Here is a 115,343-nt window from a genome sequence, read left to right on the forward strand (position 1 = left end):
ATTTCTCCGGCGGGTCATACACGACCCGGAAGCCTGGTTGGCCGGCGGTCAACTGGTAAATTTTCCCATCCGGGGAGGTGGCGGCAAAAATGGCTCCCTGGCCGTCGGTGGCCAGAGCCGTCACATCCAATTCGTCAAAATCGGCGACCAGGGTCAGCACTCCATCGGCCGTCGCCCGGAACAGCTTGCCATCGTGGCCCGTGCCAACATAGACCTCACTGCCGACGAGCAGGCTGCAGAGGGCGAAGGGCTGCTGGGTATCCCCCACGAGCTTGGGCGTGGGTACGACGCGCAAAATACCATTATCAGACACCGATAACCCACTGAGGCGACCGGCCAAGTAGTCCTCCCGCCGCACGCATTCCCAGAACGCCGTGCCTTCCGCCCGCAGCGGCAGCGTCCACCAACAGAAAAGGGCCAGGGCAAGCACGCCCCGGGTCAGATGTCGTTGTATCAGCATTCATCGTTTCCTGGTGATAAAAGATTGAGACCATTCGGGATGGTTGCCGGAGCCAGGTCCGGCTGAGGTTGGCTTTTCCAGCGCCGGTGAATCCACAGCCACTGGTCCGGGTGGCGGCGGACAATGGCTTCCCAGCAGCGTGTCAGGCGGAGTGTGTTTTCCCGGATGTCGAAGGCTTCATCCGCCGTCTGCACCAGCGGCACCGGCGGCTCGAACACCAGCCGGTGCCGCCCCCGCCGGGCATCCCATACGAGATACCCCGGAAGGACAGTTGCCCCCGTCCGCCGCGCCAGACGCGCCACAAGCGGTGACGTGCAAGCCGGATGACCAAAAAACGGGCAGAACATACCGTGCTGGGGCTGGACGTGCACATCAGCGAGAATCCCTACTGTCTCGCCCCGCCGGAGGCGGACCACCAGAGCACGCAAGTCGCGGTGCTTGGAGAGGATGCGGTTGCCGCTCGCCGTCCGCCAGCGTGTGATCAGATGATCCACAAGGGGATTGTCTATGGGGCGCACGAGAATGTTGAGCGGATGCCCGTAAAGCGCATGGGCAAAGGCGCTGAGTTCCCATGCACCGAGGTGTCCGGTGAAGAAAATCACGCCCCGTCCCTGCGCCTGAGCCGCGGTAAAGTGCTCAAATCCTTCGTATTCAACCACTTCGTGGATATTCCCGGGATGCAGCTTCGGAAACTGGGAAAACTCGCCGAGCAGCCGCCCCAGGTTCGTGATGCACCCGCGGAGCAACCGCCGCCGCTCCCGTTCCGGCAGGTCCGGGAAAGCCAGGGCCAGATTGTCAGCCCCCACCCGCCACAAACGCGGCAGCACACCGGACAGGAGCCTTGCCAGAAGCATGCCACCGCGCAGGGCCCACCGGCGGGGCAGGCATCCCAACCCCCATAACAGCCCGGCCACCAGAGCCGCTTCGGCCCGCTGCCGTACGGTCGGAGATGGATTGACAGGCACACGTTCCGTCGTTAGCATCGTCACCCCAACGTGAGCGGTGCCGCATCGCCGTTCACACCAGGTGTCAGTCTGGTGGCGTAGCCAAGTGGTAAGGCACGGGTCTGCAAAACCCTTATTCGTCGGTTCGATTCCGACCGCCACCTCCAGTCAGACCGCCCACGCTGCCCCGGCTCACGACCGCCCTTCATTCCACATCCTCCCCGGCTTTTGTTTATGGCGTCAGATTTCTTTGTTGGCACGTCGTGTACGCTGATCATCACGGTCATGCTTCTGGCTTTGGCGCGCATTTCAGCGGTTCGCGTCAAAAAGGGAGCCAGTTTGTATCACGCTTCCATCCAGCCGTTGATCTTTATGTCCGGGGTGCTGTTGCTGCTGTACCTGGTCAACCTGGGGCTGATTCACCTGCTGACGGCCGCCGGTGTGCGGGGAGACATGGCCCTCTACACGGCCCTGCTGCTCGACGACATCCTGGCCTGCACCTTCCTGCTCACGATGTTTCGCCGCAACGCCCTTCGCCAGGCGGCCAAAACCCTCAAATGACGTGCCGGATCATCTGGTGCTTCCCTGTTCGGAACGCCGGTTGATCACCTCATCCGGGCTGACACTCACCACCTGCACCTGCTCGGCCAAGTCCGGTGGCGGCGTCACCACCACTTTCCGCCGGGGTGGGCGCTCGGAGACCAGGGCGGTGGCAACCGTGGCCTGAAAATCACGCCCCCGGAGCTTTTCCACAACGGACTTGGGCCCCTCCACCGTCACCTCCAGCCGGGTGGGCGGGGTACCCGGTGTCTCCAGAACCACATCCAGCCGGCGGCGCACGATGATGGGGCGAATCGTGACCTTTACTTCGACTTCCTGCGCTCCGACAATCTCGATGCGCGGGTCCTTGACATCCACCTTGTAGCGTTCCGTAAAGGACCGGTCATGGACATTGAGCCAGATGGTCTCCGTGCCCACGGACGGCAGGGCATAGACCTGTGCTTCAGGTCCGCGCAGCATCGTGGTGGCGGGGACCACCTGGTACTCGGCAATTTCCCGGTCCACCGGCAGGGCGCCACGGAAGTTCGGCTTGATGTCCACCTGCCGATAGACCTGTCGTTCCAGATTCAGGGTCAGCCGGGGCGGTTCGATTTCCAGGATTTCCACCCCGGTTGGCTTCGCGATGCGGGCATCCTCCCGCAGAAGAATGACCCGGTCGCCGGGATTTTTACCTGCCAGCGAGACGGTGATCCCAAACGATTCGGGCCGCAGGCGCTCGACGACATCGCGGGGGCCGCGTACGCGCAGGGTCACTTCCTGCACTTCGTGGCCGTTGGCAATGACCAGGTCTTCGCGCAATCCCTGATAGTTGACGGGCACCCCGCGCAGAACAAACGGGATGGCGTCCTGCTTGGTGGCCGACAGCCACAGGGCGCTGGTCATCACAGCCGCGATGAGTTTGAGGGTGAAATTTTCAACGACCAGGGTGCGAAGCTTTCTTCCGAGCCAGCCCGACCAGTGTCGCCCCTGCTGCCACACGGCAGCCAGGTTCAGCGCCCCACGCTCGCCGATTCGTGACGCCTGGCGTCCATTCGCAACGACCGGCGTCCCCGTTGCCGGCGTCTCACTCGTTTCACTGGGGGTATCGAGCGTGACGAAATCCATCCCCGAAGGCTCTGCCAGGCGCCTCCGCCGGCGTACCGCAGTGACGCCCTGGGTTTTGGTGGCCTTCAGCGCCTTGGAGAGCAATTCGCGGACGGCTTGAATTTCAAGACCACGTTTGATGTTGCCGCCCTCGACACACGACACCATCCCGGTTTCCTCCGAAACGACGATGACAAAGGCATCACTTTCCTCGGTGATGCCAATCGCCGAACGGTGGCGCGTGCCGGTGTCTTTGGACAGCCGTGGGTTGAGGGTCAGGGGGAGGAAGCAACTGGCGGCAGCAATCCGATCCTGGCGGATGATGACCGCACCATCGTGGAGCGGCGCTTCGGGGTTGAAGATATTGATGAGCAAATCGTAACCGAGAACGGCATCCAGCCGGACCCCCCGTGAGATGTACTCATCCAGGTTGTCCTGGCGCTCGAAAACAATCAGGGCCCCGGTTTTGTTGGCCGCCAGTGTGGCCACGGCCAGCAGGACATCCTCATACTGCACGACCGACAGCTTTTGGGTCCGCCACCCCAGGCGGGACAGAAGCCGGATGTTCTTGCCGAAATTGGCGAAGGCCAGGCGGATTTCATTCTGAAACAGGACGACGACCGCAAAGCCGACGTAGAGCAGGCTGTGGCGGATGACAAACTCCAGCGTTGGCAGGTGAAGCCAGTGGGAAGCCTGGTACAGGAACGCGACGATGGCAATTCCGACCGCGACCTGCGCGGCGCGTGTCCCTTTGAGCAGCTTCAACGCCTCATAGACGACCAGAAAGACGAGGAGCAGATCGACGGCCGCCACGAACCAGGATTGACCAAGCCAGTGCATCAATGTCGGCATTACCTGAAGTGTCTCTCCTCAGCTTGGACGGATGACAGACAAAAGGAGCCAACGCCACCGTCGGGATGCGGTGGGCAGGCAGAACCCCCGCGCTCCCGGTGTTCTCCTGGCGTACGGCACACGATTACCGATGGACTTACGCGCCACGCCCATCATGCGCCGTGAACTTGACCACGTACACGTAACCGCTGACCGCCACGCCGGCGCCAGCGTAATAAAGCAGTTCCACCGGCCAGCGTTCAGGCGAAAACCACCACAACAGCACCAGGTAGGTGGCACTCCCTGCCACGACGAACGGCCAGTGCCGGTGCCGGATGACCAGAGCATAAGCAATGACGAACACCAGCCACAACACCTGTAACCCATGGCCGGCCCCTTCAGGCCGGATGACTTCCAGCCACCAGAGTACCAGATAGCCGATGGACAACCCCCGCAGAAAGCGTTGGGTATCGTAGTAACTCGTCCAGTGAAAGGGAAACAGGAGGCTGGCGATCATCAGCCCCAGAATCCAGGCGGGTGCCTGCAGGAAGCGGGCCTGCAGCTCCGGGGCGACAAACGTGGCGACCGCCCAGGGATATGCCGCCGCCAGCCAGACCGGAAGCGCCAGATCGCGCAGCACCTTGGTCAGGCGCTGCTGCGGAAGCACCCAGATATCCAGCAGGACATACCCGAGATAGGCCAGTGTGGGCAGCGCCAGCGCCCAACTCCAGCCGCCGAGACCTAGGCCCGTCAGGCAGACCCAGAGCGGGAGATACTCATAGGCCCGCAGCGCCCAGGCCGGACGGCGATGCAGCTCGGCCCGCTTCGCCCCGACCTTGAGCGCCGGCAGGAGGCGGCGCTCGATGGTCTTCCGAAGCTGCTCGGTCAGGGCCTGGGCCAGTTCCCTGTCTTCGGCAAGGCCGTCCGCCGCCACGCGGGGGGGATGCAAGGGCGGATGGTATTTGACCGTAATCTTGCGTGGCAGCGGCAGCCACTGCCCACGCGGCCACGCCGCCCGTGCGCCGGCAATGGTGACTGGCACAATGGGACACGGCGCCGCCAGGGCCAGCCGCGCCGCCCCGGACTTGAGCAGGGCATTCATACGCGCTTCCTTGGAAAGCCCGGCTTCGGGAAAAATTCCCAAGGCATCCCCGTCCTGCAACACCCGGAGGGCCTGCACAAAGGCCTGCTGGTCGCGCCGGGTCGTATCCACGGGAAAGGCCCCGAAGAAACGAATCAGTGGCCCCAGCAGCGGTATGGTGAACAACTTATCCCAGGCAACGAAACGAATCCGCCGCCGAATCGGCAGCGAAATCAGCACCGGGTCAAGATAGCTTGGATGATTTCCTGCCAGGATGACCGCTCCCGTCAGCGGGACGTGCTCAACCCCCGTGTATTCGAGCGTGAACACCACGCGAAACAGGGCGTGGACGATGACCTTGAGAATCCACAGCAAAGCGAGTCTTCGGCCTCAGAACAAGTCAGGAGACGCCGCAGGATGCCACACCGTGGCCGCGTCGCCGGGCCGCATCATCGGGCAGGCGTCAATCAGCCGCTTAGGGCCGCCCGGTCAGTGAGCGCAGCTCCGACTTGAGTTTTTCGATCTGAATGATTTTTTCCGTCACCTGCTCGAACAGGTCACGCCGGGCGGCAATTCCTTCTCCAATCAGGTAGGCCGCCGCCTCCGAGCGGGTGGCAAAAATTCCGGCCTGTACCAGCATTTCAATCGAGCGCATGGCCTCTTCGGAAAGGTGAACCGTCACGTTCAGGTCACGACTGGCCAGGGCCTGCTGGATGGCAGCGCCAATGGAGCCGGGCAGCTTTCCGATGGATTCAGGCAGCGTCTTGGCCAGTTCACGAACCGAGCTGGTGATTTCCTCAATCGTCCCTTTCGGCTCCTCACCCGTAGCGCCTGACGCGGTCCCGGAGGGTGGTGGGATGTCATCCTTACGTTCGATAATCACGATTTTGCGGTCTTCAGGAGCGGCCATGGCAGACAGCACCTCCGGCAACAAATATCTTCTGCACCCCTAACCTTACCCCACCGCTTCACCACCTGTCATCCCGGACAAGGCAGGCCGGACAGGGTAGCCCAGGTTTCGTTGTCCGTATGCACCGCCGCCGGTTGACCAACCCATGACATCGTGGCTATATTCCCGCATCACCCACAACCGTATGGCGTAACACACTTTGCGTCACCGGTTCGTTTGCATTCATTGCGCACTCCAACACTCCGAGGACCTTGGCCATGCCCGGTGGAACGAACGAAGTCATGCGCGACTTCTTCATCCGCGTCATTGGGAACACCCCCGAAGAACGATTCATCTACGTCATCCGCGCCCAGAATGCGAAAGCAGCTCTGAACCTCCACATCAACAACCTTGGCGATCGTCCCTGTGTCGTCCTCGATGGGCTGACCGGCGAAGTCCTGGAGCGATACAAAGTGGACTCTAGGGGACGCTAGGCTTCCCTGCCCACACCAGGCACAAACCAGATACACAAAAACGGTGAATGGTCATCTTTACCCATTCACCGTTTTTGTGTGCGCCTGTTTTGTGTGGCCGGGGCGCGGGCGCCCGGCTGGCGGGATCAGAACGTGAACTTGAGCGCCATCTGAATCCGGCGTGAGCCGCTGACCACCGCATCCCGAATCCGACCAAAGGTGGCGCTGGTCACAACGGCCGTTGGAAAGGCAAAGGACGGCGTATTCGTCGCATTTTGCATCTCCAGCCGGTACTGCAGGTTGACCCCTTCCACGATGCGGAAGGTCTTGGCCACCGTCAGGTCAAGCTGGAAAAAGCCCGGCCCCGTAAAGAAGTTGCGGCCCGTGTTCCCCAGCGTGCCCGGCGCCGGAATGCTGAAGCGCGCGCGTTCATCCGCCGTGAAGAAGAAGTTCGTTCCGGCTTCCTGCCGGAGCGAACCCAGCGAGCGGGAACACCCATTGCAGTCGGCAAACGACTGTACGGCATTGCTCAGGGTATTGGCACCGGAGAAGACGGTGAAGGGACGCCCGGATGTCCACCGCACCACGCCGGCCACCATCCACCCCCCGATGAGTTGATCCACCACCGGGTTGAGGTCGCTGGCGTACTGGCGCCCCCGCCCAAACGGCAACTCATAGACGAAATTCCCCTGGAACGAATGCGTCCGGTCAAAATCTGACCGGGCGTAGTTGATGCGCCGGTTGCGGATGTCAAAGGGCGTACTCGAAGCCGACTGCACCGCGCCGCTGGCCGCCACCGTGAAGGTTGGGTCAAACGAACGGGTATCCAGGGACTTGGCCCAGGTGTAGCTGAACTGAAAACTCAGCCCATCCCGAAACCGCCGCGACAACTGGAGTTCAGCCGCGTGGTAGTTGGAAAAGTCATAGTTGTCCACGACGAACAGACCGCCGGTGTACTGCGGAAAATCAAAGAAGAAAAAGGGTGAAAAGCCGCGCGCCGGCAGGTTGGCGCCAATCTGCTGGGCCAGCGACACGGCCAGCCCGGCGACGTTGTTCGTCGTCAGACTGCCCCGGAAGTTGTTGATGGTCGTCTGCGAACCGTTCGGATTGGCCAGCAACTGATTGATGAGCGGACTGTTGCAGGCGGGCGTAAACGTCCCCGACACGGCGCAGGGGCGCATGGTGTTGAAGGCGTCGAGGAAGCCGTTTTCAAAGATTTTCACCTGATTGGCATTGTAGCCGCTCAGCAGCCCGTTCCCGTGCCGACCGATGTAGTTGGCTTCCAGCACCAGATTCCATCCCAGATCGCGCTGAAGGCTCAGCGCCCACTGGTGAACCTTTGGCGTCCGGTAGTTCGGGTCAAAGACCGTGATGCTGTTGGCTGAAAACGCCGGCGGCTGGCGGAGGGCATCGGGCGAGACCCCGGCCGGCGGCAAAAGCGTCGGCAGGTTACGCAGGCGTCCCCCACCCTGCCCAAAAGCGTCGTTGATGACGCCCAGCGTCGCGCCGGGCACTGTCGGTAACAAAAACGAGGATGCCAGAAACGTGTTGAGGCGGTCGTAAGCCAGACGGTAGTTGGCGCGGATCGAAGTCTTGCCGTCCCCGAACGGGTCCCACGCCACGCCGACGCTTGGCGCAAAGTTGTTCAGGTCATCGGAAAAAGGCTCCCCCTTGACCCACCGGGCCGTATTGGTGGGCGGAGCGCCGAAGGCCAGCCGCTGGTCAGGCACGGCCAGCCGCCGTGACTCACGGAAGGTCGGGCGGATTTCCCAGCGCAGGCCGTAGTCAATCGTCAGATTGGGCCGCAGCCGCCACGTGTCCTGTACGTAGAAGTCATACTCTGGATAGCGGGCATCGGCCGTGAAAATCGTCCCCGGTGGGCCGTACTGGTTGCCAATTGAAACGAAGGCCTGGGAAATCCGTCCGACGCGCCCCAGCAGGTTGTTGATCGTCCGCTGCAACAGCGGCAGATCGAACGCCGTGTTGATGTTGCCCGGAATCCCAAATGCCGCCACGCTCACCGTGTTGATGGCCGTGCTGAAGTTGGCCGCCGGCTGGGTATTGAGACCGGCGACGGAAGTCCGGCGGTCAATATGCCGGCCAAAGCGCAGGTTGAAGCCGGCCTTGAAGGTGTGGGCGCCGCGCACGTAGGTCAGGTTGTCCACGAACTGGAAGGTTGTCAGCGCCCGCCGGTTGATGACCGGCGCCAGATTGGAGGTGGGGGTCGTCACGTCATTGAGCGTGACCGGCGGATTGTTGGCAAAGTTTGGGTCGGGATTGTCAAAGCTGAAGGTGAACCGGTTAAGCCCGACGACGAATTCATTGGTCAGGCTGCTCGTTGGCGACCACCGGTGGTTGATGGCCACATTCCGGGGGCGGCGCCGGGTATCCACCAGACGCGCCGTGTTGGGAAATGCCGCCGGGCCGGCGTTGGCAAAGTCGCCCAGCGAGTCCTGCCGCCCCCACGAAACCCGTGCAAAAATGGTCTGCCGGTCGCTGATGACATAATCCACCTTGGTGGTGTAGTCCTCCTGCTGCTCGCGGCCGCGGGCGTTGAACAGGAAACCGGCCGTATTGAGACCGTCCCCAACGGCAAAGTTGTTGGGCAGCGGTGTCAGGTCAATGATGCGCCGGATGGTCGGGTCCAGCCCCAATCCCTGGGGGTCCATCATGCCGATGTTGTACGTCCCGATGTTGAGGCCCGGCACGGGATTGCCATTGGCATCCACTGAAGCGCCCGTGGCGCCGAAGGGCAGGTTGCGGCCTCCGATGACGTAGCGAAAGATGCCCTGCCGCGCCGTCTGGGTATAGACGAGGCGCGTCACCGGGCGCCCCTCGCTGGCACGCAGCGCCTGAAAGTTCGTGAAGAAAAACAGCCGGTTGCGGACGATGGGCCCGCCCAGACTGCCCCCGGCAATGTGCTGGACGAACTGCCGCTTGACGATGCCGTTGAGATTGTTTTCGTACTCGTTCGCGTTGAAACCGGGCGTCTGGTAGAACCAGAACGCCGTGCCGTGAAACTCGTTCGTCCCGGAGCGGGTGATCATGTTCACCTGCGCGCCGCTGCTGCGCCCGTTTTCGGCCGACGGGTTGCTTGTGATGACGCGGAACTCGGCCAGGGCATCGGGGTTGACACGGGTGGGCGAGAAGTTCGACCCGCCGGCGCTCGTTTCATTGGTGTCAATGCCATCGAGCGTGAAGTTCACGGCGCGGTCACGGGCGCCATGCACGTGAACACCGCCCCCCGTGTTGGCTCCAACCACAACACCGGGCTGAAAGTTGATGAAATCCAGCGGGTTGCGGCCGCGTGCCCCGACGATGGGCAGCGCCACGATGGTCTGCTGCTCAACCAGATTGCCCAGGTTGCCGGAACTGCTGGTCTGGATGCGCTCCGCAGCACCTGTCACCTCGACGACCTCCTGTGTCCCACCGACTTCCAGCGTGGCATTGACCGTCGTCGGCTGTCCGACGTTGACCGGATTGCCTTTGAGCACCAGCCGCTTGAAACCGTTGGCCTCGACCGTCACGGTATAGACTCCAACCTGAACGGAATCAAACACATAGACACCACTTTCACTCGTCTGCGTTTCGAGCGAAACGTTCGTGCCCTCGTTGGTCAATGTCACCCGCGCGCCAGCCACGAGCGCACCGGAGGGGTCACGTACCGTTCCCGTCAAACGGGAGGTTGTTCCCTGCGCCATTGCCAGGGATGGCCACAACCAGACAAGCCAAAGCACCGGTACCCAACGGGCTGCCCCGTGGGCAAGCCCCCAGAAAGTCGGCATAGCTAACCTCGTGAAAACAGATCGATGATGGTGGAGCGGGGCTATCTTGCCCTTTTTTGTTGCGTTTGTCACGCCTTGAACCACAGTGGGTCATATTCCCTTCACAAGCTGGCAACTTCGGGTTGCCGTCCAGTGCCCTGACAGGCTAGGCTGGGGGCTGCATTCGCCTTACCTAATCTTGGAAATGCAAAAAACCGGCCGGGTTCGGTACGCACCACACAGCGCGCGTCACTTCGCCGCTGATGAAGGCGGTGGCTACTACCGCTCGTTCGGGTCTTCCACAATCAGGTGACGCGACCTCTGGTTGCCTTGCGCGGGGAACGAACCTTGAAACCGGCAGCCTTTCCGGCTCACGCTCAAACGCAGCAACGCCACGGCAGACGGGCTTACCTTTGGGTCTGGCTGCTGGTTGGCCTCGTCCTGACGGGTCGGGCACAGGCCGGCGAACCAACCAGTGCGGCGGAACTTCTTGCAGCCGCACAGTCTTCCCGCCAAGCTCATGCCTACGCCATAGCCGTCCGCTATGCTGAACAGGCCGCCCAGACCGGTGAGGGAGCCATTCAGGCCGACGCACTGGCTGAACTGGGGCTGATTTACCTCACGGCGGAATGCCTTGAACCGGCAACCAGGTATTTTCAGGAACTGTCCCACCGCTTCCCCGCAGATGCCCGCGGCCCAGCCGGGCTGGCCGCCGTTGCCCTGGCCGCGGGACAGCTCGATGACTGCGAGCAGCAACTGACCGACCTGCTGGCGCGGTATCCCGATGCGGTCAGTGTTCACATTCTGGGGGCGCGCCTGTTCATCGAGCGCAACCGGGCGGCGGAAGCGCGCCGCCATGCCGAGCGGGCCGTGGCGCTGGCGCCAAACCATCCTGAGTCGCTTGCCGTGCTCTGCGCGGTACGGGTCATGGAGCGCAAGCCCGGTGAAGTACGGCAACTGGCCGAGCGCATCCTCGAACTCCAACCTGACAACATCCGCGTGCGGCGCACCTATTCCCAGTACATCCGCAGCCGCAAAGCCCACCGGGTTCCCCTGCCGGCCGCCCGCGCGGCCTATGCTTCAGGACAGGCAGCGCGGCAACGGCAGGACGCCGAGAGCGCCGGTCGCTACTTCGATCAGGCGCTGGAGCATGACCCCACCTTCTTTGCGGCCCTGCTCAGCCGGACGGCACTGGCCCTGGAACGTGAAGAGCTTGACCGGGCAGAAGAACTCGCCCGGCGTGCCCTTGCACTCGATGCCGAGCACCCGCTGCCCCATTTGCAGTTGAGCCTCGTCAACCTGGCGCGCCACGAAGCCGCCGCCCGCGCTCTGGGCGCGCCGATTCCCCAGCTCACCTTCCACGATGCCCTGCCGGCTGGGGTGGTGCGGGATGAGCTGGAAGCCGTTTTCCCGAACTTTGAAACCCTGACGCCCGGCCAGCAGCAGATTGTACTGGCCACGATTGCGCCACTGGCGCATTTCCTCCCCAAACTGCGCCGGTGTGGCGCGCGGCACTGGATTTTGCCGCTTGACCGGCAGCTTGGCGATCTGCCGGGCTGTGAATCCCTGGCCGAGCGGACGACGTTCGACGGCCGCTACTACGGAAGCCTGCGCGGAGTGGGCGGCGTGGTGACGGTTTCCGGTATCGAAACGCTGCGGGCCGTCGAACACGGCGGCTTCAACACACTGGCGCATGAGTTCGCCCACCAGATTCATAGCTGTGCACTGGACGCCGCCACGCTCGAACGCATCGAGAAACTCTATGACGCCGCCGTGCGGGACGGGCATGCGCTGGACTACTATGCCGCTTCGGACAAGTTCGAGTATTTTGCCCAGGGCTACGAAGCCTATATCTCCACAGTCAAACGGCGGCCGGCCAGCCCCACGGCCGGACACACCCGCGAAGAACTCGCCCGCCGCGATCCCGGATTGTTTGCCCTGTTCGAGGAACTTGCCCAACGTGGTACGGTCAGCACAGGCACGACACCGCGCCGCCGCTAGCCTGCCGGTCCCTCGTGGCATCCACTTCCCGACATTTTCCGTGGCTCATCTCCCAGCACCATGCTTTTTTCGATTGTAACCTGTGGTTTACGGCCCCGTTTCCTTGTGACCTGCCTGGCGTGTGGCGCTTTGTTGGGTGGCCCGGTGGTGTTTCCTCTTCCGCACCACGCCGCCGCCGAAGTCCGCTCCGGGCTTTCCGCGCTTGAAAACCAGCTTCTTGCCGCGCCGGCGCCGGAACGCGCCCGCCAGACGCTGCGCACGCTGACGGCCAAGCCGCATCTGGCCGGCACGCCCGAAGATTACGCCACGGCGCTCTACGTCCGGGATGAACTCCAGCGCGCCGGTTTTGACGCGGAACTCGTCGAGTATGAGGTCTATCTGCCCCAGCCCAAGTCGCGGCGGGTGGAAATGACGGCCCCGACCAAATACCGCTGCACGTTGACCGAGCCGACGCTGCCCGACGATCCCGATTCCGCCTCGCCGCTGGCCGTACCGACCTTTGCGGCCTGGTCGCCTTCGGCCAAAGTCGAAGCCCCGGTGGTGTATGTCAACTACGGGCTTCCACGCGACTACGAAGTGCTCGAAAAGCTGGGCGTCAGTGTCCAAGGCAAGATTGCCCTCGTGCGCTACGGTGAGTGCTACCGGGGCGTCAAGGCCCAGGTGGCCCAGGAAAAAGGTGCCGTCGGGCTGCTGGTCTATTCCGATCCCAAGGACGACGGCTACGTACAGGGCAAGACCTACCCCGACGGGCCCTGGCGCACGGACAACTGCGTACAGCGTGGCAGTTACCGCGCCTTCACCCAGCCGCCCGGCGATCCGCTGACGCCGGGCCGTCCGGCCAAGAAAGGCACGTCGCGCCTGGCCCCCAAAGATGCCGGACTGCCCCGGATTCCCATCCAGCCGCTGTCCTACCGCGATGCCCTGCCCATTCTGGAAAGTCTGCGGGGGCCGGCCGCGCCCAAGGACTGGATTGGCGGGCTGCCGATTGAGTACCGCATCGGCAACGGGGAGACGCGCGTCCGCATGGCGCTTACCATGGACTACCGCCTGCGTACCATCTGGAACGTCATCGGGACGCTCACCGGGCGCGACCATCCCGACGAGTGGATTCTGCTCGGCAACCACCGGGACGCCTGGGTTTACGGCGCGGTTGATCCGTCGAGCGGCACCACGGCCATGCTCGAAGTGGCCCGGGCCTTTGGCGAGTTGCGGAAAACCGGCTGGCAGCCCCGCCGGACCCTCAAGCTCTGTAGCTGGGATGCTGAAGAATACGGCCTCATCGGCTCAACGGAATGGGTTGAAGAGCACCTGACCGAACTCCGTGAAAAAGCCGTCTGCTACCTCAACGTGGACAGCGCCGTAAGCGGCGACAACTTCCGCGCCAGCGCCGTGCCGAGCCTGTGGTCCTTCGCGAAATCCGTCCTGCGGGATGTCCCGGACGCCAGCGGAACGCGCAGCCTCTATGACAACTGGCGCGCCCAGGACCAGAAGGCGTCCGAAGTGCGCTTCGGCAAGCTGGGCAGCGGGTCGGACTACGCGCCTTTTCTCCAGCTTGCCGGCATTGCCTGCCTGGACATGGCTTCGACCGGCAGCTACGGCGTCTATCATTCGACCTACGACAGCTTTCGCTGGATGGAAAAGTTTGGCGATCCGACCTTCAGCCGCCATGCCGCCATGGCCCGGGGATGGGCGCTGCTGGCGTTCCGGTTGGCGGAATCCCCCCGGACGGAACTCAACCTGCTGGATTACGCCCGTGAAATCGAACGCCTGGCCCGGGAACTGGCCCAGGAGCACCCCCAACTCGACGCCACGGCGCTGCTCGATGCCGCCCGTGACCTGACCATTGCGGCGGAAGCCTTTGAAACCGAGCCGGATACCCAGGCAACGCTTGCCACCCGCAATCGCCTGCGCCGCCGGTTTGAAGGCTTTTTGCTTGCTCCAGAAGGACTTCCCAAACGCTACGACGCGCGCCACGTCATCTATGCGCCGGGGGTGTTTTCGGGCTACGGCGCGGAGGTGTTCTCCGGGGTACGCTACGCGCTCACCCGCAACGATGCCGCCGATGTGGCGCGGGCGATGGAACAGGTCGTCGCGTCCCTGAACAAAGCCACCCGGACCCTGCAGGGTCACACGTCCGGCGAAAAAGACGCACGGTAGGGGCGGTTGACCAACGGTAGGGGCGGTTGACCAACCGCCCCTACCAACGTTCCAATTCACCCGGCACCGGACGGTCGGTTATCCCCAGGAACGCTTCCAGTTGCTGTTCGACGAACAGGGCCTGCTCGGGCGCTTCCAGACCATACATCAGTTTGACTTCCCGCCCCTGACGAAGCTGCGCCCACACGCTATAGACCTCACGCCGGGAGTGTTGTTTTCCCACCGACACCCGCCGGACAAAGAGTTGGGTGATGTCAGCCGTGCGTAGTGGCGGTGGCTGAAACCAGGGCAGTGGCGCGTGCACCACCGTCAGATGCCCCTGTTTGACGGTGATGGTTGTCGTGTTGAGAAAACCTGCCAGCGTGATGTAGGACAGAAACAAACCGATGCCAATCTGGAGCAGGCTGAGAAACCAGAGTCCGGGACCCGCCGGGGGCAGTTGGTGGGCTCTGGTGAGCCACATCACCAGGAAACCAAACCAGAACAAACAAAGAAACAGGAGCAGGAACGAAGTTGCGGAAAACCAGTGGTAAACGATGCGCAGTTCCTGCGTCGTCGGCTGGATGTCCCAGCCCACCGGCAACGCCACCTGCGGTCGGAAGCCGGCAGCGGCCACCGGATGGCGTGGCGCGCCCGGCTGGTGACGATCAAGCCGGATGAGCGTTTGACACCGGCGACAAAAGGCTATCCCCTGGGATTGGCTCAGGTCTTCCGGGGGAAACGGCGTGCGGCATACGTGGCAATTGAGGTGGGGGGCGGACATGCGGTTTCCATTCTGGCCAGGCCCGAAACAAAAAAGGCGCGCCGGAGAGACGACGCGCCCAAAGCAAAACGGCTTTTCAGGAGAAATCCCGCTTACTGCAACGCCTGCTCAAGAGCATAAGTTCCAATTCTTGTCGGGCTTTTGACGCCCGGAAACTCGGTCACGTCGGTCAGTTCGAGGTCCCGCAGGAGTAACTTCCCGGATGCCAGAACGCGACGGTCAAAACGCAGGGTCAGGATGTGCCGGCCCACGGCCGCTTCGGCAGCCGCCTGCGCCCAGGCAACCGGTTTCCCGTCCGAGGTCACGAGATTGGCGCGGGCATGGAAGCGCCCGGCCCGGGTGACGACATACTCCAGGTCAACTTCCAGCCCCTGGTCGGTCAGACGCTCACCCACAATGCGCATGAGGCGTCCACCGGCCACACCGCTGGCAATTTCGAGCAGTCCCGTCCGCCTGAAAGGCATTCCGGCGGCCGTCACCCCTTCCACATCGAGGATGACCTTGCCAAACCGGCCAAGCTGGAGAGGCCGGATTTTGAGGCCGAAGTCCCCATCGCCCAGCCCCGTCATGGCACGCTCCAGCACCAGCGTCCCATTTTCGTGATAAATGCGCGCCGTGGCCCGTACCTTTTCCACCGGCTTGCCACCTTCCCGCACCTGGGCGTGAATTTCGGTCGTCTGGCGGGCATCCACGAGGTTGTCGGTCAGCCAGCTATGCAGCACGAGGTCATTGTCGTCGTTGACGACGACGGTTGCGCGGGGCGCGGCCGCCTTGGCGTCATCACCGCGTTCACGGCCTTCGAGGCGCAGGCGGTAGATTCCGGGCTGGGTGGCAAGTTCGCGCGGCGTCGCTTCCACCTTGCCGTGGGGTGCTTCTTCGGCCCGTGAGAGGGCCGTACCGGGGTCAACGTCACGCGGGACGGACTCCATCGGAAGGCGCCCCCCGGTGGGTGTCAGCAGCGTCGTCTGCGCCGTTTCATCCTCCACAAACACCCCGATGTGGGCATGGCTGCCCGTGACCGGCAGGGTGACTTCTCCGGCGACACCTTCCAGGACGTACCGGGTCGAAAACGTTTCCGTGCAGGAAGCCGAAAGCGCCAGGTCTTCGGCCGTCAGCCGGCCGCAGTCCGGTGAAGGGCTTTCGAGCGTGGTCGTCGTCAGCGCCGAGACCGGCACCGGATGATCCACGTCCACTTCACTCTGCGCCGGCAGCGAAGCTCCGATGCCCAACCCGACGGCGACTCCGGCCGCCGCCAAACCAACCATCCATCCGCGTCCTGTCAGTGCCATTGTCGTATAACCTCCCTACCCGGCGGATTGTGCTGCATTGCCCCATCAGCGCCATGTGGCTCAGTAGCCATACCGGGCAATGTCCTCTCCCAGTCGGCGGTAGCTGTTGCGGCGGTTGTAGTGGTGATTGGCGACGGTGTTGTACCACCGGCCGCCCGGCGCTTTCGTGTGGTGGGCGCTGTATTCGGCCACCATGCCGTCATCTTCGCCGGGCAGTCCGGCCAGGCCGGAGAGCGTGGCCAACCCAACACACTCCAAGCAAAGGTCATTCCACAGGCCCGTGCCGGCCACGGTGAAAATCGCCTTGCTCCGCAGGCTGTCGCGCATCCAGTTGGCATTGGCCGTACGGAAATGGGCCGTCGTCAGCGCCTGGGTCGAAGGCGAATTGTTGTCCAGCAGGCTGACCAGCCAGGCGGTCATCCAGGAGCCGCTCAGCGAGCCGGCCAGGTCAGCGGCTTCCGAACCGGCATTTGGTGGCGCATAGGACAGCACATGCCGCGTGTGGGTCTGGATACGGTTGAAGTTGGCGCCCCGGTAGTTGTAGTACGGGTCGGACGGGTCGGCATTGCACAGGATGAAGCGCATCACCACGCCGCCCATGCTGTGCGTCACGAAGACGAGGTTGCGCCGGCCGTTGGTGATGAACTGGTTGATCTGCGCGGCCACATCCACGGCGCAGTCCCAGTAGTGCTTGCGCCCGTCGTAGAACACAACCTCGTACGGAACGGTGTAGTTGCGCGTTGCCGCCCGGATCATGTCCGGCGTCCAGTAGTTGTTGATGACCTTCGTGCGGCTGTCGGTGGACACGCCATCGGATTTTCCATGGACGAACACGAGCGTCGTCTGGGCCATCGCACTCGTGCCACAGCCAAGCCAGAGACCAAACCACATCACTGCCAGACCGAGCCACGTCCATCGCGGGTTGCGCATCATTGCCGTCTCTCCAAGCCAGGGATGAATGACTGTTCATTCAAGAGGAGCAAATGACGTGCCACCCGCCAGACCGCGCCACCACGTCCGGCCGCACGGCGATATAAAGGCGTAAATCGTTATGACACAACAATTTGCCAAAAAAGCACGGAGACCGTGGCCAGCCCATCTGTCAACCGGCTAGACGGCAGCACACTTGACAACGTCAACCGCCTTGACACCTCCCGGCGGCAGGCAATGGCCGCTGGCACGCTGCCAAACCCAGTGGGCTTCCGTGTGGGCTTCAGTGAATGTGGGTTCCGGCGCTGCCAGTGTCATCGAGGGGAATCTCGATGACGTTTTCGCCCATGGCGCGCTCTTCGTCCAGTTCGCGCAGAATGTCCAGAATCAGGCTGGTGTTGCTCGTGGTCTGAATGTTTTGCTTGTACTCGACGGCAGATTTTTCAACCTCGAAGTACCCCGAAGTGAGTTCGGCGAACTTCTTGAGCGCCGGAATGCCACGCAACATGTCGGTCGAGGCGTCGGCAATGAGACCGTCGTTGAAGTAGAGCTTCCCGATGAGTCCCGGCGACTGAATCGAAATGAAGCCGGTGATGCGGCTGTTTTCAATGACCTGGATGATGTCGAACAGGCTGAAACAGCTCAGGTCGCCGCTCAGCAGCGCACGCCCCCGCGCGGCGTAGTAACTCGACGCCGCCAGATTTTGCGGCGCCGGCTGGGGAGCACCCATCTGCCGCGGATGCCGTTCGATGTCCTTGAGCGCATTCAGGCGCGAGGTGATCGAAAGCTGCGGGTTGAGACGCTTGGCGTTGAGAAGCGCCGAGTTGGCCTGCTCCAGCTTCCCGGCCTCGATGTACAGGCTGGACAGCGACAGAAGGTGCTCGATGGCTTTTTGCCGCCACCCCTGCTCGATGGCGATGCTGCACGCACGTTCCCGGAGTTCGATGTTTTTGGGCGACACACCAATCGCCGTTTCCAACAACGACAGTGCGCGGTCGAACATGCGGTACTTGGTCAGCAGTTCGACATCCACCAGGACTTCTTTGATGTCAGCCAGATTGGTTGGCATGTTGGTTCCTCTCGTCACCGTTTTCCAAAAACAAAACCCCAGTGCCTTGCCATCGTCAAAGACGAAGCTTCAAGACAGCGCCGGACTGGTGTCACTCAGCCGGACCCGGCGTGCACTGCTGCTCAACCCAGGCAGCGTAAGCTGCGGACACCGCACAGCCTGGCAGCGCCAGAACCTCCGGCGTGGTGTATGTGTGCTGCTCCCGCAGGACGGCCTCCAGCGCCGGATAGCGTGCCGGCGTCGTCTTAATGACGAGCAGGTACTCGGCCTCTTCCCGTTCGGCACCTTCCCACACATAGACCGAGGTCACCCCCGGTACGATGTTGACACAGGCGGCATATCCGCCACGAACGACCGTCCGGGCCAGCGCGCGCGCTGACTCGGCAGTGTCCGTCGTCACCAACACGACCCACACATCTGCGGTATGCGGCACAGGATGTTCCACCCTACAATTGCTGCTGTTACAGCTTTTTCCGACGACGCCGCCGAGTATAGCAAAGCAAACTGGATTATTACACCCCGGATTTGCCGAAAAAAAATGCGGTTAACGTGGAGAAACCGCTGTCTCCGCCGCCAGCAGTTCACACAGGAAGAGTTCAAGCAGCAGTCGCGGCGAGGCATAGCCCCGTTTCAGGGCATCATCTACGAACTGGAGGCGGACGAGCCCCTGCCGCAGCCGGGCAGCCGACTGCTTGCGGACAGCGCCCAGAAAGACATTCAACCGGTGGGGCGGCAGGCGCAACTCCCGGAGCAGGGTTTCACGGGGGGTATTGACCGCCATGAGGTCATGCGCCAGCAGCATCTGGCGGAGTTGCCAGGCCAGCAACCCCACCAGCGCCACCGGCTCCTCCCCCCGGCTGAGCAGCCGATGCAGCAGGCGCAGGGCGCGGGGGGCCTCCCCCTGCCAGAGGGCTTCCGCCAGCAGAAAATTGTCTTCGTGCGGCGACCGGACGACCAGCGCGGCAACGACTTCGGGCCCGATGCGCCCGCCCGGGCCGACGTAGTTCATCAGTTTTTCGGCTTCCTGTGTCAGCCGCGCCAGGTCGCACCCGACAGCGCCGATGAGAGGCCCCAGTGCCTCCGGCGACCACTCGAACCCCTGCCGTCGCCCGTAAGCCAGAATCCACTTGCGGGCCTCTTCGGGCGTCAGCGGTGCACATTCGATGACCGTTGCCGCCTTGAGCAGGACCGTCACCGACGTACGGCGCTTGTCGAGCGTCCCGGCGCAGAATACAAGGGTCGTGGTAGGGACCGGCTGGCGGACGTAATCTTTCAGCAGCTCGACTTCCGCTTCGCTCAGCTTCTCGAAGTTCCGGGCCACCACCAGTCGCCGCGCCGGCGGCAGGGGCAACTCCCGTGCCACGGCCAGCACCCGCCGCAGCGTGTCCCGCTCGACATCGTGTTCGGAATAGTTGAAGTCCCGCAGGCCACCTTCCGGGATCAGCCGGTGCAGCAACGCCTCGATACAGTCCCGCTGAAGCCAAGTGTCCTCTCCGGTGAGGACATACAGCGGGGCTGGCTCGGTCGTGGGCAGACGCTCCAGAAATTCGGTGGCTTTCATGGCCCGGCGGGGATGTGGCTCCGTTGGGGGATGACCGTCAGGTGGAAGCCAACACGCGCACGAGGGCGGCGCTCGTCGAGCAGTCGGGAATCAGCACTTCGATGGCAATTTCCTCGCCGCCCTGAATGGACTTGACGCCGGCCGCCGTGACTTCCTCGCGCAACAGCGTTCCAAACCGGTCGTGGACGGTAAAATACAGATAGGGCGTCTGCAAACGGGTCAGTCCCGTGTTGATGACCGTCCCGGTAATGCGGACATCGCCGGATTCCAGCCGCCGGGCAAAGCAGGTCTCCACCCGTACAGCATAGTTGGGAATGTTCTGGACATCGGTTTCCAGGTCTTGTTCGAGGAGGAGCGGCGTCGGCATGAGCGGTTCTCCTTTGGAATCAGGTACCGGTTGGTTCCTCTGGTGGGAGTGCCTCCGGTTGGGACGCAAAATAGGCGGCAATGGCCTCGGCCAGAGCCGGCAGAGTGGCTTCCGGCGGCTCAATGGCCACGTCGAGACCCAGGTCCCGCACGGCCTGGCTGGTTACGGGGCCAATGCAGGCCACATTGGTCTTTGCCAGCAATGCACCTGGCGCGATATTCGGAAAAGCCTCGGCCATCTGAAGCGCCGCCGAGGGACTGGCAAAGGTCACCACATCGAACGCGCCGGATTGCAGACGCGCCTGCCACAGCGCCGGATCAACATCGGCGCGCACCGTCTGATAGGCTTCGACCACCTCCAGGGTCACGCCCAGCGCCGTCAACGCCTCGGCAAGCACCTCGCGCGCCATCCGGGCACGTGGCTGTAGCACCCGCAATCCGGCAACCTGCCCCCCATGAAAGGTGACAAAGCTTTCCACGACGCCTTCCGCATTGAAGTGCTCCGGCACAAGGTCAACTTCCAGCCCGGCATCGCGTACCACCCCGGCCGTGGCTTTGCCGATGGCGCACACCCGCAGCCCGGCAAGCAGCCCGGGGCCGTCGCCATGAAACGCCAGGCGGTTCAGAAAAAACTTCACGGCATTGGCGCTCGTGAAAAAAATCCAGTCGTAGTGGCGGGCCGTTCCGGCTTTCTGCTCCCGCAGCCGCTGCAATGCGGTATCCACGGCCTGCCAGCTCACCGGGTCAGTCACAGCAATCGTGGGCAAAGCCGTCACCTGCGCGCCGTACTGTTCCAGCAACGCCACGAACGCCGCCGCCTGATGGGCGGCGCGGGTGACCAGAATGTGCTTACCGTGAAGTGGACGTGTCTGCGTCATGGCCTTTCTGCTTACCTTCAACATACTCCCAAAGATGGACTGGGAAATAGCAAAAGCTGGACTGGTGTGCGATACTTGCCCGTTATGACGAAGCCCGATGACCTGACGCTGGCGGATGTCGTCGCCGCCCAGCATCGTCTTGCCTCCCACATTCACCGTACTCCGGTTTTGACCTCGCGGACACTGGATGCCCGGGTGGGGCAGCGTGTGTTGCTCAAGGCTGAAAACTTTCAGCGGGGTGGCTCCTTCAAAGTCCGTGGGGCGACAAACTGCCTGGCGATGTTGCCGCCCGAAGTTCGCGCGCGGGGCGTTGTGGCCTTTTCCTCCGGCAACCACGCCCAGGGCGTGGCGCTGGCGGCCCGGACGTTTGGTGCGCCCGCCACCATCGTCATGCCCACCGATGCGCCGGCGGCCAAAGTCGCGGCCACCCGTGGCTATGGCGCCCGGATCACCACTTATGACCGCCAGCGCGATGACCGTGAGGCCATAGCCTGCCAACTGGCGGAAGCAACCGGCGCGACGGTCATTCCACCTTATGACCACTATGCCATCATGGCCGGCCAGGGAACGGCCGCGCTTGAACTGCTGACCGAAGCAGGACCGCTCGATGCCCTGCTCGTTCCGGTGGGCGGCGGCGGGCTGCTGGCCGGATGCGCCACGGTGGCCACAGCCTGGTCGCCGAACCTTGCGGTCTATGGCGTCGAAGCCGAACTCGCCAACGACACCTACCTGTCCTTTCGGGCCGGTCAACGGCTGACCATCCCCCCGCCGGCAACCATCGCCGACGGCATGCGCAATCTCACGCCGGGTCGCCTGACCTTCCCCATTCTCCAGCGTACAGTGACGGACATCCTGCTCGTGGCGGAGGATGAGATTCGCGCGGCCGTGGCGTTTCTCCTCACCCGGCTGAAGGTGCTCGTCGAACCCACCGGCGCGGTGGGCGTGGCCGCGCTGCTGGCAGGTAAAGTTCCCGTGCAGGGCGGACGGGTTGGGGTTATCCTTTCCGGCGGCAATGTGGATGCCGTCCAACTGGCAGACTGCCTGAACCAATGCGATTGATTCTGTCTTCGTGAGGAAGCTCGGCAAACGATGGATGAGCAATTTCCGTACATGGCGGACGGATTGGCGTACCTGGCACAAGTGGAGAACCTCCGGCAGTCATCCCCACAATCCCCGTACCTGAGCCAACCCGATGTCATCGAAAGTTACCAGCGGTGGCAAAACTACTTTCAGACCGTACTCGTTACGCCGGCCGTTCATCTGGCCTTTCTCAGCTATCTGGGGAAACTGCCGCGCCCGGATTTGGTCAACTACCTGCGGCAACACTTCCCACTCACCAGCGGCCAGACCAGCAGCCCAGGTGCAGCCGATAGCGGAGGGCGCTCCGGCACGCCCACCACGCCGCCGGGGATGCCCGACAGTGGCGGCGTCATTCCCCTTGACCGGCTGATTGAGGAATACCGACGCGAGCAGATCGCCCGGCAGCAGGCGGCTGCGCCGGGAAGCCACACCGACGAAGAAGACCTGGAGATTGAGCGTAGCCTGACGCCCGACCGGCCGATCATCAACCTCGTCCACCTCTCAAAGGAAGAGCTGCTGGCGCGCGTCGAGCGCCTCGAACAGGACAACCGCAGCCTGCGCCGCCGCCTCCAGGTCAAGCTCGGCCGGCGGGATGTCAGCGAACTCGAAGCGGTCGTGGCTGAGTATGAGCGGCGGATGCGCGAGGCCGAGCAGCAGCTTGACGAACTGCGCCGTACCACCCAGGACAGTGGCAAATTCAGCGCAGAAGACATATCCGTACCGCCTGATGCCACCAATCCCGAAGCCGAACGCCAGAAACTGGAGAAGAAATACCAGAAGACGCTGGCCGAAGTGGCCATCCTCGCCCAAGGCATGCTCAACCACCTGACGACGTTCCTCAATGACAAAGCCTGCATGGTGGGCCCCGGCGAGCAGTTCGACATCGTCATCAAATTCCCGGAAATGCAGGCGCCAGTCGTCCAGATGATTCGCAAGCTCAAGCAAATCGAAGACCTCAGCAAGCGGCGGTGCGGGATTCCCGAACTCAACGAACTGGTTGATCAGCTCTTTGGCTCCCACTAGTTTTGGCTCCCACTGGTTGCCGCCACGGATTCCGTGCCATGGGCAGGTTTGCCGACAACTACGACAACTGCATGCGGCCGCTGGAGCGGCGGTTTTTGGAAGTGCGGCGGCAACGACTCATCCCCCGGGCCGTGGGCGACGTTCTCGAAATTGGCGGCGGGACTGGCGCCAATCTGCCGTTCTATGCGGCAGTCACATCACTGGTGTTCACGGACCCGGACCCGGCCATGCTGTGGATAGCCGCCACCAAGCCACGGCCGCCCCAGCTTGCCGTCACCTTTCTCGAAGCCACAGCCGAGGCGCTCCCCTTCCCGGCGGCCAGTTTCGATACGGTTGTCACGACCCTTGTCCTGTGCAGCGTCCGTCATCCCGGGCAGGCGCTGGCTGAAATCCGCCGGGTGCTGCGTCCCGGCGGCCGCTTTCTGGCGCTGGAACACATCCGCCCCCGGGGCTGGTTGGGCTACCTGGCGGATGCCCTGACCCCGCTCCAGAAGCGGCTCGCGGCCGGATGCCACCTCAACCGCCAGACCCACCGGGACATTCGCCAGGCAGGTTTCAGCATTCACCGCGAGCAGCTTTCCATCCTCGACATCCTTGCCGAAATCGAGGCCGTTGCGGATGAAAACCGGTGACGCCCTCCGAACCACTACGCTTTGGCGGTGTTGCCCCCTGGACACTCTCCATCCTGTGACTTGCCTTTATGGATGTCGTTCGCCACGATAGGCGCGACCGGCTTCCCATTCGCTTTGCCCTGACCACAACGGTTCCCGCCTCCTCCGGCAGAAAGGCCCCCCATGACACAATCCATAGAAACTCTGGCCATCAACACGATTCGGACGCTCTCGATGGATGCTGTCCAGGCCGCCCACTCCGGCCATCCGGGAACGCCCATGGCCATGGCCCCGGTGGCTTACACCCTGTGGAACGACTTTCTCCGCTTCGACCCGGAAGACCCCATCTGGCCCAACCGCGACCGCTTCGTGCTCTCCATGGGGCATGCTTCGATGCTGCTCTATTCACTGCTGCATCTGACGGAAACCAAAGCCGTCAACGCCAAATATGAGACCACCGGGGCTCCTTCGGTCAGTCTCGACGACATCAAAAAGTTCCGGCAGCTCGACAGCAAATGCCCCGGCCATCCTGAATACCGGTGGACTTCGGGCGTTGAAACCACGACCGGGCCGCTCGGTCAGGGCGTGGCCACAAGCGTTGGCATGGCGATTGCCGCCAAATGGTTAGGCCGCTATTTCAACCGCCCCGGCTTCGAGATGTTCGACTTCCGGGTGTATGCCCTGTGCGGGGATGGCTGCCTGATGGAAGGCATCTCCCAGGAAGCCCTCTCGCTGGCCGGACACCTCAAGCTGTCCAACCTGTGCTGGATTTACGACAACAACAACATCACCATCGAGGGACACACCGACTGGGCCTTCAGTGAGGATGTTGCCACCCGCTTCATTGCCTGCGGCTGGAATGTCACGCGGGTTGGAGACGCCAACGATACGGACATGCTCCGCCGCGCCATGACGACGGCCCAGCGGGAACGCGAGCGCCCAACGCTCATCATCGTGGACAGCCACATCGCCTGGGGCGCACCCAACAAACAGGACACCCACGCGGCCCACGGTGAACCGCTCGGAGAAGAGGAAATCCGCCTGACGAAACGCAACTACGGCTGGCCCGAAGATGCACACTTCCTCGTCCCCGAAGCAGTGCGCCAGCACTTCCGGGAAGGGATCGGGCAGCGTGGGCGTGAACTGCGTCAGGCCTGGATGGCCCGCTTTGAAGCCTACCGGGAAACCTACCCGGAACTCGCCGACCAGATGCTCAAAATCCAGAAGCGGGAACTGCCGGAGGGCTGGGATGCCGATATTCCGGTGTTTCCCCCGGACGTCAAGGGCATCGCCGGACGCGATGCTTCGGCCCGTGTTCTCAACGCCATTGCTGCGAATTTTCCGTGGCTCATCGGCGGCTCGGCCGACCTGGCGCCCTCGACCAAAACCCGTCTCGTCTTTGAAGGCGCCGGGGACTTCCTGGCTGACAACTACGGCGGACGCAACTTTCACTTCGGCGTTCGGGAGCACGCCATGAGCGCCATTCTCAACGGCATGTCTCTGGCCAAGGTGCGCCCCTACGGCTCCGGCTTCCTCATCTTTTCAGACTACGCCCGGCCGGCCATTCGCCTCAGCGCCCTCATGGAGCTGCCCACCATTCACATCTTCACGCACGACTCGATTGGCGTTGGTGAAGACGGGCCGACCCACCAGCCCATCGAGCAGCTTGCCGGACTGCGCTCCATTCCGGGGCTGCACGTCTTTCGCCCGGCCGATGCCAACGAAGTGGCGGAGTGCTGGAAAATCATCCTCCGCCTCAAGCATGAACCCGCCGTCCTCGTGCTGAGCCGCCAGCCCATTCCAACGCTCGACCGCAGTATTTATGCCAGCGCCGAGCTGGCCCGCTTCGGGGCCTACGTCCTCGCCGACAGTGCGCCCGGGACGACCCCACAGGTGCTGCTGCTGGCAACCGGCTCGGAAGTCGCCCTCTGTGTGGCCGCTTATGAACGCCTGATGGCCGAGGGCTACCAGGCGCGGGTCATCAGCATGCCCTGCTGGTCACTGTTTGAGCACCACAGCGAGGAGTATCACGAATCCGTCCTGCCCTCGCAGGTACGGGCGCGGGTGGCCGTTGAGCTGGCCTCGACCTTCGGTTGGGGGCGCTATGTCACCCACCAGCGCCAGATCATCGGCATGAAGACCTTTGGCGCCAGCGCCCCGCTCAAGGAAGTGGCGAAGAAGTTTGGTTTCACGGTGGAAGCCGTCGTCGAAGCCGCCAAGCGTGAAATCGAAGCCTGCCGGTAAAAGGCAAATCACTCCGGCACACCGGAAAAAGCATCCATCGGATGGAGACCACTTCTGAAAAACACCCCGGCAAAAAACCGGGGTGTTTTTTTGATCTCTCATCCCGCCCACTTCACTCAAGAACTAGCTTGAACCCTGGCGCAGCCCGTGCTGATGTGTCTCCAAATCCAAAAATCCACAACAACTTATTGCCGTTTTCATCAGCCTTTTTCGATCTCCCGACCTCAACGTTTTCTCACATGTTCACGGAATTCACAGGTAATGGTTGAAGTGCGCCAAGGCGATACGGCCAGCAGGGCTTCCCGCCATGTATCCGGTGGATGAAGCCGGCTGGCCACGGCAGCCTGAATCCGGAACCGGCCCGCGACACCGGGCCGTATCGCCACCGAGCCGGGCTTCCGCAAAACCTGCCAACCCGCAGCCCGGCGCGCGTTTGGGCTTGCTTTCAGCCGGGCAGGGGCGATACAAACACGCCAACCGTTCGTTTCATCACCCTTCCCAACCAAGCCTCACTTCCCAAACACGCTGAACCTGTCATTGCGACCATGGCTTCCTCCTCTGTCCCGAATGCAGCCGGCGATGCCCTTGACCGGCTCTGCATCACCACCCTGCGTACCCTTGCGATTGATGCCGTTGAGCAGGCCCAGTCGGGCCATCCCGGCGCGCCGATGGAGAATGCCCCCTTTGGCTATCTGCTCTACACACGCTACCTGCGCCACAACCCCCGCAACCCGCAGTGGCCAAACCGGGACCGGTTTGTACTGTCCGCCGGCCACGGCTGCATGCTGCTATACGGGCTGCTGCACCTGACCGGCTACGATCTGCCTTTGGATGACATCAGGCGGTTCCGCCAGTGGGGTTCCAAGACGCCCGGCCACCCGGAATACGGACACACGCCCGGCGTGGAAACGACGACCGGCCCGCTTGGTCAGGGCCTGGCCACTGCCGTCGGGATGGCCATTGCCGAAACCTGGCTTGCCGCCCATTTCAACCGCCCCGGACACAACCTGGTGGACTATTACACCTATGTGCTCTGTAGCGACGGCGACCTCATGGAAGGCGTCGCCTCGGAAGCCTGTAGCCTGGCCGGCACACTCAAGCTCGGCAAACTCATCGTCTTTTACGCCGACAACCGCATCACCATTGACGGAAGCACCGATCTGGCCTTCCGCGAGCAGGTCGCCACGCGCTTTCTGGCCTACGACTGGCACGTACAGTCCATCGAAGGCAACGATCTCCGGCAAATTGCCCAGGCCATCGAGCAGGCGCAGCAGGAAACGACCCGCCCCTCGCTCATTGTGGCGCGTACGCACATTGGCTATGGCAGTCCCAACAAACAGGATACGGCCAAGGCCCATGGAGAACCGCTTGGGGCCGAGGAAGTCAAACTCACCAAGCAGGTTTACGGCTGGCCCTACGAGGAACCGTTCACCATTCCGGCCGAGGCGCTCGAAGTCTATCGGCAGTGCATCCCGCGCGGCGAACGGCTCGAAGCCGAATGGCAGGCCCGCCGCGCGGCCTATGCAGCCGCGTTCCCTGATCTGGCCGCCGAATGGCAGGCCTTCCAGACGCAAACCCTGCCGCCCGGCTGGGATGCCGACCTGCCCCACTTCACCGACGCCATGGCCACCCGCCAGGCTTCCGGCAGCATCATCAATGCTCTGGCCCCGCGGCTGCCGTTCCTCATCGGTGGTTCGGCCGACCTGACGCCCTCCAACAACACGACCATCAAGGGCGCGCCGGCCTACAGCGCCACCACCCGCGCCGGCCGCAACTTTCACTTCGGCGTCCGGGAACACGCCATGGGAGCCATTCTCAACGGAATGGCGCTGACGCCCGGCTTCATTCCATACGGCGGCACGTTTCTCATCTTTTCCGACTACATGAAAGCGGCCATCCGCCTGGCGGCCCTGATGCGCCTGCGGGTCATCTATGTCTTCACCCACGACAGCATCGGACTGGGAGAAGACGGACCGACGCACCAGGCCGTCGAGCAGCTCGCCGGCCTGCGCGCCATCCCCAACCTGACGGTCATCCGGCCGGCCGATGCCAACGAAGTCACCGCCGCCTGGTGTACGGCCATTCGCAACACGGAAGGACCGACGGCCATTGTCCTCACCCGCCAGAAAGTGCCGACCTTCGACCGCACGCGCCACGCCCCGGCCAGCCTCCTCTCCAAAGGCGCGTATGTCTTTTCAAAAGAACAAGGTGACACACCTGACCTCATCCTGATTGGAAGTGGCTCGGAACTCCAGTGGGCCGTCGCAGCCCAGGCGCAGCTCCAGCAGGAAGGGATTGCCACCCGCGTCGTCAGCATGCCCAGTTGGGAGTGCTTTGAACAACAACCGGCTGAGTATCGCCACAGCGTGCTGCCACCAACCGTCAAAAAGCGGGTTGCCATTGAGGCCGCTGCCCCGCTTGGATGGAGAGATTATGTTACAGATGAAGGCGCAATCATTGCCATGAAAGAATTTGGCGCATCAGCACCATTTACCGTTCTGATGCGCGAATTTGGCTTTACCGTTGAGAACGTCATCGCCACGGCCAAGTCGCTGCTATCCCAAACCTGACCGGGCAGAGCCTCACCCAAGTCTCACGCTTTACTTCACACAGATGCAGTCAAATTGAAGCCTGAATGGCTTTTACCTATGGGAGTAGTACCTATGAATCCTCTCCGGGCACTCCACGAACAGGGACAGTCTCCCTGGCTCGACTACATCCGGCGCAGCCTGTTCACCAGCGGTGAACTCCAGCGGCTCATTGATGAGGATGGGCTGATGGGCGTCACGTCCAACCCGGCCATCTTTGAGAAAGCCATCACCGGCAGCCAGGATTACACCGCCGCTCTGGCGGCGCTGGAAACCGAACATCTCGACGCCATGGCTTTGTATGAACGGCTGGCCATCGAGGACATCCAGCAGGCCGCCGACCTTCTCAAACCGGTGTATGAGCAAACGCAGGGGCGGGATGGCTACGTCAGCCTCGAAGTTTCCCCCTACCTCGCCAAGGACACGGACGGCACGGTCACTGAAGCCCGCCGGCTGTGGCAGGCCGTGCAGCGTCCGAACCTCATGATCAAGGTGCCGGCGACCCCGGAGGGGATTCCGGCTATCCAGACGCTGATTGGCGAAGGCATCAACGTCAATGTCACCCTGCTCTTTTCGCAGGAAGCTTACCGCCAGGTGGCCGAAGCCTACCTCGCCGGTCTCGAAGCCCTGGCGGCCGCCGGCGGCGACCTCCGGCGGGTCGCCAGCGTTGCCAGCTTTTTCGTCAGCCGCATTGACTCGCTGGTGGACGCCAGACTGGAAGCCAAACTCAAGGCCGGTGAAGGCGACCGGGCGCTGCTCGAAAGCCTCCGGGGCAAGGTGGCCATCGCCAATGCCAAGCTGGCCTATCAGGCTTACAAAAAGCTGTTTGCCGGTGAACGCTGGGAACGACTGGCCGCAGCCGGCGCGCGCACGCAGCGCCTGCTGTGGGCGAGTACCGGTACGAAAAACCCGCAGTACAGCGACGTGCTCTACGTCGAGGAACTCATCGGGCCCGACACGGTCAACACCATTCCACCGGCCACCTGGGAAGCCTTCCGCGACCACGGGCGGGTGCGTCCGACGCTCGAAAGCGACCTCGACGCCGCGCACGACACACTGGAAACGCTTGCCAGGGTCGGCATTTCCCTCACCGAAGTCACCGATACCCTGCTCGTCGAAGCCGTCCGGCTCTTTGCCGAACCCTTTGACAAGCTCCTCAACTCGCTCGACAAAAAGTGCAAGGCCGTCAACTGGACGCGCCTCAACGCGCAGGAACTGCACCTTTCGGCCGAACACCGCCGGCTGGTGGAGGCCGAACTCGACGACTGGAAAATCAACGGCAAGGTGCGGCGGCTCTGGATGCGGGATGCCAGCCTCTGGACCCGGAGTGACGAAAGCCAGTGGCTCGGCTGGCTGGGGCTGGTCGAAGACCAGATGGCCAACCTGCCAACGCTGATGGCCGCCGCAGCCGACATCCGGCAGCACTTCCGGCACGTGGTGGTGCTGGGCATGGGTGGCTCCAGCCTCTGCCCGGAGGTGCTGCGGATGACCTTTGGCATCCTGCCGGAAGCGCCGGTGCTTCACGTTCTCGACTCCACCGACCCGGCGCAGATTGCCGAACTCGAAGCCCGGCTCGACCTGGAGCAGACAGCCTTCATCGTCGCCAGCAAGTCCGGCAGCACGCTCGAACCCAACATCTTCAAGCAGTACTTCTTTGAACGGATGAAGCAGGTCGTCGGGCCGGAGCGCGTCGGACAACACTTCATTGCCATTACCGACCCCGGCTCGAAGCTCGAAGGCATCGCCCGGGCCGATGGTTTCCGCTACATCTTCGCCGGCGTGCCCAGCGTTGGCGGGCGGTACTCGGCGCTTTCCAACTTCGGCATGGTGCCGGCGGCCATGATGGGCATCCCTGTCGGCGAGTTTCTCGACCTGGCCGATGATATGGTCAACGCCTGCTCGTACTGTGTCCCGATTGCCGAAAATCCGGGCGTCGTTCTGGGTTGCGCGCTGGGCATACTGGCCAAAGCCGGACGGGACAAGCTGACCTTCATCACCTCGCCCAAGCTCTGGGACCTGGGGGCCTGGCTGGAACAGCTCATTGCCGAATCCACGGGCAAGCAGGGGAAAGCCATCCTTCCGGTGGAGGGTGAGTTCCCCAGCGACATTTCGGTGTACGGCGACGACCGCATCTTTGCCTACCTGCGCCTTGACGACGACGACAACGACGCGACCGATGCCGCCGTGGCCGCCTTCAAGGACGCCGGCTATCCGGTCATCGTCAACCGGCTGGCGACGGAAATGACCCTGGGGCAGGAATTTTTCCGCTGGGAAATCGCCACGGCCGTGGCGGGGGCCGTTCTGGGCATCAATCCCTTCGATCAGCCCGATGTCGAAGCCAGCAAGGTGGCGACCCGTGAGCTGACGGCCGCTTACGAGCGCACCGGCGCCTTCCCGGATGAAACACCGCTGTTTGAGGCGGATGGCCTCCGGCTGTTCACCGACCCGGCCAACGCGGCCGCGCTCGGCGCGCACGACAGTCTGGCCGGCTATCTTCGCGCCCATCTGGGGCGAATCCAGCCGGGCGACTACTTTGCCCTGCTGGCCTACCTGGAGATGAACGCCCTCAACAAGGCGCACCTGCAGGCCATTCGGCATGCCGTCCGGGAGGAACGCCGGGTAGCCACCTGCCTGGGCTTCGGCCCGCGTTTCCTGCACTCGACCGGGCAGGCGTACAAGGGCGGCCCCAACACGGGCGTCTTTCTCCAGCTTACCTGCGACGACGCCTATGACCTGCCCGTGCCAGGGCAGGGCTACACCTTTGGCATCGTCAAGGCGGCGCAGGCGCGAGGCGACTTCCAGGTGTTGGCCGAGCGGCAGCGGCGGGTGCTGCGGGTTCACCTCGGCAGGGATGTCGCGGCCGACCTGGTGAAACTGCGGGAGGCCATCGCCCAGGCACTGGCGCACTGACCACCTGGCGACCTGTGCCGCCGCACCAGTACAGGCTCACCTGTACTGGCTCACCTGGCGGCGGCTTCTGTTGTTTGACCGTATTCATTCAAGGAGCGAGGCACGAACGTTATGGCGGAAGGATTGGCCGACATTGGCATGATTGGGCTGGCCGTGATGGGCAGCAACCTGGCACAGAATATCGAGCGCAACGGCTTTACGGTGGCAGTCTGGAACCGCGATCCAAAGCGCGTGGACGAGTTTATGGCGACCGTCGGCGCCGGCCGGAAGTTCGTCGGTGCGCACACCCCGGAAGACTTTGTGAAGTCCCTGGCCCGCCCCCGCAAGGTCATCCTGCTGGTCAAGGCCGGCGAGGCTACGGACTGGACGATTGAACAGATCAAACCCTATCTCGAACCGGGCGACATCATCATTGACGGCGGAAATGCACTCTACCACGACACCATCCGCCGGGAGCAGGCACTCAAGGCTGCAGGGCTGAACTTCGTCGGATGCGGCGTTTCCGGGGGCGAGGAGGGCGCACTATGGGGGCCGTCGCTGATGCCCGGCGGCGCGCGTGAAGCATACGAACAACTCCGGCCGATTTTTGAGGCGATTGCCGCCAAGGTGGATGACGGCCCCTGCGTCACTTACATTGGCCCTGACGGCGCGGGGCACTTCGTCAAGATGGTGCACAACGGCATCGAGTACGGCGACATGCAGCTCATTGCCGAAGCCTACGACCTGCTCAAGCGCGTCGGGAAACTGACGGCCATGGAACTGGCGGCCGTGTTCGGGGCCTGGAATGAAGGCGTTCTCAAGTCATTCCTTATCGAGATCACCGCGCAAATCTTCCGCGCCATTGACCCGGAGACGAACCAGCCGCTGGTAGAACTCGTCCTCGACAAGGCCGGGCAGAAGGGCACCGGCAAATGGACTTCCGAAACGGCGCTCGACCTGGGCGTTCCCGTTCCGACGATTCAGGCGGCGATTGATGCGCGGGTGCTTTCGGCGATGAAAGCCGAGCGCGTGGCGGCCAGCAAAGTCATTGTCGGCCCGCCGACATCGCCGGAAAGTCTTGATCAGGGAGACTTTATCGTTCTCGTCCACAATGCGCTCTACGCCAGCAAAATCTGCTCCTACGCCCAGGGCATGGCGCTGCTCGCCACGGCCTCGCGGGTCTATGACTGGAACCTCGACCTGGGCGAAATCAGCCGCATCTGGAAAGGCGGCTGCATCATCCGCGCGCAGTTCCTCGACAAAATCAAACAGGCCTACCAGCGGCGGCCCGACCTGCCCAACCTGCTGCTCGACCCGGACTTCAACCAGTGGATGACCGATGCCCAGACGAGCTGGCGCAGTGTGGTGAGCATCGGCGCGCTGGCCGGCGTCCCGCTGCCGGCGATGAGCGCCAGCCTGGCCTACTTCGACAGCTACCGCACGGCGACCCTGCCCCAGAATCTCACCCAGGCCCAGCGCGACTTCTTCGGTTCACACACCTACGAGCGCGTTGACAAACCGGAAGCCGGATTCATCCACACGGAATGGAAGGACCTCATCCAGTAAACCGGCCTGAGCCCTGACCACCGCGGCGGCCGGGCACGACCGCACTGCCCGGCTGCCGCGGCGAGCGTGAAGGAGCACGTCCATGGCGAACGATCTCAATCCCCTGCGCGCCGAAGCCCACGTCGAACGCACTCCGGACCCCTGTACGGTGGTCATCTTTGGCGCTTCAGGCGACCTGGCCAAGCGCAAGCTCGTCCCGGCGCTGTTCAACCTGGCCCGTGAGCGCCGCCTGCCCGGTGGCTTTTCCATTGTGGGCTACTCCCGCAGCCCCATGAGCGATGAGGACCTGCGGGCGCTGATGTACGAAGCCGTCGTCCGGTTTTCCAGCTCGGGTCCGCCCACGGCCGCCGAGTGGGAGAGCTTTGCTGCCGGCATGTTCTACTGTCAGGGTGGGTACGATGATGTCGCCGGCTACGCCCGGCTCAAAGCACGTCTGGCGGCGATTGATGCCGAACGGGGCACGAGCGGCAACCGGATTTTTTACCTCTCCACCCCGCCCAGCCTCATCGGCCCCATCATGGACACGCTGGGGGCGTCGGAACTGGCCCGGAGCGCGCCCGGAAGCTGGACGCGCATCATCATCGAGAAGCCGCTGGGCTATGACCTCCACACCGCCCAGGAACTCAACGCCCATATCAGCCGCATCTTTGATGAGAATCAGGTCTATCGCATTGACCACTACCGCGCCAAAGAGACGGTTCAGAACATCGTCGCCATGCGGTTTGCCAACGGTATCTTTGAGCCGGTCTGGAACCGTCGCTACATAGACCACGTGCAGATTACGGCGGCTGAAGCCGTCGGCGTCGAAGGGCGCGGCGGCTACTACGAAGGTTCCGGCGCGGTCCGCGACATGCTTCAGAATCACCTGCTCCAGTTGCTGGCCCTGGTAGCGATGGAACCGCCGACCTCGCTGGAAGCCAATGCCATCCGCGATGAAGCCATCAAGGTGGCCAAGGCCATTCGCCCCCTGGCGGCGTCCGAGGTGGATACCCATGCCGTCCGGGGGCAGTACACCGCCGGCTGGGTTGGCGGCAAGGCCGTTCCCGGCTACCGCGAGGAGGAAGGCGTCAGCCCGACTTCGACCACGGAGACCTATGCCGCCATCCGCTTCGGAATTGACAACTGGCGCTGGGCCGGCGTGCCGTTTTTCCTGCGCTCCGGCAAACGCATGACGAAGCGGGCGGCCGAAATTGCCGTCCAGTTCCGCCAGGTGCCGATGCGCCTGTTCACGACGACCGAGGCTGACCTGCACGAACCCAACCTGCTGGTGATGAAAATTCAGCCCGATGAAGGTCTGACGCTGCGGCTGGCGGCCAAACTCCCCGGCCACGCCATTCACCTGCGCTCCGTCAACATGGAGTTTCGCTACGGCACGTCCTTCGGCGTCCGGTCGTCGGAAGCCTACGAACGGCTGCTGCTCGACTGCATGTTTGGCGACGCCACCCTGTTTACCCGGCGCGACATGGTGGAAACCGGCTGGGCGCTCATGATGCCCATCCTCAACCACTGGGCGGCGTCCGGTGAACACAACCTGCACTTTTACGAGGCCGGCACCTGGGGGCCGGAGGCCGCCAACCAGCTTATGGGCGAGGGGCGCGCCTGGCGACGGCTCTAGCCGACGGCTCTAGCCCCCCGACGCTGGCGCACCGGAAGTACAAGCCCTTGCCAATGGCGCGGATTGCGGGAGGAAATGCCTGTGGGAATCGTCGAAGACATCGAACGCCGCCGCCCGGTTGACGTGGCGGCCATCGAACGCGAACTGACCGAGTTGTGGAAAGCCGCGGCCGAAGCCAAGGACGGAGCCGCCACCGATGCGGTCATGCGCGTCTGCCTGCTCAACCTGCTCGTCTTCATCACCGATGAAGCCCGCTTTGGTGAAGTCTCGGAAGTCGTCGCCAAGGTCACGGAATCCGCGCCCTGCCGGGCCATCATCATGCACGCCGACCTCTCCAGGACAGCCACCGAAACCCACGCCTGGATTGCCTCCCACTGCCACCTCGACGATCAGATGCGCCAGGTGTGCTGTGAGGAAATCCGGGTGGCGGCCAGCGGTTCCGCCATCCGCTACCTGGCGCGCACGGTCGCCCCACTCATTGCGCCCGACCTTCCCGTGTTTCTCTGGTGGCAGGACCTGCAGACGCTTCAGGAAAAATACTTCCTCGACTTTCTGCCGGAAGTGGACCGCGTCATCGTGGACAGCCGGGGACTGACGCACCGTGACGCACAGGCAGCGCAGCTTGCCCGCTTCGTCCTCGAAGCACGCCACCGGGCCGCCTTCAGCGACCTCAACTGGACGCGCCTCACCCGCTGGCGCGACCTCATCGCGGGTCTTTTTGACGCACCCGATTTGACGCACTACCTGCATCAATTGACGCGCGTTACAATTTTTTATGCCAGGGATGAAGAGGCGTCAGGCATCCCGCTTCAGGCCCTGTTGCTGGCCGGCTTTTTTGCCGCGCAGTTGGGCTGGACGCTCAAGGATGCCTACCAGGTCAACCGCCACCAGGCGGAGTTGCGCTTCCGCGCCCGCCAGCGGCGCGTCACGGTGACGATTGAGCCACAGGTGGTCCAGGGATTGCCACAGCGCCAGCTCAGTGAAGTCGTCCTGCTGGCCGAACGACCGGACATGGCCCGCTTCAGCGTGACCTGTCACCCTTCGGATGGCGCGGACTGGCTCTACACACCGGCCGTCGAGATTTCCGGCGGCGCGCGCTACCACACGACGATTGCCCTGCCCCAGTTGACGGAAGCGCGTCTGATGTCGCGTGAAGTCGAAATCTTCGGCCGTAGCAAACCCTACGAACGCGCCCTGCGCATGGCGCTCGACATCATCACGGAGCTGGAACTCGATGCCCAGTTCGACTGACCACCGCGTCATTCTGGTATTCCCAACGGCCGAAGACCTGGCACGGCAGGCCGCCACCTCGTTTGTGAAGCAGGCGGCCGCAGCCATAGCGGCCCGCGGCCGGTTCAGCGTCGCCCTTTCCGGGGGCACTACGCCACGCATCGTCTTCCGCTTTCTGGCCCGCCCGGAATTGGCGTCACAGGTTGACTGGTCACGGGTGCATGTTTTCTGGGGCGACGAGCGCGCCGTACCGCCGGATGACCCCGAAAGCAACTTTCGTCTGGCGCAGGAACACCTGCTTCAGCCGCTTGGTCTTGCCCCTGAAAACATCCACCGCGTCGAAGGCGAGTTGCCTCCGGCTGAAGCAGCCGCCCGCTATGACGCCCACCTGACCGCCTTTTTTGGCGCGGAGCCGCGCCGGTTTGACCTCATCCACCTCGGGATGGGGGAAGACGGACACACGGCGTCACTGTTTCCCCACACGGCCGCGCTGGACGACCCGGAAGCCCGCGTGGTGGCCAATGAAGTTCCACAGCGGCAGACGACCCGCATCACCTTCACGGCGGCGCTCATCAATGCGGCGCGGGCAGTGGAATTTTTCGTGACCGGCGCGGGCAAGGCGGGCGTGTTGCGGGAAGTGCTGCTGGGGGCGGAGCAGAAACATCTTTATCCGTCGCAGATGATTTGCCCGACCGACGGCACCCTGACCTGGTTTGTCACCGCCGACGCAGCCGCCCAGCTTCCGGCCGACCTGCTGCGCCATGCCTGACCGCCGACTCGGACTGGTCTTTGCCGGGGGCGGCAACCGCGCCTTTTACCAGTTGGGCCTGATGCAGGTCTGGCAGGATGTCTGGGCGCAGACGGCGGCGGTGGCCATGTGCAGCGCCGGGGCATGTGTCGTCGCCATGCTGCTGAGCGGCCGGGCGGAAGCCACGGCTGACTTCTGGAAACAACGTCGCGCCCACGTCCGGCGCAACATCAACTGGCTGCATCCACTGGTGGGCAAGCCGCTGACGCCCCACGCGCCCATTTACCGCGACACGCTGGATTTCTGTCTGGCCGAGGGGGGCTTCGAGCGCCTGCGCGCGCAGCCCTTTCCCCTGCTGGTCCTGACTTCCCGCCTTCCTGCCGGACTCCCGCCCAAGGCGGCGACGCTGGCTGGGCTGCTGGCGTACAACCTTGAAAAGAAGCTCAAGCCAGGCCTGGTTCATCCCACGTGGGGACAGCGGCTGGGCTTTCGTCCGGCTGTCTTTGACCTGCGCCGTTGCCCGACGGCCGCCGAGGCGACGGCATTGATTCTGGCGTCCTCGGCGACGCCCCCATTTACGCCGCTCGGCCGGATGGATGGGCAGGTGCTGCTCGACGGCGGGCTGGTGGACAACATCCCGGCCTTTGTGCTGGATGACCGGCCGGAGGTGGCGCGGCAGGTGGTCCTGATGTCGCGGCCCTACCCGCCACAGGTTGTCGGCCGCCAGGGCCGCCGGCTCTACATTGCCCCACTGACACCGCCGCCGGTCTCCCGCTGGGACTACACCCGCCCCGACCTGGTTGAGGCCACCATTGAGCAGGGCCGCCGGGAAGCCGCCCTGCACCGCGCGGCACTCGATGCCTTTCTCGCTGAACCCGCCTGAAATTTCACCGGACGGTCACGCCCATGACGCAGACGACCCGGCCACCGGCATTTTGTGTCACCTGATTGAAGCACCGCTGTCGTGGTGCGTCCCCAGACCCGTCAGGCCGCCGGGGTGTTTTATCCCAACCCGAAAACTGTTAGCTTTCCGGTAACTTTTTGCCCTTCCCCCGCAACCTGGTCTGGCAGGCACAGCCATGGCACAGGGTATGACCATCTCCGGTGAGGTTTACAGCACGGCATGAGCCAACTCGACGCCCCGACCATGAAGTTCCGCATGAGCGACACGCTCTTTACGGCGATTCGCGCCGCGCTCGATACCGGCGGGTCACGTCCGCTTCTGGTGCTTTACCTGCCCTATGGCATTGTGCGCGGACGCATTTCCCGTACGGTGACCGACACGCTCTCGGCGGCCCGTGACACGCGGCTGGAAAACGTCAGCCGGGTGCGCATCGAAACGGATGTCATCGAGCTGGACGACTGTGAAATCGAGCACTTCCAGAACCACATGCCTACCGCACACTTTCGCAAGCTGTACGTCCGCATGGACGCCGTGCAGAGCTTTGCCTTCGATGTCAAACACAACGAAGTCTTCCCCTTTGAACCCGAACCCCTGACGCCATGACGTTCCGCATCAAATCCGTTCGTGAAGTCGAACCAGCCCACCGCCCGCTGCCCCAGGTGCTGTCCACCATCGGACAGCCGCCACCCACGGGGCTTCAGGTGTTTCTTTCCCGGCAGGCGGAAGAAAAGATTTTGCTGGCCGCCCCGCTGGAACAACCCAGCGAACGGCTGCCCGACCTGGCGCGCACCTTTCTCGGCGAGAACGAGTGCGGCGGGCTGCTCATTGGCAATGTCTATCAGGCGGAAGCCGCCGGCTACCGGGTGACGTTCACCGCCATTGTGGACGCCATCCCGGCGCAGGAAGCCCAGGCCGGGCCAACTTTTGTGGAAATGGGAGCAACGGATTTGCTGGCTGTAACCAACTACCTGCAACGCCTGCGTGAGCACCAACGGAACGTCGCCGAGGCCGACCTGCGCATTGTGGGCTGGTATCACACCCATCCGGGGTTTGGCGTGTTTATGTCGGGCACAGACCAGGCCACCCAGCGGCAGGTGTTCGGTATGCCGTGGCAGGTGGCCGTCGTCTATGATCCGCTCAACGGCGAGTACGGCCTGTTTTACGGCAAGGACTCCACCCACCTGCCGGGATGGTACCTGTTCGACGCCCAGGCCGAAGGCTTCCCTTTCCTGCCGGCCCCGGCAACGGGTCTGGACGGCGTCGCTGCGCCGCGCCTAAGCGGCGACCTCTCACTGCGGCAACGTTTGATGACCGAGCTTGAAGCGGTGCGCCAGGGAGTGCGCGCCGCCCTTGCACGGTACCGTGACCCGGAAGCCTCGTGAAGGCTCCCGGTGGGCAACCAACCTCCCCTGTGGTCAGCAACCGATGTGGATTGATACCGACCGTGCCTTTCAGGAATTTTGCCAGCAGGCGTACACGCAGACAGAACTGGCCATTGATCTGGAGTTTCAGGGCGAAGGCCGCTACACCCCTCTTCTGTGTCTGGTGCAGTTGGGACTGCGTGACCGGTGTGTGGCCGTTGACCCCTTCCGCGTCAACCTCACCCCCCTTGCCCCGCTGCTGACCCATCCCGGCATTCGGAAGATTGTCCATGCCGGAGGACAGGACATCGTTCTCCTGCGGCGGGAAACCGAAGCCATTCCGGTCAGTGTTTTCGACACCCAGATTGCCGCCGCGTTTCTCGGATACGGCGAAGCCACCGGCTATGCCGCCCTGGCGCAACGTTTTGCCAGGGTTTCGCTCAGCAAAAGGCAACAGCTTACGGACTGGACGCGCCGCCCGCTGCTGCCGGAGCAGATCGAGTATGCCCTCAACGACGTGCGCTACCTGTTTCCGGTTTACGACGGTCTGCTCGAACAGCTTGCGCAGCACGGACGGACAGACTGGGTGCTGGACGCCTGTGCCGATGCCGTGGCGCAGGCCGTCAGGGTCCGTGAAACGGGACAGGAATACCTCAAAATCGGCAAGCTGGGCTCCCTGAGCCGCCGTGAACTGGCGGTATTGCGGGAGTTGTGCCAGTGGCGCGAAGCCACGGCGCGCAGTCGCAACCGCCCGGTGGGAACCATCCTGCACGATGATGTGCTGCGGCAGATTGCCTATACGCTACCCCGGACGGAGTCCGCCCTGCGGCAGATGCGTGGGACGAACAATCTCTCGCGGGAACTGGTGACGGAAATCCTGGAGACCATCCAGCAGGCGCTGGCGCTGCCGGAAAGTGAGTGGCCGGAGCCGGTCACTGTTCGCGAGTATGATCCCACGCTGGACGGTCTGGCGACCCTGCTGGGGGCCATTGTCCGGCTACGCGCCGGAATGCTCGACATGGCCGCCAACCTCCTGGCCACCCGCGACGACCTGCTCCGCTTCGCCGGCTGGGTCCTGCGCGAGCGCCCAGCGGCGGAAGCCGGGCAGCTTGCCGTCCTGCAGGGCTGGCGGCGGGCTGTCATTGGCGAGCTTCTGCTCGACCTCGTGGCCGGCAAATCCCTGCTCCAGATTGCCCCGGAAGCGCCGGGCGCGCTGCGGATCATCCCGCCAGCGCCCTCCGCTTCCGCCGACGGGCAGCCGGACCCCGGTGATACGGCGTGACGCAATGTGGCTTGACAGTGCGGTTTATGCCGCTTTATTTTCGCGGCCTGCACCAGTCGGCGTACAGCATGGGGATGTAGCTCAGTTGGTAGAGCGCTGCGTTCGCAATGCAGAGGCCAGGGGTTCGACCCCCCTCATCTCCATTTCCCTTCCAAAAGATTCCGCAAAGCGGGGTGTCCGAGTCATTCGGGTGCGCCACAGCCCCGGCCACCGGCCTTCAGCTTACACCTTGCGGCAACGGCTTCAGCTACGGCCGCATTGTTGCCGGAAAACACACGGCGGCGTAGTGTTTCGCGCAGAACCGGATGCCCTCGCTGAGCCAGCCTTTGTGAAGCCTTTGTGGAAGAGTGAAATTCAAGTGAAACCTGCCGGGTAAGCCCTGCGTAAGGGGCTGCAATTCTGACTGTCCACGGCTCGCCGTTTCTGGAATACCATTGCGACCATGTCACTGCGCAACGTTCTTTGCCTCGTCTTTACCCTGCTCTCGTCTGGACTTGCCACCCTGTCGGCACCGGCCCAGAACCCGGTGACGGATACGCCACCGGTGGGTGCCGTCGCAGGTGTCGTCGCCCAGCAGCCCACACCATCAGCCACACCACCGGGCGGGCAGGCGCCACCGTCACTTCCCGTTGCCGACCAACGCACCAAACGGGCGCTGGACGAACTGCCGACCACCCGGATTGGGATCACCCCCGGACGCATCCTGCGCCTCCCCCTGCGGGAAGCCATCCTCATGGCGCTGCGCAACAATCAGGACATCGAAGTTGAACGGGCCAACGTGCAGATTGCCCAGCAGAACGCGCGTGGCGCGTATGGCAGCTACGATCCCATTCTCCAGGCCGCCGTACAGTTTCAGTCCTCCACCTCGCCGACGGCGCAGACCTTCATCGGCGCGGAAGGTGGGGCCTTCAAGCGCAAGCAGCTCCAGTTCACGCCCACCCTGGTGCAGAGCCTGCCGACCGGTGGCAACTACTCGATTACCTTCACCAACGGACGTGAAACGAACAACGCCGGTTCCGCCGGGTTGAGTCCGCAGTACTTCTCGACGCTTGACTTCCGCTTTACCCAACCGCTGTTTCGGAACTTCCGGTCGAGCGTCAACGAGCGGCAGGTGAAGGTGAGCCGCAAGCAGTTGACCATCAGCGACGCCCAGTTCCGGCAGCGCGTCCTGACGACCATCGCCGCGGTCCAGTCGGCGTACTGGGACCTGGTCTTCGCCATCCGCAACCTGAACATCCAGCGGGACGCCGTTGAACTGGCGGACATCTCGCTGGCCGTCACCCGCCGCCAGGTGGAAGTCGGCACGAGCGCGCCCATCAACGTCGTCGAGAATGAATCCGAACTTGAAAACCGCAAGAACGCTGCCATCACGGCGCTGCAGCAAATCACCACGGCCGAAAACCAGCTCAAGCAGCTCATTCTGGGCGATCCCCAGGCTGACGAATGGCAGGCGGCCATTGAACCGACCGATGACGTGGATTTCACCCCGGTTGAACTCGATGTGCAGCAGGCGCTCGCCAGCGCCATCCGCAACCGCCCGGAACTCGAACAAATCCGCCTGCAGCAGGAACTCAACGACATCGAGCGGCTGTTTGCCGAAAATCAGCGCAAACCCCAGGTGGATGTGTTTACCGCGCTGACGCTCAGCGGTCTGGCAGGTACATCCCGCCTCGAATCTATCCCCGGCGCGCCAGTGTTCATCAATCCACGCTTCATCGGCAGCTACGGCACCGCGCTCAACAACCTTTTCTCCTTCGACTTTCCGACCTACACCGTGGGCGCAAACATTTCCTTCACCTTCCGCAACCGGACGGCCAATGCGGTTGTGGGTCGGACGCTGGCCACGGGACGCCAGCTCAAAGCCCAGGAACGCAACCTTCAGCAGAGCATTCAGGTCGAAGTGCGCAACGGCTTGCAGGCGGTTGCCTCGGCCCGCCAGCGCGTGGAAGCCACCCGCGCGGCGCGGATTGCGGCTGAAACCCAACTGCGCGGTGAACAGCAGCGGTATGCCGCCGGACTCTCCACGACCTTTCTCATTCTCGACCGCCAGAACCGTCTCTCCATCGCCCGTGGCAACGAAATCCAGGCGCTGACCGACTACAACAAAGCCGTGGCCCAACTCCAACGGACGCTGGGCACGTCGCTGACCGCCAATGGCATCGAGATTGCCCAGCCGGACCAGAACCCATAAAGACGCCGCTCCGGCCAGCCCCACAGGCTGGCCGGAGCGGTTCACGGTCCGCTGGCTGGCGCAGGTGGACTCGACCAATACGGCGCTCAAGGCGCTGGCCCAGGCCGGGGCGCCCGATGGTTTCTGCCTCGGCGCGGATGAACAAACGGCCGGCCGGGGGCAGTACGGGCGCACCTGGCATTCGCCGGCCGGAGAGGGGCTCTATGTCTCCCTTCTGTTCCGTCCGCCGTGTCTGACTTCCGACCAGATGCATCACGTCACCACCTTTGCCGGGCTGATGGTTCATGACACGCTGGCGCGGTTCGTGGGCACGCCGGCGCGCCTGGCCGTCAAAGAACCCAACGATGTCTTCCTCGATGGACGCAAGGTGGCCGGCATTCTGGTTGAAGCCGACTGGCACGGCGCGGCACTCCGCTTCGTGATTGTCGGCATCGGCGTCAACATCGGGCAGGTTTCGTTCCCGGAAGGGCTGCGGCAGCCGGCCACATCCCTGCGCCTGGCGCTTGGCGAAGCTGCGCCGCCGCGCGCGGCCGTCCTTGACGCACTCCTCAATGCCTTTCAGGACCACTGGGACGCCTTTCTGGCCGACCCGGCCGGCGTTGTTGCCGTGCGGCGGCAGGACATCTGTTTTCTCCCAGGCACTTTTCATGACCGGCAGGAACGTCCATACTAGCGTCAGCCCACGATCCTGTTCCGGGAGTAAACTTCATGCGCCATCCTGATGACTTTCCAGCCCGCCGTTCGTTTTCGTCAGGGCGGGCCGTCGCCATTCCGGTTGAACAAAACCGCAACTCCTCTCTTCTGTGGCTCATTCTGGCGACGGTGGCGACCCTGCTGCTGATGGCGGTGCCGTTTGCTTCCGTCGTGACGTTCCCGATTCGGATGTTCGTCACCTTCATCCATGAAGGCGGTCATGCCCTGGCGGCCCTGCTCAGCGGGTTCTATGTCATCCGTATGACGATTCACTGGGACGGGAGCGGGCTGACCCTGACCTCCGGGCAGAATGTGTTTGTGGCCAGTGCCGGCTACCTAGGCACGATGCTGTTTGGCGTTTTCCTTCTGCATCAGGCGCAGCGCCGTGGCCGCACCAGCCTGTTGCTGGTCGGGTCCGGCATTCTGGTATTGCTGCTCACGATTCTGTTCGTGAACGGTCAGGCTTCGTGGCTCATGGTGCTGCCGCTGGCGCTGGCCGCAACACTGCTGCTGGGGGGCTTGCGGATGAACCTCCCGATGCCGGCCCGGTGGGGCATGCTTGGTGCCGGCGGGCTGCTGGTGCTGTTGCTGGCCGTGGTCTGCGTCATGACCGGGACACTCTACAGTTGGGTGGCCGGACTCAGCATAGGTATCAGCCTGATTGCCCTGGGCGTCTTCACCAAACCGAACTGGGGACAGTTCATCGTCAATTTCCTGGCTGTGCAGTGTTGTCTGGATGCCCTGTCGGACCTCAAAACGCTGTTCTTCATCTCGACCCTGACGGGTATCCAGAGCGATGCCGCCAATATGGCCCGGATGACCGGCGTTCCGGCTTCCATCTGGGCTTTCCTGTGGCTGGCTTCCGGCGTCCTGCTGCTCGGTGTGACGCTGTGGCTGATTTTCCAGCGCCCGTCCCGTAAGGGCGCGGCTGCCCCCTCCGCACGCTAGCCAGCAAACGGCTCACACGATGCGCGGCAACGTTTCACGCGGCATCGCCCGAACCGTCCGACTCTCACGCACAAGCACCTGCCCCGGCGCGCCCTTGCGGGGGCGCGTCAGATGCCGCCGTTCCGCCACCCGTACGTCCACCCAGTCGTCCTGTTTGGCCTGCGAGAAATAGGCCGCCAACTCCGCCGCCGCCAGAATGACCGCCGGTGGAACCGCCTGCCGCTGCGGATTGCGGATGACGACATGCGCGCCGGGGTAATCGGCGGCGTGAAGCCACAGGTCATGCGGACGCGCCAGCTCGAAGGTGAGCCGGTCATTGTCGCGGGCAGTACGTCCGACGACGATTTCGTACCCTTCGGGTCCCCGGTAGCGGCGCAGCCCGGACAGGTCAGCCTTTTCACGGCGCACCCCGTTTGCCGGCGGTGACGTGCGTGGCTGCAAATCAAAGGGCACCCGGTCACGCAAAACCTGCACACAGTCCGCCAGCGCCGCTTCGTCCGTGGCCCCGACCAGTTCCCGTTCACAGTCCAGTGCTGCCGACAGTTCGGCCTCCAGCGCGGCCCGCCGTTCGGCGTTGGCGACGAGTGTGCGTTGCGCCCGCTGGTAGCGCCGGAAGTACCGCTGGGCCGCCGCGGCGATGTCTTCGGTGGGGGATTCAAGCGGGATCACCAGGGCCGACGGCGGCTCGGCATAGTAATCCACAACCTCCACACCCCCGGCCGTGCGCCTGGCCGTAGCAAGATTGGCGTACAGCAACTCACCCCACCGCCGGTACTGTTCCGCTTCCCCGGCCTGTGTATCGGCCACATCCAGTTTGTGCCGGGCCCGCTCAAGGCGTTTGCGCCAGGTGGTGATGGCGTGCTGCCACTGCCGGCGTAGGGACGCCTGTGCGGCGCGGTGTTCCCGTCGGGCATAGAGCGCCGCCACGGCCTCGTGCGCCGAAGCAAAGGTGGTCACGGGCAGCCCGGCTTCGTGGGTCAACGGAAGCAGAAACACCTCCGGGCCTTCCGGCAACTCATAGAGATAAAACGCCCGTGGATGGCACAGCTCCCGGTGGACGCGCTCGAAAGCCTCCCAGGGCGTGCCCGTCCGGGCTCGAAAGACCACTTCCTGCACCAGGCGCCGATGACAGCCGCGCAGGGTGTTTGACAGGAAAGCTTCCAGCTCGGCGGGCGTCTGCGGCCGATGTTCCGGGGGCATGGCTGACCCGTCGGGGGTGGGACTGGCCGTGGGCGGCAGGTGGTACGGCGCATCGGGAAGGCCCTGCCACGGACGCAGCGCCTCGACCACGCGCTCTTCGGCCGTCAGCAGCCACAGGTTGGCGTAGCGTCCGGCCAGGTCATGGCGGAGATGCCAGCGGGTGGGCTGCTCGGCTTCATCAAAACCGGCAAAGGTCAGCGTCACCGAACGCTCGGCCGGGACTTTGACAACGCCGACGAGCCGCGCGCCACGCAGCGCCTTCCGCAGCCGTGCGACGAAAGGCGGCTCGCCAGACATGTCAGCTTCCTGGGGATGGCGGTGCGTCAGGTAGAAGCGGCTGTCGTGCGGACGCGCCGCCAGCACCAGCCAGCGCCCATCCCGGCGGCGCAGGTCGAGTGCCACGGCATCGCGCCCGATGGCAGACACCTTGCCGACCGGAAGCCCGGCATCCAGACGGTCAAGTGAGTCCTGCAACTCACGCACGAGCGCTGCCAGGAAAAAGCCATCCATGACGTATTCAGAAAACGGCGCATCAGGAAACGCCGGTTCAGCCGGCCTCGAACCTTAGTTCGAGCGGTAGTTGGTAAACTGCATGTCAATCCCGAAATCGTGGGCGCGCAGCCGGGCGATGACTTCCTGCAACACATCCCGGTCCTTACCGCTGACACGCACCATGTCGCCGTTGATGGCGGCCTGGACCTTGGCTTTCGTGTCCTTGATGAACTTGACGATTTCGCGGGCTTTTTCCGTTGGAATGCCCTGTTGCAGGGTCACACGCTGCCGGACGGTTCCACCGGCCGCCGGCTCGATCTTTCCATAGCTCAGCGCCTTGAGGGGCACATTCCGCTTGATGAGCTTGGATTCGAGAATGTCTACGACACTTTTGAGCTTGTATTCGTCGTCCGACACCAGAACGATGTCGCGGCCTTCGAGTTCAATCTGGCTTTGACTGCCTTTGAAGTCGAAGCGCTGACCGATTTCCTTCATAGCCTGGTTGATGGCATTGGTGACTTCTGCCAGATCAACCTGTGAAACGATGTCGAATGAGTTGTCCTTTGCCATAGGTCATCACTGGGGCTTGGCACGCAGCCAGGAATGGTTTGCCACCCGGTAGTGTTCGTCCATAGCCGGGGTGACGGTGCAGGACAGCGGGCTTACGCTTCCTGCCGGCGGGGAAGATAGGCCACAAAGCGCGTGGAATGGGCTTCCCACGTCTCCAGCAGGTCCTGCACGGCGCGGCTTTCCGTTTCTACCATGAAATCCACAAGCAGCGCGTGCAGGGCCGTCAGTTCCTCCGGGGACAGTGCAGACGCCTCCAGGAATGCCCGGTTGACGTGCGTCTCCGGCGCCCCGCCATAGACATAGATTTTGCCACCGGTCATACCGGCGCCCAGATTCTTCGACGTTGGCCCCAGAATGACGACCAGCCCGCCCGTCATGTACTCACAGGCGTGCAGGCCCACGCCGTGCACAACGGCCGTGGCTCCGCTGTTGCGTACGGCAAACCGGTCGCCGGCAAAACCGGCGACATACAGCGTCCCACCCGTCGCCCCATACAGTGCCGCATTGCCAATAATGGCATTGGTTTCAACGTCGCTGCGCAGGGAGTCCCGCCAGCGCGGATGGGGACGAATGACGATTTTCCCCCCGCTCATTCCCTTCCCCACGGAATCGTTGGCTTCGCCCTGCAAACCCAGACGCAGGCCATCGGTCAGAAACACCCCAAAGCCCTGTCCGGCGCTGCCGGTAAAGCGCAGCGTGATGGGCGGCGGCGGAAACACCCGTTGGGGAGCCGGCGCGGACGGACTTTCAGCCACCGGAAACTGCCGTGCATGCGCTTCTGCCGCCAGCCAGCCGGCCAGCGTGGCCGGTACGGCGCGGTCACGGGTCGTGATCGGGTAGTCGAAAACAGACACCGGCGGGGATGCGCCCAGCCCGGCGCGCACGTCATCAAGAATCCGCTGGTTGAGTGCCCCCACCTGAAACGGCGCACGTGGTACAGGCAGCGGCAATGGCAGCGGGGGTGTCAGGAAAAAGGACAAGTCCAGGCGGCGCTCTGCCACGCGGTCAACATGACGCGGGTGCGGCATGAGAAGGTCAGTTCGCCCGACAGCCGCGTTCAACGTCGGAATTCCGGCGCGGGACAACCATTGACGCGCGTCATCGGCAATGGCCTCAAACAGGTGCACGACATGTTCCGGCTGTCCCGTGTACTTGGCTTTGCGCCGTGGATCATGGGTGGCAATCCCGGCCGGGCACTGGTTGGTTTCGCAGATGCGCGCCATGATGCACCCCTGGGCGACCAGCGCCAGTTTGCCGAAATCAAATTCCTCAGCGCCCAGAATCGCGGCCAGAACGACATCCAGCCCGCTGGACAACCCACCGTCCACCCGCAGGGTCACAGCTCCGCGCAACCCTTCTTCACAGAGCGCGCGATGGACTTCAACGAGTCCGATTTCCCACGGCAACCCGGCATGGGCCATGGAAATGAGTCCGGCTGCGCCCGTTCCGCCATCGCCGCCGGCAATGTGAATGATGTCGGCTCCGGCCTTGGCCACCCCCACGGCAATCGTGCCGATGTTGTTTCCGGCAACGAGCTTGACGCTGACCCGCGCGCCCGGATGCAGGTTTTTGAGTTCCTCGATGAGTTGCTTGAGGTCTTCGATGCTGTAGATGTCATGCATCGGCGGCGGCGAAATCAAATCCATGCCGGGCGTGGCATAGCGCGCCTGGGCAATTTCGGGCGTGACCTTGTGCCGCATCAGTTGCCCACCTTCGCCGGGCTTGGCCCCCTGGGCCATTTTGATCTGGATTTCGCGCCCCGTTACCAGGTAGCGCGCGGTCACACCAAACCGCGCCGAACCAATCTGTTTGGTGCTGGCCGTCAGACCAGCCGTGAAGTAGTAGGGATTCTCTCCCCCTTCTCCACTATTGCTGCGCCCGCCAAGCTGCTGCATCGCCAGAATCAAGTCGCGCTGCGACTCGGCGCTGATGGCGCCGAAGGACATTCCGCCCGTGCCGAACGTCCGCACGATTTCCTGCCGGGACTGAACCTGCTCCAGGGGTAGTGGCGCGCCGACGGAACGAATCGTGAGCAGATGCCGTGGGCTCACCGGCTCGTGATGGGCCCCGGAAGCCAGATAGGCGGCATACCGCTCCGGCGAGGGGTCACGGACGAAGGCATGCACCAGCCGCGCCCGCGCCGTCGTCATGGCGTGCTGCTCGCCCTGCCGGCCCTGAGTGTCTTCCTTGAACCGGAAGTGGCGCGGCAGCGCGCGCCAATCCAGCGTGTCCGCCGCCGCACACCAGTCGGCATGCTGGGCAAGCTGCTGACGGGCGAGGTCCTCCAGTTCGAGGCCGCCCAGGCGGCTGTCCTTGCCCGGAAAGAACTCGGCGAGCAGCCGCGCCCCCAGCCCGACCGGGGTAAAAAGCTGGGCATTCTGATAGCTGGCCAAAACAGAAATGCCCATCTTGGCCATGATTTTGAGCACGCCACCGGTCAAAGCCTGAACAAGCTGCTGTTCCCGCCGGTCAGCGTCGAGGTCGTCCAGTTTGGGATGCTGACCAAAGCGCGCCCAGTCGAGCGCCACACAGGGACACACCGCTGCCGCTCCAAAGCCAATCAGCGCAGCGACGTGGTGTGCCGTGCGAACCTCGCCCGTCTCGATGACCAGGGACGTATCGAGCAGCATCCCGGCTTCGTTGAGGCCGTTGACGATGGCGCGCAACGCCAGCAGGCTCGGTATTGGAACCCGCTGCGGACTGATGCCCCGGTCGCTGACGATGAGCACCGAAGCGCCATGCTCGGTCAGGTTCAAGGCCTGTCGCTGGAGTTCGGCCAATGCCGTTTGCAGGCCCTCCACGCCGTCCGATCTGGCAAAGGTGGCGTCCAGTTCGGCAATGTGTACGCCCAGCCGGGTCGTCCCCAGCCCTGTCCGCAGCGCCGCCATCCCGGAAAGCGAAAGTACGGGACCGGAAAGCTCGATGGCGGGCGGCGGCGGCACCAGCGTCTTGGGCGCAAAGATGTTGGGCTTGGCGCCAAGATGAACCGTCGTGTTCATCACCAGAGCTTCCCGCAGGTAGTCCACCGGCGGATTCGTCACCTGGGCAAAATCCTGATAGAAAAAGTCAAACAGCGGACGTGGAATATCGGACAACACGGCCAGACGCGCCGTGTCGCCCATGGAGCCGAGCGGTTCCTTGCCCGTCGCGGCCATAGGGGCCAGAAATGTCTGCACGTCGTCGTAGGTGTAACCAAAAGCCCGCGCCAGATGGCTGAACTGTACCGCCGTTGGAGCCGGCATTGGCGGCAGAGAGCGAGTACGCGGGTCAAAGACCGCGCCGGAAGCCAGCGCCGGCGTGCGCGGCTCGATAAAGGTCACGCTGCCGGAACGCAAGTCCACTACCACGCCTGTTCCGGCATGCAGCGCGCCTTTGGCACGCACCTGCCCCTCATCCACGGCAAAGGCCCCGGCTTCGGACGCCAGATAAAAAGCGTCGTTGGTCTCCGTCCAGCGGCCCGGACGAAAGCCGTTGCGGTCCAGGCGTGCGCCCACAACCTGTCCGTCAGCAAAGGCGACGATGGCAGGGCCGTCCCAGGGTTCGAGGGCCCTTCCCCAGAAGGTGTGGTAGGCGTCACTTTCAGCCGGCGGCATGACGATGGCCAGCGCCTCGGCCAGACTCAGAACGCCGCTCCGATAGCGCAGCGCCTCGATCATTTCGTTGAGACTGCCGGTGTCGCTGATGTTTCCGTGCGTCAGCAGTTCGCCGGCTTCGAGGCCGAGTGACCGTTCCCGCGAGTAGGCCCAGGCCCGATTTCCGGCAATCGTGTTGATTTCGCCGTTGTGGGCAATGAGTCGGAAGGGCTGGGCGCGGTCCCAGGCCGTCCGGGTGTTGGTGCTGAAGCGCCGGTGAAAGAGCGCAAACCGGGAAACAAAGGTTGGGTGCTGCAGATCGAGATAGAAGCGGTCAAGGTCGCCCGCGCGCACGAGCGCCTTGTAAACAATGGTTGTTGGCGAAAGGGAGGCAAAAAAACAGCTCGTGTCCAGCCCCTGCTTGCGCCAGCGTTTGCGGGTCATCTGCTTGGCGGCATAGAGCAGGCGCTCGAAGGCGGTCAGCGTCCGGGCCTGCGGTGGGCGTTTGATGACGGCCTGTTTCAGCGTCGGGAGCAGTTGCCGGGCAATGGGCCCCAGCACGGTCGGATTGGTGGGGACATCCCGACTCTCCAGTACGTGCAGGTCATGAAAATCGAAGGTCTCGGCCAGAATGTCAAAGGCGCGGGCGCTGCGTGCCGGCTCTGCCGGCAGAAAGAGAAAGGCAACGGCGATGCTTTCCGGCGGATAGCCAAAGAGGGCATAGGGCAGGTCGGTCAGCAGGCCCGCGCCATCGCTGGTGCGTCCGTCCGCAGCGCAGGCGCCCCGGTGCTCAACACAGCGCAGGGCGTGCAGCGCCGCCTCCACCACGCCCCGCTCGGGCACACCACGCCGCGACGCGATGAAACCGACCCCACAACTCGACTTCTCCAGGCGCATACGAACAAAGCCCGGCCGGCCATCCGCAGGAAAACCTCCACCCGGATGTCCGGCGCAACGGTGATATGGCACGCCTGCGCTAGCAGGTCACGGCAGCCGTTTTGGGGGACACCTGCCCATGATAGCCGCGAAACCGACAGTTTCACGGGACTTCCACGGACCGCTCAAGGCATCGGTCCTGCGGCGGGGTTCTGCACCTTGTGAGCCGCAGCAGCCTCAACTGAATGTCTGGCCGACAGCAAAAAGCCCCACGGCAAAATAGCCCTGCTCATCCTGCCACACCATCTGGCGCGTCCACCCGGTGCGTGCGGCCATCTGCTCAAAGTCGGCCAGATCGTACTTGTAGGAATCTTCCGTGTGGATCGTCTCGCCGGCCGCAAACGGGATGGTCGTTTCTCCGATGTGAACCGTCTGCGCCTGTCGGCTGACCAGGTGCATCTCAACCCGTCCATGCGCCGGGTCATAAAAGGCACGGTGCTCAAACAGGCGCAGGTCGAAATCCGCGCCCAACTCGGTGTTGATCCGCTGAAGCAGGTTGAGGTTGAACGCCGCCGTCACTCCCTGCCCGTCGTTGTACGCTGCATCAATCACCGTGGGGTCTTTCTTCAGGTCCACGCCGATGAGCAGCAGGCCGCCGGGCCGCGCCACTTCTGCCGCATGGCGTAAAAACGTTTCTGCTTCCGGTGGAGTAAAGTTGCCGATGGTCGAACCGGGAAAGAACACCACCCGCCGCCGGTAGAAAAATTCCTCGAAATCCGGGAACTCCATTTCGCGGGTATAGTCGGCGCACACCGGTGTCACCCGCAGGCAGGGATAGGCTTGCGCCAGTTCCGTGGCGGCGGCCAGCAGGTGTTCCTTGGAAATATCCACCGGCACATAGGCCGCCAGACCCGGCAGGTGTTCGAGCAGAATACGGGTCTTGCGGCCACTTCCGCTGCCGTACTCAATCAGCAGCGCCTCTTCACCGATGAACCGGGCCATTTCGGCTGCATGGCGTTCCAGCAGTCCCGTCTCGACACGGGTCAGGTAATACTCCTCCAGTTGACAGATTTCATCGAACAGCTCCGAGCCGCGCCGGTCATAGAAGAATTTGGGCGGCAGGGCCTTGGGCACACGCAGCAATCCGGCCAGCACTTCTTCCCGAAAGTCTGCTGGCGTCGGGTGCAGGTCGTGGAAAGAGACGATGTAACCGTAGGACGGGCGCGCCGCCTGTCCGGGTCGGGGATGACTCATGACATATCCTCCGCCAGCCGAACACCAGTGAACTGCCACCGCGCATCCGGCGGAAAAAAGTTTCGGTAGGTGGAGCGGATGTGGGTCAGCGACGTGGCGCAGGAACCGCCACGCAACACCATCTGGTTGCACATGAACTTGCCATTGTACTCACCCAGTGCGCCGGACACAGGCCGAAATCCTGGATACCCCACGTACGGGCTGGCTGTCCACACCCACACATCACCGTAGAACGCGGCCGAGACCGAAACAGGCCGTGGATGCAGCGCGCCGGATTCGTAAAAGTTACCTGTCACCGGCAGGCGGGCGGCAACGACTTCCCATTCGGCTTCTGTCGGCAGGCGCTTTCCAGCCCAGCGTGCATAGGCGTCGGCCTCGTAAAAACTGATGTGGCAGACAGGTTCATACGGGGCGACGGGCTGCACCCCATGCAGGGTCATGGTCTCCCACGTGCCGTCGGCCGTCGGCCGCCAGTACAATGGCGCTTCCCAGCCGCGCGCCGTCACTGCTGCCCAACCGTCCGACAGCCACAACTCCGGCCGCCTGTAGCCGCCGTCGGCCATGAAGGCCAGAAATTCGCCGTTGGTTACGGGCCGGGCGGCAATCCGGCAGGGACGCAGCAGCACGTCGTGGCGCGGCCCTTCGTTGTCAAAGGCAAATCCGCGGCCGGCATGGCCGATGGCATAGCGGCCGCCCTCCACAATGTGCCAGTCACCGGTGGGTGACAACTGCTCCACTGGCGACGGCAGAGGCTGCGGCCGGTACACCGGATCAAGCGGATTTGCGGCAAGAATGGCCTTGATGTCCGTCAGCAAAAGCTCCTGGTGCTGCTGCTCGTGGTGCAGGCCCAACTCCAGAATGGGCTGGAGGGCCACCCAGGTGCGCGTGTCGCTGTGGGCGATGAACCGCTCGACAGCAGCATCCACGTGCGCGCGGTAGGCATAGACCTCGCGTACCGTCGGGCGCGTCAGCAGCCCACGCTGCGGTCGCGGATGCCGCGCCCCAACCGCTTCGTAGTACGAGTTGAAAATGTAGTCGTAGCGCGGATGAAAGGGCCGGTAATCCGCCAGGCCGGATTTGAGGATGAAGGTCTCGAAAAACCAGCTCGTGTGACCCAGATGCCACTTTGGCGGACTGGCATCCGGCATTGGCTGCACGACGTAGTCTTCCGTCTCCAACGGCTGGCAGATGGCTTCGGAAACGGCGCGCACCGCCCGGTAGTGCCGCTGCCAGGCTTTCCGGTCAGACACTTCTCCAGACTGGATTGGTTCGGGATGGCTACGGGCCGCTTCCATGACGGACGTTCCAGAACAAGTTGCCGTTTGAATGGGGTGCCTTTGGCTACCTTAGCATTGTGTCGCAGACGATGAAACCCGCCCGGACTCGATGACCGGGCACGATGCCTGATCTCCGGGAGTTACCCGGCTGGCAGCCGGATGCAAATTGTTGCTGACATGGAGCCGCGGCAAGGCTTACTTTTCCGGTCAACCTGCCATGCTCTCCATCCCGTATCGGTTTGAAGTCTGACCGCCATGACCACGCTCTCTGTTGCGGAACAAACTCTGGAGACCCGGACAACGGCTGCGGCTTCCCGCCGCTGGCTCTACGGCGCACCAACCGACCTCATCATCGGCTGCGGACTGTGGTCGCTGCCGCTGCTGCTGATCACCTACTGGGTCGAGCCATACTTTGCCGGCGGCTTCGCCACGGCTTTTTATGCCTTGGCGCTGGTGTGTAACTACCCACACTATGCGGCGACGTGGTATCGCGCCTGCGCCCAACCGGCTGACCGGCGGCGCTACCGGCAGGTGCTGGCCTGGTCTGGACTGCTGACTCTGGCCGGTCTGCTCCTCGTGCATGCGCATCCACCGCTGCTGGCCTGGGTGTTCACGCTCTATGTGTTCTGGAGCCCGTGGCACTACACGGGGCAGAACTACGGCATTGCCCTGATGTTTGCCCGCCGCCATGGATTGACGGCGCTGGACCGGCCCACCACACGCTGGCTGTGGGCGGCCTTTGTCCTGCCCTACGTCATGCTGCTGCTGGCTTTCAACCGCGGCCCTTCGGCCGATCCGTTGCTGTTGTCGGCCGGGCTGCCACCGGCGGTGGTCAAAGCGGCTATTGTCGTGTTGGGCGCGTCCTTTCTCGCCATAACTCTCGTTATCGGACGAAAGTTGTTCCGCCAGCACCCCTGGTCAGCCACGGGCCCCACCCTCGCCCTGCTGGCAACCCAAGCCCTGTGGTTCATCCCGGCAGCCGTCATTGTCCTGGTCGGTGAAGCCGTCTTTCAGGTCCGTTATAGCTCCGGCATGCTGGCGCTTCTGCACTCGGCCCAGTACCTCTGGATTACCTCCTACTACGCGCGCCGGGAACAGGGCCCGCAGTGGCAGCCCTGGCGCTATGCCGCTGTCCTGTTTGCCGTCGGCATTGCCCTGTTCATTCCCGGCCCCTGGGCGGCCAGCCTGTGGTTTGGTCTGGACTTCACCACCAGCTTCCTGGCCTTCACTGCCCTTATCAACATCCACCATTTCATTCTGGACGGCGCAGTGTGGAAACTCCGCGAGCCACAGATTGCCGCCGTTCTCGTGCAGGACCAGACACAGCCCCCAAGTGCCGATGCAGCCGGAAGCGGACGTTTCAGCCCATGGTGGCGACGTTTCGCCCTGGCCGGCGCCGTGGTTGGGCTGGGGCTTCTGGCCGGACTGGATGTGTTCAAATTCGTCCTGGGTGGGCGTGTCACCGATGCGGCGGCTCTCAGTCAGGCGCTGAAACTCAATCCAAACGATGCGCTGGTGGCGGCACGGCTGGCCCGGCTGGCACTGGCCGAAGGCGACCGCCTGCGCGCCCGTGAGGCTCTGGAACGCGCCATCGCCATCAATCCCTACGATGCAGAAAGCCAGTCCATCCTGGGACAGATGCTCATTGAACAGGGCGAATACGATGCGGCGTACCGGCACTATCAGGCGTTCCACGAATACCTGCCCAACGATGTCCGGGCGCTGGTCAACCTGGGGACGCTGGCGGCACGACGGGGACAGGAAGAAACCGGGATTGCCGCCTGGGAACGGGCCGTGCAGCTTGACCCGGAGGGACAGACCATGGCCTGGGCCAACCTTGGCGACGCCTACATGCGCGCCAACCGCGTACCGGATGCCATCCGGGCCTACGAACAGGCGCTGCGTGCGCCAGCGGCCGATGACCGCCAGCGGCTTGAATGGACGCTCAAACTCGGCGACAGCCAGGCGGCGGCCGGTCGCACCGCCGACGCAGAACGTCTCTACACCCAGGTACGGGAAACAGCCCCTGCCAAAGGCTTCCCCGGACTGGCAAGCACGGCCGCAACCCGGCGGGCCGGCCTGTATGCCGGCCGTAACCAGTTGGATATGGCCGCGGCCGAACATCACGCGGCACTTCAGTTGGCCGCTGAGAGCCAGGAAGACCTGGCACAGGGAGCGGCCTGGTTTGAGTACGCGCTGTTCATGGCCCGCCAGAGCGCGCCCACGGAACTCGTCTTTGCCGCCTGCTTACAGGCCGAAACGCACTTTCGCGCGGCTGGCGCCAGCCCGGTTGTACAGGCTACCGTCCAGGCGCGTCTTCGGGATGCAGAAGCGGCCGCCGGGTCAAAGGCGGCCGGTGTGCGGGAACGCCTTGCCGAAGTGCTGTCCCAGGCACGCGCCTGGCAGCCGCAGGCAGCAGCCCGCTGATGCTTTCCCGGTTGGCCGCAGCCAGTCAGTCCGCATCAGTTTCATCTGTCCATGGGTCGCCGGTTTTTCCGCATCGGGCGGCTTCATCCTCTTCGGCGCGGGCTTTGGAAAGTGCCGAGGCCACAATGCCGGAGGGCAGGGCCACAATCCCCAGACCGATGACCAGAATGACAAAGGTAAAAAACCGCCCGCCGGCCGTAACGGGATAGCTGTCGCCATAGCCCACTGTGGTCAGGGTGGCCACCGCCCACCACAAACCGTCGAATATCGAGGCAAAAACTTCGGGCTGCGCCTCATGCTCGAAGTAGTAAATCCCCACCGCCGCCAGGTAAATCAGAATCAAGGCCGTGGCCGCAAACAAAATCAGTTCTTCGCGGGAAATGATCAGTGCCCGGTGGAAGCGTCGCCACGCTTGGCTGTAGCGCGTGAGCTTGAGAATCCGCAGCAGCCGCAGGAAACGCAGCGCGCGCAGGGCGCGCAAATCCACGACCAACCCCAGGTAGAAGGGCAGAATCGCGACCAAATCCACAATACCGTAAAAACTCAGCAGGTACTTGACCGCCGGGCGCGACCCGACGGCGCGGACGACATATTCCACCGTAAACACCGCCACCGAGAACACCTCAAACCACTCCAGCAGGCGGCGCTGGGTCGGACTCAGACTGGGGAGGGTTTCAAGGGCAAAATCCACCAGCGACAACAGGATGACCGCCTGGATGAATAACTCCCAGCGTCCCAAGTGCGGTTCTTCACTCTGTTTGGCCATGGTTTTTTCAGAAAGCAGCCACTCAACCGGCAGCGCCGAGCCAGAGTGCCATTCCTTTGGCGCACAGCAGCAGCACCAGCCCGGCCTGAATGCCGGCTACGATGTCGTCGGCCATGATGCCCAACCCGCCCCGCAGGGCCTCAAACCGGCGGGCCGGATAGGGTTTGATGACATCGAACAGACGAAAGAGCAGAAACCCACCCAGCGTCCACAGCTCAAAAGCCCACGCCCGGCCGGCCAGTTGCGGGACAAGCGGCAGAAAAAGATAGGTGATGAGCTGCCCGGCAAACTCATCCACCACGACTTCATTCGGGTCCTTGGCCCCGAAAAAATGCTCGGCGCGTTCGGCCGCCCATCCACCGGAATAACTGACGACCACGGCAACCAGCAGCAGCCACACCAGAGTGTCCAGGGCGAAGGGCTGAAACCATCCCAGCCTGCCGCCGGCATAGTAGAGCGCTGCCATTACAGCCGAGCCGGCCGTTCCGGGCGCCACGGGTGAAAACCCGGAGAACAACCCCGTAGCCCACACCAGCGCCACATAGTCGCCGGGTGTTCGGGGCGGGATACGCGGACGATCCTGGACAACAGCCTTGGTCAACGGCACAGGTCACACTCCGGCCGGCCAACATGACCAGTGGGTATTGGGAGGCTGCATTGGACGATAGCGGGTGACATCCCCGGTGGCCAGCACCTCAGCAAGCTGACAAAACGTTTCGGAGGCACTGGGCAGGACTTCACTGCCCAGATCGGGATGGTGCCAGGCATCAAGCGTCAGCACTTCCGGCAGATCGGCTGGCACCCGCGCCCGCCGTTCGGCTTCCGTGGACAGCAGTTCAGCCCGGTGCCCAGCAACCAGCCAGCGCAACAGCTCGTAATCCCGCCACCGCCGGCCGTAGGCAAGCGGACGGCTCTCCAGATCATAGAGCGGTGACTGATCCGGCAACGGCACCGACCGCCCCCGGATGCGCAGGGTGCGCGCCGTCCGGCGGACATACTGCCGGTCATCGAAGGTCGGACCTTCGTCGCCATCGGCCGTGGGAAACAGGTAATCCTCCGCCAGGACACCCGGCGGACGATGCAGGCTGCTGCCGTAAACATGCAGGCAGTTGTCAATGGCCTCGTGTCCGGCGCCAAACTCGTGACACCCAAGGGTTTCGATGAGCAGGGCCCAGCGGGAATCATCCCGGTAGGCATGCAGCCGGGCGGCGGCCAGCCGGAAGCCCGGCGCATCCAGCATTGGAAAGGCCAGGCGTTCGGCGCAGGCATCGAGTTGGTCGAGAATGGCTTGTGTCGTCACCCTTCTTTCGTTGCTGGCGGCTTCGCGGCCGGCGTCACCGCCGGACGCGGCAGGGCCTTTTCGGTTTTGCCGTTCGCTCCCGATTCCACTATTGAGCCAAGGTAGGCCGGCAGTTCCATACCGGCCTGGCGGGCAATTTCCTGGAGTGGCGGCAGGGCTGAAACAAAGTTGCGGATGAATTGGGAAGTGGCACTGCCATCGCCGTTGCCGCCATCCCAGACGGTGATCTTGTCAATCTTGAGGTTGGAAATGGCCTCCACCTGCTTGTCCACAATGGCTTCGAGCTTTTCAAGCAGCAGCAGCTTGGCGGCCGTGTTGGGATCGTTGCCGCAGGCGCGGATGATGTTGTGGTAGCCCTCGGCTTTGGCGAGCAGAAGCTGCTTCAGACCGTCGGCATCCGCCTTGTACTTGAGCAGAATGGCATCGGCTTCGCCTTGTGCAACGCGCCGGATGCGTTCGGCTTCGGCGTCGGCATCCACCTGCCGCTTGAGTTTTTCGATTTCCTGGCGGACGAGTTCTTCTTTTTCCAGCAAAGCCGTCTCACGCTGGCGCTGCGCAATGAGGATTTCCCGCTCGGCATTGGCTTTGGCGACTTCCGCCCGCTGCTGCGCCATGGCTTGGCGCTCGGCCAGAGTGGCATTGGACTCAATGACGGTCGCGCGTGAGGCGTTTTCCTTGGCCGCTGTTTCGGCTTCCAACTCCGCAACCGAGATACGCTGCTGTGCCTCGGCGCGTTTGAGACCGACTTCGGCTTCGGCCCGCTCGGCCGCAATCTCGATGGTTTTCTTGCGGTTGGCCTGGGCTTCGGAAATGGCGGCTTCGGCTTCCAGTTGGGAGGTGGCAATCCGCATCTCCCGCTCGGCTTCTTTCTGCCCTTTTTCGGTCTCGGTGGTTTCGAGCGCCACCTGCACCGTACGCTCACGGACGGCCTTGGCCTCGCCTACGGCCCCAAACCGTTCCTGCTCGGCGACTTCAACGCGCGCCTTGTTGATGGCTTCGGCAGCCGATTTCTTGCCAATCGCCTCGATGTAACCGGACGCATCCGTAATGTCGCGGACGTTGACGTTGAGCAGTTCCAGTCCCAGCTTGTGCAGCTCAGCCGCCACGTTCTTGTTGACCTGCTGGAGAAACACTTCGCGGTCGCGGTTGATTTCCTCAATCGTCAGCGTCGCAATGACCAGCCGCAACTGCCCCAGGATGATTTCCTGCGCCTGTTCCTTGATTTGGCGCTCATCCAACCCCAGAAGCCGCTCGGCGGCGTTGTTCATAATCCGCGGGTCGGTCGAGATGGCCACGGTGAAGGTGCTCGGCACATTGACGCGGATGTTCTGTTTCGAGAGCGCCCCTGTGAGGTTGATCTCGATCGGCATCGGCTGCAGGCTCAGGAACTGGTAATCCTGAATGACGGGGATGACAAAGGCCCCGCCGCCGTGAATGCAGCGCGCGCTGCGCCCGCCGCCAACCTTACCGTAAATGACCAGGATGCGGTTCGAGGGACAGCGTTTGTACTGACTGACAATGATGAACAGAAGAATGAGCAGGGCGACAACCGACGCAAAGATGATGCCCAGCAGCGCGGTGCTCATACCACCGATGTCCGGCATGGCGTTACCTCTCCTTTCAGGTGGATGAAGTGGTTACGGAGTTGGAAGTCCGGTGGGAAGCCACCGGCACATCTGAAGCGGATGGGTGAGCGCCAGTTTCCGGCAGGGGGTCAAGCGCCTGCTCCGGCAAAACCCGAAGCACCCCCTGACCGGTATCAATCACAAAAACCCTTGTCCCGGTGGGAATCGCCGGGCCGTCGGTGATGGCTTCCAAGGTGGCCAGGCGTCCCTGGATTTCAATCTGAATCTGCCCGGTGCCACTTCCTTGGGCGGGAATCGTGAGATAGACCGTCCCAAACCGGCCAATGGCGTTAGCCGGTTGCAGCGTTCCGTCGGATTCCAGATGGCGGACCCGGCGCAGCAGCCACACGGCTGAAGTAAAGGTCATCACCCCGGCGCTGAGCGCCGTGACAAGCACCATCAGCGGCGACAGGCGGGTGAGTTGGAAGCAGATCACGCCACTCCAGCCCGTCACCATCAGTCCGACCAGGATCGCCTTGAGGCCGCCGCCAGCGCCGGAAGGGTCATCAGCACCAAAGATTGCCAAGTGGCCGTCCAGATGGCCGTCGAGACCATCGAGAAGCGTCCCGACGGTCAGCTTGAGGACCAGCAGCGTCGTCGAAAACAGCGCCAGCCCCCAGCAGAACATTTCCAGGGCCGAGCCAGAGAAAAGACCGGACATGGCGATACTCCACTGCCAAAAGAAAAAGCCGGACCGGAAAAGAAACGTTAGAGACATAACAGTAGTGGTTCCACGTCACCTCTGGCAAGCAACAAAACCGCCAGGGAGGGGACTCCCTGGCGGTCAGGCAGGTCAGACAACCGGCGGTTGCCGGAGACGGTCACTAGGGCGTCAGCCGCACCGAACCCAGATAGGCATCCTTGCGGTCACTCGTGTTGTTGGCCCGGGTGTCCTGAAACACGTTGTAGGGCGCTGGTGGGGAGGCGGGCAGGACATTGTTGGCATTGGTCGAGCCGGTGAAAAACAGCACGCCCCGATTTTCCGACGCCGGCGCCACCAGATAGGGCGCAATGCCGAGCACCCGCTGGATCGGCTGCGCGCCGGTGGCAAAGGTGCGCCCGCCAACATTGACGAGGTTCTGAAGGGTCGCCGGCAGGTTTGTACCGCCTTCATTGACAGCCGAAATCCGGGCCAGAAAACCACGGCTGACCGGTATTGTCGAACTGGATGCCGGGTAAAGCAAGTCATTGGCAAAGTTGGGCAGTCCAGTACCGATACCCACCGGCGTAAAGGCCGTGGTGCCGTTGGAAATGCCACCGACATAGACTATCGAGTTGGTCGGCCCGGACTGCTCACTGGTGGCCAGCGCGTAGGCTTCGTCATCCCCGGTGGTTCCAAGGTAGCCGAAATACTGTACGGTGCGCGCAGTGTCGTTGCCGTCCCAGCTTATCTGGGTGACAAAGGCATCTATACCACCCTTGTTGGCCGTTGATAGCGATCCAGACAGGGGAACCCCAAAACCGGCAGTGGTCGAATCGGTCAGACCGGCAACGTGGACAACATACCGTCCACCACTTACGCCGCGCCGACGGGCATAAATGCCCATGCCCCAGTCGTCGTTGTTCCCCCCAAGATACATGGAAAACTCCCGCGAGGGTCCTGTATTGCCGGTGAACATCGCCACAAAGGCGTCAAAGTCCCCGTTCCGTGCTGCGCCGCTCACAGCACTGGTTACGGAGTTGCTCCCCGCATCAATGAAGTCTGCCTCCGGGTCTGACCCCGTGATGCCGGTGACACCCACCCGTGGGCCACTACTGCTGAAGTCAGAGATACCAGTGACGGCGTCGTAGCCATTACCGCCAAAGTAGGTGACATACCGCCGCTGGGCAGCCGACGAGTTTAGTTCCGGGTTGAAACGCGCCACAAAACCATCGGCATCACCGCCGCCATAGGTGCTGTCAAATGAGGTGTTGGTAGGCAGATTGCCGTCGGTTTCCCCGCCCCACGCAAACTGAAATCCACCCCCTCCCTGTTCGGCCGCGCAGGCCCAGGCCAGATCATTGCCGGAACCGCCAAGGTAGGTGCTGTAGGCAATCGGGGAAGTGGGGGTACTGGTGATGTTGTCGGCCCCCACATCGAGGCAGAAGGGCAGCAGCATCGCAAAGGCATCCGTAAATCCCCCGCCAAAGGTGGATTGAAATGTCGTGGCGGAGCCGCTCCCCAACCCTGACCGGCCGGTGGGGAAATTCGTGCTGGTGGTGTACCCGACGAGCACAGGGCCGGTTGCCGGACGAAAATACGTACTATCAACTTGTTCCGTGGCATTCTGGTTGGCGTTGATGCTGACGCCGGTGCACACATCATCGCCGGTTCCGCCATAGATGACGACGGCGGACAGACCGTTCTCAGCGCCACGGTCATCGTAGGTGAAGTCCGGCTCACCTCCGTTGGTAAAGTCATTCCAGGGGGCAAAGCGGCTTGTCGGGCCGACACCGGGAATGTTGGCCGGCACGGTTCCATCAGCACGAAACTCAAATCGCGCCACGAAGATGTCCACATCCGGGACGGTGATCGGGTTATTGGCGTTGGGGCCGGAACCCACCGGCACCGGCAGCGACGGGCTGAAGGTCGTGCCGGCAATGAACACCGGAATGGTATCCGGTGATGAAAAGACGGTTGCCGCTGTGAGCGCATTCCGGTTGTAGATGCGCCCGACGGCGACGCCGACGGCTTCATCATCCTGGTTGCCGCCGAAGTACGTCGAGTAAAACGGCAGCACCGGGTCAATGACCAGTGCCAGATTCCGGTCATAGGTTCCGATTTCAAACGCGACATCGTTGCCGGTCAGGGTAAAGCGCCCCGGCACGATCCGGCGCTCCCCGGCAACTTCCTGGTAGAGCGTCGGCTTCTGCATCACCACCGTCTGCTGTCCGACCAGACAGTGGAGATTGCCTTCCAGGTCCAGAGCCAGCCGGTCAGCGCCCTCGAAATGCAGGCGAATGGCGCTGGGATCGGCGCCGGGTGCCACCCGGAAGTCGTAGGTCAGCCGTTCATCTTTCGGGTAATAGACAAGGTCTATGCCGGGATAGACCTGATGATAGACCACCTCGCGGTAGAGCGGCACACGGCTGCGCCACTGTGAGCGGTCGCCCTTGCAGTACGACAAGGCAATGGGGCTGCGGACCATCCCTTCCGAAGCCGCCGGCGGCACAGGCCGTCCGGTTTCACGCTCAACCGGCTGCATCCGCAGCGCGCGGTACACCGGACGCGATGCCGGCAGGGTCTTCCAACGCGGGTTTTCGGCCGCTTTGCCGGTCGGCCGCCACAGCGGCTCGCGCCCGGCTTCGACAAGCATGCAGGCTTCGGCGCGGTCAGTCAGAAAGACCGACCCGCCAAACATCTTGTAGCGTACCGGGCCGGCGTGCTGGCCCAGATTTTCCTCAAACAGCAGGCGTCCACTCCGGGACGGGGCCGCCGCCGGAGCGGAAGGTGCCACCGGCCCGGTTCGTTTCAGCACGGGCCGGGACGGACGGGACGCATCGCGGTCGGCACGGGCGACCAACGGCACACAGGTGAAGGCGATAAGTGGAGCTGTTGCTACGGCCAGCCACCGACGCAGGGGGGAGAGGCGTAAATGTTTCATGGCTGTCACCTGATATCCTTCTGAAATGGTGGAATGCCAGCGAACCGCCTTTCGGCGGTCATCGGGCGGGGCTGTGAAGAGATAGTGGTTTAGAAGCGGCTATGCCACAGTTCATGCTCCCCCCTGCACAGTGGCAAATTCCAGTCTTTCAGGTAAGAAGCCACGCCACCGGACGACAGCCGGATGGCTTTCCGGGCTGGCTGACGGGCGTGACCGGCTAACGGTGGGCGCGGGCAGATAGAAAGTCTTCCAGCAGGATGGCAGCGGCAATGGCATCCTGCCGGGACTTCCACCGTTCCCGTGGAATGCCCTGCTCGCGCAGCCAGTCTTCGGCGGCCACGGAGGTGAGCCGCTCATTCCAGGTGACGACCTCGACCGGCGTCGCCCGGCGCAGGGCTTCGACAAAAGCCAGAATCTGCGCCGTGGCCTGGTTGTCCGAGCCGTCCAGCCGGCGGGACAGCCCAACCACGCAGCGCACAATCTGTTCTTTCGTGATCAGCGCCGCCACGCGCGCCACGAGTGACTTCCGCGAGCCGGTCGGCCAGACGGCCAGCGGGCGCACCAGCAGCCCCAGTTCGTCACACACCGCCAGTCCGGTGCGCTTCCCGCCCCAGTCCACCGCCAGCGTTCTTTGTGAGGGCGGAAGCCCCAAGTCACGTTCTTCAGGCATACCAGAGGCGCCGACCGGGCCGGTCGGCAGGCTATCCGCAGGCATGGCGGGTCTCACCGGAAGACAGTCGGAAGCGGTTTTCGCTTCGGTGGCTGATTCTGACATAAATTGACACTCGCCGGCGGCCTCACTAGGCTTGCGCGTCCAAAAAAGCTTTCCCGAAAGCTTTGATTCCTGACACAAGGAGCAAACTGCCAATGGACGCGGACTTTCTGTCCCAGCAGCGGGAAAAACTTCTACAGAAGCGTCGTGAGCTGCAACTGGCGCTTAACCTGACACCCCACGATGAAAGCAGCGAGGAGGTCAAGGACCCGCTTGACGCTGCTGTAACCTATGCCAACCGTGAACTGGCCGCGCGCCAGGCGGAGCAGTATCGCCAACTTCTCCAGGATGTGGAAGACGCCCTCGAACGCATTGCCGACGGCACTTACGGCATCTGCCAGGGTTCGGGCGAAGAAATCCCGCGCAAACGCCTGGAGGCCATTCCCTGGGCGCGCTACACCGCCGCCTATCAGGAAAAAATCGAGCGCGGGCTGGTCAGTGAATAGGCCGTGTGCGTTGTTTCCGTGGTGCGCGTTGTTTCCGTGGATCGTTCGTCAACCCTATGAGCCACGAGGCTTCCCGGTCAACAATTGCTGAAAACATTGCCAGGGTTCGGGAACGCCTGGCCGATGCCTGCCGGCGGGCCGGGCGAAGCCCTGACCAGGTGACGCTCATCGCCGTCTCGAAAACCAAACCGCTGGACGCCATTGCCGCCGCTGCCGCCTGTGGACTTCACGACTTTGGGGAAAACCGCGTTCAGGAAGCCCTGACGAAAATCCCCCACGCGCCGCCGCAACTCCGCTGGCACCTCATCGGCCACCTGCAAAGCAACAAGGCCAAACCGGCCGTGGAGCACTTCCACCTCATTCACACCGTGGATTCACCGGCCCTGGCGCAACGGCTGGACCGGCTGGCACAGGAGCGACAGAAAACGCAACCGGTGCTGCTTCAGGTCAAGCTCGGAGACGAGGCGACAAAGGCTGGCGTGGAACCAGCGGCATTGCCGGCGCTGTATGCCGCTGTCCGGGACTTGCCCCATCTGCGGGTACGTGGATTGATGACCATTCCTCCGTTTTGCCCGGACCCGGAAGCCGTCCGTCCCTACTTTCGCCACCTGCGGGAACTGCGCGACGCTTTGCAAGCCGCATTCCCTTCCGATGACCTCCCGGAACTTTCCATGGGAATGAGCCACGACTTCGAGGTGGCCGTTGAGGAAGGAGCCACCCTCATCCGGGTTGGGACGGCCATTTTTGGCGACCGCTGAGTTTCCCTCCGTAGTTTCCCTGCCCCCGGCGGCTTTCTGCCCGGCAGCCCACACCGGAGAGCACCACACCGGTTACATCCGCCGGATAACAGCGTGCAGCAGTTGGGTGAAGTGGGCGGCAACCTGCTTGCCCACTTCAAGCACATCATCGTGATTGATGGGCCTTTCAAGGACACCGGCGGCCAGGTTTGTGATGCAGGAAATCCCCAGTACTCGCATTCCCATGTGCCGCGCCACGATGGTTTCGGGAACCGTGGACATGCCGACCGCGTGGGCGCCGAAGGCGCGAATCATCCGAATCTCGGCCGGTGTTTCGTAACTCGGCCCTAGCAGGGCGGCATACACCCCGGACCTGAGCGGAATGCCCAGCCGCGCGGCCTCCTCGCGGGCTATGGCCCGATAGGACGGATCGTAGGCTTCGGTCATGTCCGGGAAGCGCGGCCCGAAACGTTCGTCATTCAGCCCCTGAAGCGGATTAGCCGCCATGAGGTTGATGTGGTCCTCGATGAGCATCAGGTCCCCCGGCGCCAGGCTGGGGTCAATGCCTCCGGCCGCATTGGTCAGGATAAGTTTTTCAATGCCGAGCAGTTTGGCTACACGCAGGTAAAACGTCGCCTGTTGAAGCGTATAGCCCTCGTAGAAATGAAACCGCCCCTGCATTGCGGCGACACACTTGCCATCGCTGTAACCGCATACCTGCCGCCCATAGTGGCCCACCACCGTCGAGGTGGGAAGGTGGGGAATCAGCCGGTAATCCACGTGGACGGGATGTTCGAGCGTGTCAGCAAAAGCCCCCAGCCCGGAACCGAGCACAATCAGTATCTCCGGGACTTCCGGCAGCTTTGACCGAAGAAATTGGGCGGCTTCCAGGGCTTTTTCGTAGGTGTCTTTCATGTGTGGTTTTTCTCAGTCGAAGTCAGGCAGGTGGCGTGGCGTCCGAACATACCATAGCCGACGCAGAAAACCGTCTGGGTGAAAACGGTGCCACCTCACAGGGCGGCGGAAGCTGCTGTACGAGGCAGCGGATAATCTCGGCCGTGATGGGCGTGAGCAGGACGCCGTTGCGATAGTGCCCCGTCGCACACCACAGCCCGGCCAGCGATGTCTCCCCGATGAGGGGCAGGTGGTCTATCGCCAGCGGACGCAACCCAGCCCAGGTTTCGATGAGTGACGCCGCTGCCAACGGCGGTGCCGTCGCCAGCGCCCCGGACAGCAGGGAACAGACGCCCCCGGCCGTGACGGCCTTTTCGTAGCCGACATCCTCGACCGTGGCACCAATGATGAGGCGCTGGTCACGCCGTGGCACGAGATATACCTGGGAAGTGCGGATGACATGCCGCAACCGAAGGGATACCGGCATCTGAAGCGCCACCATCTGCCCACGGATGGGACGTATCACCCGCGCCGGCAGCCCCAGCAGGTTTGCCGACATCTGGGCCGCCCAACTCCCGGCGGCATTGATGACGACCGGTGCGGACCAGCGTTCATCCCGTACTTCGACGCCCACCACACGCCCTTTCTCAAGGCACAGCGTCAGTCCATCGCTATGGCAGTGGATGGGAACCTGGGCCGCTGCCACAGCAGCAATGAGAGCCTGGGTCAAACGCCGGTTTTCCACCTGCCAGTCGTCCGGCAGGTAGAGCGCGCCGTGACTTCTGACCAGTGGTTCGAGATTCTGGACATCGGAGGGCGACAGCCATTCCGCGTGGCAGCCAGCCGCCGTCTGCCAGTCGAGTTTGGCGTGCAGGGCGGCCACATCCTCCGGCTGGGACGCGACCAGCAGGGTGCCGGCCGGGCACAGCTCGATGTCAATCCGGGTTTCCTCCCAGAGGGCGGCGGCAAAGTCGGTGTAGAGGGAACGGCTTTTCAGGCACAGGTCAAACAGCGGCCCCGGCGCATCAGCTTCCGCCTGGGGCGCCAGCATCCCGGCTGCGGCCCACGACGCTTCACCGCCCGGACGGGCATTGCGTTCAAAAACCGTGACGCGCAGCCCGTCCCTGGCCAACGCACGGGCAATGGCCAGGCCAATGACCCCACCGCCAATCACAATGGCATCACAGGTCTGTGTCATGCGGGCTGGTTATTTCAGGTTGGCCATGTAATCCGTGACTTGGATGTCACCCCGGATGATCTTCTGCCGTGCGGCTTCAACCTCCCGCAGGGTGTCCTCGGAAACCAGGGGCCGGTTGTAGTCATCGAGAGCATACGCAATGCCCTCATTTTCCAGACCGTAGGCGTGGATACCGCCACGGAAGCGTTTTTCGAGGGTTTCCTTGATGATGGTGTAAACCGCCACATCCACGCGCTTGACCATGCTGGTCAGGATGAAGCCGGGTTTGACCCAGTTCTGGTTGGCATCCACGCCAATTGCCAGCTTGCGGTTTTCCTCGGCGGCGTCAAAAACTCCGATGCCGGAGTTGCCAGCCGCCTGAAAGACGACATCAGCGCCGGCTTCATACTGAGCCTTGGCCAGTTCCTTGCCCTTGCCCGGATTGTTCCAGGCCGCATCGGTAATGCCGACGAAATTCTTGAGAACGGTGATGTTGGGGTTGACGTAGCGCGCGCCTTCCTCGTAGCCGGTGGCAAACTTGCGAATGAGGGGAATATCCATGCCGCCGACAAAGCCAATCTTGCCGGTACGGCTGGCGCGGGCCGCCATCATCCCGACGAGAAAGCTGCCTTCGTGTTCCTTGAAGACCAGCGACGCCACATTGGGCAGGTCCACGACCGAATCCACAATGGCAAAGTGCAGGTTTGGGTATTCTTTGGCCACGGTCGCCAACACGGGCCCCTGTGCAAAGCCAATTCCGATGATGAGGTCATAGCCCCGTTCGGCAAAGGCACGCATGCAGGGTTCGAGATTGTTGGGCTCGCCCGGCTCGGCATGGCGCAACACAATCGGCAGTTCCTGGCTGGCGCGCTTGGCCCCTTCCCAGGCGGCGGCATTGAAGGACTTGTCATCCTTGCCGCCAATGTCAAAGACCAGCCCCACCCGCAGTTTTCCTTCTTCATCACGGGGGACATGGCCACAGCCGAGAGCGGCCCCCCAGACCAGGGCCGTCAGGAGCAGGACGCTCCATCGCACACGTTGCATCATGACCTCATCGGGACGACATTACCGGATGGCCGGCTTTTCACGGTGGCGTCAGGACAGCGCACTCCACGCTCACCGTTCAAAGAGCATGTCTGCCAGTTCATCATAGGTTCGGTTGAAGGGACAATCGGCGGTGCACTTCCGGCACCACACCCCGTCGGTGTACTTCTCGATGTTCTGGCGGTTGAAGTAGTAGGGCTTGCTGGCGAAGGTCGAGGCCACCCACTGCCAGGACAGGGCGTTCGGGGGTGGATTGCCGTCCAGCAGATGCGCAAAAAAGAGCCGCTCTCCAACGCTCCAGTGCACCTTCCGGTGGTGAATCAGATAGGCTGCAAACCACATCCGCGCGTGATTGTGCAGGTAGCCGGTCGTGTATAACTCGCGCAGGGTTTCATCCATGCAGACCAGCCCGGTTTCAGCGCGCGCCACATCCTCCGGCAGGGTCATTTCCCAGACCGGCGGTGAAAATTTGTAGTCCTCGATGTCAGCGTAAATGCCATCGCCCAGCGCGGCATAGACTTCCTGCCAAAACTGATGCCAGGCCAGTTCAAAGACGAATTTGTAAATGCTTTCACCGGAACGTCCAAAGCGGGCAAAGATGGCGTCGCGCACTTCCCGCAGGGTCAGGACGCCGTGGCGAATGTAGGGCGACAGCCGCGAAACATGTCCGCGGGTCACATGATTGCGTGAGGCATAGCGCCGGGCGTCAAAGGCGGCGAGCTGGCGTTCCGCCGCCGTGCGTCCGCCTTCGATAGGTGAAATGGTCGGTTCGCCGATGTAGCAACCGTCCAAGGCCGCGGCAAGGTACGTCCGCATGGCCTCCCGCGAACGCCGCGTGGTGTCGAGCTTCATCGTGCCACCCCTGCCCGTCTTTCCCGGTCATCCGGCTGGCAACCATCCGGCTGCCAACCGGAGGCGCGCCGGGGATGGTTCCCACTGCTATGCGGCTTTCGGAAGCGCAACCGTGGGACGTGCCGGCTGGCGGGCCTGTTTGGATTCGCCTTTGAGCACTTCCAGAGCGCGTTTGAGGATGACATCCTCACTGGGCGGCGGGACCTTTTTGGTGTCCTCCGGCAGATCGGTCGGGGCCGGGGCCTCAGTGTCCACGTCCGGCACAGACGGCTCAATGGTGGCTACCTTCACCTCAACGGAAGGCTTGACCGGCTCTTCCATAAACGACTTTCCGGTGGCCGGAGCGTAGCGCTGCGTGGTCAACAGCAGGGCCGAACCATCGCGCAGGGGGAACAACGCCTGTTCCGACCCCGCACCAAAGGTTTTCTCGCCAACGATTTCCCCGCGCTGATGGTCCCGGATGGCCGCCGCCACCACCTCGGCGGGGCCGGCCGTGGAACGGTCGGTCAGCACGACAAGTTTCCCCTCAAAGGTCACAGCGCCGGGCTTGGCAACCAACGTTGTGACCGTATTGCCAGCACCGATGGTTCGCGCTACGACACCCGACGGAACAAAGACACTCGCCAAGGCAACGGCTTCGGACAGTTCGCCATGCGCCGACTCCCGCAGGTCAAGAATAAGTTTCTGCGCCCCGCGCTGTTGCAGTTGGCGCACCGCCGTCATGACCTGTTCTGCCTTGCCACGTGCCAGCAGCCCGACCTTGATGTAACCGGTGTCGGGGGACTCCATGCGCGATGTCACCGGAGACTGAAAAGTGCCGGGTTTCAGGGTCAGTTTCTCACCCTTGGTACGTCCGGAACGCAGCACCGTAATCTCGATAGAACCCCCTTCTGCCACTCCCGTCAGCATTTCCATGATTTCATAGAGGCTCACATCGCGCGTCGCCACGGTGTTGACATACTCGATGATGTCGCCGGTTTTGACCCCGGCCTGGGCAGCCGGTGAGCCGGGGACAACGGCCAGGACGTAGCCAAAGCCAGCGTACTTGGAAACGACCATCCCGAAGGGCACAGCCGTCATGGTTGTCGGTTTGAAACGCTGCACCTGCTCCGGCAACAGGTAGGCGCAATAGGGGTCAAGCCCCTCGGCGAGACCACGCAGGGCACCGATGCGCACCTTGCCCATGTCCGGCTCGTCCACGTAATCGTTGGCAATGTGCTTGACAACTTCATTGAAGATTTTGAGCTGGACGTAGGGATTTCCCTTTGCGACCGCACTGGTGCGCCGGGCCAGCAAACCACCAATGACGGCATACAGGGCAAGCGCCGTGGAGAGAGCAACGAGGACGAGTTTGGCTTTGAACGACATTGGGCAGGCCTCAGCAGGATTGGGCGGATAGAAGGCAACACGGAGCCAGTCCGCAACCGGCGACCGGCGTACATAATAACCACAACACGGCAGACTTATTCCGTGGCAAAGGTCGCATAATACCCCTCGCGGGCATTGACCGTCAGGTTCGGCAGCCCCTTGGGCGGGTTGAGCTTGACCTTGAGCTTGCGCCACCGCTGTTTCTCGTTGGGTTTGAGTCCGACCGGAAGCGTCGCCAGGTTGGTCGGCGTGTAGCCAATCCCGTACTGATGGCGCAGCTCTATCGCAATGCGGGTGATGATTTCCTGTAACTCCATCTGGCTGTTGGGGAAAAAGGCCCGTCCGCCGGTCAGGCGCGTGATTTCGTCGAGAATGGACCGCCCCTGCAGGTCAAGAGAGGTGTCGTTGAAGGCTGTGGCAATCCCGATGGCATAAATCTGAACATCGGCTTCGCGTACCAGTTGGCGCACCTCACGGAACGTATAGCGGCTGCTGTTGTCCTGTCCGTCGCTGATGATGAGCAGCGCCCGACGGCCATGGCGGCCTTCCTTGAGTTTTTCGACCCCGATATACACGGCATCATAGAGTGCCGTCTGCCCTTTGGCCTCGGCCAGCATGACCGCACCGCTGATGCGTTCGGGATTAGGCGTGTAGTCCACGAGCAGCCGGGCCTGATGATTGAAACCGACGAGGAAGAATTCATCCTCATCGTGGCAGGCATCCAGAAACTTGCGCAGGGCGATGTTGGAGCGGTTGAGCCGCCCGCGCATGCTGCCGGACATGTCGAAGACAATGCCGATGGAAACTGGCGCATCTTCGTCACTGAAGAACTCGATGGTTTGCTTGACGTTATCTTCGTACACCTCGAAGTGCTCGGCATCGAGTCCGGTCACGAAGCGTCCCTGCGGGTCAGTGACACTGACGTTGAGCGTCACCAGGTTGGTCGTGGTTTTGACAACTGGCGGTTCGTCCGGGCGTGGCGCAGCCGGCGGCTGCTGGGCACGCCCTTCCAGCCCGCTGAAAAACCCGAACAGAATGAGCAAAAGGGCGTAAGTGATGACGAACAACCGGCTTCGCATAAGCGCCGAACCTCTTCCAGATGCAAGGGCCATCACCGGGAGCGTTCCCGCCGGGGCGACCGACCTGCCGCCGACATCGCCTTGGCGTTTGGCAGGGAATCTCATTGTAAGATTGTACGCAAGCAACGCGCAAGAAAGACGAACTGCTCCACTCACTGCCAGCATAGCCATCCACCAGGCTCCAGTGATGCCAAGGCATCCCTGACACCCTTGGCTGTGGCCGCTCACAACACCTTTTTGCCATGGATCACCGTACGCTTTCGTTACTTTCCCTGTGGTTGTTGACCGCCTTGGTTGGCTTCTACGTCGTGGTGCGCCTTGCTTCCGGCGTGACCGAATTGCGCAGTTGGTCAGCCGGCCTGGTTCTGGAGGAAACCCAACCCGTCGTGCGCTTTGTCGAGGAGGGAAGCGCTGCGCAGCAGGCCGGACTTGAACCCGGCGACGAAATCTTTCAGCCGGACGGCCGTCCCCTGAAAGCCTTCAGCGACTACGCCCGTTTGCGGCGGATGGCCGAACAAACCAAGGTTCTGTCCCTGCTGGTCAAAAAACGTGACGGCCAGTTTTACCGTGTCGAGGTCAGGCTGCTTCCCCCGACGATCAGTTGGTTTTCGCTGGAGTTTTTTTTCACCATCGAGACGGCGCTCATCGTCCTGTTGTGCGCCGGTGTCGGTCTGGCCGTGTGCTGGCTGCGCTGGGAAGACGCCACAGCCCGGTTCGGGGGGCTTTTCTTCATCTCCCTCAGCACCCTGTTTGGCAGTGCCCAGTCGGCACTCCTGCCGCCGTGGGTCTCCATTCCGGCCGGACTTTTGCAGACCATCGGGAGCAGCGCCGCTGGCTACCTCTGCCTGTGCTTTTTCCTGGAATTTCCCACCCCCACCCGGCTTAGCCAGCCGGCGCGCTGGCTGAAGCAGGGCTACGGATGGGTGACGCTGTTCCTCGGTCTGCTGAGTGTCACAAACTTCACTGTGCGGCTCGCTTCCTTTGAAGCCACGCACTGGCTTCACACGGTGCCGCTCGTCAACGAACTCCTGTCGGCCCGGATCATCACGCTGTGGATTGGGTTGGCGTCGCCATTCGGGCTGTACTTCGACCGCCGCCGGACCCAGACGCCGGAGCAGGCCCGCCGCCTGAAGGTGTTTACTGTTGGCTCGGCCGTGGGCGTCATTCCGGTGCTCCTGCTGATCCTGGCGACCTACACCTTTAAGCTCAACGCGGAAGACTACCCGTGGCTCTACGTCCTGCCGATTGCCCTGTTCCCGCTGTTTCCCCTCTCCTTTGCCTATGTCGTCGTCAGGCACCGGGTGCTCGGCATCCAGCAGATTCTGCGCAGCGGCGTGCGGTATCTGTTCGTTTCGCGTGGGGTCATCGTTCTCGAATGCCTGGTGTTTTACTTCCTCGCACGCTACCTGGTGTTTCCCCTTGTGCTCTGGGGGCATAGCCTGATTGGGCAGCGGCCGACACTTTTCAGCCTCAGCCTCTGGATGGTGGCCACCGGGAGCGCATTCTTTGGTCTGGCTTTCTTCATCAATCCGCGCCTCCAGAAGACCATTGATCGGCGCTTCTTTCGTGAAGCCTACAAAGTCCAGCAGGTGCTCAGCGACCTGGCAGCTTCGGTTCGTCAGGCCACCAACATTGACGAGATGCTCCGGCGCGTGGCGGCCACAGTGGATGCCGCCCTGCACGTCAAAACCATTGGTTTTTTGCTGCACCCCAGCCTGCTTGGGAGTCCAGCCGAAACCATCACCAATGGTACTCCCCCGATGTTGCGTGGCTTTGCCTGTCGCTTTGGCCCCAACACCTCCGGGATTGTTGAGTCGGAGTTGTCCTTTCCCCTGACTTCACCGCTGATTGCCAGACTGCGCCGTGAACCGGAACCGTTTGACCTCGAACCGGAATCCACGGACGGTATTCCCTATGGAAAACATCCGACGCTGCGCCGTCTGGACTCGCACCTGCTCATCCCTTTGGTCTCCGGCGACAACCTGCTGGGGGTGTTCAGTCTGGGGCCGAAGCTCTCCGGTGAACCCTACACCAGCGAAGACAAGGCGCTGCTGATGACCGTGGCTGAGTCGGTGGCGCTGCGGCTGGACAACGCCCAACTCGTCCGGCGGCTGACCGCCGAAGCGACCCTGCGCCGCGAACTGGAAATTGCGCGCGAGATGCAGCAGCGGCTGCTCCCTTCAGCGCCACCCAGGTTGCCTGGACTGGACGTGGTTGGGGTTTCCTTTCCGGCCAACGACGTTGGCGGGGATTACTATGACTTCCTGCGGCTTGATATGTACCGTCTGGCCGTGGCTATTGGGGATGTCGCCGGGCATGGGATTTCATCCGGGTTGCTTATGGCGCTGGCCAAAGGTGGGTTGCACAACCAGGTTCGCAGCGACACCGACCCTTCAGCCGTGATGGCGGCCATGAACCAACTCATTGCCGTTTCGGGCAGCCGGCGGGACCTCATGACCTTGACGTATTGCGTCATTGACACGGCAACCCAAACCATCGCCATGGCGAATGCCGGGCACCCGCCAGCCTATCACTACCACGCGGACACGGGTCTCGTGGAAGCCATCGAACATGGGGCCTATCCGCTTGGCGTCCGTCGCCACAGCCACTACCCGACACGGTGCCTGACCTACCGCCCCGGCGACACGGTCGTCTTCTACACGGATGGACTGATTGAGGCGCGCAATGCCGCCGGAGAAGTTTTCGGCTTTGAACGGCTGGAGACCCTGCTGGCCCACCATGGCAACGGTTCCGCTGCGGCCCTGCAAACGGCTATCCTCACCGCACTACGTGCGTTTCTGGGCGACCTGACAGCCGAAGACGATGTCACCCTGGTCATCCTCCACTTCACCTGAAACCGGCCGGCGGCGCTGCTGCGGTTACCGGTGTTTCTGTGGGTCATCATTTCCCCGGTCAAATCGCGTCCCGGCAGGGTGCCGGACAGGCCCCAGCCCACGAACCATTTGGCTACTCAGCAGCACATTGCTTCAACGGCCAACCTGTCCTAGACTGCAAGCGATTTCGAGCTGCTTCAAGTGCGGATGACACCAGTCAGATGCTCCCGCAGTCCTGGAAAATCTGATACCTGGCCGTCACAGCATCGCAGAGGTGCTGGCTTGGGTTTGTTACCCCTTACCTGTCAGGGAACCGCACTACACTGACCGTTCCGGTGGAGCCGTGAGGAACTATGGAACTTTTCAAAAACGTTCGGAAACAGGTTGCCAGCCAGCTCGACCAGATGAAACTTGCTCGGGAAATCGAGCAACTCTCCAATGCTGTCCGCGAAAATCCCAACAATGTTGATGCCCTGAAGCGGTTGGCCGAAGCATATCAGGAAAGTGGCAACCTCGAAGCCGCGGTGAGTCACTTCCTGCGCCTGGCGGATGCCTACCGGAGCAGCAAACAGTACGAACTGGCGCTGGTCTTCTACCGCAAGGTGGAGCGGATGGTTGAGCCTTCCCAGCGCGCCACCATTCTCAAGAACATCGTCAACATTTACTTCGAGACACGGCAGTTTGACCGGGCTTACGAGTATTCCCGGCAGGTCATCGGACTCTACCTTGCCGAGCAGCAATCCGAAGCCGCTATGGGCTTTCTCAAAATGCTGCCGGGTTTTGGGGAAAAAGACGCCGATTACCGCAAAGAGCTGCGCGAAATGATTCAGGAGCGCAGCGAGAAATGGATGCAGGGGGCCAAAGCCACCTGGGTGACGGAGGCGAATGCAAGCCGGCTCCAGAACAAGGACCCGGACGACTTCTCCGATCGCCTCGTCGTCCTGGTGGACGACGAACCCCACGTGCTGATGATCCTTGAAAAGATCATCAAGCCTCTCGGCTGCCAAATCATGACGGCCAACAACGGGCTGGAGGCACTCAATATCATCAAGCAACACCCGCCGGCGCTGGTCATCTCCGACCTGATGATGCCCAAGATGGATGGCAGCCAGCTTTTTGCGGCGCTGCAGGACGACCCGAACCTGGCCAAGATTCCCTTTGTCTGCCTTTCGTCGCGGGCCCAGGAGGACGAAAAGGTTTCGGCACTTGAACTCGGCGTTGAGGACTACTGGGCCAAACCGTTCAGCGTCAAGGAAATCCCGCTCAAGGTCAAACGGATTCTCAAGCGCCAGCCAGCGGCAGTCCGCATCGGGGGGCAACTGTCACACACCAGCGTCACCGACATCCTCAACCAGATGGAGCGGGAACGAAAGGAAGGTGTTGTCAAGATTGTCACGCCCAAGCAGGAAACGGGGATGATCTACTTCAAGGACGGCACGGCGCTGGATGCCGAAGCCGGCTCGTTTCAGGGGATGGCTGCCATCATTCACATGATGCAGTGGTCAGAGGGCAGCTACGCCTTTACGCAACAGACGGTCAACCGCCCGAATGTCATCAACATGCGGGCTTCAGAGCTGATTCTGGAAGCCCTGCACCGCTACGACGAGGAACAGAGCCTGCTGGCGTCGCTGCCCCCGTCCCACACACTTGCCAACCTCCCACCGGGCTTTGACGTTTCCTGGCTGTCCGGCTTCCCCAAAGAAAAGGTGCGTCAGGTGCTGGCGCTGATTGACGGCAAGCGTACGGTCGGACAGTGCATCGAGCAGGCCCACCACGACATTGACATTCTGCGCATGCTGGTGGCGCTGTGGGCGCCACGGGAAGCCACCCCGGTCGAGCCGCCCCCGCTCAGCCCGGCAGCACTGCCCACGGCAGCTTCCCTGCCGGCGTATCCGCCACCTGACCCGGCCATGTACCCGCCCAACCAGCCTTACCCCGGTGGCAGCGGGTATCTCGCCCCGCCCAGCCAACCGATGCCGCAAGCGCCCCCGCAGGCCCCACCCCAAGCCCCCTACGTCTCCCCCCAGTCCCCGCCCTCCTATTATCCACCGGGGCCAGCTTATCCGGCACAACCGCCAGCGCCGCCTTCCCCACCGACCTACCCACCGGCCGGCTACGGGCAGACCGGCTACGGGCAGACCGGCTACGGGCAGACCGGCTATGGACAGACCGGCTATGGACAGACCGGCTATGGACAGACGGGTTATGGACAGGCTGGCTACGGACAGATAGGTTACGGACAGGGCGGACACACGCCGCCACCGTCATCACCGTATGTTCCTTCCGCCTCCCCCCCTCCAACCAACTATGGCGCCCCCCCACTTCAGGCGCCCCAGCAGCCTACGGTGCCCCTGGTGATGCCAACCGGGCCGTTGCCACCAGCCTACGATCCGGGGCCATTGTCGCCGCCACCGGCCTACACCGGGTCGCTGTCACCGCCCACCCAGGCCCTGCCACCATCCGTCCCGGGAGAGTTCCGGGTTACATTCGCTGATCCGGCAGCCGAAGAAGCCCTTGCCAAGCAGCTCTATGAGGCGGTCGTCGCAGCCAAACGCCAGTGCGGTGAGTCGCTCCAGGATTTCACCTTTGCGCGGTTCCACCAGATTTTGTGCGACCAGGCAGCGAAAATCAAAAGCCATCTGAAGTGCACCCACATTTCATTTTCAGTCTCGGTTGACAACGGGCGCGTCAAGTTCATTGCCAAGGGACTTTGATGGCATAATGAGACAACCGCACGTTCCAGAATGAGCCGCCGAATTCTGATTGCCGACGATCACGTTCCAACCCGCCGTGACCTGCAAGCTTTTTTGCAGCAACAGGGGTTTGAGGTGCTGGCGGTTGGCAATGGAGATTTGGCCGCGCGCCGGGCCGGGGAAATGCATCCCGACCTGGTCATCCTGGACGTGCTGATGCCCGGAAAAACCGGCTATGAAGCCTGTCGGCACATCAAACAGGTACTCAAACTGGAACTTCCGGTGCTGATGATTCACCACGACGTTGAACCGTTTGATCGGAACGAGGCGGCGCGCGTGGGTGCTGACGAAACTCTGGTCAAGCCCCTTGACCCGTTCGCGCTGCTTGAAACCATGCATGCGCTCTGGCGCAAGTATGGACGCCCGCTCATGGGCGCGGAGTCGGCCGGTCTCGGCGAGGAAGTCCAGGAAGAAGACGTGGAGGCGGTTTTTGGCGGCGGGCCGGTTGCTCCTCCGCTACCGGCCGAGGCCCCGCTCACCGGCCAGGAAGCGGTGACGCCCTTGGCTGAAGAGCAACCCGCGCCAGCCGATCACCCCCACCCCTGCCCGGAGGCCAGCGTCCCCGGTACCGCGGCGCTGTCCGCGGCCCTGTCCGCAGCAGACGCTTCCGTGACATCGGTGGACGAACCGGAGCCGACCGCGCCCCCGGAACCGGAAACGACCTACCGTACCCCCACGATGGAGCTGGCCGATCCCTACTCCGTTGTCGCCAGCGGTGACTACGCGACGTATTTCCGTGATGAACCATCCAATCACGCAGAGGGTTCCGTCTCGGAGTCAGACCGGGAGGCCACTCAGGCAACTGCCAGACCCATCCCGGCCCCGGATGGCTTCCCGGCCACACCACCGGCTGAAACGGAAACCCTCATCCGGCAGGATATTCCGTTCACTGACCCCTACCCTTCCCGGAATATCTTCGCACCCATCCCGACGCAGGAGGCTTCGGACATCAGCTTCAGTGTGCCGGAACGCATCACTTCTGAACTTCCACCGCCCGATCCTTCAGCCGGGTTGAGCATTCATTTCGACCCCCGCAATGCGGCCGTCCATATCGGCGGACTCTACGAGGTGACGGAAGTCGAACTGCCGGAACATGCCACGCAGGAACTCACACCAGTTCCCACAGACCCCGCATCAGCCTCGGAAACTCTCGATGAAGCGGATGTTTCCTCTGACGGTCTGCCGACGGAGGAACTGCCAGCGGCAGAAGTGGCTCTGCTTCAGGAAACAGGCACGGACATTCTGGCCAGTGCGGTCATCGTGGCTGTTACGTCGCCAACCACCGAAAACACGCCACCGGTTTCGACCCTGGCGTGCCCGCACTGTGGCGGACAGGTACTGGAAAGCGACATCCTCTGCCCGCACTGCGGCGAGATGCTGTAGAGGCGCAGCGCGCGTGACTGACAACGCGCCTCACCGACCCAACAACCTGAAGGTCACGGGCGAATGGTCATTCGCCCTTACTCGAAAAGGCTGTCCACGAAGGCTTCCGGCGAAAACACCGTCAGGTCATCCAGTTGTTCACCGGTGCCGACATAGCGGATAGGCAGCCCCAGTTCCCGCGCAATGGCCACGACGATACCGCCCTTGGCCGTTCCATCGAGCTTGGTCAGGACCAGTCCGGTCACGGGAACCGTCTTGGCAAACTGGCGCGCCTGTTCGAGTCCGTTCTGCCCGGTGGCCGCATCCAGTACCAGCAGCACCTCATGGGGCGCCTGTGGCACTTCACGCCGCGCAATGCGGGACATCTTCTCCAGCTCATTCATCAGATTGACTTTGTTGTGCAGCCGGCCGGCCGTGTCCACGATGACCACATCGGCATCGCGTGATTTGGCCGCCTGAAGGGCATCGTACACCACGGCGGCCGGGTCGGTCCCTGGCTTCTGCTGGATGACCGGGATGCCTACCCGCTCCGCCCAGACCGTCAACTGGTCGGCGGCGGCAGCCCGGAAGGTGTCGGCAGCACAAACGATAACGTCATTGCCCTCGCGCTTGATGAGATGGGCCAGCTTGGCAATCGTCGTCGTTTTGCCAACCCCGTTCACACCAACGACCATCATGACGTACGGACGGATGTCGGTCGGAATATCGAGCTCCGAGCGCACGGCGCGCCCGGAGACAGATTTGACCGGGGCCCGCAGCAGGGCGAGCAGTTCCTGGCGCAACACCCGCTTGAGTTCGTCGGTGTCATTCAGCAGCTTCCGATCCACCTGGGCGCGGATTTTCTCCACGAGGTCGAGGGTGGTGCGGACGCCAATATCAGCGCCAATCAGGATTTCTTCCAGTTCGTCCAGCACCTCCGGGCTGATGACCTTTTTGCCGCGCACCAGGGTGTCGAGCCGGCCCACGAGGTTTTGCCGGGTTCGCCGTACGGCATTTTTCATCCGCAGCAGGAAGGTCTCCCGTGGCGGCTCGGCCACGCCGGCCGGCGGTGCAACCGGCGGCAGGTTTGTGACTGGCTGGCCCGTGGGGGCCGCATCTGGCGAACCACCCGGGGCCGGTGTATCCGCCGGTGCCGGCCATCCCAGCCAGCGGGAGAGCAGGCCACGGCGGGCCGGTTCGGCCGTCACCTCCGGCGCTGGCCTGGCTTCCGCTGGCATGGCTTCCACCGGCGCGGAAGCGACCGGCTGCGGTTCAGCCGCCGGCGAGACCACCGGCGGGGGTGGGGGGGCCACAGGCCGGGGCGGGAGGGCCGCTGGTTCAGGCACGGCCGCGTCCAACCGGGGTGGCGCTGGTGCTGGTGCTGGCACCGGCTCCGCAACCTCAACCCCGGCTGGTGGCGCTGACGGGGCCGGAATCGGCTCACTCCCAAAGAGGGTCGTCAGGCCGGCGCGTTCAGCCGGCGTTTCATCCTTCTTGCGTCTCCAAAACAGCATGGTCTTCCTTCGTGGACACGGATGGTCTCTCGCACCGAAGCCGTCAACGATTGACTCCCGGTGTATTACGCCGGGGTGCGGCGGGGGGCTCCCGCCGGGGTGGCCTGGGTGGTTCATCCGTGACGAATGATGGTTTCTTGACCGGCGACTTTGGGGCTGGCGGCGCATCGCCCGGCTCTGGCGTGCGTTGTCGCTGCGCGCGCTTCGCCGACTGGGCTTCGTCCACGGCGGTTTGCCCGGTGGTTTCCTCCATCAGCGTCCGTTCCCGGCGGGGCCGGGCCGGTTCATCATCACGTGGCGGGGCCTCCCGACCGGTGATGGCCCGCTTGGCCGATGAGGTCTCCGTATCCTCCATCAGGGTTGCAATCCCGCTTTCAAGTTCCTTGCGTTCCTGGCGGTCACGCTCGGCCTGGAGTTTTTCGAGTTCGTTGTCCGGCGCCGGAGCTTTGTCGAAGGTTTCAATCGGTTTGCCACGCAGATAGACCTTCATGAACTCAATCCACATCGGGAGCGCGGCTTCACTTCCGGTTTCGCCTTTCCCAAGGGTTCGTTTTTCTCCGGGGTAGCCGATCCACACCCCGCAGGTAATGGAAGGGGTGTAGCCAATAAACCAGGCATCGGTCCAGTCGTTGACCGTTCCCGTTTTGCCGCCGATCTGACGCTTGTTGAGATCGCCATCCGCCACGGCGCGGATTTTCGTGGCTGTGCCGCCGTCCACGACGCCGCGCATCATGTCCACCATCTGGGCGGCAACGTAATCCGAAATGACCCGCGTCTCACGCTCCGTTTCATCCCGGTCGAAATCAAAGAGCGTTCGTCCATCATAATCGAGAATCCGCCGAATGAGGTGGGGCTTGGCCCGTTTGCCCTTGTTCGGAAAGACTGAATAGGCCGCAACCATCTCAATGAGGGGCACTTCCGTCGCCCCCAGCGCCGAGGGCAGGTACGGTGCCATGGGATTGGTAATGCCAAAGCGCCGGACCATTTCTGCCCCACGCCGAATTCCGACACTGGCCAGCAAGCGGACGGCCGGAATGTTCCGGGATTTGGCCAGCGCCGTACGCAGCGGAATCGGCCCCGTGAAGCCGCCATCATAGTTCCGGGGCGACCAGTTGCCGGACTGAAACGGGGTGTCGGAAACGAGATCATCCGGCGTCCACCCGTTCTCGATGGCCGCGGTGTAAATGAACGGCTTGAAGCAGGAACCGGTCTGCCGGTTGGCCTGAGTGGCATTGTTGAACTTTGACTGCGAAAAGTCATAGCCGCCGACCATGGTCTTGATCTCGCCCGTCCTGGCATCGAGGCACAGCATGGCCCCGGCCACGGCCGGGAGGGAACGCAGTTCGACCTGGAGCACCCCGTTGGAAGGTGGTGGGGCGGTGGACGGAGCGGACTCGCGCCGTCCCTTGCGCCCCGGCGCTGAAGCTGGCGGCGCTGAAGCTGGCGAGGCTGGAGCCGGCGGCGCCGGGATGTCCGTCACCGGCTGCAGGGCGTTGTTGCGCGGCGCACCGCTTTTGATGACAAACATCGGCAGGTCCCCTTCGCGCAGGGGATGGTCGGGCGAAAATGTGACCGTCGCCCGGTACTTGCCGAAGGAAACTTCGGCCGTCCGACCGGTGACGCGCATCACCAGTCCGTGCAGATACATACCGTTGAACGGCTCATAGGCCCATTCCGGGTGCCGGTAGGTGGAGAGGTCTTTGCCTTTGAGTTCGTCGAGCACGTTCGGGATGGGGATGTCCCGCCGGCTGCCGCCGTGGCGTTCTTCATACCGGTGCAGCCCCCACCGTACAGCATTGACGGCCTGAATCTGCGCCGGGGCATCAATCGTGGTGATGACCTGCAAGCCGCCGGTGTGAGTTCCCCGCGTTCCGAAGCGGCTTTCAAGTTCGCGGCGGACTTCTTCGACAACGTAAGCAAACGGCCCACTGGTGTTGAGTTCCCGCGCCGAGGTGACGTTGAGCTTCAGATCGGCGGCTTTGGCGGCTTCGGCCTCGGCCGCCGTGATGTAGCCCGCTTCGAGCATGTTGGTAATCACCAGATTGCGCCGGCGCTTGGCTTCCTGCGGACGCAAAATGGGCGAGTAACCGGAAGGGGCCTTGGGAATCGCCGCCAGCAGGGCGCATTCCTCAATCGAGCAGTCCCTGATGGATTTGCCAAAGTAGTACTGCGCGCCAGCTTCAACGCCATACGCGCCCCCACCCAGGTTGATCTGGTTGCAGTACAACTCCATGATCTGCTCTTTGGTGTACTGCCGTTCGATTTGCAGCGCCAGGATGGCTTCCTGAATTTTGCGTTCGAGGGTTCGCTCCGGCGACAGGAACAGAATCTTGGTCAGTTGCTGGGTGAGGGTTGAGCCGCCTTCCACCGTCCGCCCGGCAAGGAAGTTCTTCCAGGCGGCCCGGGCCAAACCAATCGGGTCCACGCCCCAGTGGTACTCGAAGCGGGCGTCCTCAATGGCCATGATGGCCTGGCGCATGCGCAACGGGATTTCGTCATAGGACAGCGGAACCCGCCGCTCCAAGGCAAATTCCCCAATCACCGTCCGCCCGTCATCGGCATACACGTGCGTCACCACACTGGGCTGAAAGTCGGCCAGGGCGGCTACCTGCCGCTGGTCATCCGTCGTGGCAAACCACTGCAGAAACAGCAGTGTGGCAAGCGCCCCCAGGGCCGCCGAGACGACGAGCGACAGGGGCAGAACCGACCAGTGCCACCACCGGGACCAACCCGGATGCGCTGCTGCCGGGGCTTCCGTCAGGTGGGGCAGGTTGAGGGCGTTTGACATGGATAACTCCTGCGTCGAAAGTACGCGCCTGCGGCCGATTATTCGTTAGCACGCCGCATGACCGCAATCCAGTTCCGGGACCCTGCTGATTCCGGCAACCGGCGTTCAGCAAAGCGCATCAGCAGGGCGAAGGCGTGTGGGAGTCGAACCCACCCATCCGTGTTGCCACACGGACGCAGCGAATTTGAAGTTCGTGACGGCCACCGGACCGCATGCGCCTCCGCAAATTTCCCCTTCCGGCACGCCGCCACCCATCTGGAAGTGTCACTGGAGCCGGGCCGCGGCAATACCCCGTTCAGTTGCCATCACCACCATCCCCTGTTCCACGTGCAGCGCCGAAAAGATGCGCTCGGAGGCAAGCTGCCACCGCGCCACGATGCGTCCATCCGGCGCCTGCACGACCGTAATTTCACGGTCATCGAGGGCAGCCACAGCAAGGGTCGTCTCCGTCAGCCAGGAAGGGGGCGACACCAACCGACCTGCCATCTGCTGCTGCCAGCGTAGCTCGCCGGTCTGCGGATGGAAGGCGTAAAGAAAGTTATCATACGAGGCAACGAGAACCTGCTGATGAGCGATGAGCGGCGGGGCCATCACGGCAGCCCCCGTTCGCCGCCGCCACCGCAAGCGCCCATCGGCGCGTCCAATTGCCACCACCTCGCCGTCGGACGTGCCACAGTACACCATCTCCCCTCCGATGGCAGCCGGCCCGGGCGGCGCGCCCAGCGCACAGTCCCACTGGCGACGACCGTCCCCGGCGTCCAACGCCCAGAGCGCGCCGGCGGAAGTGCCGACGAAAACCGTTCCCCTGGCATACGTGAGATGCTCCGTGAAGTCCCCGGCAACGGACCAGCGGCAGGAAAAGTCATGCGGGTCAAGCGCCGCGATCTCTGCCGCTCCGAGCCGGACATAGAGCCGGACACCATCCTCCACCACCCGCGAAGTGATGGGCGCTGGCAGCGTCACTTCACGGCGAACCACGCCGGTCGTCAGATCGAGCAGGCGGACAATACCGCCCGGCGGGGAGCCATCCGCCGCCGGGCTGGAGGCACAGGCCAGAAGGGCATCTCCCAGGCGATACAGTTTGGCCGTGGTGGCCACGCCCGGCGCGCTTTCCCACAGTCGCGCGCCGTCCGTTCGCGCCAGGGCCACGACCTTCCCGGTGCGCAGCGGAACATACACCGCGTTTTCCGTCACCAGCGGTTCCTGGCGCGCACTATCCGGGTCCAGGTAGAGCCAGTCGGTGGAAAGTGTGGTGGGAGCAATGGCAACCCGGCCATTCAGAGACGGTACGGGACGCGGGCGCGGACGCTGCTGCGCCACCAGCATCTGGCTCAGGACAAGGGCCAACCCAACTGCCAAAACGACGCTGCCGCTCCGCCAGACCGGGCGCTTCATTCAAAGGCTCCATGGCGACCGGCACCACCTGCAAAGCGTTGGGCGCCGGCTTGGGTTTCGCCCGTGGCCAACACATCCATTCCGCGCCGGAACTCATTTCGGAGCGCCTGTTCCCAGTCCAATCCGGCCTGTTCATACAGCGACTGGCGATCGCTGCGCAGACAGGTTTGGGGAAAAGCTGCGATGGATTGCGCCACAGCCAGCGCAGTTTCCAACGCCTTGCCTTCCGGGCAGAGGCGATTGACCAAGCCCATCGCCAAAGCTTCTTCGGCAGCAACCGGGCGGCCCGTCAGAATCATGTCCATGGCCCGCCCAAATCCGATCAGCCGGGGAAGGCGGACGGTTCCGCCGTCTACGAGGGGCACGCCAAAGCGACGGCAAAACACACCGAACACCGCCGTCCGGGCGGCGACCCGCAGATCACACCACAGGGCCAGTTCCAGCCCCCCGGCAACGGCATAGCCTTCGATGGCGGCAATCACCGGCTTCGGGAGGCAGCGGCGGGTGGGCCCCATCGGGGCCAGTCCGGTCTCCCGGAGATTGACTCTGGCGCCAGCGGCCACGGCCTTGAGGTCGGCTCCGGCGCAAAAGTGACCACCGGCGCCGGTCAGGATGGCGACCGCACAGGCATCATCCGCTTCGAAGCGGTGGAAAGCCGCATCCAGTGCTGCCGCGGTGGGATCATCCACGGCGTTGCGCACTTCCGGCCGCCGCAGCGTGACGACGGCTACCCCCGCCTGGACTTCATACGTGACCGTTTCCATGGATTGACCCGACTCAGGGGACTTCAGGAGACCTTGCGCAGGGCCACCGGCAGCGGGAGGGAAGTCGCCGGCAGCGGAACAACCGTGGCCGGCCTGGCTTTGGGCGCCGGCGTCGCCCGGTAGCGGGAACGGTAGCGGGAACGGGTGTCGAGCCACTCGGCCGTGAGGCGCCAGGTCCGTTCCGCCCGTGAACCCATCAGCATCCCCAGGTGACCTCCCTTGACGAACCGTACCGTCACATCCTGAGTCATCAGTTTTTTGGTCACGGCCGTGACGGCCGCCGGCGGCACGAGCCGGTCTTCACGGCTGGCCAGAACGAGCGCCGCCGCCTGGATGCGTCCATAGTTGACCCGGCGGCGGCCAATGGTGAACTGGTCCTGCATCAGCTCATTGCCCATGACGAAGTTATGCCACAACTGCCGGAAGGCGGCTGCCGTCAGGTTGACATATTCAAGGTGGCGCCCCCCGTCCGGGCGCGGCGACGCGGCAAAGTCCGGGTCACGCAGGCTGCGCCAGAACTCCAGCGGGTGACGCAGGATGGCGTCCGGGTGCAGCAGGTGGAAGGATGCATTGCAGACGGCCGCCGGAATGTAACCGTAGGTGGCCGCCAACGTTTCGAGCGGCTGGCGGGAAACTCCAGCCAGAATCCGCTGAAGTGGCATGGCCGAAAAATCCGTCGGTGTGCCAATCGTGACGATATTGCGGATGCCGGACTGCGGATGCAGCGCGGCATAGCAGTTGGCAAAAATACCGCCCAAGCAGTAACCAATGAGCGACAGTTCATCCGATCCCGTCACCTGCTTGACCACCCGCACCCCGGTATGTACCCGGTGCTCGATGTAGCGCCCCAGTGACAGGCGACGGTCGCGGGACTGTGGTTTACCATAGTCGAGCAAAAAGACATCATAGCCCTGTTCAACCAGGTAACGCGCGAGGCTGCGCCGTGGATGCAGCTCGAAGACATCGGCCGTCACCATCAGCGGTGGAACAAGCAGCACCGGAAGCCGCCGGCGCGGACGACGCAAAGGAAGGTAGTGCCGCAGCTTGAGGGTGGGCGCATCCAGCAGCAGTTCGTATTGCAGCGGGCGTGCCGCGCCCGGACGGGCGGGACGGCGCTCCACGTAGCCCTCGTCATACAGTGGCCCGGTAGGTTCGCCAAACAAGGCGGTGAACAGGCGTTCGGCAAGCAGGAAAGACATGGCGCAGTCCAAGCCGTCTTCTCAAAATCAATGACCGCCCCCTACTTAAACCAGACTCCCGAACAATCGGCAACTCCGGCGAAGGTGCAGACGGCGCTCTCCCCTACGGCCGTTCATCTCTGGTGGCTGCCCCTGCCCCGGTCAGCCCCTGTGGAAGCTGTGGAAAGTCTGCTCAGCGCCGATGAGCGGCAGCAGGCCCGGCGCTTCCGGCGGCCGGCGGCTGCCCAGCAGTTCTGCCTGGGACGCGCCCGGCTGCGCACCATTCTGGGAAGCTACCTCGGTCTGCCCCCCCAGCACCTGCGGTTTGCCTACACGCCCAACGGCAAGCCCTACCTGCCGGAGACGCCCCATCTGACGTTCAGCCTGACGCATACCGGCGACCTCGGCCTGCTGGCCGTCACCTGCCACCGCCGGGTGGGGGTGGATGTCGAAGCCCCCCACCGACGGGCCAACTGGCGGGGTCTCGCCCGGCGGTGCCTGTCCGATGCGGCATATCGCACGCTGGGCACCCTGCCGGATGAGGAACAGCGACAGGCGATGACTTGGTACTGGGTGTGCCACGAAGCCTGGCTCAAGGCCCGGGGTGAAGCCAGCCTGCGCCGCCTGCTGCGCATTGACCTCCCCTGGGCCAGGGCTTGCGCGGGAGATGCCTCCCACATCACCATGCAGGACGTTTCTGGACAGACCTGGCTCATAAGGAATGTTTCACGGGATGGCATCTGTGCCGCGCTCGTTGTCGAGTGCGCCCCGGATGCCAGTATCGAGGTCGTCATCTTTGACTGGAGCCTGGACTGGCGCTGGCTGCCGCAGACCTAACGGTTTATGAACCCGCTGTACACCCGCCTCCTCAATCTCATCGTCTCGCGGCTCGTCGTCGTCTCGATTCTGCTTTCGCTGGCCGTGGCCATGGCGCGGGCCGATGCCTCGTGGGCCAATGCCGACATCAATCCCCAGCCTCTGGTTTTGCTGGTGGTCGCCGTGGGGTTTCTCTCGGTGGTGTATTTCACCTGGCTGCGGATGTCCGGGCAATACCTCTGGCAGGCCTACGTCCAGTTGCTGGGTGACGTGCTGGCCGTCACATGGCTCACCTACCAGATGCGGGATTCGGCCTTCCCGCTCGTGCCGCTCTATCTGGTCATCATCTTTGTGGCGGCCATGATTTTGCCGCGCCTGGGAACCATTGTCATTGGCGTAAGCTGCGCTGTCGCCTACGTGGGCTTGCTCGTTTCCTTCAAGGTGGGCCTTCTCGTGGGCGGCTATGCCATCGTCGAGCAGAACGAACGCTACCTGCAAAACAATCCGCTGCTCTATGTCGTCGCCATTCTGGCGCTGACGGTGCTCGGCGGCCAGCTTGCCGAGCGGCTGCGGCGCGGCGATGCCGAACTGGAAGCCGCCGCCCGTGACCTGGCGCAACTGCGCGCCCTCAATGAACGCATCGTTGAAAGCATCAAGAGCGGACTGGTGACCGTGGATTTGCAGGGCAAAATCATCACCTTCAATCGCGCTGCCGAGGAAATCACCGGCCACCGCGCCCGGGCGGTGCGCGGCAAGCGCCTCCAGGAAGTTTTCGGCGACCTCAGCCAGAAGTTTGACCCGACCTCCACATCAGGCGCGCTTCCGTCAGGCCACCTTGAGAAGGAAGCCTTTCACCGGTTTGAAGCCGACTGCCCGGCTGCCGACGGGCGCTCCCTGCACCTTGGTTTTGCCGTCTCCCCGCTCACCAGCGAGTCCGGCAAAACGACCGGTTATGTTTTTTCCTTCCAGGACCTGACGGAAATCCTCAAGCTCGAAGAAGAAATCCGCCGCCAAGACCGGCTGGCGGCGCTCGGCAAGATGGCGGCCGGGATTGCCCACGAGATTCGCAACCCGCTGGCCGCCATGCGCGGCTCGATTCAGATGCTTCAGTCGGAACTCCGGCTCGACGACGAACAACACAAGCTCATGCGCATTGTGCTGCGCGAATCCGACCGCCTCAACCGCACCATCGAAGACTTTCTCAGGTATGCCCGCCCACGGCCGCTGCAACTGACCAGCCTCCAGCTCGACCGGCTCATCAGCGATACACTTTCCCTGCTGGAACACAGCCCGGAGACCCGGCCCGAACACACCTTTACGCTCCAGTCCCCACCCGACCTGCCGGCCATCGTGGCCGACGGCGACCAGATCAAACAGGTGGTATGGAATCTGGCCCGCAATGCCCTCCAGTCCATGCCGCACGGGGGCGAACTTCGCATCGTTCTCACACCACTGGCTGACCAGATAGAAATCCGGCTCATGGACAACGGAACCGGCTTCCCCCCCGACAACCTGGAACGTCCGTTTGAACCGTTCAACTCCAACCGGGAGGGCGGCACCGGGCTGGGACTGGCGATTGTCTATCAGATCGTTTCGGATCACGGCGGGCGGATTTATATCCGCAACCGTACGGATGGTGTTTCAGGGGCGGAAGTCAGCGTCCTTCTGCCGAAGGAAGCCAAGGCAGCGCCGTTGCGGGAGGAGCCGGCGACGGACTCACGGTTACAGGCGCGGCGCACCCCGACCGGCATTCCGGTGCCGGCCTTTTCTCCCTCCCCGGAGACAGCCGCACCGGCCAGGGTTCACCCACCCACGGAGCCGCGTGTCCCCACACCCTGAAGCTTCCCCCCCTGCCGGCAGCACCGGCATTCCGGTCCGGGCGTGTCACTTATCTGGCTGAGGTCTGGCCGGCTGAGTCCTGGGCTTTGAAAGCCTGGGGCAGAAAACGCAGGATGTCGGAAGCCACCAGTGAACGTTCCCCCAGCGCCTCATTGGCCAGATCGCCCGCTTTCCCGTGCAGGTACACGGCGGCCAGCGTGGCTTCGAGCGGCAGGTGGGGGGTCTGCGCCAGCAGACCGGCCACGATGCCGGTCAGAACATCGCCACTGCCCCCCGTGGCCATGCCGGCGTTGCCCGTCGGGTTGATGTACACGTCGCCTTCCGGAGTCGCAATCAGCGTGTAGTAGCCCTTGAGCACCACAAACAGATGGTGGGCCGTGGCCAGGCGGCGGGCCGCGCCCAGCCGGTCAACCAGCACGTCATTGACAGACACCCCCAGCAGCCGCGCCATCTCTCCCGGATGGGGCGTCAGAATGAGGGGACGCTCCGGTGTGCCGCGTCCGGTCTGCCATGGCGCCAGACAGTTGAGCGCATCGGCATCGAGGACGGTGGGAGACTTTCCTTCCTGCACAATCCACTGCACAAGGCGACGCACGGCCGGATCGGTGCCCAGTCCGGGCCCAACGGCACAGACCGTATGTTGGTTCGCTACCGCAAAACCGGCGCGCAGCCCATCTTCCGTCAACCGCCCGTAGCCGTCATCCGGCAACGCCAGCGTCATGGCTTCCGGCAGACACTGGCTGACGAGCAGGGACTGGGCACTGGCTGGAATCGCCATGGTGAGCAGTCCGGCCCCGGCGCGCAGCACACCTGCACCTGACAGCGCCGCCGCGCCGGTTTTTCCGCGCGACCCGGCCATCAGCAGCACATGCCCGACATTCCCCTTGTGGGCATCCGGCATCCGGCGGGTACGCTCCAGGTATGACCGTACGCCCTCTTCCGTAATGAGAAACAACGCCGCCCGGTGATTCGGGGTGGCGCGTAGCAGACACTCCGGCGAGCCGATGTCCACCACCCGCAGTTTTCCGTTGACGTGCCCGGCCGGCGGCAGCACGTTGGCCACCTTTGGCGCTGTAAAGGTCACGGTCAAATCGGCCACGACGTGGACCCCCACCGGATGCGGCAGATCGGCCGCCAGTCCCGACGGCACATCCAGCGCGCACACCGGGATGTACTGTCGGGCGCTGTTGATGTACTCCACCACCCGGACGAACATGCCTTCCAGTCCGCGCGCCAGCCCCGTCCCGAACAGGGCATCCACGTGCAGGTTGAAACGCGAGGTGCTGTTGTTGAGCAGGGCCGCGAAGTCGCTTTCACTCTGAAGTTCCACCAGCCGAATCTGCGGCGACGCCTGCGCCAACTGCGCCACGATGTCGAAATTGACGCGCGCATCGCCACGGGCGGTCTCGCGTTTTCCAAAGAGCAGCAATTCGACATGCGCGCCGCGCATCCAGAGCTGCCGCGCCACGGCCGCGCCGTCACCGCCGTTGTTGCCTTTGCCGCAAAACACCCGGACGCGCCGCCGCTGAACCGGGCCAAAGTGCTGCTCGATGGCCAAGGTCGCGCCAAGGGCCGCGTTTTCCATCAGCAGCAGTCCGGGAATTCCAAACTGCTCACTGGTGAGCCGATCAACTTCGGCCATGTGGGCCGCAGAAAGAATGGGTTGCACGGCACTTCACCTACGCCGGTTCAACGGTGGACACATCCCGCAACTCGGCCGCAATTTCACGCGCAATGACCCTGGCGCGCTCCAGGGCTTCCGGCGCCAGCGAGACGGCCCCGACCACCGCGTGCCCGCCGCCGCCATACCGCTCGCAAATACTGGCAATGTTGTGCTCGCGCGGGCGTCCGCTCCATGGGTTGTAACCAACCGACACTTTCGACCGATGGGCGCCACGACTGACGCTGACACTGTAGCGCGCCTGTGGATACAGCCAGTAGGCAATGAACTTGTTGTAGCCCTCGATGTCGTAGCCGGTCAAATCGAAGAACACCACGCCGTCGTGACATTCGCCCACCTGACGGAAAATCTCGATGGCGCGCTCATGACGCGCCTGAATGGGCGCAAAGGCCGCCTGGATTTCCGGCCCGGCGGCGACTTCGGCCAGGGAGCGTACCTGCAGGGCCCGGACGATGGATTGCCGCAGCCGATGGTCCTTCGACCCTTCCAGCACCAGCGTCAGTTGCATGGCTGGGGCGCTGAGATTGACGGCCGTTTCGGCGTCGGGATACTGCGCCCCGTCAATGATGTCCGCCCAGTGAATCAACTCGGCCAGCTCCGGCAGCTCCACCCCGAAACGGTCACGCGCAATGTCGGCAATGAACTTCGTGCAGGACTTGTAACCCGGATCAAAGAACTTCCTGCCACTCGTATCCGCCCGGAACAGGGCTTCATCCACGACGGTCAGAAAGGCGCTCTGGTGATGGTCAAACCACCAGGTGATTTTTTCACTTGGATGAAACTTGAAATCGAGGAGGGCATGCTCATCAGCATCAAACTGCATCTCGCCAAAACTGCCCCCCGGACGGTGCATCAGGCCGGCGTAACTGAACTCGGTCTGTGCGTCAAAAGCCCGCCGGTAAAAACAGGCGAAGACGGCCGCGGAGCAGGCGCCATCGAAACAGTGATCGTGGTAGAAAATCTTGACCCTCATGGCGTCAGTACGGAGACCGCACCGGATGCCGGACACCGTTCGGGGCCGGCACCACAGCCCGTTCTTCCGTTCGGTATTTACAGGGCGTGATAATCACCCGACAGTTCAACGTAGGCCACGCCCGGCACCCGCTCCAGTTCGGGCAGACGCTCCCGTGGCACGGAACCTGTCACCTGGCCAAGTGCAAGCAGCCGGCGGGCCACCGTCAATCCGGCCGCCTGCAAAGCGGCCACGACTTCGGCCATGCGTTCCCGGTGGCTTTCAGCCACGCTGACGACGACCGCAACGGAAGGTGAAGACGAAACCGACATAGGGCGCTACCCTGAAATGAAGATGTGCCTTGCTGGGCCGAACGCGCTCATCATGACTGAAATGTACCGTTTCGGCGATAGGTCTTTTCTGGAAAGGCGCTTCAATGGAGTCAAGGGCGCTTGCCGAAGTCACTGTGGATGGGCACAATCGCCGTTTCACCCGGACCGTGCCAGCAACACGAAACCCGAAGGGTGAGCGGTTGGACCTATGCTGTTTCGCTTTGAAGATGTCCATAAAAGCTACGGCGGGCATGACATCCTGCGCGGCGTGACCTGTCAGGTCAATCCGGGCGAAAAGATTGGCCTTGTCGGGCGCAACGGCGCCGGCAAATCCACCATGCTGCGGCTGCTGTGCGGGCTGGACCAACCCGACCGGGGACAGATCATCCGCGCCACCAACCTGTCCTTCGGCCTCCTGGAACAACACCCCCACTTCCCCCCGGAAGTGACGGTGCTGGAAGCAGCCCTCAGTGTCTTTTCCACACTTCAGGCCATGGAGCGCGAGATGCGCCAGCTCGAACACACCATGGCCGAGCCGGAGCAGGATGCAGACCACCTGGCAGACCTGCTCGAACGCTACAGCGAACTCCAGCACCGTTTTGAAGAACAGGGCGGCTTTACCTACCCGGCCCGCACCGAGGAAGTTCTGCTCGGTCTCGGTTTCACCAAAGAGGACTTTTCCACACCGGCCGTCCGGCTGAGTGGCGGCCAGCAGGGACGCCTCCACCTGGGGATGCTGCTGCTGCGGCAGCCCGACATCCTGCTGCTCGACGAACCGACCAACCACCTCGATCTGCGCGCCATCGAGTGGCTGGAAAACTTCCTCACCGGCTACGCCGCCGCCTATCTGGTCATTTCCCACGACCGCTTTTTTCTCGACCAGGTGACGACCCGCACCATCGAACTCGACCGTGGAAAGACGACTTCCTACACGGGCGGCTTTACCGAATACGTCGCCAAACGGGACGCGCTGCGGGAAATCCAGCAGCGGCACTACGAAAAACAGCAGGAAGAGATTGCCCGCCAGGAAGAGTTCATCCGGCGCAACATCGCCGGACAGAAGACCAAACAGGCCAAGTCGCGGCGCAACCTGCTGGCCCGTATGGAGCGCATCGAAGCCGCCACGGTGGATGCCCCGCAGGGCAACTTCTCGATGAAGCACGTGCCGCGTTCGGGCGAATGGGTCCTCACACTCGAAGACCTCCGCGTGGGGTATGGCGGCAAGGCGGTGGCCGGCCCCTTCAATCTGGTTGTCCGCCGGGGCGAAAAGCTGGGCATCGTCGGCCCCAACGGCGCCGGCAAAACCACCCTGCTCAAAACGCTGCTCGGCATCCTGCCGCCGGTGACAGGCACGCTGCGCTGGGGAACGGGCGTCAAAACCGCCTACTACGACCAGCGGCTGGAGTCACTGACCCTCGCCAACTCGATTTTTGCCGAACTTCAAAGTCTCAACCCGTCGGCTACCGAATTGGAGCTGCGCTCGTTTCTGGCCCAGTTCCTGTTTACCGGCGACGATATTTTCAAGCCAATCCGGGCATTGTCCGGCGGCGAGCGGGGACGGCTGGCGCTGGCCAAGCTCATTTACAGCCGCTCAAACGTGCTGATCCTCGACGAGCCGACCAACCACCTCGATATTCCCTCCTGCGAGGCGCTGGAAATGGCGCTGGTGCAGTATCCGGGCACGTGCCTCATCGTGTCGCACGACCGCTATTTTCTGGACAACGTCGCCACCCGCCTGCTCTGGCTTGAACCCGGCAGCAGCCGCGATTTTGACGGCAGCTACAGCGAGTTGTGGGAAATCCGCCAGGCGGAGCAGCGCGAAGCCGCCCGGCGCGCCAAAGCCGCCGAGACCGCCAGACCCACTGCCCAGCCAGCCGAGACGCATGCTCAGGCGCATGCTCCGTCACCGGCTGCGCCCCCAGCCGCGCCCCCAGCCGCCCCCACCGGGACATCACCCGGAGCCAAAAAGAAACCCAGGGGCAAGGTGCGCCCCGTGGAAGCCATCGAGTCCGACATTGCCCGCGCCGAGGCCGACCTGGCTACGGTCTCCGCCGCCATGGCCACGCCGGAAGTGGCGACCGACCCGGTTCGTTACAGCGAGTTTCACCAGCAGTACGAAAAGCTGACGCAGCAGCTCGAAGCCCTCTACGCCGAGTGGGAACTCGTCGCCGAAGCCGGGGCATAGCCAGGCGGCCTCGGCCCGGCCAGACAGCCGGGCAAACATGGCCGGGTTCGGACGTTTCATCCCGTCACCACCCGCCACTCGCTACTCGCCACTCGCTAGTACGGGCGACTCGCGAGTCGCCCCTACCACTCACCACCTACCGTGAAACCAGGCGGAAACGCAGGATCGGTGAGGACATCGGGCGCTCCCGCCGCCCTTCACTGCCCGGCCGGGACGGCGGAAGCGGCACGACACAGGGCCGGCCGTGATGCGGGTGTGGCGTCACGACGACATCCAGCCCGAATACGGCCCGGATGCGCTCCGCCGTGAGCACGTCTTCCGGGCGGCCTTCCGCCGTGATGCGTCCCCGGTCAAGCAGCACAATGTCATCGGCCACGTAAGCCGCCAGGTTGAGGTCATGCACGACCACCACGACGCCGACGCCCTCCTGGGCAAGCTGCCGCGCCACGGCCATCGCTTCGTACTGGTGCGCCAGATCGAGGCTGGAAGTTGGCTCGTCGAGCAGCAGCCACCGTGCAGACCCGCCGGGCAGGGCTTCCCAAATCTGGGCCAGGGCGCGGGAAAACTGCACGCGCTGGCGTTCACCGCCGGAAAGTGACGGATAGGCCCGCGCAGCCAGATGGTCAACACGGGTCTGCGCCATGGCCTGCTGGGCAATGGCGACATCCTGCGGTGTTTCACGCAGAGCCACGTGCGGCGCGCGCCCCAGCAGAACAACCTCAAAGGCCGTGAACGGAAAAGCCAGGGAGGATTCCTGGGGCACCACGGCCCGCCGCCGTGCCCGCTCCACGAGCGACCACCCCTCCAGCGGGCGGCCATCGAGATACACCGCGCCGTAGGTCGGCGTCACATCGCCGGTCAGCACCTTGAGCAACGTGGACTTCCCCGCTCCATTCGGCCCCAGCAGGGCCGTGACCTGACCGGGCAGCAGGGTCAGCGAAATGTTGTCCAGCAGGACTTTGCCGCCCAGAACGACGCCAACCTGACGCGCTTCAAGCATCATGACCGAAACCCCCGCTCCCGTAACAACAGCCACAGAAAACACGGCGCACCCAGGCTGGCTGTGACAACCCCCAAGGGCATTTCAGCCGGACTGACGATGGTCCGGGCCAGCAAATCCGCCAGCACGACCAGACATGCTCCGAGCAGGGCCGACCCCGGAAGCAGCGTCCGGTGGCCCGGGCCGGCGGCAAGCCGGATGAGGTGGGGCGCCACGAGACCGATAAACCCGATGATGCCGGCAAAAGCTACTGCGGCGCCGACGATGAGCGTTGCAGCCAGCATTGCCAGGCGTGTGACCGTGGTGACATCGAAGCCAAGATGCCGGGCTTCGGCCTCGCCCAGCAACAGGGCATCGAGCGGGCGCGCCAGGCGTCCCAGCCAGACCATAGCCGGGACAGCCAGCACAGCGACAATCGAGAGATTCACCCACGAAGCGGCTCCCAGACTCCCCAGACTCCAGAAGGTCACGCTCCGCAGTTGGTCATCTGTGGCGGCAAAAATGAGCGCTCCCCGCAACGCCTCCGCCAGCATCGCCAGGGCAATGCCGGCCAGCAGCAACAGACCAACCGACAGCGTTCCTTCGCGGCGCGCCAGGCGATAGACGATGAAAGCGGCCAGGCTCCCGCCCAGAAACGCCGCAATGGGCAACTGATAGACGGCCAGCGTCCCGCCGGCCTTGCCAAACAACCACCCGTTGGTGCGAATGCACAGCACGGCGGCCAGCGCCGCGCCGCTCGAAACCCCGATGATGCCGGGGTCGGCCAGGGGATTACGAAAAACGCCCTGCATTGCGGCACCCGCCATGGCCAGACCGGCCCCGACCAGCGCGCCAAACAGCACCCGTGGCAGGCGAATCGTGAGCAGCACCGCCTGTTGCTGTTCGGTAAAGGGCACGCCAACGTCCAGTCCAATCAACTCAGCCAGAATGGAAAGGCTTTGCGCCGGTGTGATGGCCACGGCGCCAATGCCCACGGCCAACAACACGATCCCGCACAGTGCGCCGGCCAGGCCACCAATCAGCCAGTGGCCGGGAAGTCGAAGGGCTTGCGGACGGGTTGCCAGGATGTTCACAGCCGCCATGCCACGCTCACTTTTCGGGTGCGTTTTCGGGGTGCAGCAAACGCGCCAGTTCCATGACGCCCTGCCCGGTTCGCGGGCCGAAGCCCAGCAGCAACAGGTCATCCACCGCCACAATCCGCCGGTTGCGCCCGGCCGGAGTCTGGTTCACACCGGGCATGGACAGCACCCCGGCAATACCGCCGGAGCTTTCCAATCCACGTGCCGGGAGCAAAATGACCTCCGGGGCAGCAGCCACGGCGGCTTCGGCCGTCAGTGGCTTGTAGCCTTCAAAATCAAAGGCATTGACGCCACCCGCCAGCCGAATCATCTCCGCTGCCGCCGTATCGCGTCCGGCGACGTTGGCCGCGCCCTGCCCACGGGCGTAGATGAACATCACCTTCGGTCTGGCAGGCCGTTCGGCAAGGTAGGTCTGAACCTGCGCCATGTCAGCTTCCAACTGCCGGATGAGCGCCTCGCCCTGGGCTTCGCGGTCAAGCGCCTGCGCCACAGCGCGAATCTTGCGCCTGACGCCCTCCAGTGAGTGGTCAGCCGGCACGGTCAGAACCGGTGTCCCGCTGGCGCGCAACTGCGCCAGCGCCTCCGGCGGACCGGCTTCCGGGACGGTCAACACCAGCGTTGGACGCAGCGACAGGACTCCTTCGGACGACAGGGCCCGGACATACCCCACCTGGGGCAGCTTCGTGGCGGCTTCCGGGTAGAGACTCGATGCGTCACACCCGACCAGTGCCGATTCAGCCCCAAGGGCATAGACAATTTCGGTGACGGACCCGCCGGCGGCGACCACCCGCGACACATCCCGGATGGCCACCGGCTGCCCGGCGGCGTCTGTCACCGTCCGCACCGCGGCCTGGGTCGTCACATCGCGCCGACAACCGCTCCCGGCCCCCAGAATGCCCAGGCCAAGGCTGACCAGCCCGACAACGGCACACCAACGTCTCAGGGTCATCATGGCTTCCCTTTCATCAGGCCTTTCATCAGGCGGCGCGGTTCCGCCAGAAGCCGCGCCGGAGGATCAAGAAAAAAACGTCGGGGCCGAGTTGCGAAGTACGCGACCTGACCAACCAATACCCCGTCCGCGCCCCGACGGCCGCGCAGGTCTCAGGAGTGTCTTGGCTTTCCCTGCGCGGCAAAAAGCCTTTATTCCAACTGCGTCATGAAACCCGCGTCAGACACTCACACAGCTCCGCCCAGAACGGAGAGGGCGTCTCACCTTCCCGGCGTTTGGCATGGAGAATGGCAATCTGTTCGCCGGTTGCATCGAAAAACTCCACTCCGGTCACAATCCCGCGCACCGTCGGCTTTTTGACCACCCAGGCGCTGTGGACCTTCGGCTCGTGGACGTGGAGGTTGAACCCGTCATCCAGAACGTTGAGCCACTCGCCAATGAGCTTGACGTTGTGAATCGGCCCGCTGTGAATCTGGATGCAGCCCGGGTTGCCGACGAAAATCATGATGTTTTCCCGCGCGGCGGCGACTTCTTCGAGAATGCGTCCGAAGCTGTCCGGGCGCACCTGCCAGGCCATTTCCGGTTCCGCCAGACGGAGCGCCTGCGTCCGGCTCAGCTTGAAGCGATGTGTCAGGCGGATGAAGTCGTGCGTGTCTTTGAGTTCGCGCCAGCCCTGCCGAAAACCGGCCACATCCACTTCGGCATCGGGGATTTCGGCCACTGGCGGCGGCGGGGCACTTACGGCCTGTTCCCGGCTCTGATCGGGTGCGGCAAACCGTTTGGTCAATGCCTCGAAGGCTTCCACATGACTGGCTTCCCGCAGGTAGGTTTTGTGAATGGCCGTGCCCGTGGCGTCAAAAAACTGAAAACTGCGGCGCGGCCCACGGGGCGAGTCTTCGCACACAGCAAACCCGATAGCCCAGCGGTCAAGGAACAGCCGCAGATCAATGCCGCTGTCGAGCACCTGCCCCATCCGGGTGTGCCCGGCAAAGATTTCGACGTTCCGGTAGTGGCCGTCCTTTTCGCTCACCGCGCCGTCATTGCGGGTCAGCGCCATGACGGGCCCCAGGGCTTCCAGTTCGCGGATGAAGTCGCCCCAGTCGGCGCTCAGGCGGGTGGCCGTCGTCCCACAGCCCAGCGCCACAAGCTGGGCCTCGCTGACGCCCAGCTTTGCGGCTGCGTCACGGATGCGGAGTTTGGGTTCGGTCTGGCGCAACTGTGACCACTGCTGCGCAATGTCTTCGGCCGTATAGCCGGCGTCGGTTGTCAACTCAGCCGCTGGATTTGGTGCAGTCATCGGATGGTTCTCCTTTGTGTGTCAGGTCGGAATAAAAACATTTCGGCCATGGGGCGCTCACCAGTCGCCATCATCGCCGATGGCTTCCACCGGGCAGGATTCCATCGCCTCCCGGCACAGTTCCCGTTCTTCCTCGTTTTCGGGTTGACGCAGCACGTACGAGTGAGCTCCCCGGTCATGACGCACGAAGATGTCGGGCGCAATCGAACGGCACACGTCACAGTCAATGCACTGGTGGTCCACATAAAACGGCCCCTCGGCATTTTCCGGGAAGCGGTCACGCACCTTTGCCATGATGCCCTCCCTGGGAGCGCGGGCGTCCTGCCCGCCGGCTGGCCTGCGCTTTTCCCATATTGCCCCCCTTAGTTTTGCGCCCCGAACGGATCGGTGGCGCAGCACTGGCGCAGGGTTTCGGCAAACCCGACGCCACTCAGTCCATAGTGAACGGCGCACTCGTTGACGCCACGCACAAAGTGGCGAAACTGCTCCGGCGAAAATGTGTAGTGGGCGCCACCGATGGCCAGGTGAAAGTTGCCACACTCCAGACACAGCCACATTCGCACAGGGATGGGTATCTGGTCCGGGTCTTCGGGCAGACGAAACAGCGATTGAATGTCCATAAGTGACAGGCTCCTGGAGCATTAGAAAAACCGCAACCGCACTCCGGCGACGAACGCACGCCCCCGCGCCGGCGCATCGAACAGTGAAAACAGGTCCTGGTAAAAGCGATTGCCCAGGTTTTCCACCCCAAGGGTCAGCGCCACACCGTAGCGTTCGCGGTCAAAGTTGACGCCGCCGCGCACGTCGTGCACCGTGAAACCCAGGCGTGCCGTGCCTGGCCGTGCGTAGAGGCTGCCGGGCGGCAACCGGCGCTGGGTCGTGACGATGCGCGACCGATACTCCATCCAGTAGCGGTTCGTGGCCGAGTTCCAGCGCGTCCCCAGCACGGCTTTGACCGGCACGACCGGAAAGTTGAACGGGTCCACCGGCTGGTTCGCCCGCAGGTCGTCTCCGCGCGTCACACTCAGATTGCCCAGCAGCGTCACGAACGATGACCGCAATGCATCGGGCAGCCGGAAGGGCGCTTCAAACTCGGCTTCAATCCCCTGCATGCGGATGCGGCCGAGGTTCTGGCGCTGAAGCACAGCCAGCGGCACGCCCCCTGGAATCGGGTTGGGTATCGGCGCCAGACCCGGCACCGGCGTGCCAAAGTTGCCAATGAAGTTGGTGTAGTTGTTGCGGAAGTAGGTGAAAGCACCCGAAAACCGCGTAAAGCGCACCTTGGCTCCCAGATCGAGATTGATGCCGGTTTCCGGGCGCAAATCCGGGTTTGGAATCGTGATACTGCGCGTCGTCGGGCTAAGCGTGTGGGATGCCCCGGCATTGTAGCGGTCAAAGATGTTCGGTTCGCGGTAACTGCGCGCCCCCCGCGCCACGAGACTGACCGCCGGGATAGGGCTGACGACGATGCCGCCCGACCCCGTGACGGCCACATTCGCATGGCGCAGCGACTCCAGACCGTTGATACCAGCCGTTCCGGGCGGTATGAGGTTGAAGATGTCGTAACTCGGTGTATCCAGCGCTCGTGAACGGTAGCCATCCACCCGCAGCCCGCCGATCAGCCGCACATAACGGCTGGGGGTGTATTCGTCCTGCACGAAAAAGGCCAGGTCCTGAAAGTTGGCGTTCGGAACATCCCGCCGGGGCTGGCTGTTGCGCAGCGAACGCAGCACATCGCCGTCGGTACGGATGCGCGCGGCCAGCGTCTGCGCCTCAGCCGGGGTCAGACCGCCAGACGACGTCGGCAATGTTCCCCGGATGACAATCCGATCATCGGCGCTGGTGTCCCGGTAGAAACTGATCCCGGCCGTGATGACGTGGTTGCGGAACGGCGTCAGGATGACCTGCCCATCAAAGCCGCCCGTCGTGGGATTGATCTGCCGGTCCGTGACCTGAAACAGCGCTGGCAACGCCCGTACGATGACCTGGTCGCGCCGCTGCTGCCACTGGTAGTAGCCGCTGATCTGGACACTGGCAATCACCGGTGACAGATCACGGACGACGAATCCCATATTGACCTTGTCGCGGTTGCTGAACAGGAAGTCGAACGTGCCCTGAAGCGGATACCGGTAGGGCGCGGACGCAAGCCGCTCATAACTCGACCGCAGGAAAGTCTGCTCCGTGAAGAAGAACCGACCTTCGACGCGCGTGGCATTTGTCCGGTAGGTCGAACCCGTCACCCGGCGCGTCACCGGGTCAAACTGTGGCACCACCGAGGCGTAGCCGGCTTCCACGGGGCCGCCGGCTGTATAGTCGCTGAAGTTTTCAAACGACTGCCGGACGCGGGCCGTGAAGCGGCGGGTCGCCAGACTCAGGCTGCCGCCGTAGCGTCCACCGGGGCCGTTCGAGGTGAAAAAGGGATCAACCACGCCGCTCACCCGCACCCCGCTGTCCACCGTGGCCGGCGGGCGCGTGATGAAGTTGATCGTACCGCCCAGCGCCTCCGTGCCGTAGAGCACCGACCCAGCCCCCCGGATGACTTCAATGGCTTCCAGCGTACCGACATCCACCAGTCCCGTCTCGACGCCATTGCCGACGTGGCTCGTCGGCGTGCGCCCGTGGTTGAGGCGCTCGCCATCCACCAGCACCAGCACACGGTTTCCTTCGAGTCCACGGATGATGGGGCGCGTCTGGAAGCTCTGCGACTGGGTATAAGTTCCGGGCAAATCGCGGAGAATGTCGGCGGCCGTCCCCGGCAGCCGCTCCTGCAACTGCTGCTCCGTCACGACCGAAACGGCTTCCGGCGTTGTCATCGTGTCCCGAACGGTACGGCTGGCCGTGATGGTGACGATTTCCCGGATCGTCCCCGGCGCAAGGCGAATGGGATCGAGGGTTGCACCTGGTGCCGCAAGCCGCACTTCGACGACGGCATCTGAAAATCCTTCCCGTGTGACACGGATTTGATAGACGCCATAGCGCAGTTCGCCGACGGTAAACGTGCCATCGGCGGCCGTCAGGGCCATGCGCGTACTTCCGGTCGCCACACTGCGGACAAGCACACTGGCTTCGGCGATTGGCGCTCCCTGCCCATCGGTTACGCTGCCGGTCAGAGCGCCCCGGTCTTCAGCCTGCGCGCCGGCAACGCCCACCACCCCCAACCACACGGCCATCACCAGAACACCAATCCACGAATAACCACGGCCAGCCCGGAGGCCAGACCAAGGGAAAGCCGCGCGTTTCGCAAACGAAATCACCATCACTGCATTTGACATAACACTCCACTCCCTGCACGCCGGACAAACGGCTTTTAGAGCTTCATTGCGGACGGCGCATCGGGTAGAGTGCCCGCGCACACGCGCCATCCTGTTGCCTACCGGGTGGACACTGTGCTCAAAGCCTTCGGTGTTGCCGCACCGGAGGCTTTTTGCTTGGGGGACGTAAAAGATTTCAGGGCGGCATGGCGGCACTTGGCAAACTTAGTAAATGAAAATGATTTTCAAGTTGAAGCCAACATGCTACACCAAGCTGCGGTTGTCAAGCCCTGTGCTCGCCCGGACGGAAGAATTGCACGGGCACACCCTTCCCACGGGCGCGTCTGCGGCAGAGGCACAACGCGGGTCCGGCCAGTGGGCGTGGCCAACGGATGATCAGCCGCCAGCGTAGCGTCGGATGAATTCGGATAAATGAAGGGTGTCAGGACGGGCGGGAGGTTGCCGTGACCACCGGCGGCACCGCCGGGCGCGTGGCCTCCAGAAAGAACCGGGGGGCGATGCCCATCACCAGCATCAGAGCTGCCAGCGGCGCCACGGTCAGCACTTCCCGCCAGTCGGCATCCGGCATCTCGAAGGTGGCTTTGTGCGGCCCAAAAAGCGTACGCCGCACGGCCGTCAGCAGATACACCGCCGACAACACCATGCCGCTGGCCGCCACGACGGCAAACCAGCGTCCCGGTGTGGCCGTGAAAGCCCCCAGCAGAGTCAGGAACTCACCGATGAAGCCGTTGGTGAACGGTACGCCGGCTGAGGCCAGGCTGGCCAGAACCATCAGGAAGGCAAACCGGGGCATCGCTTGGGCCAAACCGCCAAACTCGCCCAGGTCGGTCGTCTGCCGCCGGGTTTCCAGCATGGCGACGAGCAAAAAGAGCGCGCCGGTTGTGACGCCGTGCGCCACCATGTGAAACATCGCGCCTTCGACGCCATACGCCGTGAACGAAAAGACCCCCAGCGTCACAAACCCCAAGTGACTGAGCGATGAATAGGCCAGCAGCCGTTTCAGATCGGTCTGCACCATGGCGACCAGCGCCCCGTGCAGGATGCTGACCACGGCCAGCACCAGCACCGGCAGCGCCCACGCCTGAGCCTCTTCGGGAAACAGTCCGACGCCAAACCGGACGAGGGCATAGGTGCCCATTTTCGACATGGCCCCCGCCAGCAGCGCCGTGATGGGCGTCGGGCACTCGGCGTAGGTGTCAGCCTGCCAGGTGTGGAGCGGAAACACCGGAATTTTGACGAAAAACGCAATGGCAAACCCCCAGAAGCACCACTGGCGCAGGTCCGGCGAAAGCAGATTGCGCGCCTTGACGAGCGTTTCCAGGTCAAAGGTATAGCGCCCGGTGGCCTGCCCATGCGCCACATAGAGGCCGATGATCGCCGCGAGCATCAGCAGGCTTCCGGCAACGGTGTAGAGGAAAAATTTGGTGACGGCTGCCAGACGGTTCTCCCCGCCCCACAGGCCGATGAGGAAGTAGGCCGGGATGAGCACGACTTCCCAGAACACATAGAACGTCACCAGGTCGCGCGCCAGAAAAACGCCGATCAGCCCGCTTTCAAACAGCAGCACCAGCATGAAGTAGATGTGGCGCCGGGTCGTGATCGCCGTACTGGCCAGCATCGCCAGCGGCGTCAGCAGCGTCACCAGCAGGATCAGCCACAGGCTGAGACCATCCACAGCCAGGTGAAACCAGACGCCCAGCGTGGGAATCCACGGCGCATTGACGACGAGCACCGGGGCGGTCTGGCGGCCAATCAACCGCCATGACAGCCCGCATGTCAGCAGAGCCGTTGTCAGGGCAACGGCCAGGGCATACCGCCGGCCGGCTTCGGCCGAGGTGGCCGCGAGAGCCGCAATGACGAGCGCGCCCATCACCGGCGCAACAATCAGAAGGACGAGCAACAGGCCAGAATCAAGGAAGGTCACAGTACACTCACTTCTACAACGGTCGCCGGGCGTACTATCCGGGGCCAAACACGAAATAGCCCAGGATGAGCAACGCCGCGAGAAAGATCATCACGACGTAGCCACGGGCATAGCCCGACTGCATTTCACGCAGGGTAGCCCCAAGTCCCGACAGGCTGCGCCCGATGCCGCCCACCAGTCCGTCCACCACGGAGACATCCAGCCCCTGCCACAGGCCGCGCCGGGCCAGGGCTTCCAGCGGACGCGCCACCGCCAGGTCATACGCTTCGTCCACCCGGTATTTCGCCTGCAGGATGCGCGGCGCTTCCCAGAGCGGATGGCGTTGAAAGAACCACCATCCGCCGGCAATGCCGGTCAGGGCAATGGCGGCCGAAATGCCCATCAGCACGAGCTCCGTCGTATGGGAAGCCGCTTCGTGGGTGAACTCGGTCGGCATCGTCACCAGTGGACTGAGGAAGCCGCGCATCCACGGATGGGCGCCAAAGGCTTCCGGCAGACCGAGCACGCCACCAAACACTGACAACACGGCCAGCACCACCAGCGGCAGGGTCATCACCAGCGGCGATTCGTGCGGCTGGCCGTGGGCGACGGCCTCACGCGGTTCCCCGTGGAAGGTCAGCACCATAAGCCGCGTCATATAGACGGCCGTAAGCAGCGAGGTCAGCAGGCCCACCACCCAGAGGGTTTTGGCCAGTCCACCGGGCAGCACGGCCGAAGCGAAGGTTTCCAGCAATACTTCATCCTTGCTGAAAAAGCCCGACAGCAGTGGGAAACCGGCCAGGGCCAGCCAGCCGGCCGTCATCGTCCAGCGGGTCAGGGGCATGAAGCGTCCCAGCCCACCCATGCGCCGCAGGTTCTGCTCTTCGTGCAGCGCGTGAATGACACTGCCGGCGCCCAGAAAGAGCAGCGCCTTGAAGAAGGCATGCGTGGTGACGTGAAAGATGCCGGCCGTAAAGGCTCCGGCTCCGCAGGCCATGACCATGAGACCGAGCTGGGAAACCGTCGAGTAGGCCAGCACCTTTTTGATGTCGTCCTGCCCAAGGGCAATCGTGGCGGACAGCAGCGCCGTTGCCCCGCCGACAACCGCAACGACGACCAGCGCCGTCGGCGCGTGCAGGAAAACAACATTGAGCCGCGCCAGCAGATAGACTCCGGCCGTAACCATTGTTGCCGCGTGAATGAGGGCCGAAACCGGCGTTGGCCCCGCCATGGCATCGGGCAGCCAGACGAACAGCGGAATCTGCGCACTTTTTCCCGTGACCCCCAGCAGCACCAACAGGCCGACGGTGGTCAGGCCGCCCGCGCCAACCGCCGTCCAGCCCAGTGTTTCGACGGGCTGCTGCGCCGCCCAGCGTGCAATGTCCGCAAAGTTGATACTTCCAGCTTTCGTCACCAGAAGCAGGGTGGCCAGCACCAGCCCGGCATCCCCGATGCGGTTGTAAATGAAAGCCTTGCGGGCAGCGTCCGCAGCTTCATCACGGGTGAAGTAGTGCCCGATGAGCAGGTAGGAGCAGACCCCGACGCCTTCCCACCCGACAAACATCAGCAGCAGGTTGTCGGCCAGCACCAGCGTCAGCATGGCCGCCACAAAGAGATTCAGCGCAGCAAAAAAGCGGACGTAGCCTTCGTCGCCGTGCATGTAGCCGGTGGCAAAGATGTGGATGAGCAGTCCGACGCCCGTAATGAACAGCACCATGATGCCCGACAGCGGATCGAGCGCCAGACCAAAGTCAGCGGTCAGACTGCCCACGCTGAACCACATCCCGAGGCGTTCCGTCACCCGGCGTACGCCTTCTGCATCCGGCGCCGCTGGCAGCAACTTCAGAAAAAAGGCCGCGAAAGCCAGTCCCGCTGCCACGGCCACAGCGAGGCAGGCCAGGGCCCCGGCCAGACGTTCACCCAGCCGACGTCCGGCCACGGTCAGCAGCAGTGCGCCAAGCAGTGGCGCGAGAATCATCACGGTCAACATGCCAGTCGTTTATCCACAGCGTCCCCGGAGGGAAGTCCACGCAGGGGCCGTCAAAGTTTCAGCAGGCTGGATTCATCCACATCGAGGGTTTCGCGGTTGCGGAACAGCGCAATGACGATCGCCAGTCCCACACCAGCTTCGGCAGCGGCCACCGCCATGACGAGGATGACGAAAAGCTGTCCTTCCACCGTCCCCTGGAACACCGAAAACGCCACAAAAGCCAGATTGGCCGCGTTGAGCATGAGTTCCAGGCACAGCAGGGTCGAAATAATGTTGTTTTTGACGAAGACACCGGCCGCCCCGATGGCAAAGAGGGCAGCACTGAGGATGAGATACCAGGACAAAGGCACCATAGTGTTTCACCCGACGTTTCACCTGGCGGTGGTCAGCAGACCGACGCCGACTTCACCCGTTGACCATGCCAGACGGTAGGCATTTCCTTCCTTGGTAATCGTGACGGCAGCTTCGTAGGGCTGCCCCGTGGGCGATACGCCCTTGGTGCGGTGGGTGGCGGTCAAGCCGCCGCCGCCGTAGAACTGCTCGCGCCCGATTCCCCCTTGCATGTCCAAGGTTGTCCATCCGCCATCGCCGCTGCCGTCGGCTTTGAGGGCATAGAGCGCAACACCGGGCTGCTCACCATAGCCGACCACGAGAACCTGCCCGGCCAGAATGCCGACGCCGGTTTCGCCATTCGTCCAGGCGAAGAGATACACCTTGTCGCCGAGTTTGCGGATGCCCAGTTTTCCACGGTACAACCGCCCGTCAGGATTCGTGCCGGTCGTTTCGTAGGTTCCTTCGATGCCGTCAGTCAGGGACTGCGGGACAGCCGTTTCGGTCAGAATGCGCCCCTGCGCCTGCCCGTTTGTCCACCGGCCGCGCAAGGTCCCGTTTTCATTGCGATACACGGCAACCCCCGGCACCCGCCCTTTGGAGGTATAGCCCACCATCAGGTATTCGGTGCGCCCGGCATCCTGGGCGCACGCCTGCCCTTCCGGCCGACCGACACCGGCCGGCAGCAGCCACAGACATAACCCCAGGAACACCCAAAGCCCGGAACGCATGGCGTTACTCCTTCTCACGTTTTGCCAGGTGCAAAGCGCCAACCACGGCCAGCAGAATCAGCACCGAGGTCAGCTCGAACGGCAGCAGATAACGGGTCATGAGGTTTTTGCCGACCCGCTCGACCGTACCGGCTTCGCCGGAAGGCGCGCGCTCACCCGTCATGCCCCAGACGGCAAACCAGACCTGCACCGTGAATGCGAGTCCCAGCGGCAGCGCCAGCCAGACGAGAAAGCGGTGCCGTGGCGGACGTTCTTCATCGGCACGCACGTTGAGCAGCATGATGACGAACACGAACAGCATCATAATGGCGCCGGCATAGACGACAATCTGCGCCGCGCCGATAAACTGCGCGCCCATCAGAACGTAGAGTGCTGACAGTCCGACAAAGGAAGTAATGAGCGCAAAAGCGCCGTAGAGCGGGTTGCGCAACAGCACCACCGACACGGCGCCACTGAGCACCAGGGCCGCAAAACCGACGAACAAAAGCTGCTGAAAGGTCATGGCTGCGTTTGACGATGGACACCGGCCGCGCAAGGCACGGCTGTCACCCATCGTGAGTTTTCATACACCCCGATGGAATGCTTTTCGCGGCCAAAAATCAAGCCTTTACTGCCAGGGTACGGGCGATGAAACCCGGCATTGATGCGTCAGCCACCCGGACCGGCCGCCCGGAGACGCCTACCGGAAATGGCGGATGATGTCGGTAATGGAAACAATGCCGATGATTTTTCCGACTTCGACGACCGGCGCGCGGGTGAGTTTATGGGCCCGGAGCAGCCGGGCGATGGCGCGAATGTCGTGCAACGGCTCGACAAAGAACATGGGTTTCGTCATCACCTGATGGACGTACGCCTTGTCGAGGTTGCCGCCCGTGGCAATGACCTTATAGACGATGTCGCGGTCGGTGATGATGCCGTGGCCGTCGTACTCATCACGGGGCAGGACAATGAGGCAGTGAACGCGCGTCTGGTTCATCAACTCCAGGGCCTGCCGCACGGTCGCGTCGCCGGAAATGAAATCAAAGTCACTGGTCATCAAGTCTTTGGCTCTCATGCCCATGGCTCCAGAACGGCTGGCAGCGGCCGGCGCAGATTGTCGGGCGGTCAGCTCTTTTTCTTGAACAACTGCTCAAAGGCTTTGCGGGCATCATCCGCAGCCGTGCGGGACTTCGAGGCGCCGGTCAGTGCCACTTTTGTGTTTGGAGCAAAATGCTCACAGTGATTGGCGGCGGCTTTGTCACGTACCGGCTCGGCAATGGGTTCACGGCATTCAAACCGCGCGCCGGCGTCAAAAAAGCGACAGTTGCGGCAGCAGTGCAGGTCGGCGCCACATTCGTTGCAGCGGTCGAGGCGTCCGACCCTCCCCAGCAAACGCACTTCGCGCCCACAGGCGTGGCAAATCATGCAGTTTTCCCCCGGTTGGTGGTGGCATTGGCAGCGGCCTCAGCAGCAGGCGTCGTGGGACTCACCCGGCGGCGTTTGAGTGTGACGAGGCCCGGCTGCGACGACGCTTGGTGCATCTTACGGCATCCGTCCACCACCATGCCAAACGGACAGAAGTACCGGCAAGCGCCACGTTTTCCGAGAACGAACACACTGCCGACGACGAAAGCCAGCAGCCCCAGGTGCAGGGCGTGCGACCACCAGTTTTCGGCATCAAAGCCCATGGAGCTGGTGTGGGCGGTCATGGCATCGCGCCAGAACAGCCAGGCCAGCGGCACCCACAGGGCAGCCACCACCAGCACGCCGATTTGCGTCCACCGTGGGTTGAACGACACCCGCGCCCTGGCGAAGCGAGCAAAGAGGTCCTGCGCGCCGCCCAGCCAGCAAATCCAGGCACACACCCACCGGCCCGTGCGCATCGTCAGATAGACCAGCGCCGCCCAGAAGAGGATGCCATAGATGGCCCAGGCCAGGTTCGGGATGGCCGCGCGGATGAGCAGGACGTGAATGAGCACGAACACCATCTGCGTTGCCAACCGGTACGGCAGCAGGTTGCGCCGGGGTGGCGTGGGCGCGGACGTAACGGATGTCGTCACAGAGGCCATGGAAGAACCCAACTTTCTTCGGGAAATGTTGGTTGCCGTCGCCAGGGGGGTGGCAACACCACTGAATTTCACACTACACTGCGCCCATAAAACTTCAGCAATCCTTTTTCGGAAGGCGTCCGGGTTGGGCGCAGGCCCTTCGCCACGGGGCTTTGGGTTCGGCATTTTTGCGTTCATTGCCTGGGTGGTGCTGATTGGGCAGGACTGGGATGGTGTCGGAAACCTGTCGGGCGGGAAGTCAAAAAAATCCAAACTTTTCCGTGCCCGGTCGCCTCTCTCAAACAAACACAACGGCTTTACCTGGCCGCCAGGTCTCCTTCTCCGCAGGGTGTAGAGACCCACGGCCACGTCTTCAGGAGACAACGTCATGAGCTCGGCTACTGCTTCCTACGCACGGCGTCATTGGTTCGAGGGGTTTACCGGCCTCAGTGACCAGACCACCAGCGACGACCCGCCTTTGTACCAGGACACGGCAAAGGCGGCAGGCGTTCCTGACCGGCCGCCGATTGAAGTCATCGCAGCCAACCGCATGGGGTTTGGGCCGCGTCCCGGCGATCTCGACCGCATTCGGACCATCGGATTCAGGGCATACGTTGAAGAGCAGCTTCATCCAAATGAGCCCGACGATGCCCTCTTTCTGGCCAAGCGCCAGAGCGCCCGCCTGCGCATCAACTATTCGGCTGGCGACGGTTATCCGGCGCTCGATGAACAGCGCCCCCTCACTGCACTCGATAAGCCGCTGAGTGAGTTATGGCGGCTGGGTGATTTCAGTATTCCCATGGGACAGCCTGAGCGGACGCGCCCGCTGGAAGAGGTCCGCGCGGAAACGGTGCTGCGGGCCGTGTACAGCAAGTGGCAACTCCGGGAAGTCCTGGTGGACTTCTGGCACGACCACTTCAACGTGGATGCACGCACCAACGGCCGCATTTATGCCACCTGGCCCATCTACAACCGCCTGTTCCGGCAGCATGCCTTTGGCAACTTCCGGGTTCTGCTCGAAGAAGTCACCAAGAGCATTGCCATGATGTACTACCTGAACCTGGTCAGCAGCCGGAACACCGCCCCCAACAAGAACTTTGCCCGTGAGTTGCTTGAACTTCACACGCTGGGCGCACGCAACTACTTCCCCAACGCGGCCGATGCGCCGGTGTTCCCCAGCGGACAGATGTCCACCGGTTACACGGAAAACGATGTCAACCAGATTGCAGCCGCGCTGACCGGATGGACTATTGCTGCCGGGCAGCGGGTGGGGAGTACCACTTTGCCCAACACCGGGCAGTTTATTTTCGTCCCCCAGTGGAACGACCCGGCAGCGCGTACGGTTCTCAACGTACCCATTCCGGCCGCCACATCGTCCAACCCGATGATCCAAGGGCAGCGCATCCTGGACATGCTCGCCACCAACCCAAGCACGGCGATCTTTGTGTGCAGCAAGCTCTGCCGCCGACTCATCGCCGATAACCCGCCTCCCAGCGTCATCAAACAGGCGGTTGTCACCTGGCTGGAAAACCTGTCGGCGCCCGACCAGCTTGGACGGGTCGTGCGCACCATTCTGCTGTCGCCGGAATTTGCCGAAACATGGGGGCAGAAAACCAAGCGGCCGTTTGACTACATGGCGTCGTTCCTGCGTGCGATAGATGCCAATCTGGTTGACAACGGAGGGAGTTATACGCCCTACAACCTTGTGACCGAAGCCGGTCAGCAGCTTTTTGCCTGGCCGCCACCAAACGGGTTCCCCGATGTCAGTGCCTACTGGCTCAACACCAATACCTTCCGCGCAAGCTGGCGGAATGTGCTTGTCACCCTGACCAACGGCTACTCATCTATCCAGCACAACCTGCGCGCCAGCCTGCCCTCCGGCGTGACGACCACCCGCCAGATCGTGGATTTCTTCATTGCGCGCATCATGGGACGGCCCGTGCGGCCGGAAGTGTACACCGAGCTTATCGAGTACCTGCGCGGCAGCGCACCCCCGGATGCGCCGCCATCGGGCACGACGGCAGAAGTGACCAACCGCATCAACCTGACCGTGGCACGCCTGTGCGTGTCGCCGGATTTCTGGTGGCGATAAGCCGAGAACAGAAAAGGAGCCAAGTATGCCCCTTACAAGACGCCAATTCGTTGTTGGTTCGAGTCTGACGGCGGCCTATGCCGCCAGCGGTATGGCGCGCATCGGGGGACTGGTTTACGGCCAGACCAGCGGCGTCAACGAAATTCTCGTGGTGCTCTACCTGCGCGGCGGGATTGATGGCTTGAACTTCGCGGCGCCGGTCAATGAGCCGAACTATGTGGCTTCGCGGTCCAATCTCCGCCTGCGCGAAAGCGGCACGGACGCCGGACTGCCACTCGCGAATCCCATCGGGAACGGGATTGACTTCCGGCTGCACCCAAGCGCCCGGCCGTTGCTTGATGTGTATCAGGCGGGCGCGCTGGCGATTGTTCATGCGACCGGGTTGACGGTGTCCAACCGGAGCCACTTTGACGCCCAAAGCCTGATGGAAGGCGGTGTGCCTTCCTCGCGCCAGCCGACCGGGTGGCTTACGCGCCATATCACCACTTCCGGCGGCCAGAGCGGGGCGATCCCCACGCTGGCGGCATCCAACAGTCTGCCTGGCTCGTTGATTGGCAGTGGCAGCGCCATTGCAATGCCCAACCTGACCAACTTTGCCCTGCCGGGCGACCCGACCATCTTTCCGGCGATGACGCGGATGTACAACGGCACAACACCGCTTCATCTCTCCGGCTTCAATGCCATCAGTGCCATTCAAAGCATCAACAATGCCATTGGGCGGCCGGCAACGGGGGGAACACTCCCGGCCTACAGCCCGGAAAATGGGGCGAGCTACGCGCAGCCGGAAACGCAGACCGGCTCGCTGGGCAGTGCGCTGATCACCATTGCGCGGCTCATCAAGCTCGACATCGGCCTGCGGATTGCAACGCTCGATGTCGGCGGCTGGGACACCCACAACAACCAGGGACTGACCACCGGCACGTATGCGACGAACGTGGACTCGCTGGCGCGCAACCTGCTGGCGTTTTACAACGACATGGTGCGCTATCGGCAGCGGGTCACGCTGGTGGCGATGAGTGAGTTCGGCCGGACGCTGCGGGAAAACCAGAGCGGCGGCACCGACCATGGACGGGCCTCGATTATGCTGGTACTGGGCGGCACGGTGAACGGTGGAAGGATGTATGGGCAGTGGCCCGGTCTGGCCAGCCAGGCGTTGGACGGCGGAGACCTGGCGGTGACAACGGACTACCGGCAGGTGCTGGCAGAGATTGTCGTCCGGCGCCTGCGGAATCCGCAGTTGAGTGCGGTATTTCCAGGCCTTGGGAACTATCGTCCGCTGGGTATCGTCCAGGGCAGCGACCTGCCCACCACATAACCAGAGAGGGCGGGCGTCACCCTGGGAGGGCGGGCGTCCCGCCCGCCTGTTTCACGCGGGCGGGACGCCCGCGCTCAGGGACGCCCGCGCTCCCAGGGTTAGAACTGCATCATGGCGAGGCGGAGTGCGGCCCGCGCCTGTTCGTACTCCGCCTGCACGTCAATCAGCTTGTTACGGGCTTCCGCCGTGGCGCGTTCACGCTGGTTGACCAGAAACAGCGAGCTGTCACCGAGCATGAAACGTTGGTTTTCGCCCCGCTCCAGAACAATCGCGGCTTCAAGTTCGCGTTTCGTGGCGAGATACCGCTGCCAGGCGGTATTGATGGCCGAGGCGGTGTCGTAAATTTCCGTCGTAATCTGTTGCCGCAGCGTCCGTTCTTCGAGATCGAGCTTCTGAAGCTTCAATTGTGCCTGGGCGATGCGCCCGTCGGCTGTCCGCTGGCGCAGGGGAAGTTCAAAAATCACGCCGGCTTTGAGCGTCGTTCCAATGCCCCCGGGCCCGGCATCGCGTCCCGGCACAAGCGCCAGATCGAGAATGGGACGCCGTTGGTTGCGGGCCAGTTCCAGGTCCAACCGCACCGTGTCTTTGAGAACCGCAATGGCCTGCAACTCCGGGCGGCGCTGAAGCGCCAGCGCAATGGCATCGTTGATTTCAGCCGCCGTGATTTCCGTTGGCTCAAGTTGCAGGCTGACATCGAGTACACTGCCTTCATCCGGTGGCGGCTGGGCGGTGACATCATCCAGCCACAGGGAAAGGGAGAGCTTGAACTGTGCCTTCTGGAAGTCACGCTCGGCTTTGGCCAGCGCCGCCTGACGGCGTTGCACTTCCTGTTCGGCTTCAACGGCGTCAATGGGCGGCAGGTCACCGGCGATTGTTCGCTGCCGGATGGCGTCGTTGCGGATTTCAGCCAGTTTGAGCAGGTTGCGCGCCACATCCAACCGGCGCTTGGCGGCGACCCAGTCCCAGTAGTCATCGGCCGCCTTGCGGAACAGCTCCAGGCGGGTTTGCACGACGGCAATATCCGCCTGGGATTCGCCCAGAAAAGCCTGCCGTTCCCCGACGGATTTTTCATTGATGCGGAAATCCCGGAAAAGCGGCACTTTGAGACCAAACTCGTAGGTGCCGAAATCCCCGGTGGCAGAAAGCGGAGACTTGGTCGCGCCCAGATTGAGATTCGAGGACGCAAAGAATTTGATCCCGGAGCGGGTCAGGAAGTTGACTTCCGTCCCAATGCCAAAGGCCTCCGATGCTTTTCCCCGTTTGGAGGCGCTGTTGTAACGCAGGTAGTCAGTCGAAATGGACAGGATGGGATCAAAAGCCCCCTGTTTCTCAATGCGCTTCGCCGTGGCGACGCGGCGTTCGATAACGGAGCCACGCAGCTTTGGGTGCTGGTCATCAATGATTTGAAAAACCCGTTCCAAAAGCAGTGGGGGCGCACCTCCCGGACCGGGGACAGGCGCACCGGGGCGGCGTCCCGATTGCGGATCAGAACCGGCATGGGCGACGGCCGCTGCCAAACGGCGTTCATCCTCGGTTGGGGACACGACGATACCCGGCAGGGGAGCCTGCGCCCAGGCCGCTGATGCACAGCCGCCGCCCAGCCATATCCCCAGCCAGGCCACAGCGCCAAACCACAGCTTACTTGTCATCTTTGTCCCCGTCGTCGTCTTTGCCGGACTTGCCCTTGGCTTTGACCTTGTCCTTGTCGTCCTTGGGCTTTTTCTTTCTTTCGATGGGATTGCGGTCAAACATCGGCGGGAAGCCGTTGAACTGCCGCCACAGCTCAAACCCAAGGGACACCACCCGGAGCATCACCCAGCCCGTTACCTGGGTTCCCGGACGCAGCATGGTCGGGTCGGGCCAGGGATCATCCTTGCCGAGATTGATGGCGTCGTAGTCGGGTCGGATGAGGAGACGAAAGCGACTGAGTCCGTCATCCACGGAATCTATGGAGACGACCCGCCCGCCGAACGTGCCAATGGCCACCGAAGGCCAGCCGACAAACTGTACAGCCGGAAAGCCCTCAAACTGCAGGCGTACCGGATCGCCAAGCCGCACCAGTGGGGCGTCGAAGTCACTGATCAGCAGTTCCACGGCCTGCTCCTCCTCTTTCATCTGGGGAATCAGGACGCAGAGGACATCGCCCGACTTGAGGGTTTCGGTTTCACCGACGGCCCGCAGTTGGGTCACCTGCCCTGCGCGTGGCGCGATGACCTGCCGCTGCTGGATGCGCTCGCGGAAGTTCTGAATTTCGATGTCGAGCTTTTGAATGCTGTTACTGAGGGAGGCAATGGTTTCCTGCGCCGAGGCGTACGAGCTTTGGGCGCTGCTCAGGGTAGCCAGCGTGTCATTTTCAACCCGGCGGGCATCGAGTTCTCCCACCTTCGTGTCACGAATGGCGGCGTCGAGCATGGCTTGCAGGCGGATGACATCAGCGCGTGATGTTTCCACGGTCTGTCGGGCCAACTCGAAGTCGCGGTCTGAACGGAGACCCGGTTGAATGATCCAGTTGCCGTCAGCGTCTTTTTTTCCTTTGTTGAGGTCACGAATCCGCTCGAAGTTGAGTTCATCGGCCAGCAGTTTCTGCTTGGCCGCTTCCAGTGCCTGCTCAGCCGAGCGGAGGCGGTCGGCGGCCTGCCGTGCCCGCTCCTCAGCCGCCGGGATAGCAAGGTTGCGCGACTGTTCGAGCGCCTTGATCTGCTGAAGCAGAGCGGCCGCGCGCGACTGCGCGGCTTCCCGCTGGGCGAAAAGAAACTCACGCTGGCGCTCCAAGCGCTCGAGCTGGTTCGGATCGAGAAACTTGGCATCAATTTCAGCGATCTCGGCAATGACCATCCCGGCTTCAACAAAATCACCTTCCTTGACTTTCCATCCCTTGAGGCGGCCGGGTATCTGGGACTGAACGTTCTGGGGGCGGTCATTTGGTGAAAACACGATTATCTGCCCAACGCCGGTGATGGACTGCTGCCAGGGAACATAAATCAGTGCAAAGATGAGCAGGATCAGAAACAACACCATGATGAGCGCCAGCGGGCGCGCCGGCCGCGGCGACTCAACCAACTGCAAAGCCTGTGGTTTGGACGACGGCAACGTGGCCGGGATCGCTTTCAGTTGACGCGCAGGTTGTGCCATGGCGTGCGGTTTCCTCCCTCAAGAGATGGGGCTTACACCTTGCCCGTCGTGAGCCGCTTGCCGACAAGCTGCCGGGAGACTTCCGGGAACAGCGAGGCAAAGGCTCCACCACGTCGCCAGGAGAGTTCCTCCGGCGAGCCGGTTTCGACAATTACGCCCTTGTCCAGGACGTGAATGACAGAAGACCGCACGACGACTTCCGAATCGTGGGAGATGTCAATGATCGTCCAGCGATGGGTGCGGTCATAGATGGCATCCAGAATTTTCAGCTTGGTACGTTCGTCAATGCCCATGAAGGCCTCATCGAGGATGAGCAGCTTGGGCCGCCGCACGATAGTCCGCGCCAGAAGCAGGCGCTGGACCTGCCCCCGCGACAGGTTATAGCCGCCACTGACCAGCGGTGTTTGCAGTCCCTGTGGGAGTTCGGCCAGCTCATCCGTCAGGTGAA

Annotated in this window: 90 protein-coding genes and 3 tRNA genes (2 of these 93 cut by a window edge); 34 read left to right on the forward strand and 59 right to left on the reverse strand. The window is 63.1% G+C overall.

Going from position 1 to position 115,343, the window contains the following annotated elements; translation table 11 throughout:
- Both J8C05_RS06155 and J8C05_RS06160 read right to left on the reverse strand, forming a co-directional pair.
- Positions 1–460 carry the beginning of a WD40 repeat domain-containing protein gene (locus tag J8C05_RS06155; protein ID WP_211421398.1) on the reverse strand. 1,676 nt of this gene lie to the left of the window's left edge, so the window shows 460 of its 2,136 coding nt (coding positions 1–460); the start codon lies at positions 458–460; its stop codon lies beyond the left edge, outside the window.
- Positions 454–1,443 (reverse strand): lysophospholipid acyltransferase family protein, encoded by a 990-nt coding sequence (locus J8C05_RS06160; protein ID WP_211421399.1) that lies wholly within the window; start codon positions 1,441–1,443, stop codon positions 454–456. Before J8C05_RS06160 ends, J8C05_RS06155 begins: the two co-directional genes overlap by 7 nt.
- Before the next feature lie 53 nt (positions 1,444–1,496).
- Between J8C05_RS06160 and J8C05_RS06165 the strand changes: the two genes are divergently transcribed.
- Both J8C05_RS06165 and J8C05_RS06170 read left to right on the forward strand, forming a co-directional pair.
- Positions 1,497–1,571, forward strand: a tRNA-Cys gene (locus J8C05_RS06165).
- A 118-nt stretch (positions 1,572–1,689) separates the two neighbouring features.
- Positions 1,690–1,965, forward strand: a complete 276-nt coding sequence (locus J8C05_RS06170) for a hypothetical protein (RefSeq protein ID WP_211421400.1) — start codon at positions 1,690–1,692, stop codon at positions 1,963–1,965.
- Positions 1,966–1,974: 9 nt separating this feature from the next.
- On the opposite strand, the gene cdaA is transcribed toward J8C05_RS06170, so the two are convergent.
- The 3 genes from cdaA to J8C05_RS06185 all read right to left on the reverse strand — a co-directional run bounded on the left by cdaA (position 1,975) and on the right by J8C05_RS06185 (position 5,870).
- On the reverse strand, positions 1,975–3,900 hold the full coding sequence (gene cdaA / locus J8C05_RS06175; protein WP_211421401.1) for a diadenylate cyclase CdaA: 1,926 nt from the start codon (positions 3,898–3,900) through the stop codon (positions 1,975–1,977).
- Between the two features lie 136 nt (positions 3,901–4,036).
- Positions 4,037–5,335: a lysophospholipid acyltransferase family protein gene (locus J8C05_RS06180; protein ID WP_211421402.1), complete on the reverse strand. Its 1,299-nt coding sequence runs from the start codon at positions 5,333–5,335 to the stop codon at positions 4,037–4,039.
- Between the two features lie 100 nt (positions 5,336–5,435).
- On the reverse strand, positions 5,436–5,870 hold the full coding sequence (locus J8C05_RS06185; RefSeq protein ID WP_211421403.1) for a hypothetical protein: 435 nt from the start codon (positions 5,868–5,870) through the stop codon (positions 5,436–5,438).
- A gap of 257 nt (positions 5,871–6,127) precedes the next feature.
- On the opposite strand from J8C05_RS06185, the gene J8C05_RS06190 reads away from it, so the two are divergent.
- Entirely contained in the window at positions 6,128–6,343 is a 216-nt protein-coding gene (locus J8C05_RS06190) for a hypothetical protein (RefSeq protein ID WP_211421404.1), read from the forward strand.
- Positions 6,344–6,468: 125 nt separating this feature from the next.
- Here the strand turns inward: J8C05_RS06190 and J8C05_RS06195 are convergent, their stop codons facing one another.
- On the reverse strand, positions 6,469–10,023 hold the full coding sequence (locus tag J8C05_RS06195; RefSeq protein WP_211421405.1) for a TonB-dependent receptor: 3,555 nt from the start codon (positions 10,021–10,023) through the stop codon (positions 6,469–6,471).
- Between the two features lie 411 nt (positions 10,024–10,434).
- Between J8C05_RS06195 and J8C05_RS06200 the strand changes: the two genes are divergently transcribed.
- Positions 10,435–12,087, forward strand: coding sequence for a hypothetical protein (locus J8C05_RS06200; protein WP_211421406.1), 1,653 nt, complete (start codon positions 10,435–10,437; stop codon positions 12,085–12,087).
- Positions 12,088–12,234: 147 nt separating this feature from the next.
- A complete protein-coding gene (locus J8C05_RS06205; RefSeq protein WP_211421407.1) occupies positions 12,235–14,244 on the forward strand; it encodes a M28 family metallopeptidase in 2,010 nt (669 codons plus the stop codon).
- 40 nt (positions 14,245–14,284) lie between these two features.
- On the opposite strand, the gene J8C05_RS06210 is transcribed toward J8C05_RS06205, so the two are convergent.
- The 8 genes from J8C05_RS06210 to J8C05_RS06245 form a co-directional block, all read right to left on the reverse strand.
- Positions 14,285–15,007, reverse strand: a complete 723-nt coding sequence (locus J8C05_RS06210; RefSeq protein WP_211421408.1) for a hypothetical protein — start codon at positions 15,005–15,007, stop codon at positions 14,285–14,287.
- A 92-nt stretch (positions 15,008–15,099) separates the two neighbouring features.
- Entirely contained in the window at positions 15,100–16,296 is a 1,197-nt protein-coding gene (locus tag J8C05_RS06215) for a DUF4785 family immunoglobulin-like domain-containing protein (protein WP_211421409.1), read from the reverse strand.
- A gap of 60 nt (positions 16,297–16,356) precedes the next feature.
- Positions 16,357–17,229 carry an esterase/lipase family protein gene (locus J8C05_RS06220; protein WP_211421410.1) on the reverse strand — a complete coding sequence of 291 codons (873 nt, stop codon included), beginning with the start codon at positions 17,227–17,229 and terminating at the stop codon, positions 16,357–16,359.
- 280 nt (positions 17,230–17,509) lie between these two features.
- Positions 17,510–18,295, reverse strand: a complete 786-nt coding sequence (locus tag J8C05_RS06225) for a DUF4388 domain-containing protein (RefSeq protein ID WP_211421411.1) — start codon at positions 18,293–18,295, stop codon at positions 17,510–17,512.
- Positions 18,296–18,386: 91 nt separating this feature from the next.
- Complete coding sequence (gene cutA / locus J8C05_RS06230; protein WP_246840666.1) at positions 18,387–18,728, reverse strand: divalent-cation tolerance protein CutA; 342 nt, start codon at positions 18,726–18,728, stop codon at positions 18,387–18,389.
- Between the two features lie 111 nt (positions 18,729–18,839).
- On the reverse strand, positions 18,840–19,856 hold the full coding sequence (gene holA, locus J8C05_RS06235; RefSeq protein WP_211421412.1) for a DNA polymerase III subunit delta: 1,017 nt from the start codon (positions 19,854–19,856) through the stop codon (positions 18,840–18,842).
- A gap of 37 nt (positions 19,857–19,893) precedes the next feature.
- Positions 19,894–20,223, reverse strand: coding sequence for an FxLYD domain-containing protein (locus tag J8C05_RS06240; RefSeq protein WP_058867526.1), 330 nt, complete (start codon positions 20,221–20,223; stop codon positions 19,894–19,896).
- Positions 20,224–20,242: 19 nt separating this feature from the next.
- Positions 20,243–21,100 carry a uroporphyrinogen-III synthase gene (locus J8C05_RS06245; RefSeq protein ID WP_211421413.1) on the reverse strand — a complete coding sequence of 286 codons (858 nt, stop codon included), beginning with the start codon at positions 21,098–21,100 and terminating at the stop codon, positions 20,243–20,245.
- An 84-nt stretch (positions 21,101–21,184) separates the two neighbouring features.
- Between J8C05_RS06245 and J8C05_RS06250 the strand changes: the two genes are divergently transcribed.
- The 18 genes from J8C05_RS06250 (at position 21,185) to J8C05_RS06335 (ending at position 44,073) form a co-directional block, all read left to right on the forward strand.
- Positions 21,185–22,159, forward strand: a complete 975-nt coding sequence (locus J8C05_RS06250) for a pyridoxal-phosphate dependent enzyme (protein WP_211421414.1) — start codon at positions 21,185–21,187, stop codon at positions 22,157–22,159.
- Positions 22,160–22,189: 30 nt separating this feature from the next.
- Positions 22,190–23,203, forward strand: coding sequence for a hypothetical protein (locus tag J8C05_RS06255; protein WP_211421415.1), 1,014 nt, complete (start codon positions 22,190–22,192; stop codon positions 23,201–23,203).
- Between the two features lie 38 nt (positions 23,204–23,241).
- Positions 23,242–23,835, forward strand: coding sequence for a class I SAM-dependent methyltransferase (locus tag J8C05_RS06260; RefSeq protein WP_211421416.1), 594 nt, complete (start codon positions 23,242–23,244; stop codon positions 23,833–23,835).
- 162 nt (positions 23,836–23,997) lie between these two features.
- Positions 23,998–26,058 carry a transketolase gene (gene tkt, locus J8C05_RS06265; RefSeq protein ID WP_211421417.1) on the forward strand — a complete coding sequence of 687 codons (2,061 nt, stop codon included), beginning with the start codon at positions 23,998–24,000 and terminating at the stop codon, positions 26,056–26,058.
- 545 nt (positions 26,059–26,603) lie between these two features.
- On the forward strand, positions 26,604–28,628 hold the full coding sequence (tkt, locus tag J8C05_RS06270; RefSeq protein ID WP_211421418.1) for a transketolase: 2,025 nt from the start codon (positions 26,604–26,606) through the stop codon (positions 28,626–28,628).
- A gap of 93 nt (positions 28,629–28,721) precedes the next feature.
- Positions 28,722–31,556: a bifunctional transaldolase/phosoglucose isomerase gene (locus J8C05_RS06275; RefSeq protein WP_211421419.1), complete on the forward strand. Its 2,835-nt coding sequence runs from the start codon at positions 28,722–28,724 to the stop codon at positions 31,554–31,556.
- 111 nt (positions 31,557–31,667) lie between these two features.
- A complete protein-coding gene (gene gndA / locus J8C05_RS06280; protein WP_058867534.1) occupies positions 31,668–33,101 on the forward strand; it encodes an NADP-dependent phosphogluconate dehydrogenase in 1,434 nt (477 codons plus the stop codon).
- An 82-nt stretch (positions 33,102–33,183) separates the two neighbouring features.
- Positions 33,184–34,716 carry a glucose-6-phosphate dehydrogenase gene (zwf, locus tag J8C05_RS06285; RefSeq protein ID WP_211421420.1) on the forward strand — a complete coding sequence of 511 codons (1,533 nt, stop codon included), beginning with the start codon at positions 33,184–33,186 and terminating at the stop codon, positions 34,714–34,716.
- Positions 34,717–34,797: 81 nt separating this feature from the next.
- Positions 34,798–35,967: a glucose-6-phosphate dehydrogenase assembly protein OpcA gene (locus J8C05_RS06290; RefSeq protein ID WP_211421421.1), complete on the forward strand. Its 1,170-nt coding sequence runs from the start codon at positions 34,798–34,800 to the stop codon at positions 35,965–35,967.
- Positions 35,951–36,715, forward strand: coding sequence for a 6-phosphogluconolactonase (gene pgl / locus J8C05_RS06295; protein ID WP_211421422.1), 765 nt, complete (start codon positions 35,951–35,953; stop codon positions 36,713–36,715). The genes J8C05_RS06290 and pgl overlap by 17 nt, the downstream gene beginning before the upstream one ends.
- Positions 36,708–37,577 carry a patatin-like phospholipase family protein gene (locus J8C05_RS06300; RefSeq protein WP_211421423.1) on the forward strand — a complete coding sequence of 290 codons (870 nt, stop codon included), beginning with the start codon at positions 36,708–36,710 and terminating at the stop codon, positions 37,575–37,577. The genes pgl and J8C05_RS06300 overlap by 8 nt, the downstream gene beginning before the upstream one ends.
- A gap of 240 nt (positions 37,578–37,817) precedes the next feature.
- Complete coding sequence (locus J8C05_RS06305; protein WP_211421424.1) at positions 37,818–38,201, forward strand: hypothetical protein; 384 nt, start codon at positions 37,818–37,820, stop codon at positions 38,199–38,201.
- On the forward strand, positions 38,198–38,980 hold the full coding sequence (locus J8C05_RS06310) for a M67 family metallopeptidase (protein WP_211421425.1): 783 nt from the start codon (positions 38,198–38,200) through the stop codon (positions 38,978–38,980). The genes J8C05_RS06305 and J8C05_RS06310 overlap by 4 nt, the downstream gene beginning before the upstream one ends.
- A 43-nt stretch (positions 38,981–39,023) precedes the next feature.
- Positions 39,024–40,241 (forward strand): ribonuclease D, encoded by a 1,218-nt coding sequence (locus J8C05_RS06315; protein WP_211421426.1) that lies wholly within the window; start codon positions 39,024–39,026, stop codon positions 40,239–40,241.
- A 70-nt stretch (positions 40,242–40,311) separates the two neighbouring features.
- A tRNA-Ala gene (locus J8C05_RS06320) sits at positions 40,312–40,384 on the forward strand.
- A gap of 299 nt (positions 40,385–40,683) precedes the next feature.
- Entirely contained in the window at positions 40,684–42,432 is a 1,749-nt protein-coding gene (locus J8C05_RS06325; protein ID WP_211421427.1) for a TolC family protein, read from the forward strand.
- Positions 42,395–43,105 (forward strand): biotin--[acetyl-CoA-carboxylase] ligase, encoded by a 711-nt coding sequence (locus J8C05_RS06330; protein WP_211421428.1) that lies wholly within the window; start codon positions 42,395–42,397, stop codon positions 43,103–43,105. Before J8C05_RS06325 ends, J8C05_RS06330 begins: the two co-directional genes overlap by 38 nt.
- 35 nt (positions 43,106–43,140) lie before the next feature.
- A complete protein-coding gene (locus J8C05_RS06335; protein ID WP_211421429.1) occupies positions 43,141–44,073 on the forward strand; it encodes a M50 family metallopeptidase in 933 nt (310 codons plus the stop codon).
- A 12-nt stretch (positions 44,074–44,085) separates the two neighbouring features.
- Here the strand turns inward: J8C05_RS06335 and J8C05_RS06340 are convergent, their stop codons facing one another.
- From J8C05_RS06340 to egtB, 5 genes are all read right to left on the reverse strand, one after another.
- Positions 44,086–45,783: an Rqc2 family fibronectin-binding protein gene (locus tag J8C05_RS06340; protein ID WP_211421430.1), complete on the reverse strand. Its 1,698-nt coding sequence runs from the start codon at positions 45,781–45,783 to the stop codon at positions 44,086–44,088.
- A gap of 54 nt (positions 45,784–45,837) precedes the next feature.
- A complete protein-coding gene (locus tag J8C05_RS06345) occupies positions 45,838–46,335 on the reverse strand; it encodes a YajQ family cyclic di-GMP-binding protein (protein ID WP_211421431.1) in 498 nt (165 codons plus the stop codon).
- A 92-nt stretch (positions 46,336–46,427) separates the two neighbouring features.
- A complete protein-coding gene (gene gltB / locus J8C05_RS06350) occupies positions 46,428–50,804 on the reverse strand; it encodes a glutamate synthase large subunit (protein ID WP_211421432.1) in 4,377 nt (1,458 codons plus the stop codon).
- Between the two features lie 216 nt (positions 50,805–51,020).
- Positions 51,021–52,037: an L-histidine N(alpha)-methyltransferase gene (gene egtD, locus J8C05_RS06355; RefSeq protein WP_211421433.1), complete on the reverse strand. Its 1,017-nt coding sequence runs from the start codon at positions 52,035–52,037 to the stop codon at positions 51,021–51,023.
- Positions 52,034–53,332 (reverse strand): ergothioneine biosynthesis protein EgtB, encoded by a 1,299-nt coding sequence (gene egtB / locus J8C05_RS06360; protein WP_211421434.1) that lies wholly within the window; start codon positions 53,330–53,332, stop codon positions 52,034–52,036. The genes egtD and egtB overlap by 4 nt, the downstream gene beginning before the upstream one ends.
- 237 nt (positions 53,333–53,569) lie before the next feature.
- Between egtB and J8C05_RS06365 the strand changes: the two genes are divergently transcribed.
- Positions 53,570–55,741 (forward strand): tetratricopeptide repeat protein, encoded by a 2,172-nt coding sequence (locus J8C05_RS06365; RefSeq protein ID WP_211421435.1) that lies wholly within the window; start codon positions 53,570–53,572, stop codon positions 55,739–55,741.
- A 25-nt stretch (positions 55,742–55,766) separates the two neighbouring features.
- Here J8C05_RS06365 and J8C05_RS06370 read toward each other — a convergent pair whose 3' ends face one another.
- From J8C05_RS06370 to ruvX, 7 genes are all read right to left on the reverse strand, one after another.
- Positions 55,767–56,507 (reverse strand): ion transporter, encoded by a 741-nt coding sequence (locus J8C05_RS06370; RefSeq protein ID WP_211421436.1) that lies wholly within the window; start codon positions 56,505–56,507, stop codon positions 55,767–55,769.
- Between the two features lie 22 nt (positions 56,508–56,529).
- Entirely contained in the window at positions 56,530–57,114 is a 585-nt protein-coding gene (locus J8C05_RS06375; RefSeq protein ID WP_246840667.1) for a phosphatidylglycerophosphatase A family protein, read from the reverse strand.
- 3 nt (positions 57,115–57,117) lie between these two features.
- Positions 57,118–57,807: a DUF7003 family protein gene (locus J8C05_RS06380; RefSeq protein WP_211421437.1), complete on the reverse strand. Its 690-nt coding sequence runs from the start codon at positions 57,805–57,807 to the stop codon at positions 57,118–57,120.
- The gene (locus tag J8C05_RS06385) at positions 57,804–59,411 is read right to left on the reverse strand and encodes a flotillin family protein (RefSeq protein ID WP_211421438.1); all 1,608 of its coding nucleotides are present in this window, start codon (positions 59,409–59,411) and stop codon (positions 57,804–57,806) included. Before J8C05_RS06385 ends, J8C05_RS06380 begins: the two co-directional genes overlap by 4 nt.
- A 16-nt stretch (positions 59,412–59,427) precedes the next feature.
- The gene (locus J8C05_RS06390) at positions 59,428–60,093 is read right to left on the reverse strand and encodes an NfeD family protein (protein ID WP_211421439.1); all 666 of its coding nucleotides are present in this window, start codon (positions 60,091–60,093) and stop codon (positions 59,428–59,430) included.
- A gap of 163 nt (positions 60,094–60,256) precedes the next feature.
- Complete coding sequence (locus J8C05_RS06395; protein ID WP_211421440.1) at positions 60,257–63,016, reverse strand: DUF7948 domain-containing protein; 2,760 nt, start codon at positions 63,014–63,016, stop codon at positions 60,257–60,259.
- Between the two features lie 217 nt (positions 63,017–63,233).
- Positions 63,234–63,686: a Holliday junction resolvase RuvX gene (ruvX, locus tag J8C05_RS06400; RefSeq protein WP_211421441.1), complete on the reverse strand. Its 453-nt coding sequence runs from the start codon at positions 63,684–63,686 to the stop codon at positions 63,234–63,236.
- 197 nt (positions 63,687–63,883) lie between these two features.
- On the opposite strand from ruvX, the gene J8C05_RS06405 reads away from it, so the two are divergent.
- Together J8C05_RS06405 and J8C05_RS06410 are read left to right on the forward strand one after the other, a co-directional pair.
- Complete coding sequence (locus J8C05_RS06405; RefSeq protein ID WP_211421442.1) at positions 63,884–64,234, forward strand: TraR/DksA family transcriptional regulator; 351 nt, start codon at positions 63,884–63,886, stop codon at positions 64,232–64,234.
- A gap of 56 nt (positions 64,235–64,290) precedes the next feature.
- A complete protein-coding gene (locus J8C05_RS06410; RefSeq protein ID WP_211421443.1) occupies positions 64,291–64,992 on the forward strand; it encodes a YggS family pyridoxal phosphate-dependent enzyme in 702 nt (233 codons plus the stop codon).
- Positions 64,993–65,064: 72 nt separating this feature from the next.
- On the opposite strand, the gene J8C05_RS06415 is transcribed toward J8C05_RS06410, so the two are convergent.
- From J8C05_RS06415 to J8C05_RS06440, 6 genes are all read right to left on the reverse strand, one after another.
- Positions 65,065–65,886, reverse strand: coding sequence for a purine-nucleoside phosphorylase (locus J8C05_RS06415; protein WP_211421444.1), 822 nt, complete (start codon positions 65,884–65,886; stop codon positions 65,065–65,067).
- 22 nt (positions 65,887–65,908) lie between these two features.
- Positions 65,909–67,063, reverse strand: coding sequence for a glycine oxidase ThiO (gene thiO / locus J8C05_RS06420; RefSeq protein ID WP_211421445.1), 1,155 nt, complete (start codon positions 67,061–67,063; stop codon positions 65,909–65,911).
- A 9-nt stretch (positions 67,064–67,072) separates the two neighbouring features.
- Complete coding sequence (locus J8C05_RS06425; RefSeq protein ID WP_211421446.1) at positions 67,073–68,089, reverse strand: BMP family lipoprotein; 1,017 nt, start codon at positions 68,087–68,089, stop codon at positions 67,073–67,075.
- A gap of 69 nt (positions 68,090–68,158) precedes the next feature.
- Positions 68,159–68,938 (reverse strand): FAD-binding domain-containing protein, encoded by a 780-nt coding sequence (locus J8C05_RS06430; RefSeq protein ID WP_211421447.1) that lies wholly within the window; start codon positions 68,936–68,938, stop codon positions 68,159–68,161.
- Positions 68,939–69,025: 87 nt separating this feature from the next.
- Positions 69,026–70,306, reverse strand: coding sequence for a S41 family peptidase (locus J8C05_RS06435; RefSeq protein WP_211421448.1), 1,281 nt, complete (start codon positions 70,304–70,306; stop codon positions 69,026–69,028).
- A gap of 95 nt (positions 70,307–70,401) precedes the next feature.
- Positions 70,402–71,385, reverse strand: a complete 984-nt coding sequence (locus tag J8C05_RS06440; protein WP_211421449.1) for a VWA domain-containing protein — start codon at positions 71,383–71,385, stop codon at positions 70,402–70,404.
- Positions 71,386–71,627: 242 nt separating this feature from the next.
- Between J8C05_RS06440 and J8C05_RS06445 the strand changes: the two genes are divergently transcribed.
- From J8C05_RS06445 to J8C05_RS06455, 3 genes are all read left to right on the forward strand, one after another.
- Complete coding sequence (locus J8C05_RS06445; protein WP_211421450.1) at positions 71,628–74,240, forward strand: SpoIIE family protein phosphatase; 2,613 nt, start codon at positions 71,628–71,630, stop codon at positions 74,238–74,240.
- 332 nt (positions 74,241–74,572) lie between these two features.
- Entirely contained in the window at positions 74,573–76,933 is a 2,361-nt protein-coding gene (locus J8C05_RS06450; protein WP_211421451.1) for a response regulator, read from the forward strand.
- Positions 76,934–76,963: 30 nt separating this feature from the next.
- Positions 76,964–78,355: a response regulator gene (locus J8C05_RS06455; RefSeq protein WP_211421452.1), complete on the forward strand. Its 1,392-nt coding sequence runs from the start codon at positions 76,964–76,966 to the stop codon at positions 78,353–78,355.
- A 77-nt stretch (positions 78,356–78,432) separates the two neighbouring features.
- Here the strand turns inward: J8C05_RS06455 and ftsY are convergent, their stop codons facing one another.
- The 6 genes from ftsY to J8C05_RS06485 form a co-directional block, all read right to left on the reverse strand.
- Positions 78,433–79,848: a signal recognition particle-docking protein FtsY gene (gene ftsY, locus J8C05_RS06460; RefSeq protein ID WP_246840668.1), complete on the reverse strand. Its 1,416-nt coding sequence runs from the start codon at positions 79,846–79,848 to the stop codon at positions 78,433–78,435.
- A gap of 43 nt (positions 79,849–79,891) precedes the next feature.
- Positions 79,892–82,636 (reverse strand): penicillin-binding protein 1A, encoded by a 2,745-nt coding sequence (locus tag J8C05_RS06465; protein WP_211421453.1) that lies wholly within the window; start codon positions 82,634–82,636, stop codon positions 79,892–79,894.
- Positions 82,637–82,763: 127 nt separating this feature from the next.
- Positions 82,764–82,858: transfer RNA gene (locus J8C05_RS06470), tRNA-Sec, on the reverse strand.
- Positions 82,859–82,900: 42 nt separating this feature from the next.
- Positions 82,901–84,031: an outer membrane protein assembly factor BamB family protein gene (locus tag J8C05_RS06475; protein WP_211421454.1), complete on the reverse strand. Its 1,131-nt coding sequence runs from the start codon at positions 84,029–84,031 to the stop codon at positions 82,901–82,903.
- Positions 84,028–84,795: a crotonase/enoyl-CoA hydratase family protein gene (locus J8C05_RS06480; protein ID WP_211421455.1), complete on the reverse strand. Its 768-nt coding sequence runs from the start codon at positions 84,793–84,795 to the stop codon at positions 84,028–84,030. Before J8C05_RS06480 ends, J8C05_RS06475 begins: the two co-directional genes overlap by 4 nt.
- Positions 84,796–84,818: 23 nt before the next feature.
- Positions 84,819–85,994 carry an alpha/beta fold hydrolase gene (locus J8C05_RS06485; protein WP_211421456.1) on the reverse strand — a complete coding sequence of 392 codons (1,176 nt, stop codon included), beginning with the start codon at positions 85,992–85,994 and terminating at the stop codon, positions 84,819–84,821.
- A 30-nt stretch (positions 85,995–86,024) separates the two neighbouring features.
- On the opposite strand from J8C05_RS06485, the gene J8C05_RS06490 reads away from it, so the two are divergent.
- Both J8C05_RS06490 and J8C05_RS06495 read left to right on the forward strand, forming a co-directional pair.
- Entirely contained in the window at positions 86,025–86,810 is a 786-nt protein-coding gene (locus J8C05_RS06490) for a 4'-phosphopantetheinyl transferase family protein (protein WP_211421457.1), read from the forward strand.
- 6 nt (positions 86,811–86,816) lie between these two features.
- Entirely contained in the window at positions 86,817–88,628 is a 1,812-nt protein-coding gene (locus J8C05_RS06495) for a two-component system sensor histidine kinase NtrB (protein WP_211421458.1), read from the forward strand.
- Positions 88,629–88,677: 49 nt separating this feature from the next.
- Here J8C05_RS06495 and J8C05_RS06500 read toward each other — a convergent pair whose 3' ends face one another.
- The 3 genes from J8C05_RS06500 to J8C05_RS06510 form a co-directional block, all read right to left on the reverse strand.
- The gene (locus J8C05_RS06500; protein ID WP_281503750.1) at positions 88,678–90,297 is read right to left on the reverse strand and encodes an NAD(P)H-hydrate dehydratase; all 1,620 of its coding nucleotides are present in this window, start codon (positions 90,295–90,297) and stop codon (positions 88,678–88,680) included.
- 10 nt (positions 90,298–90,307) lie between these two features.
- Entirely contained in the window at positions 90,308–91,282 is a 975-nt protein-coding gene (locus J8C05_RS06505; protein WP_211421460.1) for a phosphoesterase, read from the reverse strand.
- A gap of 77 nt (positions 91,283–91,359) precedes the next feature.
- The gene (locus J8C05_RS06510; RefSeq protein ID WP_058867576.1) at positions 91,360–91,593 is read right to left on the reverse strand and encodes a hypothetical protein; all 234 of its coding nucleotides are present in this window, start codon (positions 91,591–91,593) and stop codon (positions 91,360–91,362) included.
- 208 nt (positions 91,594–91,801) lie between these two features.
- Here J8C05_RS06510 and J8C05_RS06515 point away from each other — a divergent pair, with 208 nt between their 5' ends.
- Positions 91,802–93,778: an ABC-F family ATP-binding cassette domain-containing protein gene (locus J8C05_RS06515; RefSeq protein ID WP_211421461.1), complete on the forward strand. Its 1,977-nt coding sequence runs from the start codon at positions 91,802–91,804 to the stop codon at positions 93,776–93,778.
- A gap of 136 nt (positions 93,779–93,914) precedes the next feature.
- Here the strand turns inward: J8C05_RS06515 and J8C05_RS06520 are convergent, their stop codons facing one another.
- From J8C05_RS06520 to J8C05_RS06590, 15 genes are all read right to left on the reverse strand, one after another.
- Complete coding sequence (locus J8C05_RS06520; protein ID WP_246604574.1) at positions 93,915–94,781, reverse strand: heme ABC transporter ATP-binding protein; 867 nt, start codon at positions 94,779–94,781, stop codon at positions 93,915–93,917.
- Positions 94,778–95,860, reverse strand: a complete 1,083-nt coding sequence (locus tag J8C05_RS06525; RefSeq protein WP_211421462.1) for a FecCD family ABC transporter permease — start codon at positions 95,858–95,860, stop codon at positions 94,778–94,780. The genes J8C05_RS06520 and J8C05_RS06525 overlap by 4 nt, the downstream gene beginning before the upstream one ends.
- Positions 95,861–95,867: 7 nt before the next feature.
- Complete coding sequence (locus tag J8C05_RS06530; protein WP_211421463.1) at positions 95,868–96,809, reverse strand: heme/hemin ABC transporter substrate-binding protein; 942 nt, start codon at positions 96,807–96,809, stop codon at positions 95,868–95,870.
- 202 nt (positions 96,810–97,011) lie between these two features.
- Positions 97,012–98,103 (reverse strand): hemin-degrading factor, encoded by a 1,092-nt coding sequence (locus tag J8C05_RS06535; protein WP_211421464.1) that lies wholly within the window; start codon positions 98,101–98,103, stop codon positions 97,012–97,014.
- 57 nt (positions 98,104–98,160) lie between these two features.
- Positions 98,161–98,397 carry a ferredoxin gene (locus J8C05_RS06540; protein ID WP_211421465.1) on the reverse strand — a complete coding sequence of 79 codons (237 nt, stop codon included), beginning with the start codon at positions 98,395–98,397 and terminating at the stop codon, positions 98,161–98,163.
- Between the two features lie 68 nt (positions 98,398–98,465).
- Positions 98,466–98,723 carry a hypothetical protein gene (locus J8C05_RS06545; RefSeq protein WP_014099841.1) on the reverse strand — a complete coding sequence of 86 codons (258 nt, stop codon included), beginning with the start codon at positions 98,721–98,723 and terminating at the stop codon, positions 98,466–98,468.
- Positions 98,724–98,744: 21 nt separating this feature from the next.
- Positions 98,745–101,375, reverse strand: coding sequence for a TonB-dependent receptor (locus J8C05_RS06550; RefSeq protein WP_211421466.1), 2,631 nt, complete (start codon positions 101,373–101,375; stop codon positions 98,745–98,747).
- 421 nt (positions 101,376–101,796) lie between these two features.
- Complete coding sequence (locus J8C05_RS06555) at positions 101,797–103,299, reverse strand: complex I subunit 4 family protein (RefSeq protein ID WP_211421467.1); 1,503 nt, start codon at positions 103,297–103,299, stop codon at positions 101,797–101,799.
- 34 nt (positions 103,300–103,333) lie between these two features.
- A complete protein-coding gene (gene nuoL / locus J8C05_RS06560) occupies positions 103,334–105,268 on the reverse strand; it encodes an NADH-quinone oxidoreductase subunit L (protein ID WP_211421468.1) in 1,935 nt (644 codons plus the stop codon).
- A gap of 50 nt (positions 105,269–105,318) precedes the next feature.
- Positions 105,319–105,621, reverse strand: coding sequence for an NADH-quinone oxidoreductase subunit NuoK (gene nuoK / locus J8C05_RS06565; protein WP_014099845.1), 303 nt, complete (start codon positions 105,619–105,621; stop codon positions 105,319–105,321).
- Between the two features lie 18 nt (positions 105,622–105,639).
- Positions 105,640–106,329, reverse strand: a complete 690-nt coding sequence (locus tag J8C05_RS06570) for a hypothetical protein (RefSeq protein ID WP_211421469.1) — start codon at positions 106,327–106,329, stop codon at positions 105,640–105,642.
- Between the two features lie 4 nt (positions 106,330–106,333).
- On the reverse strand, positions 106,334–106,831 hold the full coding sequence (locus J8C05_RS06575; RefSeq protein WP_014099847.1) for an NADH-quinone oxidoreductase subunit J family protein: 498 nt from the start codon (positions 106,829–106,831) through the stop codon (positions 106,334–106,336).
- A gap of 177 nt (positions 106,832–107,008) precedes the next feature.
- The gene (locus tag J8C05_RS06580; RefSeq protein ID WP_211421470.1) at positions 107,009–107,383 is read right to left on the reverse strand and encodes a CBS domain-containing protein; all 375 of its coding nucleotides are present in this window, start codon (positions 107,381–107,383) and stop codon (positions 107,009–107,011) included.
- A gap of 50 nt (positions 107,384–107,433) precedes the next feature.
- Entirely contained in the window at positions 107,434–107,733 is a 300-nt protein-coding gene (locus tag J8C05_RS06585; RefSeq protein WP_014099849.1) for a hypothetical protein, read from the reverse strand.
- Positions 107,730–108,377 (reverse strand): 4Fe-4S binding protein, encoded by a 648-nt coding sequence (locus J8C05_RS06590; protein ID WP_014099850.1) that lies wholly within the window; start codon positions 108,375–108,377, stop codon positions 107,730–107,732. The genes J8C05_RS06585 and J8C05_RS06590 overlap by 4 nt, the downstream gene beginning before the upstream one ends.
- 367 nt (positions 108,378–108,744) lie before the next feature.
- Between J8C05_RS06590 and J8C05_RS06595 the strand changes: the two genes are divergently transcribed.
- Positions 108,745–110,448, forward strand: coding sequence for a DUF1800 domain-containing protein (locus tag J8C05_RS06595; RefSeq protein WP_211421471.1), 1,704 nt, complete (start codon positions 108,745–108,747; stop codon positions 110,446–110,448).
- A 25-nt stretch (positions 110,449–110,473) separates the two neighbouring features.
- Entirely contained in the window at positions 110,474–111,763 is a 1,290-nt protein-coding gene (locus J8C05_RS06600; RefSeq protein ID WP_211421472.1) for a DUF1501 domain-containing protein, read from the forward strand.
- 98 nt (positions 111,764–111,861) lie between these two features.
- Here J8C05_RS06600 and J8C05_RS06605 read toward each other — a convergent pair whose 3' ends face one another.
- The 3 genes in view from J8C05_RS06605 to J8C05_RS06615 are tightly spaced (at most 32 nt apart) and all read right to left on the reverse strand, a layout consistent with a single transcriptional unit that may run on beyond the window.
- Positions 111,862–113,412 (reverse strand): TolC family protein, encoded by a 1,551-nt coding sequence (locus tag J8C05_RS06605; RefSeq protein ID WP_211421473.1) that lies wholly within the window; start codon positions 113,410–113,412, stop codon positions 111,862–111,864.
- Positions 113,402–114,895, reverse strand: coding sequence for an HlyD family secretion protein (locus J8C05_RS06610; RefSeq protein ID WP_211421474.1), 1,494 nt, complete (start codon positions 114,893–114,895; stop codon positions 113,402–113,404). The genes J8C05_RS06605 and J8C05_RS06610 overlap by 11 nt, the downstream gene beginning before the upstream one ends.
- A gap of 32 nt (positions 114,896–114,927) precedes the next feature.
- Positions 114,928–115,343, reverse strand: the final stretch of a protein-coding gene (locus J8C05_RS06615) for a peptidase domain-containing ABC transporter (protein ID WP_211421475.1). Its footprint extends 1,405 nt past the window's final position; the window shows 416 of its 1,821 coding nt (coding positions 1,406–1,821); its start codon lies off the right edge, out of view; the stop codon is at positions 114,928–114,930.

It is taken from the genome of Chloracidobacterium sp. N, assembly GCF_018304765.1.
GTDB lineage: Bacteria > Acidobacteriota > Blastocatellia > Chloracidobacteriales > Chloracidobacteriaceae > Chloracidobacterium > Chloracidobacterium aggregatum.

Coding starts and splice junctions, on each gene's coding strand:
- J8C05_RS06160 (WP_211421399.1), bottom strand. CDS start 1,443: ATGCTAACGACGGAACGTGTGCCTGTCAATCCATCTCCGACCGTACGG.
- J8C05_RS06170 (WP_211421400.1), top strand. CDS start 1,690: ATGCTTCTGGCTTTGGCGCGCATTTCAGCGGTTCGCGTCAAAAAGGGA.
- cdaA (WP_211421401.1), bottom strand. CDS start 3,900: ATGCCGACATTGATGCACTGGCTTGGTCAATCCTGGTTCGTGGCGGCC.
- J8C05_RS06185 (WP_211421403.1), bottom strand. CDS start 5,870: ATGGCCGCTCCTGAAGACCGCAAAATCGTGATTATCGAACGTAAGGAT.
- J8C05_RS06190 (WP_211421404.1), top strand. CDS start 6,128: ATGCCCGGTGGAACGAACGAAGTCATGCGCGACTTCTTCATCCGCGTC.
- J8C05_RS06195 (WP_211421405.1), bottom strand. CDS start 10,023: ATGGCGCAGGGAACAACCTCCCGTTTGACGGGAACGGTACGTGACCCC.
- J8C05_RS06210 (WP_211421408.1), bottom strand. CDS start 15,007: ATGTCCGCCCCCCACCTCAATTGCCACGTATGCCGCACGCCGTTTCCC.
- J8C05_RS06215 (WP_211421409.1), bottom strand. CDS start 16,296: ATGGCACTGACAGGACGCGGATGGATGGTTGGTTTGGCGGCGGCCGGA.
- J8C05_RS06220 (WP_211421410.1), bottom strand. CDS start 17,229: ATGATGCGCAACCCGCGATGGACGTGGCTCGGTCTGGCAGTGATGTGG.
- J8C05_RS06225 (WP_211421411.1), bottom strand. CDS start 18,295: ATGCCAACCAATCTGGCTGACATCAAAGAAGTCCTGGTGGATGTCGAA.
- holA (WP_211421412.1), bottom strand. CDS start 19,856: ATGAAAGCCACCGAATTTCTGGAGCGTCTGCCCACGACCGAGCCAGCC.
- J8C05_RS06240 (WP_058867526.1), bottom strand. CDS start 20,223: ATGCCGACGCCGCTCCTCCTCGAACAAGACCTGGAAACCGATGTCCAG.
- J8C05_RS06245 (WP_211421413.1), bottom strand. CDS start 21,100: ATGACGCAGACACGTCCACTTCACGGTAAGCACATTCTGGTCACCCGC.
- J8C05_RS06250 (WP_211421414.1), top strand. CDS start 21,185: ATGACGAAGCCCGATGACCTGACGCTGGCGGATGTCGTCGCCGCCCAG.
- J8C05_RS06255 (WP_211421415.1), top strand. CDS start 22,190: ATGGATGAGCAATTTCCGTACATGGCGGACGGATTGGCGTACCTGGCA.
- J8C05_RS06260 (WP_211421416.1), top strand. CDS start 23,242: ATGGGCAGGTTTGCCGACAACTACGACAACTGCATGCGGCCGCTGGAG.
- tkt (WP_211421417.1), top strand. CDS start 23,998: ATGACACAATCCATAGAAACTCTGGCCATCAACACGATTCGGACGCTC.
- tkt (WP_211421418.1), top strand. CDS start 26,604: ATGGCTTCCTCCTCTGTCCCGAATGCAGCCGGCGATGCCCTTGACCGG.
- J8C05_RS06275 (WP_211421419.1), top strand. CDS start 28,722: ATGAATCCTCTCCGGGCACTCCACGAACAGGGACAGTCTCCCTGGCTC.
- gndA (WP_058867534.1), top strand. CDS start 31,668: ATGGCGGAAGGATTGGCCGACATTGGCATGATTGGGCTGGCCGTGATG.
- zwf (WP_211421420.1), top strand. CDS start 33,184: ATGGCGAACGATCTCAATCCCCTGCGCGCCGAAGCCCACGTCGAACGC.
- pgl (WP_211421422.1), top strand. CDS start 35,951: ATGCCCAGTTCGACTGACCACCGCGTCATTCTGGTATTCCCAACGGCC.
- J8C05_RS06300 (WP_211421423.1), top strand. CDS start 36,708: ATGCCTGACCGCCGACTCGGACTGGTCTTTGCCGGGGGCGGCAACCGC.
- J8C05_RS06305 (WP_211421424.1), top strand. CDS start 37,818: ATGAGCCAACTCGACGCCCCGACCATGAAGTTCCGCATGAGCGACACG.
- J8C05_RS06310 (WP_211421425.1), top strand. CDS start 38,198: ATGACGTTCCGCATCAAATCCGTTCGTGAAGTCGAACCAGCCCACCGC.
- J8C05_RS06315 (WP_211421426.1), top strand. CDS start 39,024: ATGTGGATTGATACCGACCGTGCCTTTCAGGAATTTTGCCAGCAGGCG.
- J8C05_RS06325 (WP_211421427.1), top strand. CDS start 40,684: ATGTCACTGCGCAACGTTCTTTGCCTCGTCTTTACCCTGCTCTCGTCT.
- J8C05_RS06330 (WP_211421428.1), top strand. CDS start 42,395: ATGGCATCGAGATTGCCCAGCCGGACCAGAACCCATAAAGACGCCGCT.
- J8C05_RS06335 (WP_211421429.1), top strand. CDS start 43,141: ATGCGCCATCCTGATGACTTTCCAGCCCGCCGTTCGTTTTCGTCAGGG.
- J8C05_RS06340 (WP_211421430.1), bottom strand. CDS start 45,783: ATGGATGGCTTTTTCCTGGCAGCGCTCGTGCGTGAGTTGCAGGACTCA.
- J8C05_RS06345 (WP_211421431.1), bottom strand. CDS start 46,335: ATGGCAAAGGACAACTCATTCGACATCGTTTCACAGGTTGATCTGGCA.
- gltB (WP_211421432.1), bottom strand. CDS start 50,804: ATGCGCCTGGAGAAGTCGAGTTGTGGGGTCGGTTTCATCGCGTCGCGG.
- egtD (WP_211421433.1), bottom strand. CDS start 52,037: ATGAGTCATCCCCGACCCGGACAGGCGGCGCGCCCGTCCTACGGTTAC.
- egtB (WP_211421434.1), bottom strand. CDS start 53,332: ATGGAAGCGGCCCGTAGCCATCCCGAACCAATCCAGTCTGGAGAAGTG.
- J8C05_RS06365 (WP_211421435.1), top strand. CDS start 53,570: ATGACCACGCTCTCTGTTGCGGAACAAACTCTGGAGACCCGGACAACG.
- J8C05_RS06370 (WP_211421436.1), bottom strand. CDS start 56,507: ATGGCCAAACAGAGTGAAGAACCGCACTTGGGACGCTGGGAGTTATTC.
- J8C05_RS06385 (WP_211421438.1), bottom strand. CDS start 59,411: ATGCCGGACATCGGTGGTATGAGCACCGCGCTGCTGGGCATCATCTTT.
- J8C05_RS06390 (WP_211421439.1), bottom strand. CDS start 60,093: ATGTCCGGTCTTTTCTCTGGCTCGGCCCTGGAAATGTTCTGCTGGGGG.
- J8C05_RS06395 (WP_211421440.1), bottom strand. CDS start 63,016: ATGAAACATTTACGCCTCTCCCCCCTGCGTCGGTGGCTGGCCGTAGCA.
- ruvX (WP_211421441.1), bottom strand. CDS start 63,686: ATGCCTGAAGAACGTGACTTGGGGCTTCCGCCCTCACAAAGAACGCTG.
- J8C05_RS06405 (WP_211421442.1), top strand. CDS start 63,884: ATGGACGCGGACTTTCTGTCCCAGCAGCGGGAAAAACTTCTACAGAAG.
- J8C05_RS06410 (WP_211421443.1), top strand. CDS start 64,291: ATGAGCCACGAGGCTTCCCGGTCAACAATTGCTGAAAACATTGCCAGG.
- J8C05_RS06415 (WP_211421444.1), bottom strand. CDS start 65,886: ATGAAAGACACCTACGAAAAAGCCCTGGAAGCCGCCCAATTTCTTCGG.
- thiO (WP_211421445.1), bottom strand. CDS start 67,063: ATGACACAGACCTGTGATGCCATTGTGATTGGCGGTGGGGTCATTGGC.
- J8C05_RS06425 (WP_211421446.1), bottom strand. CDS start 68,089: ATGATGCAACGTGTGCGATGGAGCGTCCTGCTCCTGACGGCCCTGGTC.
- J8C05_RS06430 (WP_211421447.1), bottom strand. CDS start 68,938: ATGAAGCTCGACACCACGCGGCGTTCGCGGGAGGCCATGCGGACGTAC.
- J8C05_RS06435 (WP_211421448.1), bottom strand. CDS start 70,306: ATGTCGTTCAAAGCCAAACTCGTCCTCGTTGCTCTCTCCACGGCGCTT.
- J8C05_RS06440 (WP_211421449.1), bottom strand. CDS start 71,385: ATGCGAAGCCGGTTGTTCGTCATCACTTACGCCCTTTTGCTCATTCTG.
- J8C05_RS06445 (WP_211421450.1), top strand. CDS start 71,628: ATGGATCACCGTACGCTTTCGTTACTTTCCCTGTGGTTGTTGACCGCC.
- J8C05_RS06450 (WP_211421451.1), top strand. CDS start 74,573: ATGGAACTTTTCAAAAACGTTCGGAAACAGGTTGCCAGCCAGCTCGAC.
- J8C05_RS06455 (WP_211421452.1), top strand. CDS start 76,964: ATGAGCCGCCGAATTCTGATTGCCGACGATCACGTTCCAACCCGCCGT.
- ftsY (WP_246840668.1), bottom strand. CDS start 79,848: ATGCTGTTTTGGAGACGCAAGAAGGATGAAACGCCGGCTGAACGCGCC.
- J8C05_RS06465 (WP_211421453.1), bottom strand. CDS start 82,636: ATGTCAAACGCCCTCAACCTGCCCCACCTGACGGAAGCCCCGGCAGCA.
- J8C05_RS06475 (WP_211421454.1), bottom strand. CDS start 84,031: ATGAAGCGCCCGGTCTGGCGGAGCGGCAGCGTCGTTTTGGCAGTTGGG.
- J8C05_RS06480 (WP_211421455.1), bottom strand. CDS start 84,795: ATGGAAACGGTCACGTATGAAGTCCAGGCGGGGGTAGCCGTCGTCACG.
- J8C05_RS06485 (WP_211421456.1), bottom strand. CDS start 85,994: ATGTCTTTCCTGCTTGCCGAACGCCTGTTCACCGCCTTGTTTGGCGAA.
- J8C05_RS06490 (WP_211421457.1), top strand. CDS start 86,025: ATGACCGCCCCCTACTTAAACCAGACTCCCGAACAATCGGCAACTCCG.
- J8C05_RS06495 (WP_211421458.1), top strand. CDS start 86,817: ATGAACCCGCTGTACACCCGCCTCCTCAATCTCATCGTCTCGCGGCTC.
- J8C05_RS06505 (WP_211421460.1), bottom strand. CDS start 91,282: ATGAGGGTCAAGATTTTCTACCACGATCACTGTTTCGATGGCGCCTGC.
- J8C05_RS06510 (WP_058867576.1), bottom strand. CDS start 91,593: ATGTCGGTTTCGTCTTCACCTTCCGTTGCGGTCGTCGTCAGCGTGGCT.
- J8C05_RS06515 (WP_211421461.1), top strand. CDS start 91,802: ATGCTGTTTCGCTTTGAAGATGTCCATAAAAGCTACGGCGGGCATGAC.
- J8C05_RS06520 (WP_246604574.1), bottom strand. CDS start 94,781: ATGATGCTTGAAGCGCGTCAGGTTGGCGTCGTTCTGGGCGGCAAAGTC.
- J8C05_RS06525 (WP_211421462.1), bottom strand. CDS start 95,860: ATGGCGGCTGTGAACATCCTGGCAACCCGTCCGCAAGCCCTTCGACTT.
- J8C05_RS06530 (WP_211421463.1), bottom strand. CDS start 96,809: ATGATGACCCTGAGACGTTGGTGTGCCGTTGTCGGGCTGGTCAGCCTT.
- J8C05_RS06535 (WP_211421464.1), bottom strand. CDS start 98,103: ATGACTGCACCAAATCCAGCGGCTGAGTTGACAACCGACGCCGGCTAT.
- J8C05_RS06540 (WP_211421465.1), bottom strand. CDS start 98,397: ATGGCAAAGGTGCGTGACCGCTTCCCGGAAAATGCCGAGGGGCCGTTT.
- J8C05_RS06545 (WP_014099841.1), bottom strand. CDS start 98,723: ATGGACATTCAATCGCTGTTTCGTCTGCCCGAAGACCCGGACCAGATA.
- J8C05_RS06550 (WP_211421466.1), bottom strand. CDS start 101,375: ATGTCAAATGCAGTGATGGTGATTTCGTTTGCGAAACGCGCGGCTTTC.
- nuoL (WP_211421468.1), bottom strand. CDS start 105,268: ATGTTGACCGTGATGATTCTCGCGCCACTGCTTGGCGCACTGCTGCTG.
- nuoK (WP_014099845.1), bottom strand. CDS start 105,621: ATGGTGCCTTTGTCCTGGTATCTCATCCTCAGTGCTGCCCTCTTTGCC.
- J8C05_RS06570 (WP_211421469.1), bottom strand. CDS start 106,329: ATGCGTTCCGGGCTTTGGGTGTTCCTGGGGTTATGTCTGTGGCTGCTG.
- J8C05_RS06575 (WP_014099847.1), bottom strand. CDS start 106,831: ATGACCTTTCAGCAGCTTTTGTTCGTCGGTTTTGCGGCCCTGGTGCTC.
- J8C05_RS06580 (WP_211421470.1), bottom strand. CDS start 107,383: ATGAGAGCCAAAGACTTGATGACCAGTGACTTTGATTTCATTTCCGGC.
- J8C05_RS06585 (WP_014099849.1), bottom strand. CDS start 107,733: ATGATTTGCCACGCCTGTGGGCGCGAAGTGCGTTTGCTGGGGAGGGTC.
- J8C05_RS06590 (WP_014099850.1), bottom strand. CDS start 108,377: ATGGCCTCTGTGACGACATCCGTTACGTCCGCGCCCACGCCACCCCGG.
- J8C05_RS06595 (WP_211421471.1), top strand. CDS start 108,745: ATGAGCTCGGCTACTGCTTCCTACGCACGGCGTCATTGGTTCGAGGGG.
- J8C05_RS06600 (WP_211421472.1), top strand. CDS start 110,474: ATGCCCCTTACAAGACGCCAATTCGTTGTTGGTTCGAGTCTGACGGCG.
- J8C05_RS06605 (WP_211421473.1), bottom strand. CDS start 113,412: ATGACAAGTAAGCTGTGGTTTGGCGCTGTGGCCTGGCTGGGGATATGG.
- J8C05_RS06610 (WP_211421474.1), bottom strand. CDS start 114,895: ATGGCACAACCTGCGCGTCAACTGAAAGCGATCCCGGCCACGTTGCCG.